This window comes from Paraburkholderia atlantica, assembly GCF_000092885.1.
GTDB classification, from domain to species: domain Bacteria; phylum Pseudomonadota; class Gammaproteobacteria; order Burkholderiales; family Burkholderiaceae; genus Paraburkholderia; species Paraburkholderia atlantica.
This window is the reverse complement of record NC_014120.1, coordinates 230,686-346,028: the sequence shown is the minus strand read 5'-3', so window position 1 is coordinate 346,028 and position 115,343 is coordinate 230,686. Positions and strand designations below refer to the sequence as shown.

Genomic DNA, 115,343 nt, shown 5'->3' with positions numbered 1-115,343 from the left:
CACCAAATCTGCCGCCGCCGACGCCGATACCAATATTAGTGTTCGGCGCGTAATAGCCGGGGCGATATCCGTACCCGGGATCAGCGTAACCATACGGCGGCGCGACGACGCAGCCGGCGAGACCAGCCCCTACAGCCAATACACCGAATAGTCTGATCATAATCTCTCGCCTCCATTAACTCGCACGCAATATCCAGTCCAAGGGGCCGCCTCGCGTTCGCCCCCCATCGGTCGCATCACGCGCAGCCTTTTTCTTCTGGTCCCGCCCGTCCTGATACACCATCCCGGTAAAAGACACGGCGTAGCCACGGGACAGACTAAACAGGGCGACCACGTTGATCGACGGGCCGCACGGGGCGGTAGTAACAAATTTACTTGAAAACTGGTAACAAAATCACTTGTGCGAGCGAAGCGCCCGCTCGCACAAGCAAATCTGTTACTACCGTTGTGCAAAGCACCATTTCTCTCGTTGACGCGCCCATGAAGGCGCCGGCGCGTATTCAACGTCAAACTAGTTTCGTAACCACTGCACAGTCGCGTTGCAACTAGTTTTGTAATGCGCGCCAACGGCCGCGACGCGGCTGCGAAATGGCCGAACGGTATGGTAGCTCGCTGCTACCGGTCCGTGGGGTCGGGCGCAAACCAGCCTGGCGCCTGCCGATGAAGTCGCGCGATCGGGGGAACCAACCGTCAGCAGCCAGCGCAACGTCGGACTGGATGCCGCAAGCCGGCGGTAGGAGTTGCCACCCAATTCGTATGTCCAAGGTTACGTCCGCCCACGCTCGATGGCCGGTCTTCGCGAGGAGATCGCAGGCGGCATTACCTCTACCCGGCCAGTTTCCGCCGTTCGCCTCAGCCATGCAGCGGTCCCTTGAACGGCTGATCACTCCGAAACCCCGCCCGATGCGCGACGCGCGCTTGTCGGCCTTCCCCGTCATTTAGGCGTCTTCGTTCTATAGGTATCGTCAAGATCTCCTGCCGTTCGGATCCTTGCGACCGCGAATGTCAACGCCAGTTGCGAGCGGACACGTACTTGCGCACTCACGGTCGCGGTGGCGCTACGTGAAGACCTATCGTTTCAGAAAGACCACTGAGCGTCCACGCCTTAAAGCCGGTCGATGCTTGGCGGAGCGGCACTCTTGTCCGTTTAAGGATGGCTTGCTGAATCGGTTGCTCTTTGGTGGCTCGATACAGCTGTAAGGAATGGAAATATGTGGAATATCTAGGTAAGCTTGCTGTGGTGCAAGACCAGCACACCGGACGATACCTGGCCCGGTCCCCGCCGCAGGTAGGGGCGCCATGGTGCAACCCGGTTTCGCAGAAGCGCAATGAAAATGGAAATAAGACCAAGCTGGACACACGGGGATAACTATGATGACAACTATTAAGTCAATTGCCGTCCTGGCAGCGATTTCAGTGCTGGCCGGATGTGCGCACGAGGTCCAAGTATCATCGCAATCAGGCGCGGCTGAAGTGATGAGCACCAAGGTTAGCCAGCAAAAGGCCTATCTGGTATTCAGCAACAACCTAGTGACAGCCAGCAAGCAAGTCAAACCGGGATTCGCGTGTGGCGCACACAGCTATCCGATGGCCATTGGAGATGCACTGAAGTCTTCAATAACTCAGACAGTAAATGCAGCGTACCCGCACGCAATTAGCACCGGCGGTGCGATTCCCTCAACTTCTGATGGGCTAATCTTCAAATTCGATCTCTCAGACTTCGATCCTACAATCCGGTTCGCACCAGGCTTCTTTGTGCCCACGGCTGATGCAAACGTGGAGATTGCCATTCAGGCGCGTGTGGCAGACAGGACCGGCAAGGAACTGATTACCACCACGTTTCACGGTCATGGACATGCCAGCGAAGACGGAGCCTGCGGTATCGGGGCGGATGCGTTGGGCGACGCCGCCAAGAAAGCCATCCAGGATGCAATGGAGAATTTCGTAGACAAGGTCATCAACACTGGGGCATTGGATGCCCTGGTGACAACCGTGAGCAAGTGATTGAATGACGGAACGAAACTGACGCGCGTTTATTGACCGGTTGGGCGTACCCCTTTAACCTGATCTTCGGTCCATCAAATCTTTTGCTCGAGTCATCGATCGAGCGTCGTACGCGCCGACGCTCGAAATGACCACGTCGACCGACTACCAGCTGGGCGACGTCCGCCCAGAAGCTCAAGCGGGCGTCTGACCTACCGACCGTCCAACGACCGAAGTGGGTCGCTTTATGCTTTTCGCATCGCGCGCCCGACGAGGCGGTCGCCGCGCTCGGTCGTGGGACGCTGGTCGGCCGAGGGTGTGTGAAAACGCACTCATCGCCTAAACTGAATCAACGCATTGAGATCGGGTGACTCATGAAGCGATTCGTTGAAGGCGATGACCGCAAGCAGGTCGCACTGCTTCCCGAATGCATCGATGACTACATCGGGCAGGACAATCCGGTGAGGATCATAGACGTGTTCGTCGACGAACTCGATCTTGCGGAACTCGGCTTCGATGGGGCTTCGCCCGCTCTCACCGGTCGGCCGTCTTATCATCCTGCAGTGATGCTCAAGGTCTACATCTACGGGTATCTGAATCGCTTGCCTTCCAGCAGGCGTCTTGAACGGGAATGCCAGCGAAATCTCGAGATGATGTGGCTGACGGGACGCCTGGCACCGGACTTCAAAACGATCGCCGACTTTCGCCGCGACAATGGTGCCGCCATTCGCAACGTGTGCCGGCGCTTCGTCGAACTGTGCCGCGGCCTGAAGCTTCTTTCCAGCGACATGGTGGCCATCGACGGCAGCAAGTTCAAAGCCGTAAACAGCCGCGACCGGAACTACACCGCTGGCAAGATCGACAAGCGTCAGCAGCAGATCGAGGAGAGTATCCAGCGGTACCTCGACGCGATTGAGACCGCGGATCGCGTCAGTCCGACCGGTTTCGATGTGAAGACCGTACGCCTGTATGAGAGGGTCGCTTTGCTGCGGCAACGGATGCGCGAGCTCGAGCAGATCCGGAAGCAACTGAAGACGCAACCGGACAGACAGCTGTCACTGACAGATCCCGACTCGCGTTCGATGACCAGCAGCGGCAAAAAGACCGGAACAGTCGGCTACAACGTACAGGCTGCCGTAGACACGAAACATCACCTGATCGTTGAACACGAGGTGACCAATGTCGGAGGAGATCACGGGCAGCTCAGCAAGATCGCGCTCGCAGCAAGAGACGCGATGGGCAAATCCGGACTCAGGGTGCTAGCCGATCGGGGCTACTTCAGTGGCCCGGATATTCGTACCTGCGAACTCTCGGGTATCAAGGCATATGTACCGAAGCCGTTGACGTCTGCATCCCGAAAGAAAGGCCTTTTTACCAAGCGCGACTTCATCTACATCGCTAAAGACGATGTCTATCGTTGCCCGGCCGGCGAGCGCGCCATTCATCGGTTCACGACTGTCGAACATGGCATGAATCTGAAGGTGTACTGGCCCAGCGCATGTCCGCATTGCCATCTCAAGGAGCGATGTTCTCCAAGCGACTACCGACGCATTCGACGCTGGGAACACGAACAGATACTGGAAGCCATGCAGCGACGGCTCGACCGGAATCCAGACGCAATGACGATCCGGCGCAGCACCGTTGAGCATGTGTTCGGCACGCTCAAACATTGGATGGGTGCCACGCACTTCCAGACCAGAACCCTCGCACGAGTGAGCACCGAGATGAGCCTTCAGGTGTTGGCTTACAACCTGAAGCGAGTCATGAAGATACTCGGCGTTGCGAAAACGATGAGGGCGATACGAATGGCTGGAAGCTGAGGTCCTGCGGGGCCTTCTTGATACTTACAACCTTAGACTGTCGCAAAGCCACCAACTACGGCCGGCCTGTCCGGCAACTTCCCCTGCATAGCCGTAGAACGGTTTCCACACACCCTCGGCCACAAGCGGTCAGTCGATGGCGTCGCCAAGACCGTTGAAAATCAGACTGTTTGTGCTCTTACAAAGGTCCCCATGCCTCTTCTGTCCATTCCACCGACCGACCGTGATTTCGCTTGGGCCTATGGAGCACTGGGACGAGCACTCTATATCGCCAGCGAGTTCGAGAGCGACTGCCGATCGCTCGCATTCGTCTTCCAGATAAAAGCGCCACAGCCAGACGCCCAGTCTGACGAGCAGTTTTTCGAAGCTGTACGGGAAGTAGTTCGCGGCCAGCTTGTCGACTTAGAACCCTTAGCAAAATGAACAAGGGGGCTGTTTACTCTCGATGAATGCTGTTAACCTTTTCATTGTTTCGACGACGAAAAGGACATGGCTAAACCCATACTCGACGACGAACTTTGGGCACTCATCGAACCGTTGCTGCCCCCTCCCAAACCAAGGCGAATCCGTTATCCAGGGCGCAAACCGCTCGATGATCGTGCGTTGCTCACGGGCATCCTGTTCATCCTGCAGACGGGCCTTCGCTGGGACCTGCTGCCGCGCGAGATGGGCTGTGGCAGCGGCATGAGTTGCTGGCGCCGTCTACGGGACTCGCAGGCTGCCGGCGTCTGGGACCGACTGCATGAAGTCCTGCTTGCAAAGCTGCGCGCGGCTGACCAGATTGACTGGTCACGTGTCGTCGTCGATTCCTCATCGATCCGCGCAGTGGGCGCAGGTCAAAAACGGGACCGAATCCCACGGATCGCGCGCGACCAGGTTCCAGGCACCACCTCATCACCGAAGCGCAAGGCATCCCGCTCGCGATAATCCTCACGGGCGCCAACCGCAACGATGTTACGCAGCTTCACCCACTGGTCGACGCCATCGCGCCCATTGCCGGCAAGCGCGGCCGGCCACTCTCGAAGCCCCGCATTGTCCAGGGCGACCGGGGCTGCGATCACGACAAATACCGTCGTCCGCTCCACGCAGCCGGCATCGCGACCGAAATCGCCCGACGCGGCGAGCCACACGGCAGCGGGCTAGGCAAAACACGCTGGGTTGTCGAGCGCACCATTTCGTGGCTCCATAACTTCCGACGACTGCGTATCCGCTTCGAACGTCTTGCATTCATCCACGAAGCCTTCATGAAGATCGCCTGCTGCATCATCTGCTGGCGAAAACTGAAGAACTCATTTTGTTAATGCCACTTAAGCAAGCTTAATGCAACACGTGCAAAGCTTCCGGAGAACTACGCGGCAATGCTTCGCGCTGCCCGCAAGGCCCGGAACTACGTGGCACATTATGCAGTGGATGAGCTCAAGCTTCTGGGCAAAGTGTCAAATGGTATTGAGCGCTGGCATGAGGTCATGGCGTCGAAACTCCAGGACATACCGCTCGGGAAGATCATTGTGGCAGTGCTACTCTCGCGTAACTCAGCCGAGGAAACGCCTACGCAAGACGCCGTCGACGCCTATCCCGCAAAGATCGCGTTATGGGTCGTGGGGAAAAACGCCTAAACCCTCTAGACCGGGAAGATCAGAGAACGGGGGTGAAGCCTTCATTATTTCGGGTTTTTTACCGGAGAGCAGTTCGTCGAAATCCCTTGCGACCGGCGCAATGACTTCGCTCACCCACTGCCCAAGGCCTTCGCTCGTCAGCAAGCCGTGCGCCCAGCTCCCGACTTTCATCGCCTGAAGAACATCATCGCCCGGACCCTTGAACCGATCGCTCAAATACTGAAGTTTCTTTAGGCGCGGCTTCGTTCCCTCTCCGATTTCGCCCTTGAAATGGATCAATTCATTGCGCAACGCTGTCAAAATGTCCAGCGACTGGAACGGTTCGGTACCTGAATCCCATACTTGCCCGCCGCTCACAGATGCAATGAGATTCCATTTATCGCGGGTGGCGTAAGACTTTTTTCCGTCATTCAGTGTTCGCCAGAATGCGATCGGAACGTTCGGCTCGCTGTCTGTGTGCGAGGAAATTTGCTCGATCAGTTCATTCAATCGCGCCTCGACATAGGAACCGGAAAAAAATTGCCGCAGTGTTCGCGTACAAGACTAGAGTCGGATCTTCTGCCGACGCTGCCATGTGGGCAAACACCCGACAGTGATGAATATACTCGGGGTTGCGAGGACGATGAAGGCGATCAAAATGGCTGGGAACTGAGGCCCTGCGGGGCCTTCTTGCCGTTGACGACGATGGCAGAGTCGCCCGACCTACCAAACCGCGATCGACCTCTCCGGCAGTTCGCCTCAGCGGAAAAAAACAGTTTCCACACAGGCTCGGCCAGGAACAGACGTTAGCTCTGTCTGCCTGCCCGTCAGCTTTGGTAGCGATTCTATTTGCAAGGACTTCCCCCGATTTGGACTTTCGGGGGAAGTCCTTGCATACAGAATCGTAGCGTTAACGGCCTTTCAACCCGAGGCCGCAAACGGCTACTCGGCCGCCTGCCGACAAACGAGCGCGAAAGTTGCGTCCCATATCCTTCGAGCAAAGGGTGCCACTGGGCTTGACCGGTCGGCCGAGGATCTGCCCCAGCACTTGTGGGCGCGGGTTGCTGTACCGATACCATCATCCCCGAAATCGCGCCGGGCCTAGCATGGCAGCTCGGCGATTCAATGCGCCCGGTCGACCACTCACGAGCGCGTGCTCACTTCAGCTTCTGTTTGCAAATTCCGCAATACTGGCATCGTACCGACCACCTTTGCCGCCGAGCGCAACGGTCGCGCGTTTTGCACTGTCAAGTAAGGCCGCAACGGCCGCGTCGATGGTCGAAGGAGTACCAAATCTCTCTCTCGGTCCCGATAGCGTGAGGGCACCCACCAACTCGCCAGTCGAGTCGAACACGGGGACGGACGTCGAAGCGGTTTCGGGATCGCGTTCACCATAAGACGCCGCCCAAAGAGCCTCGCGCACTTCGCTCCAGCGAGGATCCTGTGCCTCAGTGAAAGCGAGCAGCACCTTGCCGGACGCGCCTTTGTCGATCGGGAATTCTTCGCCGACGCGGATTGACACACGCACGCTCCGCGTCGGCTCGACACGATAGAGCACCAGTCGATGATCGCCCTGCCGCACATAGAACGACGCTGTTTCCCCCAGGTCGCGGCTCAACTGTTGAAGCAACGGCTCGATGACGGGACCGACCTGGAAGGATCGCTGATAGAGCGCGGCTAGCCGTAGCGGCTGGTGGCCGACGCCGTACTGCCCGTCGCTCAATTTGCGGATAAAGCCTCCATGCTCCAGCGCGCCCAGCAGGCGCAAGGCCGTGCTTTTGTACAACCCTGTGCGTCGCGAGAGTTCGGTGAGCGTCAACTGGTCGTCGGTCGGCCCGAACGCGTTGAGGATGGCGAACGCACGGTCGAGCACGGCTACGCCGCTGGAACTGTCGTTGGCAGTATCGGATGCCTCAGGCGTTGAAAGGGCATCAGTGGTCACGGCTTGTCTTGTCGTTTTGATCATGATTGGCATCGTATCGTTCTATCTCGCAGAACTCAAGTTCTATTTCTGTGGGTTTACCCCGCTTTTGTAGGTCTACGAACATGCCTATAGTTCTGTTAAATGAAACATTGGTCTGTCCAATAGAACACGGGAGTCAATGATGAGTCATTCAAGCCCGAAGGTGCTGATCAGCGAGGTCGGGCCGCGCGACGGTCTACAAAGCATCAAGAGCGTCATGCCCACTGCTGCGAAGCTGCGATGGCTTTCCGCACTCGCTGCTGCGGGAATCAGCGAAATCGAAGTCGGTTCGTTCGTGCCGGCGAAGTTGCTGCCGCAGATGGCTGACATCCGCGAAGTCGTGGCGCATGCCCTCTCAATCCCGGATCTGCACGTCGCCGTTCTCGCACCAAATTTCCGTGGAAGCCAGAGCGCCTTCGAAGCGGGCGTGCATAAGGTCACGCTTCCCGTGTCGGTGACCAACGAACATTCGCTGGCCAATATCCGGAAGACCAATGAGCAGATGATCGAAGAAGTCCGCAATATCGTCGCGCTTCGCAACGAACAGTTTCCGGGCGTGCAGATCGAAACCGGCGTTTCGGTTGCCTTCGGCTGCGCGATCGCGGGCACCGTGAGCGAGGATCAAACGATGCGCATGTGCCAGGCAATGGCCGAGAGCGGCGTCGACGAAATTGGCCTCTCCGATACGAGCGGCTATGCGAATCCGGCACAGGTTCGCCGGCTGTTCCGTCGGTTGCAATCGGAGTTCGGCGCGAAGGCTGGCGGCGCACATTTCCATAACACGCGCGGACAGGGTTTAGCGAACGTCGTCGCCGCGCTCGAGGTCGGTGTGACGACAATTGATTCGAGTCAGGCCGGCCTGGGCGGCTGTCCTTATGCGCCAGGCGCGACCGGCAACATCGTGACCGAGGATCTAGCGTTTCTGCTCGAAGCGATGGGCTACGACACCTGTGTGGACATCGACAGGCTCATTACCGCGCGCGCCATTCTCGCGGAGGCACTGCCCGGCGAAGCGTTATACGGGCACGTGCAGGACGCGGGGCTCCCAAAGGGATTCGCGTATGCAGACGGCCGCGCACCCAGCGCGCCGCAACCCAAAGGCTGCCTCACTGGAGTAGCGCAATGAGCGACGTGCAAGCAAACCGGAATTTGCCGTATAGCGGTGTACGCGTCGTCGAGATGACGCACATGGTGATGGGGCCGACATGCGGCATGGTGCTGGCGGACCTGGGCGCGGAAGTGATCAAGGTCGAGCCTATTTCCGGCGATAGCACACGAGTTTTGCGCGGGTCCGGTGCGGGCTTCTTCAGCACGTTCAACCGCAACAAGAAGAGTATCGCGGTCGACGTAAAAGATCCGCGCGGCGTGGAGATCGTTCACAAGCTTCTTGGTGGTGCGGACGTCTTCAGCGAAAACTTCAAGAGCGGCACGATGGACAAGCTCGGCCTCGGTTACGCGGCGCTGTCCAGGCTCAACCCGCGTCTCGTCTACGTGTCGCATAAGGGCTTTCTGCCCGGCCCATACGATCATCGCACTGCGCTCGATGAGGTCGTGCAGATGATGGGCGGCCTCGCTTATATGACCGGACCTGACGGCAGACCGTTGCGAGCCGGCACCAGTGTCAACGACATCATGGGTGGAATGTTCGGCGCGATCGGTGCGATGGCGGCGCTGGCTCAACGCGAACGCACGGGACGTGGTCAGGAAGTCCAGAGCGCACTGTTCGAGAACAATGTATTTCTCGTCGCCCAGCACATGATGCAGTACGCGGTGACCGGTAAGGCCGCGGCACCGATGCCGAGCCGTATTTCAGCGTGGGCAGTCTATGACGTGTTCTCGGTCAAAAACGGCGCGCAGATCTTCCTCGCGGTTGTCTCGGATACGCAATGGGGGCTGTTTTGCGACGCTTTCGGGCTTGCAGAACTCAAGGCTGACGAGCGCATCGCTTCCAACAATCAGCGCGTGCAGGCCCGCGAATGGTTGTTGCCGCAGCTTCGAAAGCATATGGAAGCCTTCACGGCTGCCGAGATCAGCGCAATCTTCGAGCGCTGCGGACTGCCGTATGCGCCGCTCACGAAACCGCAGGACCTGTTCGATGATCCGCACCTGCTCGCTACCGGCGGACTCGCCGAGGTGACTTTGCCGCCCGACGCAAGCGGCGCAGGGCAGGCCATTGCGACGCGGACTGTGCTGCTGCCTTTGACGCTTGGCGGTGAGCGCCTGCACCTGCGTGCGGCGCCGCCTTCGTTGGGTCAGGATACCCAGGCGCTGCTGACAGGTCTCGGATATACGCCTGAGGATCTCAGGCAGTTGACCGAGGCCGGGATCGTCAAGTGTCAGTACGCTCAGCCTGGCGATGCGTCGAAACCATCGGCGAACGAACTCGCCAGCGCCTGACGTTGCAACACCCACAAAGAATCACCGAGCCGCAGAGGCCACTGAGCCTTCTGCGCGCCTTGATTCGTCTGGAGACGAGACATGACATCCATTTCATCGAACATCACGACAGGCAGCACGGTGGGTTCCACCGTCGAGCAGTCTGCGGTCAGAAAAGCCGCGTGGCGCTTCATTCCGCTACTCGCGCTCGCATACTTCTTCAACTATCTGGATCGGACGAGCGTCGGCTTCGCGGCGCTGACGATGAATCACGATCTTGGCTTGAGCGCTACCCAGTTCGGCTGGGGCGCGGGCATCATGTTCGCCGGGTACTGTTTGTTCGAGGTTCCGAGCAATCTGGCGCTATACCGCTTCGGCGCGCGGCGCTGGTTTGCCCGCATCATGATCACGTGGGGCTTTTTCGCCGCGGCGACGGCGCTCGCCGTGGGGCCAAAGAGCTTCTACGTAATACGGCTGCTGATCGGCATTGGTGAGGCCGGCTTCTTTCCGGGTGTGATCTTTTTTCTCGCCGTCTGGTTTCCGGCTGGCTATCGCACTCGCGTGCTCGCATGGTTCACCGTCTCCACGCCGCTCTCGTCACTCGTCGGTGGCCCGCTGTCGGCGGGGCTGCTCCATATGCACGGTGTCCTTGGACTGGCGGGCTGGCGGTGGATGTTCATCGTTCAAGGACTGCCCGCGTGCGTCCTCGGTTTTCTGGTACTGAAAATGTTGGCGGATAAACCCGCCGATGCTAAGTGGTTGTCGCACGAGGAACGGCAAGCGCTACAAGGCGCGTTCGATCGGGAAGCCGCGTCCGGTCAGAAAAAAAAATTTTTGTCACGGCATTGAAGGACGTGCGCACCTACATTCTTGCGATGATCTCCTTCGGCTTCACGATGGGCTCTTACGGCATCGGTATCTGGCTGCCTCAGATGCTGAGGGCTCACGGGATGAGCGTCACGCAAACCGGCTGGATGTCGGCCGTGCCTTACTTCTTCGCCACGATCGCATTGCTCTGCTGGGCACAGCGAGTCGATCGTCGCGGCGGCCCGATCGCAAATCTCGCCGCAGGCCTTTTGATTGGTGCGATCGCGCTGGGTGTCTCGACGTACTTCCATCAACTGGTTCCGGCCATGACCGGCATCACGCTCGCGTTGATCGGCACTATTGCGGGTCGCACGATCTTCTATACGCTCCCGGCGCGGTTTCTTTCCGGACAGGCGGCTGCCGGTGGTATCGCTTTCATTAACTCAATTGGTGCGCTCGGCGGATTTGCGGGACCGTACCTGGTGGGTTATTTGAAGGACAGTTTCGGCACGTTTTCGGCCGGCATGATTGGACTTTCGATCGTGCTCGGTATCACGACTTTGCTGACCTTGTCACTTTATGCCTTTGGCCGTGGAGAACAGGAATGAACAAATTCCCTTCGCTCCGGCGTCGGCAGCTGATTGGCGCTGCCGCAGCATCATTGATTTTGCCGGCTGTCACTCTGCGCCGGGCATTTGCAAAAGAGGGAACGCATTCCGTGAGTACAACCAGCAACTATCTTTCCGTTCGGACTGACTGGCTCGCTTCCTGCACCGAGGCGGCGCTTGAGCCCGACCTGCCGATCGTCGACGCGCATCATCACTTTTACGATCGTCCGGGCTGGACCTATCTTCTCGACGAGTATCTGCAGGACGCGCAAACGGGCCATAACGTCACCGCGTCGGTGTTCATGCAGGGGCTGACACGATATCGCCCGTCTGGTCCTGAGTCGCTGCGCCCGGTCGGAGAAATCGAGTATGTTGCTGGCGTCACCGCGCCTTTGAAAAAAAGCAAGCCGGAGGTTGCGAAGGGTATGGTCGGCTATGCAGATCTTCGCAGGGGAGCAGCGGTTCGCGATGTTCTCGAAGCGGAACTGCATGCCGGCGATGGTCGGTTCCGTGGCGTTCGACATCTCGTTACCTGGGATGCTGACCAGACGCTCGTCAATCCATTGTCGGCGGCGCCTCGAGGGCTGCTGCTCGACCCCGAGTACCGGGCAGGCGTCGATCAACTGGCTTCGCTGGGCCTGTCGTACGACGCATGGCTATTCTTTCCGCAGTTGCCGGAGCTATTCGACCTGGCGAAGGCCTATCCTGATACGCCTTTCATCATCAACCATTGTGGGGGCGTGGTCCGGATTGCCAGCTATGCAAATCAGCGCGCAGAAGTGTTTGATGTCTGGTCCCGCTCGATGCGTACTCTCGCCCAGTTGCCGAATGTCTATGTGAAGGTGGGCGGCCTCGGGATGCGCATTAATGGCTTCGAGTTTGAAAAGGGTGAACGGCCGCCTATCTCGGACGATTTGGCCGAAGCATGGAAGCCATGGATGCACACATGTATCGAGGCATTCGGTGCAGAGCGCTGCATGTTCGAGAGCAACTTCCCGGTAGACAAGGGTTCCTATCCATTCAGCAACGGTTGGAACGCCTTCAAGAAGTTGACTGCACACGCTAGCGCTGGCGAACGCGAGGCTTTGTTCCGGGGAACCGCGCGCAAGGTTTATCGCCTTACGTGAACGGGACGGATGGAGCGGAGGCAAGCAGTAAGCCTGGAATGGCCGCTGTCCGTCCGACAGCTGCCTCTGTGCATTCCGTTGCCTGTGACCGGAATGGGTCGAGCTTGTGTGAAAACGCTGATTACCTAAACTGGATTAACTCATTCAGCATGGGTGACCGGCTGAAGCGATATATAGAAGGTGAAGATCGCAAGCAAGTGACGCTGCTTCCGGAATGCCTCGATGACTTCATTACTGAGGACAATCCGGTAAGGATCATTGAGGCGTTCGTAGAAGAGCTTGACCTTGCATCGTTGGGCTTCGAAGGGGCAATGCCGTCTGCGACAGGTCGCCCGTCCTATCATCCAGCGGTGCTGCTAAAGATCTATATCTACGGCTACGTCATGGAACCGCGGGGCAGTTCTGGACGGCAATGGGCGGACTTGCATGGCTTCGACCACGGCTGAGCCGTGCGAGGGCGTGCGCGTCGCGTTTTATCGGGCAACACCTACGGAGGCAGCATGACCTGCATTGTGGCGCTGACAGATGGCAAGAAGGTTTACATGGGTGCGGATTCGGCAGGATCGGGGGGAGGGGCCATCACCGTGCGCGCTGACCCCAAGATCTATCGTGTGGGACCGTTCCTGATCGGCTTCACCACATCCTTCAGGATGGGGCAGCTTCTGGGCCATAGTCTGACCGTCGCGCCGCAACCGGAAGGCACCGACGTGTTCGCCTTCATGTGCACGACGTTCATTGATGCGGTACGCGCTTGCTTTGCCCGCGGCGGATTCGCGCGCAAGCACGGCGAACGCGAATCGGGTGGCACTTTTCTGGTTGGGTACATGGGACGTATCTTCCGGATTGGCGACGAATATCAGGTTGGTGAACGCGCCGTGAACTTCGATGCCTGTGGTAGCGGCGAACAGGTGGCGCTGGGCTCGCTGTATACCACCGTCGGTGTTCCGATGCGGCCGGACGTCAGACTCGAACGCGCCTTGGCCGCGGCGGCCGAATTTTCAACGGGAGTCCGTGGCCCGTTCCGGATAGAAGTGTTGGACGGCCAGACCGCTCAACGATCGGTCGAAGAAGAGGTAAGCGACGTTTGATCTACCAGCCGCCCACTTACGACGAATGGGTGATGGTTGAGCCGCTCTTCGGTTCGCAGACACTTGGTCTTGGTCGTCCGCGCGTCGCCAGTCTGCGGGCTGAAGCCATCGTGCATGTGCTCACCACGAAATGCCGCTTGGTGCATCTGCCGCACAACCTCGGCTTCCCGTCACATATTACCGCCCGGCACAGCTCCAAGCGCTGGCAGCAGAAGGACACGATGGACGTCGTCCTTGCGGCTCCGGGGCCGCTCGGTCGCGTACTGAGGCCGAGCCATACCCAGAAGGCGGTCGGCGTAGACGTCGCGCGCGGCGGGAATGAGGATCTTAGTCACGGTGCGGTACGAAAACCCCTTCGCCGAACAGCAGGCAGATTCTCCGGAGGATCAAGATGGTGCAACTGAAAGTGGCTAAAGGCGAGAAAGTCTTCGATTATTTGGGAGCGCGTAGCATTCGGTAACTGATGTTCTATGTGAACGAAAAGGAATGCGACAGATTGGTCGTGACGTCTATTTAAGGTTGAAGGAAACGGTCAAGAAATGGCTGCCTCAATACGATGTCGTTCGGCCTGAAATCATCGAGGTTCAGTCAGGAGCGAAGAAGTGGTGCGCCTTCAACGACGATGCAGCGCTCAAGGCGTCGTCAGTGGCGAAGTTACAGAACGAAATGACGCACAACCAGAGGGAGCAGGCCAACACGAATCCTTGTTGGTGATCAGAAATTCGAGGCAGTCTACAGCATCAACGGCCGATTCTTCCGACGCTTCATCGGACTGGCGCGTCCGTATTGGACGCGCCCGCGCGCGTGGCGTTCGTGGCTCGTGTCGGTGTGCATGTTGCGTTTTCGATCGTGGACACTGCACTCGGTGCCAAGCTGTCGTTTCTCACACAGAGATGAGGGTTGCACTGATATTGCGCCACGCGGACTGCCAACTGTTCGCCTATTTTGCGTTGGTGAGTCTTGTGATCAATGGTGGCGTGGTTATCTGCGTGGCCGTGCGCATTTTCGCGCCGATCAGGACCTCTCTGTGTGCTCGGATGTGGCGGGCACTTCGCCATATGAAAGTCTGATATCCTCACAAAACGGATGCCAGTGTTTATCGAAGCAATCCCGCGGATCCGCGGCGAACGGAGGCGGCCGCTGTCCAAGCCGCGCATTGCCCGCAATCGCGATATTTCCTTTCTTAACCACTGCTCGTCTCCGTTTTCGCAACACCAATTGACCTTGTCGCGTGACCGCGGTGACACATCGTGGAAACAGGTCAATTGCTGCACTGCAGGAGCTGTTCGTTTAGCACGCCTGCTTGCGAGTAGGTACACCTCACCCATGCAGGCGGCAGTCGCTCAACTGCACGCCGCAACGATCTATCCAATTGGACATGCACAGATGAGCCAAGTTACTCGTTATATGCTGCTGACCGGCGCCAGCCGCGGTATCGGTCATGCCACAGTTAAGCTTTTTCAGGCGAACAACTGGGAGGTGTTCACTGTCTCCCGGCGGCCGTTTTCGGACAGTTGCAAGTGGCCTGCTGCGCGCGAAGCGCACATACAGGCAGACCTCGCGGACCTAGATAGTATCGACCGAATCGCTTTTGAAGTCAGGCGACGGCTACCTAATGGACAGTTACACGCGCTCGTCAACAATGCTGGCGTCTCTCCTAAAGGCGAGGATAGATCGCGCCTCGGAGTTCTCAAGAGCGATCTTCGGACTTGGATGACTGTTCTTAACGTGAATTTGGTATCAAACGCATTACTGGCGCGATCGTTGTTCCCAGAGTTGGTCCGAGGAAACGGGGCCATTGCCAACGTAACATCAATCGCCGGGGTGAAGGTTCATCCTTTCGCAGGTACTGCCTACGCAGCCTCAAAGGCTGCGCTCGCAGCTCTAACACGAGAAATGGCGCACGAGTTTGGCCCGAAGGGTGTACGCGTCAACGCTATTGCTCCGGGCGAAATTGATACCTCAATCCTGTCGCCCGGCACAGAGGAGATCGTGGATCACGGAATTCCTATGCGTCGTCTCGGGGATCCGGACGAGGTCGCACGAGTAATCTACTTTCTCTGCACTGAGGCCTCCTCGTACATCAACGGAGCTGAGTTGCACGTCAATGGAGGACAGCATGTCTGAAGTCATGCGACAGCACGTGAAGACCGACGCCCAGGAACCGTCGTCGGGCTCCATAGCAAGGAAAGAGAAGAGAGGGCCTCGTCGCGTGCCGACCAGTCGGTCTGATGGAGACGGTCCATGTTTGCAGCAAGCCCTGAAGATGGTCCCTTGCGCTCCGACGCTGCTAAGTGATCCTCTTCTACTGCGCGGCGGTTTCGATTGGCATTCAAATGATGTGAGAGCGGTGACATATGACATACCAAATGTTCCATCGTGAGAGACTATTAAGAAGTTACGGTATCTGATACGCGTCCGACTTTCCATACTAAATTACATTTCCATGCCGACAAGATTGCGCGGCGTGGCATCTCGACTTGTCCACATTAGCATGAACTTTCCGCCGTGTAACGGAGGATCGTCCATCACCTCAGAACCTCTGCAAACTTCCGTTTAGTGGGTTGTCGGGCGCACATCCAACGAATAAGCGCTCTCCTTGTTCTACTGTCCGAATTCCCGTCTCTGCCGCCTCTTTAGCACTCGGTTTTCTGTCGCGCGGAGGTCAATTGTGCGGCACTGAGCGAATGCTTACAACAAAACGGCGACTTTCAGTAAGCGCCCGGTCATCCCATCTTGAGTCACCGTGAAAGTCTTGGGAGCATCGTGTTCACTTAAGGCTAAGCTGAACAAGCCACTAGATTGACGACGTGTCAGCGGTTTGAACGTCCCCAAGTCATGATGCCGAGTTTAGCCCTTGCTTTTCCGCCCTTTCGGGCATTTTGGACGGGCACTTTGCCCGCCCTTTGCCCACTATGGGCGTACCTGCGCTATCAGTTTTCTGCGCGACAGGTAAACGTTCGCCAGTGCGAGCGCGACGAACGCCCAGTTGGCGTTCTTTTCCAACCCGCGATAGCGAACCTTGGTAAATCCCCACAGTCGCTTCACGACGGCAAAGACATGTTCCACCCGGGCGCGAATTTTCGACTTGTTGCGGTTCTTGCAACGCTGCACCTCGTCGACTTCGCGCGCACGGCGGGTGCGCTGATTGGTGAAGTCGCGCGCCTTGGGCGCCTTGCTGTGGATCAGCGCTTTCTGGCTCGCATAGGCGCTGTCGCCGTAGACGCGCTGCTCCCGTCCGTGCAGCAGTTGCGGCAGCGGGTGCTTGTCATGGACGTTGGCCGGCGTGAGTACCGCGCTGTGCACCAGGCCACTCTGGCTGTCCACCCCGATATGCAGCTTGGCAGCGAAATACCATTGTCGACCTTTGCGAGTCTGATGCATCTCAGGGGCGCGCGCCTTCTGCTCATTCTTCGTCGAGCTCGGCGCGCCGATGATCGTAGCGTCCACGATGGTGCCGCTTTTGAGCTTCATGCCGCCGCCCTGAAGGACCCGGCCCACTTCGGCGAACAACTGCTCGCCCAGTTTGTGAGTCTCCAGCAGGCGCCGGAATTTGAGCAGCGTCGTCGCGTCGGGCACGGGTTCGCAGCCCAGGTCAATACCCACAAAGCGGCGCAGGCTTGCGCTGTCATACAGCGCTTCTTCGCACGCGAAGTCAGCCAGATTGAACCAGTGCTGCACGAAGTGCATCCGCAGCATGCGCTCCAGGCCAATCGGCGGGCGGCCATTGCCGCGCTTCGGATAGTGCGGCTCGATCACCGCGCACAACTGCGTCCACGGTACGATCGCATTCATCGTGTCGAGAAACTCATCGCGCTGAGTGCGTTTGCGGTGGGTCTCGAAACCCGCTCCTTGATCGGCTGCCATCGCCAACGTCTGCTGCTTCATCCTGTTCTGCATTCCTCGTTGAACCCGATCTCTACAACGCTTGACTGTATGCGATCCAAGAAGGACGCCTCCCAGAGCGAGGTGGAGCGCGTGATGTGTAGTAACGGTGCGGGTCAGCGTGAGTGGGCACGCATTTGCTAGGGAAGCAGCGCGTCGTAGTCGACGACGGTCTTCGCCAGAGGTATCTGCCGGAACAGCCAGGTGAGGTATCGGTATGGGTCGATGCGATTCGCCTTGCACGATTCGACGAGGGAGTACAGGTTGGCGCTCGCGTTTGCTCCGTCGACGCTGTCCGAGAACAGCCAGCCGCGGCGCCCGACGCAGAACGGGCGAATCGAGTTTTCGCAAGGATTGTTCGAGATAGCCCAGTTGCCATTCTCGATGTAGCGGACCAGCTTCGGCCACTGTTCGCGCAGGTACGTCAACGCTTTGCCCAGCAAGCTTTGTGGCACGACGCCAGGCGACTGCTCAAGCATCAGATTGTGGATGGCGTCGAGCACACGTGCACTGTACCGTCGTCGCAATCGCTGCCGCCTGTCGGCTTTCCATTTCCCGCTATGCGCCTCGGCAACGAACAACTTTCCGATCAGCTTGATGAAGCGCGTCGCGAGCAGATCGGGCGAGCGCGCTGCCTTGGGCACATTGTCCTCTGCCTTGACGAAGTAGCGCCGGGAATCAACCCAGCATCCGAGGTGAACCAGTTGGTAACGCTGGGCAATGCCATTGTAGGGCTCATATCCGTCGGTCATCAGGGCCGCACCTTCACCCACGCCGACGAACAGCTTGTCAGCCAGCTTCGCACCTCGTCCGGGCGTGTAGGTGAAGCAGCAGATCGGCGGTCCCGACCCGGTCATCTGCGACCAGAGATAGCTCTTTGTTTGTGGCTTGCGCCCCTTCTCCTTCAGGACCTGGAATGTCGTCTCGTCGCAGTAGATCAGGTCGGCATCAAGCAACGCATCGCGCATCAGATTGATCACGGGTTGCGTCGCGAGACCGACACGGACCATGCTCGCGGCGATCGTGTTCGACGAGATGTCGCCACCGAAGCGCCGCAGCAGGCCTGCCTGGCGATACAGGGACATTCCGAACTGGTACTTTCCGGTGGCAATCCACGCGAGTGCTGATTCGGTGAGGAGTCCGCGAGGGATGATGCGCGGCGGCGCTGGCGTGACCTTGATGCCGAGATCGCAGCACGGCCAGGCATACTTGACACGCTGGTGCTGGATGACGCACAGCTGCTCCGGAATCACGTCGAGCTGCTCGCTGGTTTCAACGCCGATCTCTACAAGCGCGTGACCGTCGTTGGCGCAGAAGCGATCGGCTTCGGGCAGTTCATGCCGCAAGACATCGCGCGGCAGGTTGGGATCGAGCGGCCTGCGGTGGCCACGCTGCTTGCGCGTGTGCGCGGCAACCTTCGTTTGTGGTGTGTCTTCCTGCGCGGGCGCGGAGTTCGCACCGAGCACTTCGGCTTCGTTGAACAAGCCGGGTTGATCAGTATCGCGCGCTTCGCTCTTCGCACCGAACAGCTCACGGCGGTAAGCTCGCAATCGCTCCTCGGCGAGATCGCGCTCTGCGGTCACGAGTCGCATCGTGCTTCGCAGTTCGTCACGTTCTTGCTGAAGCGCGGCGTGCTCCTCGCGCATCGCCAGGAGTGCCTTGAGTTCGTCGGCAGAGAGGGTGACGTTGATCGGCATGTTGCTTAGACCGGCACGTCAATATCGTGTTCAACTCACACGAGCATAATGTCGTTTCGGATGGCGCCGAAGCGCGGCAATGTCAGCACCCTTGAGTAGCCACTGCAACCGCTCGACGTCCAGCGTGACGACTCCGGTACTACTGTCGGGCCAGACGAAGCGGTCCTTTTCTTCTAGTCTCTTGAGCAATAGCCAGAACCCGTTGTGATCCCAGCCCAGGATCTTGATACGATCACATCGCCGGTTCGTGAACACGTAGAGCGACGAATCTATCGGGTTCAGTCCCATCGCCTGCTCCACAAGAATCGACAGGCTGGTCATTCCGAATCGGAAATCGACCGGATCGCGGTGCAGATAGACGTTCAGCCCTTCGTCAAACCGGAACACGGGAGCCTCCCGAGCACCTGGATGATCGTCGTGATTTCTTCGACGCCAGCTTCGCCAAAGTCGAGTTCGACACCGTTGGGTAACCGGACGTGTAGCGCGAGCGTCATCGATGGAAACTGGGCGGACGGCGTCGACGCAGACACTGGAGCAGAGATGACGGGAACAAACGCCGGCAAGGTAGTCGCGTTGCTGGGGCCTGTGACCGTCGGAGCCGGAATGTCGATCGAGACGCCATCGATTACCAATGGATCTGGCTCCCGGAATTCGTGCAGGATCTGCGGCTGATAGCGTGCGATCCACCGGCGTAACTGGTTCCGGTTGACGTCGTGATCCATCGCGGCACGCGCGATCGACACGTGCGGCCTCAGGCACAGTGCGACCAGTTCCCGTACAGCATCCTCATTGAATTCGCGCCGGCCGTCCCGTTTATGGCCAACGACCAGCCTGCTACGAAGATCTCGATTCTCGTTCATTGCGGTCTGAGTGCATGTGTCCACGCGGACACTTAGGTTCAGACCATCAGCCAATCATTGGAAGGACGTTGTTCCTCGACCGCATACATCGAACCACCTGTACACGGAACTGATGCTGCGTGCGCTGGACATGGCGTTGCAGCAGCGGCACCACGAGGGCGTCATCCTACATTCCGATCAGGGCTGTCAAGGCGGATTCAACCGGTCGTTGCAACATCTCCTAAAGGAGGTGTCAAATGGGACGACCACAGGGCTGGGGTTCGGAAAAGACGGGAAGACCAATAATGCGATCGCCTGGCAGGCCTGGTGTCAATCAACTCGAGACAAAGCGAGCGTTCTGGAACTGTATCCGGCAGGGCATGAGACCGAGGCTGCAGCGCTGGAATGTGGCGTGTCGCAACCTCTGGGACCAAGGTGGTTTCGTGAGGCGGGAGGAATGCCGCCAATCGAACTGACGCCGGGCGGTGGGCCCTATCTGTCTTTTTCTGAACGCGAAGAAATTCGCGTTGCTGCGGGCACAGGGTTGCGGGGTTCGTGAGATCGCGCGGAGACTGCAGCGCTCACCTTCGACCATCTCACGCGAGTTGCGCCGTAACGCTGCAACCCGTGGTGGTACTTTGATACACAGGGCGACGGTTGCTCAGTGGAAAGCAGAGCGTGCAGCGGAACGTCCCAAAGCGTCCAGGCTGGCAGAGAACGAGAGATTAAAGAAGTATGTGCAAAGTCGATTGGCCGGAGCAGTCACCGACTCTGGAGGCAGGCCGATTGCCGGACCTGACGTACCGTGGAAAGGACGACGACAAGGCCGCCGCGCGGACCGGCGTTGGGGGCACCTGCTGGAGTCCCGAACAGATCAGTCGACGATTGCAGGTTGACTATCCCGACGACAAATCCATGAGAATCTCTCACGAAGCCATCTATCAGGCGCTTTACATCCAGGGCCGTGGCGCTCTGCGACGAGAGCTTACTGCGTGTCTGCGTACGGGCCGTGCACTTCGTGTGCCTCGAGCCAGGACGCAAAAGCGTGGAAAGCATTTCATCACTCCGGAGGTCATGATCAGTGAACGACCGGTTGAGACTGTTGACCGCGCTGTTCCGGGCCACTGGGAAGGTGACCTGATCATTGACCTTAACCGATCTGCGGTAGGCACGCTGGTCGAGCGTACCACCCGCTTTAGAATGTTGCTCCATCTCCCACCTATGGAGGGCCATGGCGACGGCGTGCGAGTCAAGAATGCGCCACCGCTGGCGGGGCATGGAGCGGAGACGGTCCGTAATGCCATAGCTGCCAAGATCGTGCTATTGCCAGAGCGGTTGAGACGATCACTCACGTGGGACCAAGGCGCAGAGATGGCCCAGCATGTGCAGCTTCGAATCGATACGGGTCTGGAGATCTATTTCTGCGATCCTCAAAGCCCATGGCAACGTGGGACCAATGAGAATACAAACGGTCTGTTACGTCAATACTTTCCGAAAGGCACTGACATCAGTCGGTACACGGAGCGTGAACTCGATGCCGTCGCAGACGCAGTGAATTGCAGACCGCGTAAAAGCCTTGGATGGAAAGCACCGGCAGAAGCACTGAGAGATCTACTACTCGCGTCATAAACATCAGGTGTTGCAACGATCCCTTGAACCTAAGCAATACACATCCATCGCCTTTGGGCGGCGCTGTCGCGAGGCGGGCGTGCAGCCGTCGATGGGCACAGCGGGAGATGCGTATGACAACGCGATGTGCGAGTCGTTCTTCGGCACACTCGCAGCCGAACTGCTCTGTCGCGAACACTTCACCACTCACGAACAGGCCAGGCGACGTATCTTCTGCTTCCTCGAAGGTTGGTACAACGTACGACGCCTGCATGGCAGCATCGGCTACTGCTCACCTCTCGAATCCGAAAACATGCATGCGCAAAAACAAAGACCGTCGCCGCGCGGGTTGTCCGCCGGCGGGCAGCGTCGTGGTCGTGAGAAGCGACCCGCCGCCCGCCCGTGGACAACCCGCGATTCAACGTCATCAAAAGGATCCATCGCATACTGAATCCAACTGCAAATCTATCCGTGAAAACGGGTCAACTTCATCCTACACGTTCGTAGGAAACGTGGTCGCTCGTTACTCCCATGCAGTGCGACCGGGTGGTCATACTGCATCAAAGGGTGCATCACTTTGACCATCCCCTTTGCAATGCGGCATCAACCGAATAGGCCGCCGCGTCGCGAGCATCCGATCCGATAGTGCGCGCGGTCGACGACGGCGCTGTTCGAAATAATCTTTCATCAGCCCTGCAAGGGAGGCGCGTTTCACGACCACCGGTGAAAATGCCCCGAATCGTTGAGACCACCGATTCGGTGGTTCGGGAGAAATCAGTTGGCGAGCCTCGCGGGTTAAGTCGGCTTTCAAATCTGATTTCTCGGAGGGAATTGAAATAACTTGTGTTTTAGTAAATCCCGATCCGTTTGATCTGCGCCAATACATATCGCATAAATCGCGGGTAAACGTGCAATTCCTTAATATGATGGATCGTGCAATATCAAACTCAATCATAAAGAGGAGGAAGGTTATGGCGCAGCGTATTCAGGTTCTCTGCATCAGGAAGACAAAAAAGCAGAGTAGGCACGAGGCCATTTCGCATATCGGCGGAAAGAATCCCGACGGGAGCCGGTGGAAGATCAGCGAGAAAGACGCTATTAACGGGATTGAGACGGGCAGGTGGAGCTTCTATGTTGTCGGAGGTGGCCAGACTGCTGATGTGCTCGTCTGGCAAACCCCGCAAGGCCAAAAATTCCTCAGGACGGGGCACGACGTGACCACTGCGGACAACCTTCTCAGCCTGCCCCAGTGCCGGTAAATGCTTATCGTTGAGCATGGCGAATTCGACGGGCCGGCGACCGCCTTGAGGCGCCTTGGTCAACTCGCGATTCAAACGCGAGTGGATCAAGCGGGGAAATCTCACTTATTGTCGAGCTCCCCATTCGAGGGCCCTGGTTTCGTTCAACAGGGCGAATTCCGTCGACGAAGACGGAGCGGGAGGAAAATCGTTGCCCTAGGGGTGTCCGCGGTGGTTTCACGCCTCGCAGCGATCGATCATGTCCGGCTGCCGAAAGGGCGAGCCAGTCGTTTGGCTTGGTCAGATTTAAAATCCGGGCAAGGCGCGCTGCAGACCGGGCTGGAAAGTTGCGAATTGAAAATTACTCGCCTTCCAGCGGATCGCGTTCACCGAGTGCCTCGTCAATTAGCCGCCTGACTCGTCGCATGGCTTCGCCGACGGCCGCAGTTGCGGGGTGCACCGAGTGGTAATGCTCCGGTTTTGCGAGCGGCGCGCCGGTGCGCACGTCGTCCCGGTGAGAAAAGATGCGCTCGACAAGCAGCGTGACATTGGAGCCGCCGCGTACGTCGTCGCGCGCTGTCACTGTGATGCTGAAGCCTCGGTGCGTCTGTCTATCGAACATGTCATGTCCCGGCGGTACAAGCGATAGTCAAGTCTAGCTCAGTGGGTATCTGGTTCTTCGCGCGACCCGGGCTCCCAAAGTGTGTGCCCAGGTCTCGGCCGCACTGAGTCGGGCAGCATCCGTCAGTACGACTTCGTGCAGGCGGGAGTGCGCGAACGCGCCATCACGATCAGGTTGCAGCCGAGCTCCGACGCCTGCGACAGCAAAGCATCGCCGACCGGCGTGTCGTTTTCGATGGTCGGCGCGATGTCCGCGCCGGGAATCCGGTCGCGCGGCGGTTGATCGCTGGGCGAAGGGACCGTCAGCGGCGACACCTTCGCGGCATGCGCGAGGAACGGCAGCGCGTCGTGGATCGCGCCGGTGGCTTCACGGCTGCCGTCCCACGCGATCAGCACGTGCCGGCCCGGCGGCGCGACGCGCCCGCTCGACGGCACCACCAATACCGGCCGTCCCGCCTACAGCACGACGTGCTCGACGAACTGTTCGGCGACGAACGCCTCGGGGTCGACCGGATCAGTCTGTCCGAGCACGATCAGATCGGCGAGACGGGCGTACGGCGGCACAACGTCGTTCGCATAGCCGTCTGCGGTGATCCACTGACCTTCGACCCTTGCACGCGCGAGTTCGGCATGACAGAGCCGCTCGAGGGAGCCGGCCTTTTCGTGGCGCTGGCGCTCGTGCTCCGCGTAGTACTCGGCAGTGCCGGCCATGACGACGAACACGTGGCGCGGTGGCACATAGGTCGGAAACAGACCGGTCAGCCGCGCGTGAAACCGGGCAAGCTGCAATGCGATCTCGAGGCGCGGATGCGCGCGAACGCTCGTTTCGAGGTGAACGAGAATGCTTTTGTAGCTCATCGTCAAGGCTCCCTGACAGACCGTGTGGAAACGGGCGCAACCCGTAGTGACATTTAGTCTATGGTCCAGCCTGGCACGACTGTTGACGCAGACGAAGCATCGCGGATGCTGCACGCCAGTTGACGTGGATCAATCGCTGCCGGCCGAGCTCAATTAGTCGGCCCTGAATAATTCGTTTAGCGCGGCGCGGCCATCATGCCGTGAAGACGACAGTGGGCGAGCGGTTGCGCAAAGCGATCAGAATGAGGGCGTAAAAAAGCCGCAGCTTTCTGAGGATCATGCGCAGGTTGTGGCCGGCGCCGCACAGCACCGCGTGCATCGCATCGCCGAGTGCGCCTTTGAGCCAGTTCCGATCGAGTTTGCCATCGGGCCTTCATGTGACCGATGGCCGGCTCGATCGCGCTTCGCCATCGGATCATCGCGCGCAGGCCCCGCGTGATGCCGCGTCGCAATCCCGGGTGATAGATCTTCACGCCTTCGACGGCGACACCCTTGTAGCCTCGATCAACAACGGCCACTTCCGGCTGCACGTCGCTTAGGATTGCCGCCTGCTCCAGTGCCTCGGCCAGCGTATGGCCGTCATACGGATTGCCCGGCATTGAGCGCGCTCCGATCACGAGCCCTTCCTTGTGGGTCGTCGTGATCGACACCTTGACACCGAATTCGTACGGCGTGCGCGCTTTGCCCTTGGCCAGGCACTCAACTTCCGGCGCATGCAAGGCGTACAGCTTGTTCTTGTCCTTCTGCTTTTGCGACAGGATCCGCCTGGTGCGACCGACCAACTCTGTTAGCGCGCCGCGTCCGGCGTCGCTAACTGAATCGAGTTGACGCTCCACATCACGCATCACCCGCCCAACGCGCGAGCGCAACGTGCGCAGCGCCTTCTTTATGCGCTTGTACTGCTTCGCATGCGCGTAGCGGCCAATCTGACGCGCCAGGTGGGGCGCCTCGCGATTGTAGTTCTGCCGCAGCTTCAATCCATGCGGTGCCGCAGCCTTCACCAGATGTTCGCGACACCGCTCGAGCAGGCGAGAATCGGTTGGATGCGCGATCGCCTTTTGCATGACCGTCGTGTCGACAATTACACGCTTCGCGCTTGCGGCCTTGATCACGCCCGCGCGCTTTGCCGCTTCGATCGTCTCGGCCAGCAACTCCTCAACTCCGGCTTCACCCAGGCGCTTGCGCCAGCGCGTCAGGCTCGACGGATCGATCGGCGGCTCGGTCTGTAAAAATGTTTCGCCGGTGAAGACCTGCCAATACGGGTTCTCCACCCATCGCCAGATCACTTCCTCATCCGACAGATTGAAATTGACCCGGCAAAACGGACACCTATTCTTTGGAGAAGGAGGTGCCGAAAATGGGCAGACATCGTACGCCATACCCGGCAGAGTTCCGGGCGCACATGGTCGAGCTGGTGAGGGCCGGGCGCAGACCGGAAGACCTGGAAAAAGAGTTCGAGCCGACTGCGCAGACCATCTACAACTGGGTCGCGCAGGCCGATCGCGACGCTGGTGTGCGTCATGACGGGCTTACCACGGCCGAACGGCAGGAGCTGACGAAGCTGCGTCGTGAGAACCGGCAGCTCAAGATGGAGCGCGATATTCTCTCGCAGGCGGCGGCCTGGTTCGCGCGCGAGACGGGCGCCGTTCGCGAAGCGTCGCACCACACATGCAGTGATGCGCAATTGCTCGCACGTATCCGTACCCTGCATGCAAGCTCACGCGGCACATATGGTGCGCCCCGTATTCACGCGCAACTCGCGCGTGAAGGCGTACACGTTGGACGCAAGCGGGTGGCGCGCCTGATGCGTATGGCAGGGCTATGTGGCGCAAGCCGGCGACGCTGGCCCCATACCACGCGCCCACGTGCGGGGGCACGGCGGGCGCCTGATCTGGTACGCCGGCACTTTAGCGCCGACGCAGCGAACGTGCTGCGGGTGGCTGACGCGACCTACGTACCCACGGGTGAGGGCTTTCTGTACCTGGCAGTGGTGCTCGATGTGTTCAGCAGGCGCGTGGTCGGCTGGGCGATATCGAACCACCTGTACACGGAACTGATGCTGCGTGCGCTGGACATGGCGTTGCAGCAGCGGCACCACGAGGGCGTCATCCTACATTCCGATCAGGGCTGTCAATACACATCCATCGCCTTTGGGCGGCGCTGTCGCGAGGCGGGCGTGCAGCCGTCGATGGGCACAGCGGGAGATGCGTATGACAACGCGATGTGCGAGTCGTTCTTCGGCACACTCGCAGCCGAACTGCTCTGTCGCGAACACTTCACCACTCACGAACAGGCCAGGCGACGTATCTTCTGCTTCCTCGAAGGTTGGTACAACGTACGACGCCTGCATGGCAGCATCGGCTACTGCTCACCTCTCGAATTCGAAAACATGCATGCGCAAAAACAAAGACCGTCGCCGCGCGGGTTGTCCGCCGGCGGGCAGCGTCGTGGTCGTGAGAAGCGACCCGCCGCCCGCCCGTGGACAACCCGCGATTCAACGTCATCAGGAGGATCCATCGCATACTGAATCCAACTGCAAATCTATCCGTGAAAACGGGTCAACTTCAGTCAACCAAAAAAAGGCCCTGCCTCACCAGGCGGGCTTAATCCAGTTCTTGGGGAAGCTGGAGGAGACGAGCTAAGTATAAAAGCCTAATCTCTATTCATGCAGCGTCCGTGAGGCCACCCCTTGGACTGGATATTGCATGCTAGTTTTCTGGAGGGAAAGATCATGATTAGACTATTCGGCGTATTGGCTCTAGGGGCTGGTCTCGCCGGCTGCGTCGTCGCTCCGCCGTACGGTTACGGTGATCCCGCGTACGGATATGGCCCCGGCTATTACCCGCCGAGCACTAGTATTGGAATCGGCGTCGGCGGCGGCAGCTTTGGTGGTGGTGTGGGCGTCGGTGTCGGCCTCGGCTTCTGAACTCGCCGACAGCCTTGGCCGTGATCGCCTGTGACCGGTTCCGGTCGCAGCCCCGACAGTTGCGGCGCAGTCCAGCGGCGCCCCGACAGCAGCATCACGACAAGCGTCTTACGGGATCACGCCCGCCGAGGCTTCCTACACCCCACGGCGCAATGACCCGGTGACGCGATCAGCGGGCATCGATCGCCAAGCCGCGCCCACCCCGGAACCGACTCGATCCGCCAATGTGGATTACCCCGTAGCCATCGTTTCGCCGCGACGCCCGCGGTCGCATTAGCGAGGCTGCGGCGCGCGCGACGATCTTCCCGCACGTCGGTGGGTCACGCTCCCCTACCCGGCCACGGTGCCGGTGATCAAGCCCACGCCGGTGTCTGAGACTGTCGCAGCTGGTTATCAACTGTTCATCGACCGCGTCAACGCCCGTCGCGGCTTCTGGAGCGAAGCCGGGAAACCGGCCAGTGCGGCCGGCCGATACCGTCACGCGCTGTCAGTTGCGGACCGGACGTGGCGCCACCACGGGTTGGACTAGACGGCGCTCGCAATCGGACGGAATCTGTTCATCCACGGGCAGCGCCGGGCGGTAGTAACAAAATTGGTTGAAAAGTAGTAACAGAATTAGTTGTGTGAGCGACCGCGGGACGTCGGCAAATCGTGTCCAGAAACGAAGGGTCGGATAGCCCCAACTATCCGAGCCTCAATTTGCGGAGTATTGTTGACGTCCCGTTAGCCGGCCCCACTGTCTGAGGGTTCGTGGACAGCGCTGCGATGGCATTGAGGTGTGGCGCGGTCTATGCGAAATAGGTGCGCTACTGGGTTTGAACGGCACCCTCCAGACGGCACACCCATCCGTCCCGAACCCATTCATTTGCGATGCGAATCAGTGTTATCCAAACAATCGATTTTGTAGCTTGAGTCGAAATGCCGCATAGTCGCTTCCTGCGACGCGCGGCACAGCTTCCGTCTATCCGCGCCAGAAAGAGAGCTTTCCTGACGTGCCCCGATGCAAGCGACTCCATCGGAGCGGGTATCCATCTGAACGTCAAAATTAATTTTCTGCGTGAGCGGATACGAACAACCATCGGAGCCGTGGCAATGACTGTATCGATCGTGATAGTGGGTGCCGGCTTTTGCGGGACGATGACGGCCACATGGCTACTATCGGATCAAACCGTAAAGCCCCTGTCGATCGCACTGGTCGATGACAGCTATAGCGTTTCGCGCGGTATTGCTTATCGGTCAGACGAAGAGGGCTGGCTCCTGAACGCCCCAGCACGGGCCCTCAGTGTTGAGCGGGACAACGGCAACGGCTTTGTCGATTATTGCCGACTGCGGGGACGTCCGGCCGAACCCGATGATTTCCTGCCACGTGCGTGGTACGGTGATTATCTTGCACATCTGCTAAAACAAGCCGTCGAAAACCCCGGGAAGCATCAGTTTTGTCAACATGACGGATACGCCGTCGCGCTGAAGCCCGTCGAGGGTGGCCAAACGGAGGTTCATTTGCACACGGGTGTGGTAATTTCTGCCGATCACGTCGTTCTTGCGACCGGGCACAGCGATGGCCGCCGCTCCATCACTGTAGCAGCGACCGGTGGCGCTTCACTCGATCAACGTTTCCTCGCGAATCCCTGGGACGCGGTTAAACTGCGGACCGTGCCGGATGACAGCCATTTCTTCATGTGCGGGTCAGGTCTGACGGCACTCGACGTTGTTTGCGCGCTGCACCGGCGCAGCGAAAAGTTGCGCTTCACGCTTATGTCCCGCCGTGGTTTGTTGCCCCAACACCACTGCCAGTCACCGCCGAGACTTCAGCCAGAAGCGCGGCGGTCGCTTCTCGATCAACTGACTGCCGGCCCCAGGCATTGCACCACCGTCGTACGCAAAGTCATTGCTGAACATTGCGCGAGAGGCGGTGACTGGCGCGAGGTGATCGATAGCCTGCGTCCAGCGGTACCGCAGATCTGGTCAAACTGGTCTGAGGCCGACCGGCGCGCTTTCGTGCGCCATATTGCGCCTTACTGGGACACACATCGTCACCGACAGCCAGCTTCCACGGCAGCGCTTGTCGCGTCACTCAGGATGAGTGGGCGTCTCTCGCTTATCGGGGGGCGAATCGAGACAATCAGCGCACATGGCGACGGGCTGCTGCTGGCTATTCGCCCGCGCGCAGCAACGGGCTCGCGCGTTGTGCACGCATCGTATTTCGTGAATTGCACCGGTGTCGGGATGGCTCCCGCGCATCGAGCTACGGCGTCAGATACAGAACCGCATGGAGATTGCATACACCGGCCTATAGCACATGCGTGTGATTCTCTTTTTGATCAGTTACGGCGCGACGGGATTGCGAAATTTGACTGGGCGGGGTTGTGTGTTGATGAGTCTTACCGCGTGGTTCGAGTCAATAGCTGTACGAATCCATCGCTGTTTTATATTGGCCCGGCGCTTAGAAGACGCTTTTGGGAGGCGACGGCGGTGCCGGAATTGCTATTGCATATCGAGCGGATGACGGAGATCATAACGCGGCAGGTTTCTGCATATTAAACGAGAGCGCATTGCCTGACAGGGGCGTGGATCCAAGCGGGTTCCGTCGCAGTAAGATCGAGAGGTCGGTCAAGACCGATTTGGCATGGATTCCTTGTCCAGCTAGCGAATAGAACTGATGTGCGGGAGGTTGCTAAACGCCGCCATCGTTCAATTTCCCCTTGACGATCATGTGCATGACTTCGATGCCACCTAGAGTCTATGTGGGAGGGCAGTGGCAGTAAGCCCGACTTATGCCGGTGGTTCTGTTCCAGACAGCGCGTATTTGTGTCTGCCGAAAGCGTCGAGCGTGGCCGTTGGCGCGAGCGCTGAGTCTAACCATGGATTTCTCCTCTTATTTGCGTGGCGTGAGACGCGCAGGTGTCGTACCATCCAAAAAGGCTTGCCCAACAACGAGATCACTCTTCAACGCGTTGTTTCATTCCCGACATTGTCGAACATCTGATAAGGTCCCACGCGCGCGCGGTCGTTACCATATAACGGCCCTTCCAATCCGCTGACGTGAGATAGGACCAACGTGAACAACTTTGATGTCCATGCCGCGGTCCATAGTGGAGACGAGGCCCGCGCCCTTTGCGGTGTCAAGGGTCGTCGCCGTCGAATTGAATGTAGTTGGTGACGTTCATGCTTTTCACTCTTTAGTGGTAGCGATGTTCGTCCCAAAGGCATGGCGGAAAGCGGCGCGCACCGTAGGCTGAGCGTGGACGGAAAAGGTGACTACGAATTCCGACGTGAAGGCGAGCGCCATTCCCATCAAACGCCGAGCAGCCCGACAACGAAAAGGCCCACCGTGTCGGCGCCAAGTCGTCCCGTGAGGATGACGTCGAGGTCGGCGTCTGAAAGAAAGAGAACCAAGGCCGCGATCGCTACTACACCTTCTCGATCAGTAAACCGGCCACTGTCACTTTTCTGAATTGGTCGAGTAAGATCGCCTGATGAAGGATGGAAAATCGCTTTATCACGGTTACCGTCTTCCACTGCGGTCATCAGCTGCGCGGTGTGCTGATACTACCTGTTTCAGGTGAGGCTGCACGACATCGAGGAACTGCTGTTCGAAGCTGAGGTTATCGTCAGCCACGAAACGGTCTGTACGCCGGTGCGATAAATTCGGTGCGTGTTTCGTGCACCGTGCAAGCGGCGCGTCGTGAGCCCCAGCCTCTCGAACTCGCATGCCCAGTGATGCGCCCCGGATCAGCTGTCCATCCGATATGACAAGGAGGTAAAGATGCGACACCTTCAAGCAACCGAGTGCGGCGAATTTCCGGGCGTACGAATTCGGGCATGCCGGGCGCCCGGCGCCGGCAGTGCACAGACATTCGTGACCGGATCAAAATCCTAGGTTTACGATTGCCATGGACTGCCCCTTCCAGGGAGTTAATAGAGTGCGAGAACCACATCGTGGCGCCTTGATGCCATCTCCCGCAGCAGGCACTTGATTCCGAACGAAGCCCCTTTCATTCGGACTTGGCCTCTATGGGCATGCCGCGAAATGCCTTGAGTCCCCGCACGTGAGAAGCCAGCAGCGTTTCGATACCAATGTCGACGACGACTCCGCGCAGCTGAAGCGGCTGTAACCCGACGTCGCAACGAACGCGGCAAGCATATCTGATTGAAGTCGGGCCTGAACCCGGACCGCCGACGCCTAAGGCCCTTAAACCCATCAACCGTCGCGGAAGATGAAGCTGTACGCGCTCAACGCCGGCACGCCGCCCAGGTGCGCATACAGCACGCGCGAGCCGGCCGGAAATTCGCCGTTACGGACCTTGTCGATCATGCCGTGCATCGACTTTCCCTCGTACACCGGATCGGTCAGCATGCCTTCGAGCCGCGCGCACAATCGGATCGCATCGAGCGTGCCGTCGTTGGGCAGACCGTATTCCGGGCCGCCGTAGCGCTCGTCGAGCACGATGTCCTTCGCGGTGATGTCGCGGCCCAGTTCGACGCTTTCGGCGGTCCGCTTCGCGATGCGGGTGATCTGCTCGCGTGTCTGCGCCGGTTTCGCCGAGGCGTCGATGCCGATCACCCGATCGGCGCGGCCGTCGGCGGCGAAACCGACCACCATGCCCGCTTGGGTGCTGCCCGTCACCGAGCACACGACGATGTAGTCAAATCTGAAGCCCAGTTCGGCTTCCTGCTGGCGCACCTCTTCGGCGAAGCCGACGAAGCCGAGCCCGCCCAGCGGATGATCCGAGCAGCCCGCCGGAATCGCGTACGGCTTGCCGCCGGCGGCGCGCACGCTGTCGAGTGCGTCTTCCCAGCTCTTGCGAAAACCGATGTCGAAGCCGTCCGGTACGAGCCGCACGTCGGCGCCCATTATGCGCGACATGAGGATGTTGCCGACACGGTCGTACACCGCGTCCGGGTAGTTGACCCAGTTCTCCTGCACGAGCACGCACTTCAGGCCAAGATGCGCGGCAACCGCCGCGACCTGGCGCGTCTGATTCGACTGGATTCCGCCGATCGACACGAGTGTGTCGCAGCCCTGCGCGAGCGCGTCGGGGATCAGATATTCGAGCTTGCGGGTCTTGTTGCCGCCGAACGCGAGGCCGCTATTGCAGTCCTCGCGCTTGGCATAAAGCATGACCTTGCCGCCGAGATGCACGCTCAGACGGTTGAGCGGCTGGATCGGCGTGGGCCCGAAGGTGAGCGAGTAGCGGGGGAATCGTTGCAGGTTCATCGCGGCTCCGTGGTGAGTGATTTCCGAGAGTTCATGGTAAGAGGCCAGTTCAAAGATGTGACTCCTCTCCTTTGAATATGTTCCAGTAGATGAGCGAGCAAGCAAAAACTGACGAATGCTTGCTTCATAATATAGCCGCGACGGTCGATGCCGATACGACGACGTCGGACGTTGCAGAGCCACGCGTGAGTCCGTGCTGCCAACCAGCGGAATTTGCTGAGACCGTTACCATCGCCGGTTCTTCGCTGTGCAATCACTGGCTTTATGCCACGATCATGCAAGTGTTGGCGATTTGTCGGCGCGGTAGTCGCGATCGCCGCAAATGACCGCGGGCCTGCGAAATGTTCTGCCGCGCGCGATGCGTCGGATTTGGCTCGGATTTTCGCCTGCCGTCGTCCGCAGTCCCTGCATTTTCGCCATCATATGTGTTGTACGTTTCGAGTCCAAGGAAGCGGGCACCAGAAATAGTTCTAGTCGCCGCGCAGCGGCTTACCTTGTTCTGTAAGGGACTGCTGGGTTTTTCAGGGGCGACTCAACCACATAGCAAAGCTACTCCCACTACCCACACGGAATGCTGACGACACAGGCCTGCGTCATGAACGCCGACTAGCTCGCCTTCATCCGGTGGCGGGTCGCGACGGGCACCTCACTCGTCGTCGGTCGGCGCCAGTTCCCAAGCGGCGTTTTCACCGTTGCGGGATAGCGGATTATCTTCGCCGACATCGGTGGGTAGGTCGGCCGGGGCGAGGCTGTAGCTATAAAGCTCGTACAGCACCTGTTGCATTGGCGTGTAGTAGACGATGGAGCGGCCGACAGGCTCGCCGGAGGAGATGATCCCGATCAGTTGCCGTTCGTAGGTGACGACCGGTCCTCCGGAGTCGCCGTTCTCAATGCTGTCGAGCTCGGACGATTGCGCGCCATTGATGTGCTCGTAACTTCCTCTATAAACTCCCGCCTCGACAGACATGCCTCGCCACACGCAGCGGACGCCGGTGCGCCAACCGCTTGTGCAGAACTGTTCATGCGGAGCGTCCGACCACCCGGTAACAGCCAGGCGCGCTTCCTGCCCGGCGCGCGGCATGAAGACCTGGTTATTCGCAAGGGGCGTATAAGTCTGGATCGGACTGCAGAAGGCTGCGCTGTGGTGAGAGGCGCAGTGCAAGGACATCGGATTCGGCTTGGGCGATACCCGCACAAGCTCGATGTCCGAGGCAGCCGACTGCCACACGACGTTGCCGATGGCAACGGTACCCACCTGGATGGTCGCGTACATCGGCGCGCAGTGCTTAGCAAGCACGAGCCATCGTGTGGCACGTTGGTAAGGCGTCAGTCTGTGGAGGAAGCTCTTGGGCACCAATACCGCCCCTACGCTGCATGATCCAGAGGGAACGCTGACCTTCGAGCCAGAGATGACCGGCAGGGCGGCGCGGTCGGGATTGCGAGGCTGGGCGACGCCCGGGTTTTGCGCCGTGGCGACCGAGGATGCGAGGGTGGTGGCGATGGCCATTGCGAGGGATGGCACACCCTTTTGCAGTGGTAAGGTTTTCATCAGGGATCGAGTCCTCTCGGGGATGTCGGGATCGGGGAAAGTGGTGGTTCAGGCCTCCGGCTCGCCTTCGTCGGCACCATGTCGGCCGGGGCGGCGTCCGGGCCCATCTCGCGGGCTTGGGTCCAGCAGGTTCGTCTGCATGTCTCGCTCCTCAGGGACATGGATTTTTGCCACTTTTATCGGCGTTGTTGCATTTAGTCGCCGCGCAGCGGCTTACCTTGACGACGAAGGTAGGCACAGCGCTCCAGCACCCCCGTTCGGGGAAACGTACCTTTGGTGCAAAAAATGGCGGTTGGGTCCGAAACGACTCAAAAAATCAAAGGTCCTGAGGTCCGGCGCTGTTATGCGTCTACGCGCTGCACGACGAACTGAAACGGCTGTGCTTCTGCCGCAAACCCGCCTCGGCACAAAAGGTCTACGAGCAGTGGTTCAACCAAGCCCGGCAAAGCGGGATTGCCGCTCTGACATTGTTCGCCCAGCGTCTGCAAGGCTATTGGCATGGCTTGGCGGCCGTTGCCGGCGTCCGCTCAACACCAGCGTCGTCGAGGACATCAACAACACCATCAAGGTCATTAAACGTCGCGCTAACGGGTACGGCGACGAGAAATATTTATTCCTCAAAATACGCGCTGCGTTCCCCGGCAATCCTCGAGGAGCCAGAAACTTGCCAGTAAGTCCCTGCAATTCCTACACCCCGATTTCCACCGGAAGCCTGAATGCTCAACATTCCACGGATTGTTATGAGCCAACTCGATAGAAGCACTGCGTAAATGCGCGGGTCGTGCAGAACATGTCCGCCGAGGACTGCTGGCTCCAGCGTCAGTAATCTCGCTAAGATAAACATCGACTTGGTGAGTCAATTTGACCAGCGCGCCTTCGCTTCGGACATCGGCCAATGTCACATTTCACCTCGCGCCGCTGATGAATGTGGGATTTCATTTTGTCATTGCCTAGTTTCTCGTAGGCATTATGCGAAGCTCAATGACCAGTCGCTTTGCTCCGCCACGTGACTCCCATGCCCATCTTCCCCGCCGGGCCCGCAGTAGTAGGTAGAAGTATCGAAAGGGTCCGCAGGACTTGGAATTGAGTACATTTGGATCGGAACCTCAGTAGCCTGCGCCGCCGCCCCCATTAGAGCAACGGACAGCAGGCCACCACATAGCACTCGCTTCATATTTTTCATAGACACTCCATATCGGAACACTTTAATACACCGCAATTTATTTGCCCTCGCCGCAATGGCCGCCGCAGGTTACGTATCTTACGAAATTGTCTGCGCAATCACTAGAAGGAAGAGGTATCAAATATATTGATGCTGATGCCGCTCATCATGGGGGGGCTGTGCTGAGAGATCATGGCGCGAGGTTGTCGTTCGAGACATGAGAAAAACCAAAGGTATCCGTAAGTCCGGTATCCACGCAGTCTTGGCGGTCCTTTTCCATGATCTTCGGGCTTCCTTTGCCTGCACTAATTGCTGGCTTAGGCTCCTGCCACTCCTATTATCCGGTTGTCTGAATTGCTCAGGTACCTCCTCGCGATGCTTCCGGGGCGGCGGAACACGGCCCCAACTACAGGGCTCTCGCATACCATTCATAACGCTTGTGAAGTCGGGCGACTTGAGATTCCCATCAAAGATTTTCGTATAGGCATAAATTGTCTTTATTTGATATCGCCCCTGCTATTGAGATATAACTTACGGCAACGGTTTATTGGGGATCAGAAAATGCGGCCTCTTCAAAAATAGGTCATCGTTATCGCCTAAGCAGTGGTCACTTCCCGCAGAAAAACGTAACATTGAATGTCTTGCTGCGCGTTTTTGTGATGTATATCGACGTGGCGGTTTGCAATATAGAGGAATGCAGGTAATGACGAAGAGCCGGACAGTTGCTGTCCAATATTAACCGTGAAAAGGGAGGTTCCACGCGATCTCGACCCTCAATTTCCGATCGAGTAGCCTGCGTTGCAAAGGCAGGGATATCCGAGTGGAATAGTCGTTCTCAACTGCTGCCGCAGCACATCACGGTGGCTCATCGGCCATTCCGTTGGAGCGCAGGGAATCCTCGCTAGTCAGTGCCTGATTGTCAATCGAACGGCAGGCACCACGCTCACCGAAACTTGGAATCCAGCGATTCTTCTGTTGTTCCGTCGATAGTTTGCGTCGCCGTCAGTGACCAATGGTAACTAAATTTTTCCATCGAACGAAAAGGGGGAATCCGGCGCGGTCGCGCGACTGTGTCTGTCCTGGCATCTCCTGTCTGTGGCAGAAGTCAGATCTTTTTTCGTTCCTGTATCGGACAAACCGGGGTGCGAAACCCCACGGAGCTGCACATGAACATCACAGTCACCTCCTTGCGCCAGCCTTTGCGGCTGGCAACATCATCCGGATCCCGCCGTCAATCGACCTGCCGATCTGACTAGCTTCGATCCGTCGGCACGTTACCGGCAATCTTGCGTGGCACCCGTGTGCCTTGAGCGCATTGCTGCGTTCGGCATTTTCCGGCCCAATACCCCTTCTGTTTGATCATGAACCAACTTCACTACTGCTCGTTGGCCGGCGCATTGCTAGCGCCCCTCAGTTCTACGTGCTCAGCCCAAAGCGTTACGTTATACGGTGCACTCGATGCGGGCCTGGCCTACGTCAGCAATGTGGATGGACATGCGCAATATCGTTCGACGTCGGGATTGATAGATGGCAGTTTCTGGGGGTTGCAAGGTACCGAAGATTTGGGCGGCGGAGCCAAAGCACTATTTCGCATGGAGCGTGGCTACTCGGTCACCTCGGGCGAAGGATTCAACGATCATCCGACGTACGTGGGACTTCAATCCGAGACCCTCGGTACGCTGACCCTCGGCCACCAATACGACTTGATTCACGACTATTTCGCGCCATTCACGCTGACAGGGGGAACCGGCGGTACCGCGTTCGCGCATCCGTTCGACAACGACAATGCCAACAACTCCGCAACCAGCTGTTCCTTGTGAGCTGAACCGGCCGCTTGTCGGATAGAACGGACGCTGCATAGGCGGTCAACGACTTGGCGCGCCGCGCTGAATTCGCCCGTCAAGGCATCGACTTCCGTGTTGAACGGCCGGCCGCTGCCGATATCGAAGCGTGGCGCAAACGCCGCTGCGGTGTTCCCACTTTGCTGGCCGCTGTCGTCAAATGAATTGAATAGATTGCGACTGACACGCAGTTGTCTCTAAATCTTTGGGCGTTGTCGCCGGTTTTGCATAGCCGGGGTGGCCGGTTACTGCTCGATGAACATGCGCCACTCCGGGAACTGCTCGAAAAAGCTCTCGCTCACATAGACATGATAGACAACGGGCGAATTGGTGCTCGACAAGGTATGGGGCGTATTGAAGGTGGAAAGCCCTGGGTCAATGCCGCTGGTGCTCGCCCATACAGTCAAATCGTCCAGCAGGTTGCCCGCTTCGTCGCGCGATACTCGCAATTTGATCGGCTTCATCGCCAGTTCCGCAGATGGTCAAGATCGTCGGATGGATATCATAATCGAAGCATCGGGTAAGTCACACGCGTGGCAACCGGGAGATGCCCGTGGTGCTCGATCGCGCGCTTTCCGGCGGTCGCCTAGCTCAGGCAGGTCCGCTGGGTCCTCATTCGATCACGGCTCGTGTGTCAGCCGAATAATTCGCGGATTGGTGCGGTGCAGCAAGTGGCGTTACATTGCTAGCCTTTCCTCCTCGTGCGCCACGTTTTGCGCTTCCCTATCGCCCGCTCGTTCTGCGGGCCGTGTTCATTGCCCGTTGCGATCCTTCATCTCGTGCCTGCCCCACAGCCGTCGAATGTGTACAACTCGCCCGCCACGGTGCCGGCAACCGCTGGTTTCGCGATCGCCGGGCAAACCCCTTCAGGAGAATGTATGGCAAAGGTTGATCCGTGCAATTCAGGTCCAGACACAGCTGCATCAGCGCCGAAAGCGTCGGCCCGGCGCGCATCGAAGAGCAAGGCAACCGCAGGCCTGCTGCCGGTGGATATAGTGTCGCCGGACGAAGAGCAGCAGCGTCAGATGCGCGCACTCATTCAGCTCGGCAAGGAGCGCGGCTACCTGACTCATGCCGAAATCAACGATCATCTGCCGGACAACTTCGCGCAGACCGCTGCCATTGAAACCATTGTCAGCACCTTCAATGACATGGGCGTCGCGGTCTACGAACAGGCGCCTTCAGCGGAGGTGCTGCTTATGAACGACGCGACGCCGGCAACCATGTTGGATGACCAGGCCGACGAGGAGGCGGAAGTCGCGCTTTCCAGCGTCGATTCGGAATTCGGGCGTACGACCGATCCCTTCCGCATGTATATGCGTGAAATGGGCGCGACCGGATTGTTGACTCGCGCGGGCGAGATCGAGATTGCGAAGCGAATCGAAGGCGGCCTCCACGAAATGGTCCAGGCGATTGCGGTCAGCCCGGCGACTGTCTCCGCGATCCTTCTGAGCGCGAAGCAGATTGAAGCCGGTGAACTGCGCATTGACGAACTGGTTGACGGTATCAATGCGGAAACCGAATCGGTCGAACAGTCGTCGACGGACTTCGCTGAAGAGCCGGACACCGAGCAGGCCACCGCTGACGACGACGGCGGCGGCGATGAGCACAGCGAGATTGAAGACCGAGACACGGCGAGGTCGAACGAAGCGCGGCTGAAACAACTCACGAGCGACAGCCTCGTTATTTTTGCCCGGGTGCGCGAGCTGTTCGAGCAGATTTCTGGTTCCCAGGCTGCGCAGGGTAAGGGGCGGGTGGCTCGCGCCGACCTGCGTGAAGCGATCCAGCGCGAGTTGGCGCCCATTCGATTCACGGCGCGAACCATCGATCGGCTATGTAACGCTGTGCAACAGCAGGTCGCACAGGTGCGCGCAGTCGAGCGCCATATTCTGCAAATTGCTGTTGACCGATGCGGCATGCCGCGCGAGAAGTTCGTCGAGTCGTTTCAGGGACGCGAAACTGATCTCGCGTGGTCTGAAAGCACGGCGGCGGCGTCGCGCGAGTACGGCGCCGCGCTCGAACGTAGTCTGCCGGCGATTCAGGCTGAACAGCGGAAGCTTCTCGATATCGAAACGAAGGTCGGACTGCCGTTGCAGCAGTTGAAGAAGATTAACCGGCAGATGATGGCGGCCGAGTCGAAGATGCTGCAGGCAAAGCGCGAGATGATCGAGGCCAACCTGCGCCTCGTGATCTCCATTGCGAAAAAATATGTGAACCGGGGCATGCACTTCCTGGATCTCATCCAGGAAGGAAATATCGGTCTGATGAAAGCCGTCGACAAATTCGAATATCGACGCGGCTGGAAGTTTTCAACCTACGCAACGTGGTGGGTGCGGCAGGCAGTCACGCGTTCGCTTGCGGATCAGGCTCGCACGATCCGGATTCCCGTTCACATGATGGAGTCGATCAACAAGCTGAACCGGATTTCCCGCGAGATCCTGCAACAAACGGGACGCGAGGCTCATCCTGCGGTGTTGGCGCAGCGCATGGAAGTACCGGAAGAGAAAGTTCGCGCCATGTTGAAGATTGGGAGGCAGCCATTATCGCTTGAGACGCCAGTGGGTGACGAGGCTGATACGACACTTAGCGATGTGATCGAAGATCCGATGGCGACGTCGCCCGCCGATGCGGCCGTGCAGGCGAATCTGCGAGCCGCGATCAATACGGCGCTTGACGCATTGTCGCCGCGTGAAGCGAAGGTGTTGCGGATGCGTTTCGGGATCGATACCGCATCTGACTGTACGCTTGAGGAACTGGGCAAACAGTTTGACTTGACGCGCGAACGGATCCGGCAGATCGAAAGCAAGGCGATGCGAAAGCTGATGCATCCGAACCGCACCGCCAAGCTACGACCATTTCTCGACCATTAAGGCGCTGACGCGTGCGTTGGAGGCTTGTGCCGTTTCGAAGGGGGGCTTGAGCAGTCGCTTGTCGACCGGATAGTTGCGGTCCGATACCTCTGGGTCAGGGCCGGCCCGATGCGCGTCGGGCTCCGCGGGACAGTGGGTCATCGTCCGCTATCGCCGGCTCACAACAGGACTGCCTGCTGCAAAAGTTCCAGAGCCTTCAATTCGTCCAGCCGTCCTGTGCGCGCCTTTCCTGCCAAGGTCTTGATCAATGCTTCCGCGATTGGCGCGATGCCGTGGAGACTTTCCAGGCTGGTGACGGAAGCGGGGAGTGGGACGAGGTTTTGCTGGGAGATTGCGGCGGGCTCAAGTGCCTCGGGGGTTGCCGATATGACTGTAGGCAGCTCGCCGTCATTTCCTTCAGAAGAGCGACCGGTGGCCTCCGCATGCGCATCGCTTATATGATCATGCGGGCCGACGACGATTGCCGTGTTCTCATCTGCGACGTCCGCTGAAGCTGGCGAGACGTTTTCCGGCTCGACCGGGACGTCCGTCCGCGCGCGCCGCGTGTGCGCCTTCGGATATGCGGGTTTGCCTGGGGCACCTTTCTTCGTTGCAGGCTCGACCGACTCCTGTTGTGCAACGGATCCCCGACCGCGCGAAGCAGGGGTCAGCAAACGTAACACCGACTCGGGAATTTCCACTTCCGAGCGCGGTGTGTCCAGCCAGCCAGTCGGCAAACCAAGGCGCTCCGTGAAACGGTTCGCCTCGGCGTCGTCCATGCGCTTCTTGCCATATAGCCGATGGGCGGTATTGGACTTAGTCATCGACATGACGACACCAAGGCGCGCTTTGGAGCCGTTGCGACCCGTGAGGACGTGGAGGTTCTGCCGCCGAATGTTTTCAAGCGTGGCGCTGTCGTCTAACGCCAGCGGTTGCTGCCGGGTCGCTTCAGAAGAGGCTGTGGGTTTCGATGATGAACCTTTTCTTGCCGCATGGGCGCCTGTCGGTCTGGTCAACTGGCCTCGACTTTTTTTGACGGTCACCGGCGATCCGCCCGTTGCTTTCTTTGGCATTTCCGTTTCCTCGGACAGGTTGTCTGCAAGAATGGATTGTTGGCCGCCGTTCGGCGCGGAAGCCGGTATGCGCGTTTGAGACGCAACCTCGGGCTCGCTGTCTGTTTTGATAAAGTCGAGCGGTGACTTCAGACGGGCGATGGTTTCGGGCGCGAGGGCAGGATGGGGCTGGTCAAAGAAACCATGCGGCAGTCCAAGCGTCGTTTCCATATGAAAAGCGGTCTCGGGCGTGAATCTTTCACCCTTCATCAATTCAGCAACTCGCGTCAAGTTCGAGTCGAGTCCGAGCGCGATATTCTCTGCACCCACCGCATCGACGAGAAACTGGAACGACCGTGTTTTGAAGATCGACGCAGTCTGAGTGGAGTCTCGAGGAGGCGCCTTCACGTATGGTTGTCCCGGCCGGTTGGACGGAGACTTTTTCGCGTGGCGAGGTTGGCGTTGTCCGCTGTCCCGAGGTCCCGCAAATCGTCCGCGGGGTTGACCCATAAAATGTGGCTCCGTGCGATCGTTGATATTCTGGCTCGTGAATTATAGACGAGAGACAATGTTCGCATCGGATGCGCCAGCCTGCCCATATAGGGACGGTATACGAGCTTCAACTTCGCCGAGTACGTGTGGTGGAACGCGTAACACGCTGAAGCGCGCGCACGTGCTCAGCAACGGTGGGGTTCGCGAAACGGGCCGCACCGAGCAGATTCTGCACGCGCCGGCCCATCCTTATAGGCAGGGCCTGATTGCCGCGGTAACGCCCGTTGCACCCGCTTCTGCCGCGCCGGACCCGTCGCAACGTAACGCGGCGCCGCTGCTCGAATTGCGCGGGCTGACGGCCGGCCACGGCGGCACCGACGCGCACGGCTGGCCGCACAAGGTCATTCTGCGCGACGTCGAGCTCGCAATCGGCCGTGGCCAGACGGTGGGCGTGATCGGCGAGTCGGGTTCGGGCAAGACGACGCTCGCGAAGGTGATCGCGGGGCTCGTGCCGATGGCGCGCGGCAAGCTGCTGCTCCATGGTGAGCCGCTTGCCGCCAACCCGAACCGTCGCAGCCGCGAACAGTTTCGCTGTATCCAGATCGTGTTCCAGAACGCCGACACCGCGCTCAACCCGACGCATACCGTCGAGCGCACGCTGGCGCGCCCGTTGAAGTTCTATCAAGGTATGAAGGGTGAGGCCGCACGGCGCCGCGTCGCCGAACTGCTTGGCCTGGTTCGCCTGCCAGCCGAACTGGCGCAGCATCGCACCGGGGAGTTGTCGGGCGGTCAAAAACAGCGCGTGAATCTCGCGCGGGCGCTGGCCGCCAAACCCAAGCTGATCCTTTGCGACGAAGTCACCTCCGCGCTCGATACGGTGGTCGGCGCAGCCATTCTCGAACTGCTGCGCGATCTGCAGAAAAAGCTCGGCGTGTCGTATCTGTTCATCACGCACGACATCGCCAAGGTGCGCGCGATCAGCGACGACATCGTCGTGCTGTACGCGGGGCACCGCGTCGAGGCGGGTAGCCGCGCCGCGTTGGCGCCGCCGTACCACCCGTATTCGCATCTGCTGGTGTCGTCCGCGCCGGAGCTTCGCGCCGGCTGGCTCGAAGAAGCGGGCGAGCGCTGTCATCAGACGCTGCCGCCGATCGGCGAGCCGGCCGATGAGGCGCAGCTATGCACGTTTCTCGCACGCTGCCCGCTGCGCATCGATGGGGTCTGCAACCGCACGCCGCCGGCCGCGCGCATGCTCGCGAGCGGCGCTCAGGTGCTGTGCCATCGCAGCGAAGCGGAACTGGAGCAATGCCAGAACGGACCGCCGGACGTCGCTACTGCCGCTGGTGGGCTCGCGCAGTCTGTCACGCTGCGCGTCTGATGGCGAACTCGCGCTACGTGATGACGGCATCGGCCTTGCCGAATCGGTGTCGTCCGAGCGGCGCGCATGATTTTGCGGCCCGAAGGGATACCACATGACTGGAATCTTCGACTACGCTGCCAGCGGCACGACCGTGGTGATGTCGCGTGCGATCAGGCGGGCCGTGGCTTTCATCGAAAGCTCATTCGCGCAGCCCGTCAGTCTTGCGACGCTCGCGGCGACGGCGGGCTTGAGTGTGTCGCGTTTTGCGACGCTGTTTCGCAAAGAAGTTGGAATCTCGCCGCATCGTTATGTGTGTTTGGTGCGGATCCAACACGCCAAGCGGCTATTGCGCGACGGCGTCCCGCCGTGTGAGGTCGCGACCGAGGTCGGGTTTTTCGATCAGAGTCACCTTGGCCGACATTTCCGGTGCGCGGTCGGCGTGACGCCGGGGCATTTCGTCGCTTCGCCGGAGGCGGTCATAGCATGCCGATAAAGCGATCGCGCAACGGCAATGCTGTCAGTCAGTGGAATCGCGGGCCGTCTCGAACTTGTGCAACCTACGACGTCACAAGGCTGAGCCGACCCCGTTAGACCGGTTGAGCATGGTGGACCTCGCGTTCGACTCCATACTGATCTCACTATCTGTAGGAAGCGCTGGGGCGATGCCGCTCCTGCTCGCCCAAGCCGTTGAATGGTCTGGCAGGTTGCCTGGCTGGCCGCACTACACGCGCATTTTCGCATGGCTCGCCTGTGTGTCGACCGAATCGAAACGAAGTGAGCGCAACGGGAATTTGATGAGGAGCATTCAGCGGGAGAGCCTATACCTGTAACAGGAGCTCGTCCTCGGTCGCCGTTGCCACAGACGAAAACCGGTGTCTCATGGGCGCGAGAAATCTGCCAGCGTTTCCTGTCTCCCAGACGGCCGACGTTACATATCTATAAGGCCGCTTTGCCGGTTTCAAGGCATCGCGTCACTTCCCGGCGGTCTCTACTGTGCCTGACTATTCCACATAGCGGTGGTTGTTGTCGCCGGTCCTTCCTCTCATGCCTAACCACCCGTTCCAGCGTCGACAAGCCCAAGATCAGAGTGTTTGAGTTCGACTCGACAAAAATGGAAGGTTTCCCGCGCTTTTAGCCAGCAGAGCTCTTTGTTCTCTTCGCTGTGAAAGTACCGATAGAGGAACTCAGCGAACACAAGCAACGCTACCTTAAGAGGTGGCGTCGCTTGTTCGGAGAGGGTCACGAGATTTTTAAGTGGGACCACCGGGCGTTCATGCTGCCGATTTAATCGCAGGCAGCGTCGCGAAGTATGCCTCATCCGGCGTGCGGTCTTCCAGACTCGAGTGAGGTCGTCTCTGGTTGTACAGATTGATTCATCGCCGATTGAGCGCCGGGCGTGGCTGACCGACTCATATGCCTTCAGGTACACCTCCTCATACTTGACGCTTCGCCAAACCCGTTCGACGAACACGTTGTCGCGCCAGCTCTCTTGCCCTCGATGGTTTGATGCCGCGCTCCAGAACCGCGTCGGTAAAAGCGGTCGCGGTGAACTGGCTGCCCTTGGTCGGTGTTGACGATTTCAGGCTGGCCGTATTTCGCGAATGCCTCTTCAAGCGCCTCGACCGGCATGGATCGCTTCCAGCGTGATCGCCACGCGATGGGCCAATACCTTTCGGCTAGGCCGATCCACCACGGCCGTCATATAAACGAAGCCTCGCGCCACCGGGATATAGCTCGTGTGAGTGCCCATATCTGATTGGCGCAATTGATCGTCATTCCTCGCAGCAGGTATGGCCAGACCTTGTGCTGCTTGTCGCGACGGGTCGTGTTCAGCTTGCAGTACAGCGCCTCAATGCCCATGCGCTTCATCAACGTGCCCACGTGCCGTCGGCCCACCTTGGTGCCTTCGCGGCGCAGCAGACGCGCCAGCATGCGCGCTCCTGCGAACGGGAACTCGAGAGGCAGTTCGTCGATGCGGCGCATCAGTTTCAGTTCCGTCTCGCTGACCGGTTGAGGCTGGTAGTAGACGCTTGATCGGGCGATCCCCACAAGTCGCGCCTGTTGCGCAATCGGCAGCGCGTGTGCACGGTCGATCATCGCTTTCCGCTCAGCCCCCCGCCTTGCTGAGCGCTCCGCTCAAAAAAATCGTTACTGCTGTGCCAGTTCTGCCAGCGTCTTGTCGCCCTTCAGGGCTACCAGCGCTATCTTTGCCTTGAATGCCGGGCTATGCGACCGGCGGCTTCTTTTTGCCATCTTTGGGTTCCTCTTGCTGGTCCCTATGATCAGCTCAGGCCCCGACCGTTCGACTTACCGACCTTGTCTGAAATTCCGGCGCCACCTCTGTAGCGACACAAATTGGCGAAATTGTCCGGTTTGTCTGTTGATGCTATCGGTGAATGGGCTTTAAGGGCTTTCGAGGTTCCATTTGCTATTGGCGTTGGCTGGTAGGCATAGATTTCGCATATAAATATGCGGTTAGGCTAATCTTACGGGAGTGGGGCTGTGCGTAAATAATCCAGCTGCTAGGCTCACCCAATGTCGGCGTGCCCCTGTATTTGCGCAAAATTGATAATTGATGCCGCTATGTGAAAAAGGGCGCTTCAGTTTTGAGCGTATTTATGCGATTTTCGGAGTGAATTGATGACTGTTTCAGCAACCTCGGCTTTCGATGTGCGCGAACTCGCTGTACCACGTGCTTCGGCAGCAGATATTGAGATATTTTTCATCACCTTCGATTTTCGCGCGACGCTCGACTGTCCCGCATTCGCTCCACTCTCGGACGATGAGCGTGCGAAGGTCGCGCGCTTCCGACGCCGCGACGATGCGCTGCGTTGTGCCATCACGCGCGTCGTGCTGCGTCAGTTGCTGGCCGAACGAACAGAATTGAAGGCAAGTGAATTGCGTTTCGAGCTAGACACCGGTGGTCGACCGCGTCTCGATAAGTCGATACAAAGGGGCCCCGGTCGACAACTCGACTTTAACGTTTCGCATTCCGAGCAGTATGGTCTGGTCGCAATTGCACGGCGACGGACGGTTGGTGTCGATATCGAATTTGGTCGCAATGACATCAACTGGAGGAAGCTCGCGTCATCGGTGTTTGCGCCGCGCGAAGAGGCACACGTGAGCGCTTTGCCGATGCACAGACGAATCGACGCATTTTATGACGTATGGACGGCAAAGGAAGCGGTGTTGAAGGCACGCGGCGTCGGCATCGGGGGAGGCATGACATGGTTTTCTGTACTTGGCGACGGCCAGCACGAGCCAAGCATCGTAGTTTCCGAGGAGAGTGTGTGCAATCGCGACCTGATTGCGGATCTCGACGCAGTTTGGCTTCGTGCCCTGAGCGGTTATGCCGCGTGTGTCGCGTGGTCGCGCGACGCCGCTTGGTGCGATGCGTAGGCACAATGTAGCTTGAGCGTTTCGAGAATTTACTCCGACCAAAGATTGCGCTGGCGCGAAGCGAAAGCAGCCTGTCGGCGCATCCGAAATGCATAACCTGCGCAAAAAATCATCGTAATCTGATCAAAAGCGCCGTTGCAGATAGAAAAGGAATTGGGAATTGAAGGACGAGGTCTGGCTCAACCCGGAGCGTGTGCCCCGAGCCGAATTAAAGCAGTGCGCGTGAAGCGACGCGACAACTACGTTGACAAACACCGCCCATGTCCCCCCAATACTCTGGAGCCCACATGTCAACGCCACTCGTCTACTTCGACCGGTCAGCCGACATGTTGTAGACATCGGGCGGTGACGCGAGTTGTAATGTCGAGGACGGCAGAGGCAATTTTAGCGCTCATCGGGCTGTCGACGTATTCTTATACCAGTACTCTCTTGAACTTCCGACTCACCAGTGAACGTTTCACCAACCCATTTCTTCAAATCGTCGGTCAGAGCCATTGATATTCCCCACTTGTTTGCCCCCAAGCTGAAGTCGAATTGTACGTTGGCGGTGGCACGACCCACCTTCGGCTTCGAGATCGATTTCGGGATATTTGGCAAATCGCGTTCCAAGGCTGATGATGTGCTTGCGGAGCGCAGTCGCAGCCGGGCCAAACTTCGCCTCTGATCGTTCTTTTCGCCGTTGACGTCGCGGATTGTCGATTCTAATGGACGACAGGCTACAATTCGGTGCCGGCAGCGCCGTCCGCGGTGTGTCGGTGAACGTGAGAAAGCGGAGTCCGACCGCAGGTCAATCTACCCGGCTATTTCGAGATCGATTTCGTGCCGCATTGTGGTGGCGGCAAGCTCGACAGCGGGTGATGCCGTTTCGCAGAGGCGCATTCGTTCTGGAGCATATCAGGCAGGTCCACGGTGCATTGCCGTTTCCCCTTGTGGTCTAGATTGCGACAACGATAGCGCCTTCATGAACGAGGCGGTGTGCGACTTCTGCAAACCGACGGGTATCGAGCTTACGCGGTCGCGTGCATACAAGAAGAACGACGAGGCGTGGGTCTAGTAGAAGAATGGCGCTATCGTTCGCCGCTAAGTCGGCTACGGAAGGCGGCAAGGTCTGGAGGGCCACGGAAATCCTTGCCCCCTTTAGCAGGTCTCGCCGCTCTACATCAACTTCTTCCAGGTGCCGTTCAAGCTGACCTGTCACTGCGCGAAGGTGCCAACGTTCTTTTGGTGCGACATGGGGCCGCCAAGGCGACGGCAGTCTCGCTAGATCCTTATGGGTATGTGGCGCGATCCGTCGCAGCCACCGAATCGAAGAAACGGAGGCACTCGGCTGCTGCGATCGGGATGAAGTTGAGGCTGGCCTCACGCGGCCATGGTAAGTACTGGTCGCGTGACATCTACCCGCTAATGGGTGCGGGTAGTTGAAAGGGTGAGGCATCGCTTACAAATACGTAGCGCCTCGATCTCGCGCAGGCTCAGATTGAAGCGGTGATACAGCGTACCGCGGAGCCGATCACCGCGGCCGGGAAGCGCAAACCAAGACGATTGACTCCTTCTTCATCCTGCCGATCTAATGGACTCGCCCTTCAATTTGACAAAGTCCCCGCCGGGCGATCCAAGGTGCGGCATTACCGGTCCGATGCCGTGCGCTACTATGGTTTTCCAAAATTCGAAACGAATAAATGGGCTTCGAATAGGTCCCACGCCCTTCAAACGTGGAGTTGCCCCTGTAACTCAGGACAGACGGACACCGTTAGATTGATGACTCCGCTGCACGCCTGAACTCGCGAGGCGAGCGATATTTCAGTGCTTTGTGCGGGTGGCGCTCATTGTAGTGTTCAAACGCAACGGCCAGACGCGAGAGGGCCGTTGGCGCGTCAGGCTTATCCATATAGGCGACGTAATTGTGCGTCATGGTCTTTACTTTACGAACGACTCGGCCATACCGTTGCTCTGCGGCGAGCGCACGGGCGTGGTCAGTGGCTGCAGGCCCAGTTCGCGTGCAAAGCTGCGCGTGCGATGGTCGATGTAGGCCGAGCCGTTGTCCGTCAGCCATTGGATGGGCTGCGCGGCCGGCGTGGTGCCGAAGCGCTGTTCGACGGCAGCCAGCATCACGTCGCGCACCACGTCGCCGCTATGTCCTCCCGTTGTCGCAGCCCAGCTAATCGCCTCCCGGTCGCAGCAGTCCAGCGCGAACGTTACGCGCAGCGGCGTGCCATCGTCGCACCGGAACTCAAAGCCATCGGAGCACCAGCGTGTATCGCTGCGGTCCACGGCGACTCGACCGTCATGCCGCCGCGTGTCTCGCCGCACACCGGGACGACGCAGCAGCAACTGGTGCTCACGCATAACCCGATACACCCGCTTGTGGTTGATGCACGGCGCGCTGGTGTGTTCTAGACTACGGCGCAGCAGTGCCCAGATGCGTCGGTAGCCGTAGGTCGGTAGGTGCGCGACGTGGGCCTGGATTTCCTCGACCAGTTCCGCGTCGTCGGTCAGTCTGGCGCTACGACCATCTTGCCAATCCGACGAGCGAGCCCGTTTTGCTGCTACACCAGAGCGCGCCACGCCGAGAACTTCAAGACGGACCGGCTTGACAGCGACAAGCTGCTTTCGATGCTGATGCGCTCGCGCTGCCGGGTCCACCAGTGAGTCCAGACCCGGCCACCGATGTACCGGCGAGGTCGAACTCGGCATCAGCAAAGCCGGCAACCGGCGATGCCGGTGGCTGATGGTGGAGCTTGCATGGAGCTGGCTGCGGTGGCAGCCCGACAGCCAGCTCAGCCACTGGTTCACCGAGCGTTTCGCCGGGACCGGCAAGCGGCTACGGCGCATCGGTATTGTGGCGCTCGCACGGCATCTCGCGATCGCGCTGTGGCGCTATCTTGAACACGGCGAAATTCCCGACGGGGCGATACTCAAACCACGGACGATCAATATCGCAAACACTTGAATGGCATCAGACGCAGCACCGCATCTAAAGGTCAACGTGCCCGGAAAAAACCCGGGCTACCCCTGCTGGTAGCCGTTTCGTTCAGATGGGGCGCGTCGGTATGTCAATGCCGACCGTAATTTCCCCAGAAGTGTCGAAGTAAAAATCCCCACCCTGTATAGCCGGTGATCAGCCGACGCTGTGATCGGGTGACCCCTTCGAGGGCGGCCTGGCCGTAGACGACGCGCAAGGACATGTAATTTGCATAACAGAATGTTTATCTTGAACAGGGCTTGACTTTCAATTCCCCATAGAAGGTTTTTTGAGCGGCCCCGTTCCACGGCTTCCTTCAGGATTTCGACCTCCATCGTCTTCTTCCCGAGTAGTCGCTGCAGTTCCTTGATTTCCTTGATGGCTGCGGCGAGTTCTGATGCCGGCACCACGGTCTCGCCCCGCTTTTACTGCCGCCAGACTGCCTTCCTGATATTGCTTGCGCCAGCCGAACACCTGGTTGGCGTTGACGCCGTGCCGACGCGACACGGCCGACACCGATGCTCCGGCCTCCAGCGTTTCCTGCACGATGGCGATTTTTTCCTGCGCCGTGCGCCGCCGACGGCGCTCCGGCTCACTCAGTATTTCGATGGGTTCCACGTAATGACTAGGCTTATTGTTAGGCACAAGACTATCCCTTATTTTAAGAGAGTCCTCGTGTCCTCAGATACGTTCGGCTGCTCCAAAATGTCACATTGACGCTCGATTCGATTGCGTGAGCGTGCGTGGCGATACCCAGCATAGATTCACGAATACTTGCGTCGCACGACCATTTCCCCCATTGAAACGGGAGGCAGATTGAGAGCTTGCGAGGCTAATCTCACACTCCCCACCCTGAAGATTTACTTAGACTAGAAATATGCCCCTCTTGATAATACCCCGCCAAATACCAAACCCGATGCCAACATCTACCTGCCATCGAAATACAAAGAACATATTTTTTGGCCCACATTCCGCACAGCCTAGTAAAAATTCAAAATTAACTACCCATTAAAAATCACCACGCAAAAGCCCGACAAGCGCCCCAACTACCGAATTCAAACAAATCGCGACTACGCAATAACACGCGAAAGACTATCAGAATCCTATATTACACCTCCTGATATTACCCCTGAAAACAATCGTCATATGGAAGGAATGGAGTCATTTCTTGCTCGTGCAGGTCGTCATTCCGAAAACGTCTCTGACGTTTGCTAGTAAGATCGGGGCAGCGCCATGCGTAGCAATCTTTATTGCGCCGTAGTGAGCCTTACGTATCTCATCACTTAGCCGATCCCACCGCGTAGTTCTATTTGAATCTTCGAGACTCAATCGATATGGAGTGAAAGCATCATCGCCTAATGCAGTCGAGGCAAAATTCCCTTGGATACTACGAAACCTTACCGCCTCTGATAGCACTGTTGCGTACGATAGCAAGGCCCTTGCCTCCGCTCCGTTTATCGTACGCGTCGAAGAAACATGATTTATTAGGTCCCTGTAACCCTTCATCAGTGAATATCTATCGATTGACAAATCGGTTCTATCTGCGCTTACTCCGGCACTCCTTGCCAACGAGAGATAGCTAGAATCTACTGTCATATCTATCGTGAAATCTACCAAGTGCCGTGGCGCATTCACCTGTACTCTTCCGCTCGCCGTGTCCGAAAAATCAGAAAATCGGTAAAATATACGCCCAACGATAAACCCTGTTAGGTACAAATCGGATGGATTTATCACAAACCTAACGTCTCGATTTGAGGGTGAGTTATTGCGACCAACTCCAATTATTTCAATTGTCACCCCCTCTACAATATTTGATGCATCGGGTCTTAATTGATACAAGATTTTATTGCCAGGGATATTCGTTAGCGACATCGCATCGCCCATTGCAGCTCTAATTGCACCCAACGATTGCACATATTTTTGCGGGGAAGTAAAGTCGACGCTGAATTCGGCAGCATATAAAAACGAACAGGTCGAAAAACACCACGAAATTAAAAAGGTCTTCAGAAATTTTTTCATCAAAGCTCCAACGTTATATTGCGTCATCTCAAAACGAAATTCGCGAATCTCAATGCCTTTTACTTATTAAGCGAAGTTGCCACATATTAAGCGCCATCAATTTTGTCTAAGATAGTGACGGTACTCTTGACGAGCAAAGCCGCGCCGCAGCGCCGATATGTGCTTCGCGATATTTTCAACGCGCTGCGCTGGATGGTGCAGGCCGGTGCATCTTGGCGCATGCTCTCGACCAGCTTCCCGCCGAAGGAAATTGTGCGACTGCGACGGTTGCTATCCGTCGCGCGCGGCGATTGGAGCCCGTGCCAGCTGTTCGCTGCGAGAACCCAATACGTCAAGGACGCTCTCTGGATGATAACGGAACCACGACCATGCCATCTCGATCCGTTGTGTCCGCACTCTCCGATTGCCTTGATTGCTGATGCCTTGGTTACCTGGCTCTCGCCACTGTCACGAGGCTGAAACTGCCGCCAGAACAGTTCCAGTGCCAGTCGCGAGCCGCCAACGGCCCCGATGCTACTCAGGCGTTTGAGGCGATCGATTCGCTCCCGCGAGGCTTCGGGAGACTCCCGAGCGTCTCCTTTTCCGGTGTCGCCAGTTACTGCTCAAGGGCCGGGATTCGTTAAAAATCCGCCACATCTCAGTTTAACTACATGATTTTAATGAAAAATCTATGGTTGGTTCGCTCCTTGTTCGGGAGAGTGGGTTCCCGGCGCTCCTTCCTGTCAGTTACGCATCATTAGGTGCACTGATAATTTGGATGCCATAAGAAGAACCAGAAAATCCTTTATCGGCAAGGATTCACCGTTTTTAAGCCGCGGCGTTTGCAGATTTGTCTGGAGCCATCGTTGCAGCGGGTTCATCGGATCCCGGAGCCGATAGGGCAGTTCAAAGCCATGTCTGGCGCGGTTTGGTGCCAAACCGTCTAACAGTTGGACGGAACCGAAAGTGCTAGCGGACCGCGCAACTGATGACGACCGCCGGAAAGGATTGGTCGCGATAAAGCCAACTCATCCTTTTCATGCCAATATGGTACACGACCGGCTCAGCAACGTGACCGCGCCGTCGCCGCCCAGATCCTCAGGGCAGTGGCGACGTCTTCAATCGTTTCACGCCAATCGCCGAACCTGCTTTGCCTGAACAGGCTGACGGCTCCTGGGTACCACGGCGAATCCGTTCGGTCCTGCAGCCAACGCCAGTCGCAACGAAAGGCAGGGAGCAGTACCCAGCATGGTTTGCCGAGAGCGCCAGCAACGTGCGCGATCGCCGTGTCAACACAGATTGTCAGGTCCAACTGGGCGACGATGGCGGCTGTGTCGGCAAAATCCTTGATTTTCCCTCCCAGTTCGACGAGAGGCTGTCCGGCGGACGCTTGCCGGGATTCATCGCCTTGCCCATGCTGCAGACTGACGAATGTCAGCCCCGGTACCGACCACAGCGGAGCCAGGTCCGATATGTCACGCAGGGAACGGTTGCGATCGTTTCCGTGTGTTCCCCTGCCTTTCCAGACCAACCCGATTCTTAATCCCTCAGCGGGTAGTTCATTCCGCCAGTATTCCAGCCGCGCTGGCGCCGCATGCACATAGGGCAGGGAGCCGGGTATGGTGTCAACGGTCGTCCCGAAATGCATTGGCAGACTGAGCGGAACGTCCAGTAGTCATGCTCCGGTACCGATCCCGAATCCGTTATCACGTCGTCAACCCCATCGACAGTCTCCAGCAGGGCGCCGAGGACCGGGTCGTAAACCACACTAATTCGAGACGGACCGCATCCCTTTAACAAGGGAATATAGCGCGTGAACTGTATGCAATCGCCAAATCCCTGTTCCGGCAGGAGCACGAGGGATTTTCCAGCCAGAGGCTCGCCCTGCCACCGGTGTTTGTCAACGTAGTTGTCGCGTCGGTTCACGCGCACTGCTTTAATTCGGCTCGGGGCACACGCTCCGGGTTGAGCCAGACCTCGTCCTTCAATTCCCAATTGCGGGTCGAGCGGGACCAGCGGCGCGGGTTGCTCGCCTTGGCTAGCGCATAGACGATTTCACGTTGTGCCAGCACTGCGTTGGCGACGCCGTTATGACGCTGCGCCGGCGTGACGAATTTCAAGCCGCTGTGCTTGTGCTCGTAGTTGTACCAACGCACGAACTGCTGCGTCCAGGCGCGCGCGTCGCCAAGGCTCGCGAACGCTTTACGCGGATAGTCGGGCCTGTACTTGCATGTGCGGAACAGGGCCTCGGCGTAAGGGTTGTCGTTGCTCACACGCGGTCGGCTGAACGAAGCCACCACGCCCAGGTTTTCCAGCGTGGCTAGCATCGTCGCACCCTTCATCGCACTGCCATTGTCGGAGTGCAACACCAGCGGACGTCGCGCCAAGCCCTCGGCGCAAACTCGTGCGCCGCATCAGCAACGACGCAAGTTCTGCAGATTCCGCTTCCTGGACTTCGTGACCGACGATCTTGCGGCTAAACACATCGAGCACCATGTACCAGTAGTAGAACTTGCCCTTGATCGCCGCCGGTAACCAGGTGATGTCCCATGACCACAGCTGATTCGGTGCTGTCGCACAATGGCTGGCGGGCATACGTGACGGAGGCTGCCGTGCCCGACCTCGGCGGTGCTGCTGCAAGGCACTTCGCAATACGCGGTAAAAGCTCGACTCCGACGCGAGATACACCCCGCGGTCCGCCAGGCTCGGCACGATCTGACTGGGCGGCAAACTGGCGAACTCGGCGCTATTGGCCACCTCCAGAATCCGCTGCCGTTCGGCTTCGCTCAGCTTGTTGCTGGGCTCGGGCCGCGAGGCCGTGCTGCGGCCGTCGGCTCGCACCGCCTCGCCATCACGAACCCAGCGCTGGAACGTGCGCACGCTCAGGCCCAGCTCTTCGCATGCCTGCTCCAGGCGGCAACCCGACTTCGCCGCCTCGCGGATCAACGATATACATAACAGGCGATCCGAGACGTTGATCAATCGTCCTCTTGTTCTCCCCAGATCGCCTGGACTTTTTTTCTGAGAACCAGCAGCGCTGCCGCTTCGGCCAGCGCCTTCTCCTTGCGCTGCAACTCCTTCTCGAGTCCCTTGATGCGCCGCTTTTCTTCTTTGGAATCTTCGGCATATCTTCCTGTCGCAAGGAGCAGCAGGCTCAGATTGAAACGGGCATCGACATAGTCAGGATTCAGTTCCAGTGCCCGGAATAAGGCCGGTTCCGCTTCGGCAAACCGACCGATGCCAGACAGTAAATGACCCAGATTGTTGTGGGCGGCAGCATACTTTGCGTTGAGTTCGAGCGCCTTTTTAAGAGCAGCTTCCGCATGGGCGTAATGTCCGGTTCTACCCAGCAGGATTCCGAAATTGTTGTGTCCCTCTGCGTGATGGGGTTTTAACAGCAGCGCATGGCGAAAAGCGGCCTCCGCTTCCACCAGTTGCCCGGTCTCGCCAGGAACCTGCCCCAGATTACTCCCATGCCTCGGCAGAATCAGGCCTGAGGTCAACCGACGCGTCGAAAGGCAGCTTCCGCTTCCGCGGCACGCTGTGTCTGGACAAGGAGAATACCGAGATGATGGTGCGCTTCCGCCAGATCGGGATTCAACTCCAATGCCTTCCGGAAAGCGGCTTCTGAGGCGGAAAGTTTGCCCTGGCAACCCAATGTCACACCCAGATCGGTCATGAAACCAGAGTCTTTGCGGTGTGTCAGCGCCGCAAGGATCAGCACCTCGGCTTCGCCCGGTCTGCCTCTTTGCAATTCGATGACTCCCAGCAGATGCATGGCGTCAGCGTGCGCCGTATTGGTCGAGGCAGAAGCTGCCGGTAGGCTGCTTCTGCCTCGACCAGTTGGCCTGCCCGGTGTGCGGCAACAGCGACCTAAAACAGGTTCATGGTGCGTCCTTTGCGCAATCGACAGCATTACCAGTATGTCCTTGCTCGTCGTTGAAGTTGAAGCTCCCTGTTCATCGATCATACCGGGGCATTGATTCGGTCAAGAGGTTCGGGGGAGGCATTGATCATCGTGTCTCTGACGGAATTGTGATGACGTATAGATGGTCGGCCGGGATCCATTAAAAATCCGGCACATCCAAGCCTAAGCTGCTGATCTGAACGCAAAATCGATGGTCGGATCGAGCGGCGGAACGGAGCGTAGGAGATCCAGCAGATAGTCCCCAAACCGGTTGATGTGTTCCCGTCGGTACGGCGACAGCACCTTGAGTACTTCGGCGTCGACCGGATGCCTGTTCGCCTGCAGCTCCTTCAGCTTGCGCGACATCCATTGCACGTTGTACAGGACCACCATGTTCGCGACAAGGTGGTTGTATTTCATCACCTTGCTCAGGAACAGCGTCCGGATCACGCGCCCCGCTCCCGGAATGCGAAGTAGAGCTTGTTTTTTGTGCTCTCCGATCCGAGGCGGCGCAGGATCGTCGACGGCGTCATCCTGCCTGCTTGGATTGACACTGCAACGCGCATCATGTCGGCATAGTGACGTTCGATTAGTGCCCAGTCAATCGCCTGCCAGCACAAGCTGTCGATGTGCTTGTATTTGCGCCGTCGGTCCGCCTTGTACAGCACGAGATCCTTGATGTTGCGCATGCGCGGCATCAGGTTGATGCCCACTACGTACGACAGACCGAAGACCGGACCGCTTTGTGCCTGCGTATCGCAGTGGATCGTATCGGGCTTGACGTCGGTGCCGTTCAGGATCAGCCCATCGAGGATGTAAACGGCTTCGTGGATGCCGCACGGGATGAAGTGACTGAACGGGGCGATGTACATGTCGGATACGTGATAGTAGCCGATCCCGCCGTATCCCCCATAGTTATTGGGAGAAAGCCTTGGCCATTTCTTTAGGGTGTTAGATCCTATGTAGCAGGAAGGCCGGCGGGCTGATCCGTAAAATCGGCTTGTCAACGCTTGCTCAAAGGAGAGCATCGTGCCCGCACAACAGGTCTCCAGGCCATGCGCAGAGGAAGCCGTACTGGCGGTGTCGCTCGAGCTTGCAACGGCGAAGTGGAAAGTCGCGCTGCATGATGGCCGCCGCGATCAGCCATCCGTGCATACGGTCACGCAGCCGCAGGCGGCATGCCGTCTGCAGGCGGTGCTGTCCCTGATCGAGCACCGGCAGAAATGGGCGTTGCCAGCCGAACTACGGATCGTCGTAAGCTACGAGGCCGGCCAGGATGCGTTCTGGATCTATCGTGCCTTGCAGGCTCGCGGGATTGAATGTTATGTCGTCGATCCCGCGAGCATCCCCGTTGAACGGCAGAAGCGGCGCGCCAAGACGGACCGGCTGGATGCAATCAGGCTGGTCATCAACCTGCGTGCGTGGCTGCACGGTGAACGCGACCGCATGCGCGCGATCCGTGTGCCGTCGCTGCAGGATGAGGCGTCGCGCCACCTGATGCGCGATCGTGGACAACTACAGAAGGAAGTCCTGCAACACCGGGATCGCATGCGCAAACTGCTGGTCACGCTCGGTTGCTGGGGCGAAGTCGACAGCCGGAAGTTCGCCGCACATCTGGCACGCGGTGACGTACGGTGCCACGACGGTACGCCACTGCCACTGGAGTTGCAGCAACGGCTACTGCGCGAATGCGAGCGACTGGCGCTCGTCGAGCAGCAACTGGCGGCACTGGAGAAGGCGCGGCTCGCGAGTCTGCCCGAGTCCGCGCGCGTGCGAATCGATCGCCTCACACGCCTGAGTGGCATTGGGGCGGTTGGCGGCTCGCGACTGGTACTGGAACTGTTCTGGAGACAGTTCAGCAACCGCCGGCAGGTCGGCGCGTGCGTCGGACTCGCCCCTCAGCCTTATGACAGTGGTGAGAGCCAGGTCGACCAGGGCATCAGCAAGCAGGGTAACAGGCGAGTGCGCGCACTTCTGATCGAAATGGCATGGTCCTGGATCCGTTACCAGCCAGAGAGCGTCCTGACACATTGGTTCTCGCAGCACACAGCAGGCACTGGTCCCAATCGCCGCGCGCGACGGATTGCAATCGTCGCGGTCGCACGACGTCTCGCAATCGCACTATGGCGGCACTTAAAGGATGGAGTGATTCCAGAAGGAGCATGGTTAAAGCACGCACAATGCACTGCAGCTCAGTAGAACGATGATTGGGGTGATGCGGAAAGAAGCGAAAACAGTCTGAAGTGAACATGCCCGTGAAAGTGCCGGGTTGCTCCACGCAACCGATTCGTTAGATGGGGCATGTTCCCGATGTTGAATACGGCGTAACGCGCATGCAGGATGAGGCTGGTATCACGCCAGCGGATAGAAGGTGGTGAGACGTAAAGTCTCACGAGCGCAAGAACCGGCTTCAGACCATCGCGGCTGACTGGCAACACACACTACTCATTCTGCGATGCAGCGGAAGGACCTACACATCACTCGAGAGGTTAGCTTGGGAACGGCTTGACAAACTACTGCTCATAGAAGGCACTTTCAGTTGGACCTGGTATCCTGGTGTGATGACACCACGCAAGCCATACCCGACTGATGTGACGGATGAAGAATGGAGCTTCGCAGCTCCGTACTTGACCTTGATGAACGAGGACGCACCGCAACGCCGATACGAACTTCGCGAAATGTTCAACGCGCTGCGCTGGATGGCGCGAGCCGGTGCCTCGTGGCGTATGCTGCCGACCAACTTCCCGCCGTGGGAACTGGTCTATCAGCAAACACAACGGTGGCTGAACGCGGGTTGTTTCGAGGCGATGGTCAGTGATTTGCGTTCGGTACTGCGTCTTGCCCAAGAGCGCCGGGGGCAACCCAGCGCGGTGATCCTGGATGGACGCACGTTGCAGTCCACGTGCGAAAGCGGCCCGCGTGCGGGCTACGATGGCTATAAGCGCAAGCGTGGCAGCAAGGTACACATGGCGGTCGATACGCTGGGCAATCTGTTGGCTGTGCACATTACGCCGGCCAACGAGCAGGAGCGAGCGCAGGTTGCCGAGCTCGCCCGCCAGGTTCAGCAGGTAACAGGTCAGACAGTGAAGGTGGCGTTCGCTGACCAAGGCTATACAGGTGAGGATGCGGCGCAGGCCGCGCGTGATGAAGGCATTGAACTGCAGGTCATCAAGCTGCCGGAGGCGAAAAAAGGCTTTGTCCTCCTGCCGCGTCGCTGGGTGGTCGAGCGCAGCTTTGGCTGGTTGAATCGCTTCCGGCGGCTTGCACGAGATTACGAGCGACTTCCGCAGACGCTTGCAGGGCTTCATTTCGTCGTCTTCGCAATGTTGATGCTCGTTCATGCTGCGCCGATTATCCAAAGTTGCTAACACCCTACAAGGGCTCCCCGTTGAGCACAAGCTCAATCGAGGTTCGCTGTTGATACGTACTGCAATGCCGCGCCGGTGCGTGTGAGAAGGTGAAGGACTGCAGTTCTACAACCGGTCATGTTGGGCTCATGGCCCGGACCCTGATGAAAGACGCGCGCAGGGGCCTCATTCTCTAGCCGGGAATAGATATCCCCGCCGTGTTAGCCAGGTACGCCCCGCGCGGGTCCAACCCGCTTCACATCACCGATGGCAGTGCAAAGTGATCGTTTCTATGTGCTCATGATGTCCGTGCTCGCGTCCAGTTGCTGGTTGATAGACAGGCTCGAATCGAACTCAGGCTGCCACTGGTTCGAGCTTGAAGTCATCGCCATATTTCAGCATGGCCCACGCCAATCTCGCGTTCTTTGCTGCGATTGCGACAGCCGCCCGCCAGTAGCCCCGGCGCTCGACCAGGGTTCGGACCCACTGGCTGAAGCGATCCTGTTTCTCGCCGAGACTGGCAATTACGGCGCGTGCGCCGTTGACCAGCAGGCCCCGCAGATAGGCGTCGCCTGCCTTCGTGATGCTGCCCAGCCGGGCCTTGCCGCCACTGCTGTATTGACCGGGCGTGAGTCCGATCCAGGCTGCCACCTGCCGGCCGTTTCTGAAGTCGTGCCCGGCACCGATACTGGCGAGCAACGCACCGGCCGTGGTTGGGCCGATGCCGCGCAACTGCATCAGCCTCTTGCTGCGCGCATCCTCACGCGCGATCTCGGCGATCGCACGGTCGTATTCGAGCAGGCGATCCTCGATATGGCCGGCATGCTCAAGCAGATCGCTGATACTGCGCTTCGCCCAGCCCGGCAATGTGTCCAGATGTTCCGTAATGTACCTGCGCAATTTCTCCGGGCTCTGTGGCAGCACCACGCCGAATTCCGAGAGCAGGCCTCGCAACCGGTTGTAGGTCGCGGTCCGCTCTTCAACGAAACCTTGCCGTGTCCGATGCAGGCAAAGTGTCGCCTGCTGATGTTCGTCCTTCAGCGGCACGAAACGCATGGTCGGACGCGTCACCGCTTCGCAGATTGCAGCAGCATCCGCCGCGTCATTCTTGCCGCGCTTGCCCGACATGCGATATGGCGCCACAAGATTGGGCGCCATGAGCTTGACCGTATGGCCGTGCTGCTGGAACAAGCGCGCCCAGTGATGTGCGCCGGAGCACGCTTCCATCCCGATGAGGCACGCTGGCAACTGCGCGATCAAGGTCGCCAGTTGATCGCGCGGCACACGTGGCTTGATTAACGTCGCTTTACCAGTCTCGTCCACACCGTGAACGGCGAATACATTCTTGGCAAGATCGATTCCGATAGTGACAATAGGCATGGACTTCCCCTCTCGCTGGTGTCGATGAACGTTCGCAACTTCATCCTGGCACATTGATGCCGACTCGCGGCTTCCGCCGCAGCCTCGGGACGGGGAAGTCCCTTTCATTCTCTAGTCGGATGCCGATGCCAATGCACGTTCACCATGCTCCTCGACGGCACCAACTACCAACCACTTCAACTGCTTGATCACTTCATTCTGGTGGCTTATCGATCGGATCGAACTTCATCACTGGACGAGCTTCGTAGCCCTAAAAATGACCTCCGAACCGGCGTCCACTCGGATCGTGGAAGGTGTGATCGGGCAATCCTAACGGCAGTTCATCCCTGATACAAGCGCAACTTGCTTAGGTCAGCATAAGTAGAATTTATATGGCTAGGAAAAAGTGAGCTGCTTGGATATAAGCCGAATTTATTTCAAATTCCTAATCGCGCAAAATAAAATAAGGCCCAGCCTCGGTCCACCGCAGTATTGTGCCGGGGTACCTTGATCCTTCTGAAGGAGGCTGACAGTTCGGCGCGTCGGGTAGATTGACAGGAAAGGCACTGCCGCAAGGGGTGGAAAAGGAGGCAACGTAGCGTCGAAAGGGTGCTTGCCGGTCCGAGCCCCGAAGCTGATCATTAGGCCATCAGGCTGTTGGCGCTATTCGAAAGCGCGGTTTTGTAGACTAGCCGGCGGTTGGCGTGACGAGGCGTAGACGGTCGATGCGCTGCTGCACCCCTCCTGCAATTGCTAATGCACATCGTTATTTCGGGATGGCGATTGATCAGCATTGGCGATCCACAAAAAGGCGGCCATTGACAAAAAGGGTGGCGATCTGATTGCCTCTTGACGCGCGCAACGACGGGTAGGCGACACCGCTCAACAATTGTCCAAGAGAGGTACCTGAACAACATAGCGTCACGTGAGATCGCTGCGCCATCAAACGCATCATCAAGCTGATGTTCGCTTCAGGAATTTTTGGATCTGATGCGTCATTCTGTCGGGCACATAGAGATCATGCACATGAGTCGAAGAGGGTAAGTATGCGGTGCTCGCAATTCAAGAGTCCCAGTTGAATAGTGCTATTCCGGGGCCACGCAAGAGAAATTTCTGGTTCTGTGTGATCGCTTTTGACGCTAGCCTTAGCGGGATGCCATGCGACTGCTGACGTGATCCGTGCGGCTCCGAGAAAATGTATTGCTCCGTCAGTAACGCTTGGTCGAGAAAACGTTGAAGGCTGTTAAATGTCGCGTCGACTCTGGGCGGAAAAGGGGCGCGTGGACTTTTGGAATATGTGGATTCGGCGGAAGCTTACGTGCATAGGGGGCAAAACGGATGGCAGCCCGTTATCAGTTGAGCGATGCAAAGAGAGGGGCATCCATGAATGGCATCAATCAGTCGTCCGCTTCGGTCGCGGCACTGCCGTCCGCTGTCCGCGTGGCTGGACAGCCTAAAGTCGCAACGGAGAGAGGTGCTGAGCCGCTGACAGGCGGGCAGTTGACCTTTGGAAGGAACGACGAAAGCGGTGTTCGAATCGCGGTTGAATATTTGAACAAAGTATCAGAAGCTGCAACTTGTTGCTCGGTTACGTTCCAAGTGCTATCGGAGGATGACGCAGTGGGTCGGGAACCGGGCGCGTCCTCCGTTCAGAAAACTCGTCTATTAGGGAGACACGGCGGCGATCGGTCGCGCGATTTCTGGCGTGATTTCGTGACGGTGCACAAGCAGATGCAATTCTCGACAATGATCGAGAAGTCGCATTTGATCAGACCGGCGACTGGATCGACGCACATGTGACGGTCTGTGCGATTTGCGACGATAGCCGCCATCGTACTGGATTATTTTTCGACCGGTAACGGACAGCGTCGCGCTGTTCGTTACCTCGTATCGACCCGTAGGCGGTCAACTGGAGTAAGAGACATGGACATTCTGGTCCAACAAATCATGAATGGTCTGATTCTTGGCAGTGTCTACGCCATCATCGCACTGGGCTATACGATGGTTTACGGCATTCTGGGCATCATCAACTTCGCTCACGGCGACGTGTTGATGGTGGGCGCGATGGTTGCGCTCTCCGCCATAGGTGTGCTGCAGAACCACTTCCCCGGCCTCGGCAACGTGCTGACGCTGGTCGTCGCGTTGGTCATCGCGGCGGCAGTCTGCGCGGTGGTTGGCTACACGATCGAGCGCGTGGCCTACCGGCCGTTGCGCCGCGCACCGCGTCTCGCGCCGCTGACCACCGCGATCGGTGTGTCGATTCTGCTGCAGACGCTCGCGATGATGATCTGGTCGCGCAATCCGCTGCCGTTCCCGCAGCTGTTGCCCACCGACCCGATCAACGTGATCAAGGCCACCGACACGACGCCCGGCGCCGTGATCTCGATGACCGAAATCGTGATCATCGTGGTGGCGTTCGTCGTGATGGGCGGCCTGCTGCTGCTCGTGCACAAGACCAGGCTCGGCCGCGCGATGCGCGCGATCGCCGAGAATCCGAACGTCGCGAGCCTGATGGGTGTGAGCCCGAACTTCGTGATTTCGGCGACCTTCATGATCGGCTCGGCGCTGGCTGCCCTCGCCGGCGTGATGATCGCGTCCGAATACGGCAACGCGCACTTCTACATGGGCTTCATCCCCGGCCTGAAGGCCTTTACCGCGGCGGTGCTCGGCGGTATCGGCAATCTCGGCGGCGCGATGGTCGGCGGCGTGCTGCTCGGCCTGATCGAGCAGCTTGGCGCCGGCTATATCGGCAACCTCACGGGCGGCGTGTTCGGTAGTAACTACCAGGACGTGTTCGCGTTCATCGTGCTGATCGTCGTGCTCGTGTTCCGTCCGTCGGGTCTGCTCGGCGAACGTGTCGCGGATCGCGCCTGATCCCGGGCCACAAGGAGTCAACAATCATGACCTCAATTCAACCGATCGAGCCGTCCACGACGCTCATTCCCGAAAAGAACCGCACCAAGACGCTGACCATCGGCATCCTGACGACGATCTTCGTGATCGCGGCGCCGATGATCATCGGTGCGGCGGGCGGCAACTACTGGGTCCGCGTGCTCGACTTCGCGATGCTGTACGTGATGCTCGCACTGGGCCTGAACGTGGTGGTGGGTTTTGCCGGCCTGCTGGACCTGGGCTACATCGCGTTCTACGCGATCGGTGCCTACACGGCCGCGCTGCTCAGCTCGCCGCACCTGTCGACGCAATTCGAGTGGATCGCGGCGCTCGCGCCGCACGGTCTGAACGTGCCGATCTGGATCATCGTGCCGATCGCGATGGCGCTGGCCGCGATGTTCGGGATTCTGCTCGGCGCGCCGACGCTGCGACTGCGTGGCGACTATCTGGCCATCGTGACCCTCGGCTTCGGGGAAATCGTGCGGATCTTCATGAACAACCTCGACCGTCCGGTGAATATCACCAACGGTCCGAAGGGGATCACCGGGATCGCTCCGGTGCAGATCGGCGGCTTCAGCTTCGCGCAGTCGCACTCGCTGTTCGGCATGCAGTTCCCGGCGGTGTACCTGTACTACTACCTGTTCGTGCTGTGCGCGCTGTTCGTGATCTGGACGTGTACGCGTCTGCAGCATTCGCGAATCGGCCGCGCATGGGCCGCGATCCGCGAAGATGAAATTGCCGCCAAGGCGATGGGCATCAACACCCGCAACGTGAAGCTGCTCGCGTTCGCGATGGGCGCGTCGTTCGGCGGCTTGTCGGGCGCGATGTTCGGTGCGTTCCAGGGCTTCGTGTCGCCGGAATCGTTCACGTTCTGGGAATCGGTCGTGGTGCTCGCCTGTGTGGTGCTCGGCGGCATGGGCCACATTCCTGGCGTGATCCTCGGCGCGGTGCTGCTCGCGGTGTTCCCCGAGTTCCTGCGCTCGACGATGGGTCCGCTGCAGAACATGATCTTCGGCCATGAAATCGTCGATACCGAAGTGATCCGTCAGCTGCTGTACGGTCTCGCGATGGTCGTGATCATGCTGTATCGCTCGGAAGGCCTGTGGCCCGCGCCGAAGCACGAAGACAAGATTGCGAAGCTGGCAAAGCGTAGCGGCAAGAAGCCGGTGCGCGCATAAGGTCCGGTGGAGAAAAAGACATGAGCGATAACGTAAGCAACAACGCGGCGATCCGTCTGTCGGTGAAGGGCGTCAACAAGCGCTTCGGCGGTTTGCAGGCGCTTTCCGAGGTCGGCCTGCAGATCCGCGCGGGCGAAATCTACGGTCTGATCGGCCCGAACGGCGCCGGTAAGACGACCTTCTTCAACGTGATCACGGGTCTGTACACGCCGGATTCGGGCGAGTTCAAGCTCGACGGCGAGAACTACACGCCGACCGCGGTCTATCAGGTCGCGAAGGCGGGCATCGCGCGCACGTTCCAGAACATTCGCCTGTTCGGCGGCATGACCGCGCTCGAAAACGTGATGGTCGGCCGTCATGTGCGCACCAAGCACGGTCTGCTCGGCGCGGTGTTCCAGACGCCGGCCGAACGCAAGGAAGAGCGCGAAATCAAGGAGCGCGCGCTCGAACTGCTCGACTACGTCGGCATCACGCAATACGCGGACTACACTTCGCGCAACCTGTCGTATGGCCACCAGCGGCGCCTCGAAATCGCCCGTGCGCTGGCGACCGATCCGAAGCTGCTCGCGCTCGACGAACCGGCGGCCGGCATGAACGCCACCGAGAAGGTCGAGCTGACCAGGCTGCTCGACAAGATCCGCGCGGACGGCAAGACGATTCTGCTGATCGAACACGACGTGAAGCTCGTGATGGGCCTGTGCAACCAGATGACGGTGCTCGACTACGGCAAGGTGATTGCGCAGGGTCTGCCGCAGGACGTGCAGAAGGATGCGAAGGTGATCGAAGCTTATCTGGGTGCGGGGGTCCACTGATGTCCACGACGCAAGCAATGTTGAAAATCAAGGGCCTGCAGGTCAACTACGGTGGCATCCAGGCGGTCAAGGGTGTCGACCTCGAGGTCGGGCAGGGCGAACTCGTCACGCTGATCGGCGCGAACGGCGCGGGCAAGACCACGACGATGAAGGCGATCACGGGCCTGAAGGCGTACGCGGCCGGCGACATCGAGTACATGGGCCAGTCGATCAAAGGCCTGCCCGCGCACGAGTTGCTCAAGCGCGGTCTCGCGATGGTGCCAGAAGGGCGCGGCATCTTCGCGCGCATGTCGATCGTCGAGAACATGCAGATGGGTGCCTATCTGCGCAACGATGTCGACGGTATCAAGTCGGACGTCGAGCGCATGTTCGGCTTCTTTCCGCGTCTGAAGGAGCGCGCCTCGCAATACGCGGGCACGCTGTCGGGCGGCGAGCAGCAGATGCTCGCGATGGCGCGCGCAATCATTTCGCGCCCGAAACTGCTGTTGCTCGACGAACCGTCGATGGGCCTGTCGCCGATCATGGTCGAGAAGATCTTCGAAGTGGTGCGCTCGATTTCCGCCGAAGGTATGACGGTGCTGCTCGTCGAGCAGAACGCGCGTCTCGCGCTGCAGGCGGCCAATCGCGGCTACGTGATGGACTCCGGTCTGATCACGATGTCGGGCGATGCGAAACAGATGCTCGACGATCCGAAGGTTCGGGCCGCTTATCTCGGAGAATAATGCTGTTGTGTGATACTGGCTGCGGTAAGTCGGGTCCCGGCTTACCAAACGATCCGCCGATGCTCAGGTCACGCTGATCAAAAAGCGCGCTTGGCACGTTAGATCATTTACAGGCATCTACGACTATGGCTACAACTCGCACCATCGCTTTAAGGCCGACAGTGCCTTCTATGAGCAGTAGTTTGTCAAGCCGTTCCCAAGCTAACCTCTCGAGTGATGTGTAGGTCCTTCCGCTGCATCGCAGAATGAGTAGTGTGTGTTGCCAGTCAGCCGCGATGGTCTGAAGCCGGTTCTTGCGCTCGTGAGACTTTACGTCTCACCACCTTCTATCCGCTGGCGTGATACCAGCCTCATCCTGCATGCGCGTTACGCCGTATTCAACATCGGGAACATGCCCCATCTAACGAATCGGTTGCGTGGAGCAACCCGGCACTTTCACGGGCATGTTCACTTCAGACTGTTTTCGCTTCTTTCCGCATCACCCCAATCATCGTTCTACTGAGCTGCAGTGCATTGTGCGTGCTTTAACCATGCTCCTTCTGGAATCACTCCATCCTTTAAGTGCCGCCATAGTGCGATTGCGAGACGTCGTGCGACCGCGACGATTGCAATCCGTCGCGCGCGGCGATTGGGACCAGTGCCTGCTGTGTGCTGCGAGAACCAATGTGTCAGGACGCTCTCTGGCTGGTAACGGATCCAGGACCATGCCATTTCGATCAGAAGTGCGCGCACTCGCCTGTTACCCTGCTTGCTGATGCCCTGGTCGACCTGGCTCTCACCACTGTCATAAGGCTGAGGGGCGAGTCCGACGCACGCGCCGACCTGCCGGCGGTTGCTGAACTGTCTCCAGAACAGTTCCAGTACCAGTCGCGAGCCGCCAACCGCCCCAATGCCACTCAGGCGTGTGAGGCGATCGATTCGCACGCGCGCGGACTCGGGCAGACTCGCGAGCCGCGCCTTCTCCAGTGCCGCCAGTTGCTGCTCGACGAGCGCCAGTCGCTCGCATTCGCGCAGTAGCCGTTGCTGCAACTCCAGTGGCAGTGGCGTACCGTCGTGGCACCGTACGTCACCGCGTGCCAGATGTGCGGCGAACTTCCGGCTGTCGACTTCGCCCCAGCAACCGAGCGTGACCAGCAGTTTGCGCATGCGATCCCGGTGTTGCAGGACTTCCTTCTGTAGTTGTCCACGATCGCGCATCAGGTGGCGCGACGCCTCATCCTGCAGCGACGGCACACGGATCGCGCGCATGCGGTCGCGTTCACCGTGCAGCCACGCACGCAGGTTGATGACCAGCCTGATTGCATCCAGCCGGTCCGTCTTGGCGCGCCGCTTCTGCCGTTCAACGGGGATGCTCGCGGGATCGACGACATAACATTCAATCCCGCGAGCCTGCAAGGCACGATAGATCCAGAACGCATCCTGGCCGGCCTCGTAGCTTACGACGATCCGTAGTTCGGCTGGCAACGCCCATTTCTGCCGGTGCTCGATCAGGGACAGCACCGCCTGCAGACGGCATGCCGCCTGCGGCTGCGTGACCGTATGCACGGATGGCTGATCGCGGCGGCCATCATGCAGCGCGACTTTCCACTTCGCCGTTGCAAGCTCGAGCGACACCGCCAGTACGGCTTCCTCTGCGCATGGCCTGGAGACCTGTTGTGCGGGCACGATGCTCTCCTTTGAGCAAGCGTTGACAAGCCGATTTTACGGATCAGCCCGCCGGCCTTCCTGCTAGATAGGATCTAAGCAAGATCACTTCCGCAGCGGTGTTGCGGGGTAGGTTCGATCCGGACGCGTTCTGGATATTACAAATCAGCGGACGTCTAGTGCTGAGTGCCAATGCGCCCTTAGAGCGACGTTTACGCAATACAAACGTTTCCGGACTGCCGTTGGAGCAGTTTCGGAATTGTATGGGACAGAGCACTTTGCGCACTTGCCGGAGCTGGTCAGATACCACGACTGTTCGATGAATTTGTTCGGCCGCTTGTTCTGTCATGCGCGGGCCGGCATCGAGCGTTTCGAGCGCAACCGGATGGTGCCGCTCTTGTGCTCTAGGATTCTTCCAAGTTCATCATTCTGTCCGCTCGCCTTCTCGAAGTAACATGGCGCGGCGGTCTTGTCGCGACGGGCACACGCAGCAGGAGATCGACTGTTTTACCCCCTGTCGACCGCGTAGCACAGGTACTTCTTACTGGCTCTTGGTAGGCGGAAGTCTCCTCGGCGGGTTGTGCGTCTTCTACATCATGCATGATGTAGAATTCGATTCGAACGATGCTATTCGCGCGCTTGACTCGACTGAACCGATCCAGCATCGACTTTCTGCGTGGCCACGTATTCACGAGTTCCGTGCTTATTTCTAAGAGAAGGTTGTATAAGGACTGCTGAACGCGCTAAAGAGTGTTCCAGCAGATCGAGCAACACCCGAGTTTGAGGAACGCTTCGTGAATAGAAGCGCGACGTTCGAAGCGCATAGCAGACGACGGAAATGATGCGGCTGGGCATGCGTACGCTCGGCAACCCGACGGACTTTCCTAGGTTCACTGCGATGCGGATGACCACGCCGCGCGATGCAAGTGGGAATAGTGCGCGCGAAGAGCGCGTCGTATTTGTCGTGGTCGTAAGCCCGTTCGGCGTTGGCGCGGCGAGGGACGGCTCAAAGGCCGCCTGCGCCTGCCGCCGATCGGCACGATGTGGCCTCAATCAGCGGGACTAGTCGGGTGACGTGGCTACGATTGGCACCCGTTAGGATCGCCACGATGCACGTGCCGTTGGAGGCGAGGTGGTGCCTGGTCGTGCACGATCGGTGGGTTCGGACCAGTTTTTCGCCCGCCCCGATCGCACGAATCGAGGAGGAATCCACGACCACGCGCGAGAAGTCTATCTTGTCCACCGCTCGCAACCTCGCCAGCAGCATTGCGTGAAGTCGATCCTATACGCCGGATTGTTGCCACTCACTGCCGCCGGAGCCGCATCAGGAAGGTGGTGTTGAAATCGCTGGACTGCCCAAGGGATGTAATCCGAAGAAAGTATAGCCAGCGCATTCAGGGCAGATTATTACCACGATATGCGGTCTGCTGTGCGACCACAACCGCCTTGGCTGCTTCGGCGGGCGTTTTGCGCGCACACAGACCATCAACCGAAACGCCATTCAGCAATGGTATGGCTGAGTCGTTCGTGAAGACCATGAAGCACAATTACGTCGCCTATATGGATAAGCCTGACGCGCCAACGGCCCTCTCGCGTCTGGCCGTTGCGTTTGAACACTACAATGAGCGCCACCCGCACAAAGCACTGAAATATCGCTCTCCTCGCGAGTTCAGGCGTGCAGCGGAGTCATCAATCTAACCGTGTCCGCGTGTCCTCAGTTACAGGGGCAACTCCAGCTTGATAGAAGGCGCCGTCGCGCAGCATGTGAAACTCGCTCCCGGTAGCACATACTAATGCGCATCACCGATGCGTGCTGCGCGGCGGGCGATTACCGATCTGCGGTATTGCAGCGCCTGCGATGCGTCGTTGGATCGTGAAAGGGCCGCCCCGAGGCACTGACGTCAATGCCAGCGAGACGAATCCGACAGCCAGCGGGAAGTCGTCCTGATTGATCGCTGGCACTAGCGAGGACCGTAGGCCGACGCGGCGTTGAGAACGGACGAGGCCGTCCCAACTCGATAGGCGTAACCGACGGGCGCGATTGAAAAAGCCTCTCCCTTTGCCGATCTGCCGGTGGACTGAACGTATTGGTTTGCGTTTTCATGAAAAGAGTAGACATCGTCCGGCAAATCCAGACCGACCTGAATGCTCTGGTTAGTTTTAAGAAAATAGTTGCTTTCAACATAGACGACGCTGCCGCTTCCGATCTGCAGGGCGTTGTACTGGGTCTCGTCTGACCCGACGGCCGTGAGGCCAGTCGGTGCGGCGTCGTTATCGAAATAATTGTCGTAGGCGTGGACCCAGCCCCGCAGCAGCGGACGCCCCTTTAGGTTGGGGCCGAACTGGTTATGGTGCAAGGTGACATGTAGCCTGTGCCCACCATATGCATACGAATCCTGCCGAGATGCGCCCACTACCATCGCCAGGCGTTCATTGGCCAGATCTTGGTTCTTGCCCGTCCAGTCCCACAGGGGATCGGGGCGCATCGCCCGCCATTCATTGGTGAAATAAAACCGGCTATACGAGACCGTCACATTATCCGATGACAGCGTCACACTCATCAGATTGTCGCTCGTGTCGTAGAAGGAACAATGATCGACCCATGCATTGGTGACCCGTCGCAGCGACACGCCTTCATAGTTGATGCCGGCGTTGTTGGATGTGCCGTAGACTTGGGCGGGTAGGGCCTGTAGATCTCCGATGACGCCATGAAAAGTGATGTTTCTGATCACGACATTCTGGATGTTCTGGTCTGCCGGCAGCATTTCGCCGTCGAATTTAAGCTGGACGTTTTTCAGCACCGCATTGCCACCGCTGGCGCCTTCGATCGTCGTGTTGTTCCAGTCCGTGCTGGCGAAGGTGATGGTCGTCAGTCGCGGTCCGCCGTAGATTTCGCCCTTGACTAGGATGTGGTGCTGTCGCGCGCTGAACGCTGCCAGCAGATCAGCGAGGCTGTCGACCGTGACGGCTGGATCGTCCGATCCGGTCGCCGTTGCGAAACCGCCGGTGTCCGTCGGCAGACGCGCGGTAATTGCGGTCTGATTGAAATTGGACCGCAAGCCTGTCACTACTGAGGGGGCTGGCGCAGAAGACGACCCGTGCCCTCCAACACAAGCGCACAGCAGATATGCGATCAATATTGTCAGGATCAGCCGCGGCTTCATTTCATTTACTCCTTTCACGCCCGCATATGGTCAAGAGCCGGCATAGGCAGATTTCGGCACCAAGGTGCTTCCGCACTGTCAGCTTCTCTCATTCAGCTTTGGAGTACGCCGGCGCCGATGTGCATTTTGTGGCGTGGGTGCGAGTTCGTGCCGCGCCCGGTAAGGACCGCCGCCCGGGGGCGGATGTGAAATCCATGCCCACAGGCGCGTTCGAGATTGCGCCAATGCGCCGATGCGCGCGCCCAAGGCGCCATAAACGCCCAGCCATTCACCGAAACCCGGCGGATGCCGGATTTCTGTCAAAAAGAGGGAGAATATCGGCTTTGCTAAGGAGGGTCAATCCAGAGCCCAAGCGGGAGGAGGTACTGAGGGCGGCCGATACACTAGGAAATCTTGCGGTTCCCTCGCGTCCGCCCGTATTTAGGAGCCGCGCATTCATTGCCCGTTGCGATTCCACAGCCCGTGTCCGTCTGTAACCACAAGACGTGCGCGGCTCGTCGGCCGAGTGCGGACAGTCGCTGGTCGCGATTGCCGGGCAACCGTCCAGGAGAATCTATGTCAAAGGTCGATTGGACCTATTCACGTCCAAGCACAGTTTCGTCCGCCCTGAACACGTCGGTCCCGCGCGCGTCGAAGGTCGAACCCGTAACACCCCTGTAGTCGATCGACGGGACATCGCAGGACGAAGAGCAGCGGGAGCGCTGGATGCGCGCTCTCATCCGACTCGGCAACCAGCGCGGCTACCTGACTCATGCGGAAATCAACGATCATCTCCCCGACAATTTTGTGCATACCGCGGCCATTGAAATCATTGCCAGCACGTTCAACGACATGGGCATTGCAGTCTACGCGCAGGCGCCTGACACGGAGAAGCCGTTCCTGGACGAGGCGGCGCCGGCAGCCACGTCGGACGACAAGGCAGACCTGGAGGCCGAAGGCGGCGCGCTTTCAACCGTCGATTCTGAATTCGGGTGCACAACGGATCCCGTTCGGATGTATATGCGTGAAATGGGTGCGACCGAATTATTGACTCGCGCGGGCGAAACTGAGATTGCGAAACGCATCGAAGAGGGGCTCCACGAAATGGGCTTGGCGATCGCACGCTGCCCGCTGACTGTCTTCACGATCCTTCGAATGGTGAAGCAGATTCAATCTGGTGAAGTGCGCATCGATTAACTGGTCGACGGGCTTAATGAAGACTCCGAAGCGGTCCTTCGGTCGTTGCCAGAGCCGGCTAAAACCCCGGACATTGAACAGGACAGCGCTAAGGGCGACGACGCGTGGAGCGACAGCGGTGAGGGCAGGGTCGTCGAAGACCGGGACATGGTGAAGGGGAGCGAACCGCGAATGAAACAGCTCACGAGAGACGGCCTCGCTATCTTTGCGCGAGTTCGTGCCCTGTACGAACAGATTTCAGAAGCCGACGCCGCGCAAGAAAATGGACAGGTCGCCCGCGAGCGCCTTTTTGAAGCGATCCAGCGGGAGCTTGCGGCTGTTCGCTTCACGGCACGGACTATCGATGCGCTATGCGCTGATGTGCAACAGCAAGTCGCACAGGTACGTGTGGTCGAGCGACGTATTCTTCAGATTGCCGTTGACCGGTGCGGCATGCCGCGCGCGATTCGTCGAGTCGTTTTTGGGATACGAAACTGATTTCGCGTGGACTGAAAACTCGGCGACGTCCCGCGAGTACGGTGCGGCACTTTCACGCAGTCTACCGGAGATCCAGACTGAACAGCAGAAGCTTATCGATATTGAGGCCAAGGCCGACCTGCCCTTGCAACACTTGAAGAAGATCAACCGGCAGATGATGGCAGCCGAGTCGAAGATGCGTCAGACGAAGCGCAAGATGATCGAGGCGAATCTGCGTCTCGTGGTCTCTATCGCGAAAAAGTACGCGAACCGAGGCGTGCCCCTTCTGGATCTGATCCAGGAAGGAAACATCGGCCTGATGAAAGCCGTCGACAAATTTCAATATCGACGCGGCTGGAAGTTTTCAACTTACGCAACATGGTGGGTCAGGCAGGCAGTCACGCGTTGTCTTGCGGATCAGGCGCGCGCAATCCGAGTCCCCTTGCATATGATCGAGTCAATCAACAAGTTAAACCGGATTTCGCGGGAAATTTTGCACGAGACTTGGCACAAGGCTAATTTTGCTGCGTTGGCTCAGTGCGTATTCCACGCCAAACCGAACGCTGATTCCACGGCAAACCGAGCACGGATTCCACAGCAAAGCGAGCGCCGATTCCACGGCAAACCGAGCAAGGATTCCACGGCTGCCCGAGCGCGAATTCCACGCGTAACCGAGCAGTAAGCTGGGGAGACGGCGACGCGGATAACCATGGCACGCTCGACGATTTTGTCGGGCCGCCGAATGTCGAATAAAAGGTTATCCATGCGTCAAATCAGGGAAGTGCTGCGCCTGCGCTTCGTGTGTGAACGCAGCCAGCGCGAGATCGCGACGACGATCGGCGCTTCGAGCGCGACGGTCTGGGACTACCTGGACCGTGCGCGGCGTGCGCAACTGGACTTCGGGAAGGCGATGTCGCTGGATGACGCGGCGCTTGAGGCGCTGCTGTTTCCGCCGCCGCCGTCGTTGAGCCGGACACGCCCGCTGCCCAACTGGCCGCTCGTGCATCGCGAGCTTGGCAGGCGAGGCGTAACGCTCGACCTGCTCTGGAACGAGTACAAGGCCCAGGAGCCCGAGGGTTACGGCTACAGCTGGTTCTGCAAGCACTACGAGCGCTGGGCAGCGGCTTTGCCGGTTACGCTGCGCCAGACGCACACGCCCGGCGAGAAGCTGTTCATCGACTACTCGGGTAACAGGCTCGGTATCGTTGATCCGCACACGGGCGAGATCCGCGAGGCGGAGCTGTTCGTCGCGACGCTCGGCGCATCGAACTACACCTATGCCGAGGTCACCTGGACCCAGCAGCTTGAGGACTGGATCGGCTCGCATGTGCGCGCGTTGAACTTCATCGGCGGTTGTGTCGAGATCCTGGTGCCCGACAACCTGAAGTCCGGCGTACACAAGGCCGATTTCTACGATCCGGTTCTGAACCGGACCTACGGCGAGATGGCTGCCCATTACTCGATGGCGATCATCCCGGCACGCAAACGTCGGCCCCGCGACAAGGCGAAGGTCGAGCAGTCGGTACTCCTGGCACAGCGCTGGATTCTGGCCCGGCTGCGCAACCAGCGGCTGTTCAGCCTCGACGAAGCCAATCGGGCAATCGCCGCGCTGCTCGTCGAACTGAACAACAGGCCGTTCAAGAAGCTGCCCGGCTGCCGCCGCAGCGCTTTCGAGCAACTTGATCGCCCGGCACTTCGCCCGCTGCCGGGACGGCCTTACCAGTACGCGCAGTGGAAGGTTGCCCGCGTCGGCATCGATTACCACGTCGAGCTCGACGAACACTATTACTCGGTCTCGTACTGCCACGCCCGGGAGCAGGTCGACGTGCGCCATACGAAGACAACGGTCGAGATCTTCCTGCGCGGTCAGCGAATTGCCGCGCATGCGAAGAGCGAGCGCCGCGGCCATCACACCACGATCGCTGCGCACATGCCGCCGAATCATCGGGCCGCCACCACGGAGTGGAATCCGCAACGGCTGATCAACTGGGCCACCGACATCGGTCCGCATACCGCTGCGGTTATCGAACATCTGCTCGGCGGTCGCCAGCATCCGCAGCAGGCTTACCGCGCCTGCCTGGGGGTGCTGCGCATGGGCAAAGACTACGGCCGTGCGCGGCTGGAAGCCGCCTGCCAGCGCGCCATTGATCTGAAAGCGCCGAGCTACCGGTTCATCGCCTCAACGTTGAAGAATGGCCTGGAGAGCAAGGCCGATGCGCCCGTCGCCCAGACCGAACTGCCGCTCGTGCACGCCAACGTGCGCGGGCCGTCCTACTACCACTGAAAGGAGATCATCGACATGCTGCATCACCCGACCGTTGAGCGGCTGCACGAGCTGCGCCTGTTCGGCATGGCCGCGGCGCTGGCCGACCAGCAATCCCAGAACAGCATCGATCAGCTCGGCTTCGAGGAGCGCCTCGGGCTGCTCGTCGAACGCGAAGCAAGCGAACGCGAGTCACGCCTTCTCACGGCGCGGCTGCGCCGCGCGAAGCTGCGCTTCCCTGACGCGGTACCTGAAGACATCAACTACCGCGAGCCCCGCGGACTCGACCGCGCTCTACTCGCCCGACTGCTCACTGGCGAATGGATCCGGGCGCACCAGAACGTGATTCTGGTCGCGCCGACCGGCCTTGGCAAAAGCTGGCTCGCATGCGCGCTGGTCAACCAGGCATGCCGTCAGGGCTTCTCGGCCCGCTATCTACGCATGCCGAAGTTCAATGAGGAGATGGCCATCGCGCACGGTAGCGGCGGTTACGCGAAGCTGCTCGCGCAATGGGCGAAAACCGACATCCTCGTCATGGACGACCTCGCCATGGCGCCGCTGTCGGATTCGGCGCGGCGTGATCTGCTCGAGGTGCTCGACGACCGGCACGGCCGGCGTTCGACAATCGTAACCAGCCAGATTCCAGTCGACAGCTGGCATGCCGCCATCGGAGATCCAACGCTTGCAGACGCGATCCTCGACCGGCTGGTTCACAACGCGCATCGGCTCACACTATCGGGCGAGTCGATGCGCAAGCGCCGAAATGGTTTGACCATCGAAGACGAGAAGGAGTAAAAGAACTCACCCCGCGTCGCCACGTCCGCAGCGCTCGCTTTGCTGTGGAATCCCCGCTCGGCTTCGCGTGGAATGTCTGCTCGCTTTGCCGCGGTACGGCTGCTCGATTTGCGTGGAATACGCAGGCTCAGCGCATGGAATTATCAGAAGACAAGATTCGTTCGTGACATACATGAAGGTCATGAGGCAACCGCTATCGCTCGAGACGCCAGTGGGCGAAGATGCCGACGCCACGCTTGGCGATATGATCGAAGATCCAATGGCTGGATCCCCTGCGGATGCGGCCGCGCGCTCGAACCTGCGAGCCGCAACCGACGAAGCGCTGGATTCATTGTCGCCGCGTGAAGCGAAAGTACTGCGAATGCGGTTCGGGATTGATGTAGCGTGCGGCTACACGCTCGAGGAACTTGGCAAACAATTCGACCTGACGCGCGAACGGATCAGGTACATCGAAAGCAAGGCGATGCGAAAACTGATGCAGCCAAATCGCGCCGACAAGTTACGGCGACTTGTCGACAATTAAGTCCCACGTCCACGCATCGGCTGGACTTGTGGTCAGAGCAACATCGAGCTGCAGCATCCCATCCCGATCTGTGTGTTCGCCAACAAGGAACGCATCCGTTATCATCGAAATGTGATGGGCCCGCTTGTCTACGATCGTGGCCGCATCCTTGAACGCTCGGAGACGACGGCTCACGGCTTGGACGAACTCATGTGCATTGTCTATGCTAACGACTTGAAGCCCGGTGCGATGGTTTCGCACGAATACGAGACCTGCACATTGAGATAGTTAATGCTGGAACCGGAGAAGCTTCGGTTCGGTGTTGTCGAGAATCGTTGGCGTCTTTCGTGGCAGCGCGATACTGTTCAGACCAGTGCTAATTGCGATTGTCCGACGCCAAGGCGGCTTGCTTCGTCAGGATGCGGTCTGGGCGACCGTTGCCGAGACGTTCCTGCATGAACTGACGATTGCTCCCGCACTACGCTAGCGACCGGCCGTCGGCATGCTGTGTGGGAACACACGGCAATCAATCGATACTGTTCCAGGAATATTTTCAGATCGATGCCGGGATCTGGGTAAGCAGCGCAAGACACTTGTGAAGGGATACGCCGCAAGGCCGGAGTAACACCGGTGATTAATAGTATGCGGTCCACGAACGGCGCCCCTCGGAGCGAGGTGGCAGAACACGTGAGGTGTGGTAGTAGCGCGGGTCAGCGGAGATCAGCCGGCATCTTCCAGGGAAGCAGCGCGTCGTAGTCGTCGACGGTCGTCGCCAACGGCAGACGCCGGAACAGCCAGGTGAGATAGCGGTAGGGATCGATGCCGTTGGCCTTTGCCGTTTCGACCAGCGTATACAGATTGGCGCTTGCATTCGCGCTTTCGACGGTGTCCGAGAACAACCACGCGGCGCTTATAGAAGCTCTTCTATAACCGGAACTATCCAAAGGTCTTAGTTATGGAAGGCTTGGATGAATTAGGCATGCTGAATGGGTGGCAATGATGCCGCGCCCTCGCATTTGCGGGGAGACGGCATCAATGCCGATGTGTTCTCGGCGACGTGACCAATAGCGAACTATCCATAACTACAGCGCTTGCAGAAAGCGAAGAAGGTCATCCTTGGGCCGATAGCGAAGTGGCTTGCTCGACGGTGAGTGGAGTGCCTTCAGTGCCCGGTCCTTCATTTGCAGATCGGCTTCGACATAGCGATGCGTAGTGACAGGGCTCTCGTGACCGAGCCACAATGCGATGACCGTAATATCCACGCCAGATTGCAGCATATGCATCGCGACGGAATGTCGAAACAGGTGTGGAAATACGCGGTGCCGCGCAAGTTCGGGAAACTGTCGCGAGGCGCCCTGAACTGCAAGCTTAAGCCGCTCGGTTAAGCCGATGCGCGTAAGCGAAGCGCCAGCCCGCCCAGGAAATAATGGTTCCTCGGATGTTCGGGGATATTGCCGAAGCCAACGCTTGAGTTCTCTCGCGGTGTCGGGCCATAGCGCGACGGAACGCTCCTTGCGACCCTTGCCGTGAATGAGCACCCATGTAGTGGGCCCGAGCATGAGGTCGGACACACGCATACCGATCAGCTCAGAAACGCGGGCTCCGGTGTTGTAAAGCGTAGCCAGCATGACGTGGTCGCGTTGCCCCGTCCAGGTGCTAACATCGGGAGCGGCAAGGATAGCCTCAATCTGCTCGCGAGACAGAAATCCGACGAGCGGTTGCTCGAATCGCTTCATGGGAATCGCAAGTACGGATTGTGCCAAGGACAGGGCCGACGGCTCAGCGAACGAAACGTACTCCATGAACAATCGAATGGCGGCAAACCTGGCATTCCGGCTACGAATTGAATTATGTCGGTCCTGTTCAAGGTATTTAAGGAACTCGAGGATGAATGGCGCGTTCAGTTCCTCGACGGTGATATCGCTAGCCCGCTTGTGTCAGCGTTGATGCGCGAAAGCCAGCAGCGGTCGGAAACTGTCACGGTAGGCCGCCACAGTGCATGGGCTTGCGCGTCGTTGCTGAAGCAAACGTTCCGTGAAGAATTTCTGCAACAGGACTGGAAAGGACTGCGCTGCTGATATGTTCATGATGAACCATCCGCGATGGCGCACAAAGCGTTGGGCTGCGATTGCCAGGAGCTCGGGCGAGGCTGTTTCGTACCAGCACGTGTCGGTGACTTTGGCATGCCCGAGGTAAGTCGACAGCGCAAGAATGTTGCGGTCGACGTCCACCCCTTGCGCGTACCTGCAATCGATGGCAGACGAACGAATGTCGCAGATCATGTATCCGCGGTGCGGGATGGTCGCCGCGAGCTTAACCATGCTTGGCGAAAGAAAAGCAATCTGTATGCCTCATAGTCGCCCCGCGTGAAACCACGAAAAGCAACCGACTTGACGATAAGGGCGGATTCGATGACTAGGTCGTGTCCGGCTTCCTAGCATGAGCATCTGCGTCCTGGGAAGCCGCTTCACCAACAGTTCCCGCGCATGTGGACGGTCACTTTGACGTCTTTCTGAGTCGACCGCCTTGGACCGCCGCCAATCCACCTTTTGCTGAATCTTCTTCCAACGTCTGGTGCTCCATCTGCTCCCAATCGCTGCCAGCAAGCGAATGCGGCGGCTTAATCGTCCCCACGGCTTTTCGGCTGCTGAGATGGATTCGAGCCGCTCGCTTAGGTACGCTCTGCGAGCGACCCAATCGCGCAGCGTCGAATCCCTGAGTCGCGAAAAAAACGTCATCACACCAATCGTAGATATCGCTCGTCAGCCTCAGCATCCTCGACAGGTTACGTATCCGATTCGGTGTCCGCACCATGCACACGAACGGAGAAAGCGGCGACGAACTGGGCGACTGCCTCTAAATCGTCATCCAACGCGAGCGATGAGTCATAGTCAGATAGTGCGTTTTCCATCGCTTCGACAAGCATGGCCTCAAGCGTTCGTGGATCGATCCTTCTCCTGAGCATGGAAGACTCCTTGTGGTGAGGTGTGCCGCCATTGCCCGCAATTTGTGGGCCACGATAAAGAGACGGTCAGTGCAGGTTCCGACCGACTGGAACCCATCACTATGTCGAGTTCCGGACATGCGACCGTCATAAGTGCAACAACATGGTCGTGTGAGACGTGATCAACGCACCAGCAGAGAATCGGTTGTCATGAATTTAGTAAACCTCAATAGCTCCTTGACTGGCATGCCGGCATCGGCTTCCTTCAGAAAACCGATGAGTTGTCCTTCCGTAAAGCGCTGCTCCATGTTCGTTTTCTTCTCCTGAACGAACTCCACTAGGTTTCGGTTAGCTCTACTCGTTGGGAGCAGGTCACTGGGGGCGAATCATGCGGGGCCTAGTAGGCCAAAGCCACAAATATCGAGGCGGGAAGACAGTAACGGGGATCACAGCCGGGATAGAAGCGCGAGATCAGGGATCTCGACTATTGGTAGCGAGTGTTTCGCCGAAGCTCGATGATCGCGCGAAGCTCGTCTGCACTAAATCTACCTTCCAGCACGATCCTTCCTTGCCGCCAGTCCGGCGCGTTCCGGACGTCATTCCAGTCGATCCAGCCATCAGCCTGTCTGAGTAACACATATCCGCGCGACCGCACGGTCGAGGGCCGCGAGATGTAGGGCATCAAGCGACGTTTGTTGGGCGACGCGCCCCACTGCTGTTGCAACCTGTGTCTGGCAATCTGTATTGCTGCGAAGAGGCGCCACGCCCTTCAAATTCAGCATGATATTGGCCTGCAGCTTATCCAGAATTGGTCGAATAACGCCCGCCAAGCTCTGGCGAGGCGTTGCGGGAGCATTGCCCTGACGCATCCAGTTACTGAGCAGCTCGTACTGAATTTCTTTGTTGGCTTCAATTTGGTCCGAGAAAATGTTTGTCACATCCTCCGTGGTTAGTCCGTACTCAGACGCCATCGCCACCGCATTTGCAATGACTTGCGCTTCTCGCTGAGGGTCATAGACGGGTTGGCCCGTGTCCCACTTGTTCAAAGCGACCTGGTCCGCGGTGTTGAGGCGATCTGCCATGCTGCGCACGAGCGGCAGGAACGCATCCTGCTGTGCCCCGGCAGAGCAGCCTGTCACGAGCCATACGGCTAGTGCGAGTGTCACGGCATTCCGAGTGCAAACACGCCTCATGTTCTTCTTCAGTTTCAAAACTACTACTCCCTATTGGTTCATTCTCGCCTGCGGCGAAGCGCTCCGATACGACGTCCATCGCTACAGTCACTCTGCAGTTCGCACTACATTGGACCTCACATCCGGATAGTTAGGACATGGTCTGAGCCAAGACATTGGTCAACGCTAATTTTCGACGCCCACTCGACAAGAATTTTCCATTTTCCAGAGCGCCTGAGAATTTAACGTAATCATCAAAACTCTCACGGTCCAGACAGTTGTCAACATGACCAGCAAGCAAAACCTCAGATTCCGCGCCCCCCCATTCTCGAACTTAAGCCGGCAAGCTCCGGGAGTTTGTCGTCCGACGTCCTTGAGCTTACATGCTTCGCCGAGCGCCCCCAGTTTGCCTCCGTTTTCATTGGAGCCGACAATCGTCAGAAATCTTCCGATATCCCAACACGTTCAATCAAGGTCAGCTTGACCGCTTGTCGCGGAGCTCCTTCGTATAGACCGCTTTTGAAATTCGATTCATCCATACCTCCGCTTCTCGGTATTACGAAACGTTGGCTCACATTCTTTTCGACCGGGCCTCATTGCGCCCGCAAGTCTGTGTTGCGGACGAAATCGCGGATCTTGCTGAACGCAAAAGCGAGGCGAGAGAAATCGTACGCTTACGATTGCTCAGGTCAGGGCCGCCGAACGACCTCGAACCTACAACGCCAAGCGGCCCGCTCAGTGCATTCATAGTAGTCGAGATCGTAAGGTCCGGATTTCCGGCGCCATAAACCTACATCGACCCTTAGACCAGGTAGCGGCGGCCTAGGGTCGAACCGTAGATCCAAATGGCCGCCTTGGGCAAGTTCGTAGGAGCACCGGACTAACGGCGATCGCACAGAACCGTCATTATCAAGTTGCGGCGGAAAAAACATGGCAGAATTAAATTCCTTGATATTACCGTCGCCCGGCCCTCTCGAAGTACCAATCCATTCACCCTCGTTATCGTTGGTTGTTGCCGTGTACACACCCCGCGCAATGTTGATGTTGGCAGGCATCGGGCAGCTTTCGTACGTTTCAGCAGCAGCGCAATACGATGCGCCGAGCGCAAGGGCAACAACTAGTAAACTTCTCATCATCGGTTTCGTTTCTCCACTTTGTAAAACGGCAAGTTCAAGCATCTGATGGTCTGGCTGAGCACTCAACACATTCTATTATGCAAACTATAGGTGGCAGCCAATTTCGCTTTTTGATGACCTATAGTCCACGATGACCATAGAAACCAAAATCATAGTTATACATTAATGACGCGGATGATGAAAAGTAAAAGTAACTTATGCCTGATAAAATATCGTTGATAGTATGTCGAGCCCATGGTTCTCGCAGTGGCAAGGAGGGCGGCGATAACGCAATGCAGAGGACACGAGGAAATGACGAAGATAATCCGACGCGCACACTCAATGACATTCAGCACGAAACGGCCACCCGCAATAGTCTGCGGACAATATGAACACTTACCAGGGCGGCGGGATCGCGACAGGTGCATGAACCAGGACCGTGCTGGCCCGCGGCACTTGCCCCTCGATGAACGGCAACAGTCTGTTGGCAGGAATTGCGAGGAAATGAAGATGGCATCAAAAAGTAACCGGAAAGTCGTGGACTCTTTGCCCGCATGGTGCCCGAAACCGCCTCTCGACCCAGCAGCGCGGTCCCCCAACGACGATCGTGCGTTGGCATCAATATATTTGATGCTTTTCTTCTGGCAGTTGCTCAGATAATGACCAGGCGTGGGTCGAGCAAAAGAATGGATCAGTCGTGCGCCGTCTCGTCGGGTATGGCAGGTTGCGTGGAATTGCAGCCACGGAAACCGTTGCCTCCCTTTACGCGGTGTCGCGTCTGTACATTAACTTCTTCCAGCCTTCATTCAAGCTGAAATCCAAGACACGTCATGGCGCGAGAGTCACGAAGCGATATGAAGCGCCCTTGACGCCACTTGAGCGCGTCCTGCGCTCGGCGTCGGTGCCGGAAGCGACAAAACGCAAACTACGTGCTCAGTTTCGGGCACTCGACCCGCTCGACCTTCTGAGCCGAATGCGCGAAGCGCAGCAGCATGTCGCGCAATGCAGCGAATTGGGCACTGCGCCGAAGGAGGCAAAAACACCTGGATGCGTTTCCCTCGCGGATTTCCTGGTGTCTTGAGACAGCGTGGCAGGACGGCGAGGTAAGACCGACGCATCATCGAAGGGCGCGCGTGCCACATGACTGGCGCAGCCGGGAAGATCCGTTCGAGCACACCTGGCCGACAATACAGCAATGGCTTGAAGCAGAGCCCGGCATCACGGCGAAGAAACTACATGAGCGTATCGTCGCCATGGCACCGGCAATGTATTCTGGCGCCCAGCTGCGTACTCTGCAGCGCCGCGTAAAGGCATGGCGTGGATAGCGTCAAGCGGCATGGCCGGTTTACCGACAACCATCTTGGCCGGTCGGCCAAGATAATTTATATGAACGCCCCCGATGCGCCAGGTTTTCTTGCGTGTTGATTCGACAGGATGGGTTGCAGCTTTATATGCGGCCTCTTGCAGCTTCATACGCTGCGGGCCCCGATGAAATCCGCTGACTCGCACCTCATTTGTCGCACGAGCTGAACGCTCGAATTATCTTTCAGGTTCTGCGAGTCAAGGTCCGACCTGTCTTGTCATCACGTTCGATTGCCAACGCAACCTTTCGACATCGTTCCTGCAAGCTTACTTTTCTGTCAAACCTGTCAAGCCGCCCTTGCTGTCAGATGGGCGGGATCGTACGGTCTGTCGTATGCCAGGATCGCCCAGATTGTCCGGGCCATCTTGTTCGCCAGTGCTACCGCGGCCACGTTTGGCGGCCGCCGCTTGTGCAGTTGTTCGGCCCACGTTCCGCCATGCTTCCCGTGGAAGAGCACGCTGCGTGCGCCGCGGATCAGCAGCGTTCGCAAGTATGTGTCGCCACGCCGACTGATGCCCAGTAACTGGACCTTGCCTCCGGTGCCAATCTGTTTGGGGACCAGGCCAAGCCAGGCGGCGAATTCCCGCCCAGACCTGAACGCTTTCGCGTCGCCCATCGTGGCAACAGTCGCCGTTGCCGTCAGCAGCCCCACGCCAGGGATCGCGGCGATTGCCTTGCACGCCCTGTCTTCTTTCATCCACGTCTGCAGACGCCGTTCGATGTCGGCGATCTGCCTGTCGAGCCGGTCGAGATCGTTCCATAGCTCGCGCAGTGAGTCGATCAGCATCGCCGGCAGTCTCTCGGACAGCCTCGCCAGCACACCCGGAATCGCCTTGTCCAGCGCAGCGCGGCTCTTCGCCATCACCTCGCCATATTCGGCGAGCAAACCTCGCAGAGTGTTCATCCGCATAGTGCGAAACTTGACCTTCTGTTGCCGCAACCGGTGAAGCGCCAGGACGGCCTGCTGAGTCTCGGTCTTTACGGCGACGGGTTTGGTCGGCATCTGCGTGGCCATCCAGATCGCGCGAGCGTCAGCGGGATCGTAATGGGATGGTCCTCCCCACCTGACAGTGGGTTACGCTGTATCGGCTCGTTCAACCGGAGGCAATGCCATGCAAGACGTAACAGTCATTGGAATCGATCTCGGCAAACGTTCGTTTCACCTACACGGCCAGGACAAGTCTGGTAAGGCTGTGTTCCGCAAGAAGGTATCGCGACAGCAGCTGATCGAATTTCTAAGTAACTTTCACGCTTGCACGGTAGTTATGGAAGCCTGCGCCGGCGCCCACTTCATGGCACGCAAACTTGCAACCTTCGGGCACCAGATCAAGCTCATCTCACCGCAGTTCGTTCGCCCATTCGTAAAATCACACAAGAACGATTTTGTTGACGCCGAGGCAATCTGCGAAGCTGCCTCACGGCCGGCCATGCGATTTGTTACTCCGAGGACGGAATCGCAGCAGACGCTGTCCGCACTACACCGGGTACGCGATTCACTGATTCGCGATCGCGTATGCACAACGAACCAGTTAGATGCCTTCCTGCTTGAGTTCGGCATCAGCCTGCCGATTGGCAACGCGGTCGTCAGGCGACTCCCGGCCCTGCTCGCTGAACACTCATTGCCACCGCGTCTGGTTACCATTCTCGAACGCTTACATACCCACTACAAGTATCTTGCGCAACAGATCGCGGAGCTCGACAGGGAAATTGCACAGCAACTCGCCGACGACGACCTCGGCCGGCGTCTGTTGACGATCCCTGGGGTCGGCCCGATCACCGCTAGCGTCCTTACAGCAGAGATGGGCGATGGCAAACAATACGCCCGCAGCCGTGATTTCGCGGCCTCGATAGGTCTGGTTCCGCGTCAATACAGTACAGGAGGCCGAGCGAACCTTCTGGGCATCAGTAAAAGAGGCGACAAGAATCTCCGCCGGCTGCTGGTTCAATGCGCGAGAGTGTTCATGCAGAGAATTGACAAGAATTCAGGCCCATTGGTCACGTGGACGCGGCAAATGCTCGCGCGACGACACTCCAATGTTGTGGCCTGCGCATTGGCCAACAAATTCGCGCGAATCGCATGGGCGATCGCAGCGCGCAAGACGAGTTTTAACGCTGGGGCTGCAGCCATGCCCGCATAGCGAGTTTCACACAGCACCAAACAAGTTACCCAACTGGTTTTGCGACCGCTGACACCTGATGACGTGAACGGCACAGTGGCCCGACGAGGAACCCGAAACAAGAATAGGCTCATATGAAGCCGCCATCGTTCTGAGGTTCGTCGGGCGCGACTCTCATCGTGGCGCGGGGAGTGATCCCCTTCAAGACGCCGAATAGATTCACGCAAGCCAACCACAAAATCGGAATCAGCGTTGCAAAAACGGGGAGGACCATAGATTCTTGTTGCCGATATTGAAGGCCTTGACGAGCTTCGCCGGCATTAGCTTGACCTGATGACCCATCTCCATCAATCGTCGCGCCCAGTGCTGGGAGCCGCCGCAGGCCTCCATGCCGATCAGACATGGTTCGCGATTCGCAAAATGCTCGAGGAATGCAGCCCGTTTCAGCTGTCTGTTCACGATCTCACCCGTGCCGGCGTCCACCCAGTGAAGCTGGAAGACGTTCTTCGCGATATCCACCCCGACCGTCGTATACTTCATTTGGACCCTCCGGTTTGCCTATGAAGACCTCAATGATCTTCCTTTTGGGCACTTTGATGCCGTCGGCCCGCGAGGGTCCGCCTTTTTAGCGTGTCCCGCCCGGCAGGTGGGGGCGTTCATTCCATTTGTCGTTCTCTACATTCCTATAGACCGCTTTTGAAATTCGATTCATGCATGTCCCCGCTTCTCGGTATGACGAAACGTTGGCTTCCACATTTTCCGACCGACCTCGGAACGGCGAGTTCCGGATCTGCGGCGCACACGGGTTCCGGACCTTGGGTTCAGCACGCCGAGCGAGCTCAGGCGTTACGTGTGTGACTTCAACGGCTATTCTCGATCGCCCACTAGTCAGGAAGTCTCACCTTGATCATGGTGCCGGCTCCCGGCGAGCTGATAACGTCGATCGCACCGCCCAGCATCAGAACACGCTCTTCCATCCCTGCCAGTCCGAATGACCTCTTTCTCGTTGCAAGAGCATCGAATCCGCAACCGTCGTCGTGCACTTCGAGAAGGCAAGCATCGGGGGTTCGCTCTAATGCGATGATTACTCTTCTGGCCGCAGCGTGTCGGGCGACATTGGTCAGTGCCTCTTGAACGATGCGAAACAACACGATGGCGCGATCCTCGCTTACGGCGATATTCTCGTCCTGCAAGTTGAGATGACAGACCGTCCGGCCGTTGCGGTTGAAATCGGCCACGAGCCACTCGAGCGCTGCTGCAATACCGGAATCTAGCGCTGCGGGGCGCAGCGACGCGATAACGCCTCTGACCACTTGCATCGTTACATCCACAAGTGAAACGAGCGCCTGCGCATGCTCGACCAGATCCGGGTGATCCGCGCCAAGCCTCATGCGCAATATCGACGCCCTCAGCCGAAGCGCGGTAAGGTGTTGCCCGAGTTCGTCGTGCATTTCCCGCGCAATGTGCTTGCGTTCCTCCTCGCGAGCCGTCTCGCGATGTGAGGCAAGTTCACGCAGCATCTCGTACGACTCACGCAAGCGGTGCTCAGCTTCCTTGCGCTCCGTGAGATCAACTACAAAAGCAACGCCTTCCTTCCCGCTACAGTCGAAAGCAGCGCGGCCGACCATGACCGGTATACGACTGCCATCCTTCCGCATGTATTCTTTTTCCTCGGGTTGAACGTCACCGTGGTTTCTGATTTGGGCCAAAGCCCGTTCGCTGTTTTCCTGCCAGTCAGTTGGCGTGAGATCCCTCCAGCGGAGGCATCCTGACGCAAGATCCTCTCGCTCATATCCCACCATGTGCAGAAAAGCGTCGTTGGCTTCGAGAATGTCGCCGGCGGCATTCCAGACGATGATGCCAATGATATTGGCGTCGACGAGGCGGCGAATCCTGGCCTCCCGTTCCTGCAGGTCGCGGTACAGGCGGGTGTTCTCGAGCGCAGTCGCCGCCTGCGACGCGAGCAACCGCAGCAGTGCAATCCGGGTCGATGCGAAGGCGCGGGTGATCAGATTGTTTTCGAGGTACAGGGCCCCGATCAGCTTCGCTTGATTCATTAATGGCAGGCATAAGACGGAACGAGTCAGATACTGCCGGATATGAGGATCTGTCGCGAACCTGGGATCGCCCGCAGCATCATCGAGAATGACACTTTCGCCTGTGCGCAATACATCGTAGAGAACTGGCTCGGGAATCATAGTCGCGCTCACGGGTGCATCACGCAATTGGACGCATGTCTTGTCGCTGTCCGTCCAGGCTTCCGCTGCGAGCCGCTGTTCTCCTGTATGCGAAAGGATCAGTAATCCACGCTCCGCTCCCGCCTGTTCGATAGCGGTACGCATGATCGTCTCAATCAATCTGTCGAGGAAAACCTCTCCGGAAACAGCTTGCGACACCCTTATGACAGTAGCAAGGTCAAGGTGTTCGAGAGGCGTCCCGATAGTGCTGCCTGAGTCAAGCGCTCGCTCGTCGGCCCTGAGACCTAGGTACAGTTCGTCGAGTTGACGCACCTTGCCTTCTGCCCCCCAGCGTCGATAAGCCCGTCGTGCGTCCTGCAAATAGACACGGGCAATCTTCTCAAACCCGCGCGCCGCGTAGAACGCGGATGCGAGTTCATTGGCAAGCGCTTCATTGTGTATGAGGTCGTTTGCGCGCGCAAGGTGAATGGCCTCGTCGTAGAGTCGCATCGCCTCGATATCACGGCCTTCCAGGCGCGCCATCTCGGCGCTTACCAGTGAAACCCGATTGCCGAAATTCGCCGGACAGTTGTTCGCCCAGATCTCCAATTGCCGACGATGCGCGGCGATGCTGTGGAGGTGCTCCTGTCGGTCCTCGGCCGGCACCCGGTCGAAATGCGCGGCCCTTGTGAGAGCGGCGTAAAAATGGTACTCGCATTCCTCCAGGTGTGGCGACGAGCTCCAAAGTAGCTTTTGCGCGATCGATGCCGCGTTCATGGCGGCCACATAGTCGCCTGAAAGGAATCGTCCCTGCAGTTTCCGGATCCAGTACCAGCACGCGGCCGTCGCGAGCGCGGGGTTGCCGGACAGGTGCTCCTCTGTACGAAGTTCGTTGAACTCGTCATAGTCAAAGTGGCCGAATTTCAGTGTGACGCCGCGGAGCATCCGGATCAATGCGAGTTGCGTGTTGAGGTTATCGACGACCAGGCCAAAACGTGCCTTACTGGAAAACGCGAGGCCCTGTTCAATTTCGAGTTCGACATCGCTTAAAGGGTCACCGCCGAAAAGTCGGTCCGAAACGATATGGCAGCAGGTATAGGCGCCAGACGGAAGGTCCCCGGTCCGGCCCGCTGCTTCGAACGCGCGGCGCAGCACTTCGCTGCTGAAGCGCACGTGTTTCGTCCAGCGCACAACGTACAGCGCGTAGCAAAGATAGGTGACCGCCTCGAAGCGTTTCAGTCCGCGTCGCTCGACCAGATCGAAGCCGAGCTGACCGAACTGGACTCCAGCCTGGTAATCGCCAAAGCGAGGCCCAGCGATCCGCGGGAACATTACATACGCGAAGCACGAGGCGTCGCAGTTCCCGCACTCCAGACTCAAGCTGATCACTTTGCATATAGCGAGAGAAGCCAGATTCGCGTCAAAAAACCAGGCTGGTCTCAGGAGCTTGCTAAGCACGTCAGTGATTGCGAGCGACGCTGGGTCCGACATCAACGGCATATCGATGAGTGCCTCGATAGTCCGGCCCGCAAGCCGCAACCGTATGTTTCCGTACTCCCCCCGTACGTTGCTTTCATGTGGGTGTGCCGGCCAGTCGATGCCGAGTTGACGGAGGTGATCGAGGCAAACCTCGACCGCCAGATCGCTTCGATCGAGAGTCAGGTAAACATCCATTCGCAGACACGCGACGCTCGCCTGATCGACCGTGTTCGTCGCACGGTTTGACAGCATCGCCAGCCGCTCTTCGGCATCGGTTAGCCGCCCGGTGAGGAACTCGCATTCTGCCAAGTTCAACTGGAGCGTAAAGACCAGTTCGTGCCTGCGTCCCCAGCAATCGTCCTGGAGGAGTTCAGCGCCGGCAGTGAGATAGGTGAGCGCCGACGCATAGGCTGTCGACGCCTTGGCTCTCTTGCCGGCGATCAGGTTAAAGGCAGCCAGTTGTTGGCGTTCCTGCCTGGATCTCACCAGCGCCGCGCCTCGGTTGAGCTGACTGACGATATCGAAGATCGCCTCTTCCCGTTTGCTAGCGGGAGTTTGCGCCGCGAGTAGCCGTCCCATCCGCAGATGCGTGTGAGCACGTAACTCTTTGGGAATCAGCGAATAGGCGGCTTCCTGCACCCGGTCGTGCACGAACCCGTAGGCGTCTTCTAGTTGCTCCACCAACTCCTGCGCGAGTGCCGGCTTCAGCAGCGCCCGGATTTCCTGCTCCGAGACGCCCAGAACTTTAGGCAGCATCATATAGGAGGCGGTGTTGCCGAGACAGGCAAGCTGTTGCACGGCGCGTTGCGTTGACGCCGGTAGGCGCACTAGCTTTAGCACCATTAGGTCGACTACATTGTCGGTGTACTCTTTGCGGTGGATGCGGGGCAAGTCCCAGCTCCAACAGGCCGTGTCATGGGCAAAGCTCAGCAGATCGCTATCAGCAAGCTCGCGCAAAAACTGGATGACGAAAAACGGATTGCCCGCCGTCTTCTCATGCACGAGGTGCGCAAGCGGTGCCGCACGTCCCTGCTCACAGTGAAGCGCTTCGACAATCAGTTGCTCCACGTGTTCACAAGCAAGAGGCGCGAGAACAATTTCGTCGAGCCTTGCGCCGGCAGCCCTCAACGTCTGAAGCTTGTGCAGCAGCGGATGTCCGGGAGTTACCTCATTGCTGCGATAGGCGCCGATTACCATCAGATGCTGCAGATCCGAGCGCGCAAGGAGCCCGTCGAGCAAGTCGAGCGTCGCGGCGTCGAGCCATTGCAGATCGTCAAGAAATAGTGCCAACGGATGTTCACGTCGCGCAAAGACGCCGATAAAGCGCTGGAAGACGACTTCAAAACGGCGGCGCGCCTGATTTGGCTCGAGCTCTGGGACGGGCGGGGGATCGCCGATGATCAGCCTGAGCGCAGGGATCAGATCGGTCACAAGTCGCGCGTTAGCACCGAGTGCCCCGATCAACGTCTCGCGCCAGGTTGCGAGTTCCGCGTCAGGCTCGCCGAGTAGCGGCCTGATCAGGCCCTGAAAAGCTTGAACGAGCGTCGCATAGGGTATGTCGCGCTTGTATTGGTCGAACTTGCCCGACGCGAAGAGCCCGCGCGATGGTACGAGTGCCTTATGCAGTTCATGGACGATTGCGGATTTGCCGATACCCGAATACCCGGAGACGAGCACGAGTTCAGGGATGCCAGTCCTGACTACGCGATCGAACGCAGTGGTCAATGCATCCACCTCCCTCTGTCTCCCGTAGAGTTTCTCAGGGATAAGGAGGCGGTCGGTCATGTCGTATTCGCCCAGCACAAAGGGATCGATGTGGCGTTGACGCTGCCATTCGGTCAAGCAATGCCTCAGATCCCGCTCGACGCCAGCCGCCGTCTGATACCGTTCCTCGGGCGTCTTGGCGAGCAGCTTCATGACAAGCTCTGAGACGGGAAGGGGGATCGTGTCTACCCGTGCTATCGGAGGCACCGGCTTACGCGCAACATGGCAATGTACCCATTCCATCGGATCCGCAGCAGTGAACGGTAGGGACCCCGTGAGCATTTGATAAAGCGTAACTCCGAACGCGTAGAGGTCGCTGCGAGAGTCGATCGAGCGGTTCGTCCGCCCAGTCTGTTCCGGCGCCATGAAGGGTAGGGTGCCGGCGATCGTTTCGGGTGGCTGTGGAAATTGCCGCTCGCGCGGCAGTCGTGAAGCGATCCCAAATCCTGTGAGCCGCGGCCGGCTGTCCGTGCAGTCAACTAGCACATGAGCAGGCTTGAAATCCTTGTGAACGAACCCACTCCGGTGGAGCTTCTCAAGCGCCCCGGCAATGCCGACGGCGAGGCACAAAACACGTTCCACCCCGAGAGGCGCGCCCACCAGTCGCTCAAGTGGTTCGCCGCCCGGATCCTCGAAAACCAGTGCCATCCGTTCATCTTCGCGTACCAGCTTTATCGGGTGCACCGCCCACGTACCATTCAGTTGTTCTTTCAGCGCGAATTCGTGAGCAAGGCGCTCGAGAAGGGCGATCGATGGATGTTCCTCGGTGGTCCGGAGAGTCAGGACGCTATCGCTGCCGCTCGGGGACCGGACGCGACAGAAAGTGCGCTCTGCATCCTCCCAAAGGATGTGGACACTGAAACCTGTGTCAGAGCCATGTGGATCGTTCATCTGCCGTCATTCACTGCTACGCGTTAGAACCATAGGTCAATTGCCGCACAAGAGCGTCGCGACGCCGCAATGGCCACCTGCATCGTACCTTTGTGTAGTTGATGGAAATCATAGCAAAAGTATCTGAACCACTGGCTGTCCGGGCAAGGTTCTAACATATGATGAAACTGCCGAGAAGGCTCAGTGAGGTCTTGACTACACCGGAACGTCGGGGTTTTGCCAATGGAAAACCCGCGTTCATCGCAAGCGTGTAGCCCATCGGAGGTCCAGTTCCAGGGGGCTTTAATGGCTGCAGCAACAGAGCGAACGGTCGCGATGCGCCCGCTGGACAATTCCATACCATTTTGAACGTCGTGGTGGATAGCAAGCTGAAACCGCTAACGTTCCGCGCAACGGCTGGAACTGACGGGCGGCAGAATCGCCGGCTTGTTGTGCGGCTCGGAGTTTGGGCCGTGGACTGGCTTCCGGCCACATCCCGCGCAGTGAGACGCTGTCGAGATGCTTTGTTCCGATCGTGCTCACGATTATCCGCGGTTGATACGCCGATTTTGGGCCGGTCCCTAGCGTTGGAGAAGCCACGGGACCCCCAGAGTCCGCACGGCGACGAAAGGGGTCATATCGAATGACGAGCGAAGGCCTGTGGATCCTGCGTCGACTGCATTGAAATTGACCCGGCAAAACGGACACCTATTCTTTGGAGAAGGAGGTGCCGAAAATGGGCAGACATCGTACGCCATACCCGGCAGGGTTCCGGGCGCACATGGTCGAGCTGGTGAGGGCCGGGCGCAGACCGGAAGACCTGGAAAAAGAGTTCGAGCCGACTGCGCAGACCATCTACAACTGGATCGCGCAGGCCGATCGCGACGCTGGTGTGCGTCATGACGGGCTTACCACGGCCGAACGGCAGGAGCTGACGAAGCTGCGTCGTGAGAACCGGCAGCTCAAGATGGAGCGCGATATTCTCTCGCAGGCGGCGGCCTGGTTCGCGCGCGAGACGGGCGCCGTTCGCGAAGCGTCGCACCACACATGCAGTGATGCGCAATTGCTCGCACGTATCCGTACCCTGCATGCAAGCTCACGCGGCACATATGGTGCGCCCCGTATTCACGCGCAACTCGCGCGTGAAGGCGTACACGTTGGACGCAAGCGGGTGGCGCGCCTGATGCGTATGGCAGGGCTATGTGGCGCAAGCCGGCGACGCTGGCCCCATACCACGCGCCCACGTGCGGGGGCACGGCCGGCGCCGGATCTGGTACGCCGGCACTTTAGCGCCGACGCAGCGAACGTGCTGTGGGTGGCTGACGCGACCTACGTATCCATGCATGCGCAAAAACAAAGACCGTCGCCGCGCGGGTTGTCCACCGGCGGGCAGCGTCGTGGTCGTGAGAAGCGACCCGCCGCCCGCCCGTGGACAACCCGCGATTCAACGTCATCAGGAGGATCCATCGCATACTGAATCCAACTGCAAATCTATCCGTGAAAACGGGTCAACTTCAATCCGGCATGGCACGACAACCTTGTTTGCTGCGCTCAATGCGGTGACGGGCGAAGTCATCGCGCAATGCAAGTCGCGTCATCGACACCAGGAGTTTCTGGCCTTTCTGAAGCACGTTGATCAGGCTGTTCTGGAGGAGCTTGACGTGCATCTAATTGTCGATAACTACGCTACGCATAAGCACCCCAAGGTCAAGGCCTGGCTGGCGAAGCACACGCGTTATCACATGCACTTTACGCCGACGTATTCGAGCTGGCTCAATCAGGTGGAGCGCTGGTTTGGCCTGATCACGCAGCAGGCTATCCGGCGCGGCTCCTTCAGAAATGTACGCCAGCTCATTGCCAGCATTGAGCGCTATGTTGTGCAGTACAACCAGCACAACCGTCCGTTCGTCTGGACGGCAACCGCCGCTTCCATCGTTCAGAAAGTGGCTCGGCTATGCAAAGAATGAAAGGGACTTCCCCGTCCCGAGGCTGCGGCGGAAGCCGCGAATCGGCATCAACGTGCCATGATGAAGTTTCGAGCGTTCATCAACACCAACAGGAGGGGAAGTCATGTCCATTGTTACTCTCGGAATCGATCTCGCCAAGAATATCTTCGCCCTTCACGGTGTCGATGGGGCCGGCAAGGTGGTGCTGATCAAGCCCCGCGTCTCGCGCACTCAGCTGGTGACGTTGATCGCACAATTGCCGCCGTGCCTGATTGGCATGGAAGCGTGCTCCGGGGCGCATCACTGGGGTCGCGTCTTCCAGCGGCACGGACATACCGTCAAGCTGATGGCGCCCAAGCTTGTTGCGCCCTATCGCATGTCCGGGAAGCGCGGCAAGAACGATGCTGCAGACGCGGCGGCCATCTGCGAGGCGGTGACGCGTCCAAGCATGCGTTTCGTGCCGCTTAAGGATGAACATCAGCAGGCAACGCTTTGCCTTCACCGCACCCGCCAAGGATTCGTCGAGGAACGGACGGCGGCCTATAACCGGATCCGTGGCCTGCTTGCCGAATTCGGTATCGTCCTTCCGCACAGTCCGGAGCGTTTGAGAAGAGAAGTTGCGCCAAACATGGACGCCTTGCCGGGATGGGCGCGACGCTGCATCAGCGATCTGCTCGCGCATGCCGACAGCATCGAGAACAGGCTCGTCGAATACGACCGGGCAATCAGCGAAATTGCGCGGCATGATGAGCGCAGCCGGCGGATGATGTTACTGCGTGGAGTTGGGCCGACCTCAGCCAGCGCATTACTTGCGAGCCTTGGCGCCGGACATGACTTCAGGAACGGTCGGCAAGTAGCGGCGTGGCTCGGACTGACGCTCGGCCAGTACAGCAGCGGTGGCAAGCAGCGGCTTGGTAGTATTACGAAGGCAGGTGATGCTTACCTGCGTGGCCTGCTGGTAAATGGTGCGCGCTCCGTCATCGCGAGCCTTGGAGAGAAGCAGGACCGATTCAGCCGCTGGGTTCGAAGTCTGATGGAACGTCGCGGCTACTGGCGTACGGCTGTCGCGATCGCGGCCAAGAATGCGAGGCTTGCGTGGGCAATCCTGAAGTTCAGGCGACGATTTCAAGCATGAACCGCTCACCGCGTAAAATGAACCGCTCACCGCGTAAAGCTACCGCGCCGACAAATTACCACCTCAAATGATCATGGTCACGATCGGATAGAAGATCACTTTGCACTGCCAGCGGTGATGTGAAGCGGGTTGGACCCGCGCGGGACATACCTGAAGAAATAACTGGAATATCCATTTCCGGGCAAAGAATGAGGCTCCCGCGCGCGTCTTTCATCAGGGTCCGGACCAAGGCGTCCGACATGACCGGTTGTAGTACCGCAGTCCTTCACCTTCTCACACGACGCCGGCAAGGCTCATAGCAACAGAAAGCCACGTTGAGTACTTGTGCTCAACGGGGAAGCCCTTGTAGTTATTTCTGGGACGGAACACTAGACAGGTTTGACGCACCGAAGGGGCTCGGCTAGGTGCGGCGCAGCGTGGTGCTGCGGCCCCTTGCGACGGTGCATGTCTTTCGCTGCGCGATCACGCTCATCCTGACGGCGGCTTGGCTCTATCGCGACGCCGAGCGCGGCATCGCCAATTGAAGACCCTCGTCAACATAGAGCCCGCCATCGTGACAATCTCGGCGAAGCGTTATGGCGGTTCGATCCGCCGCAACTGAAGGTGGAACTGCAATGCGTACTTTGCCTCGCGGACGCGGCCGAGGTGCGCGAGTCACTGTCGGCCGGCGCAGCGATAGTCGCATTTCCAGGCGAGCTCAGGCAATTGACTGTCCCGCCGGAGCTGCCCCTATACCGCTTGCAGGAGAGGGTGGAACGCGTCGGCACCCTTCTGTGGCGGCTTATTGTCGCGGACCTCGTGATGTCGGATATCGACGGTCCGGAGGTGACGCCGCATCTCCGTTCGATACCCGAATTCGCGTACGGCCGATCATATCGGTATCGGCGGCGCCGCTCGCTGTGGACGGCGCGAAGAGTCTCCATGCAGATCCCGATGCGTTCATCGGCAAGCCCGTGGATTCCGATTTGCATGCTCGCATGCATGGCGGATTTGCTCGGCATCTCCTGGATTCAACGTGACGCGTGGGGCGACGTTGCGCGCGATACCCCTGACGTTTCCCGACGCGAGGTCCACCCGCGCAATGAAGGCACTGCATCAGCTCGCGTGCGACGGCAACAAGCGAGCTCAAGAGGTGCCTCACGCACGACCCGGAGCTAATGAGAAAGGCCGACGACATGCGCGAGCTAGTCGAAGGCACGATCCGAATGGAGCGCAAAGTCGCGAGCCATTTGCGGCCGGTCGCACTCAATTTCGGCATCGTGTCGGCGCTCGAATGGCTCGTCGATGAATTCAACCGCCGCAGTGCGATTCCTCGCGAGCTGCGCATCGTCGGTGGTGAGCACCTGTTGTCGGAGCGCACGCGACGGTTGTTTTCCGCATCGTGCAGGCGCCCCTGACGAACGTCACACGTCATGCCGACGCGAGCGCGTGGATGTGATGCTGATCTCAACGCCGGAGAAGCTCGAACTGATCGTGCGCGATGACGGCTGCGGCTTCGACCAGCAAATCGTGGGGCGCAATTATTCATATGGGCTGCGCGGCATGAACGAGCGCGCGCGCCTGATCGGTGGCTCGCTTTCGATCAGCAGCTCGCTTTCGATTAGCAGCACGCCGGGCACGGGCACTTCGGTTTCGATTCACATTCCGCTCGACGGCCGGCTTCCAATATGATCAGGCTATTCATGCATGCGATCTTGCGATCGTCCATGACGGATTCAGGCAGATCATTGCGACCACGAGCGGCCGGTTCACGTGCACACACTGGCTAAGTTAGGGCCGCGGGAGATCGGATTTAACCCGGTAGCCGTATCTATCGAGCGCCGAAGGCCGATTTTGATGCCTGTACAAGCCTGCACCATTACGTGTTAGCGACCTTCGCGCGAGCGGAGTCACCTTGAACGGTTTGCAATCGGAAAAAATGGATAGTGAACGCAAATTGGCCGGATAGTCTGCGTGGCCCAATCGGTATTCAATGGTGCCATGGATATTTCGAGCGATGGCACGGAGGGGCAGAAATCATGAGTGAAACGCGAAGCGCATCTGAATGGGCCGAGTTTGTCGGCGGCTGTCTGGATTTCCGACCGGCGGAAGGTGTCTACCGGATTGCACGGGAGATGTTTACCGAGCCGGAACTCTTCTCGCTGGAAATGGAGTTTATTTTCGAGAAGACCTGGATTTATGCATGCCACGAGAGCGAGATACCCAATAAAAACGACTATTTAACTATGCGCGCAGGCCGGCAGCCGCTGATCATTTCGCGTGACAGCAACGGCAATCTGAACGCGATGATCAACGCGTGTCAGCACCGCGGTGCGACGCTCACGCGCATGAGCAAGGGAAATCAGTCCACGTTCACCTGCCCATTTCATGCATGGTGCTACAAGAACGACGGACGGCTCGTTAAGGTCAAGGCGCCGGACGAGTACTGCGAAGACTTCGACAGATCTGCCCGTGGCCTGAAAAAGGCGCGCATCACGAGCTACAAAGGCTTCGTGTTCGTCAGCCTGGACGTGAATGGTACCGACACGCTCGAAGACTATCTTGGCGACGCGCGAATCTTCTTCGACATGATGGTGGCGCAATCGCCCACAGGGGAACTGGAAGTCTTGCCGGGGCGTTCGACGTACACATTCGACGGCAACTGGAAGCTGCAGAACGAAAACGGGTTGGATGGCTATCACGTCAGCACGGTCCACTACAACTACGTGGCAACCGTGAAGCATCGGCAGGAGTCGAATAGCAGGAACGGCGACGGCGCAAGCGGGACGCTCGACTATAGCAAGCTAGGTGCGGGCGATGCAGACACAGACGACGGCTGGTTTGCGTTCAGAAACGGGCATAGCGTCCTCTTCAGTGACATGCCGAACCCGGAGGTCCGTCCCGGCTATGGAAGCGTGATGCCTCGCCTTGTCGAAGCGTACGGCAGACCAAAAGCCGAGTGGATGATGCACCGCCTGCGCAATCTGAACGTCTATCCGAGCCTCTTCTTCATGGATCAGATCAGTTCGCAGTTGCGTATTGTGCGCCCCGTTGCCTGGAACAAGACGGAGATCATCAGTCAATGCATCGGTGTCAAGGGCGAGTCCGACAAGGATCGCGAGAACCGTATCCGTCAGTTCGAAGACTTTTTCAACGTGTCGGGAATGGGCACGCCTGACGATCTCGTCGAGTTCCGGGAGCAGCAACGCGGCTTCCAGGCAAGGCTCGAACGTTGGAGCGACATATCAAGGGGGCATCACAAGTGGAGCTCCGTCCCGACCGCGAATGCTGATTTGCTTGGCATCACACCCGTCATGACGGGCACCGAGATGACGCACGAAGGCCTGTACGTGAACCAGCACGGAACCTGGCGCGACGTCATTCTCAAAGGGCTGGCGAAGTCGGGCGCGATCCAGGGAGAGCAAGCATGAGCGAGCTTCAGCATGCCGTAGAACAGTTTCTTTATCTCAAGTCCGATCTATGCGACCGGCAGCAATGGGACGACTACCTTGACCTGTTTGATCCGCAGAGCGTCTTCCACGTGCCGCAATGGGACTCCGAACATGTACACACCCACGACCCTGCACGGGAGATGTCGTTGATCTACTACGCAAATCGCGCAGGACTCGAAGACCGCGTGTTCCGCCTGCGGACCGGCAAGTCGGCGGCATCGACGCCGTTGCCTCGTACGATGCATCAGATCAGCAACGTACGCGTCACCGAAACGGACAACGCGCAAGTTCAGGCGGCGGTGAACTGGTCGACGCTGTACACGCGGCAGGGCGTGACGGACTACTTCTATGGCCGCGCGGTCTACGATCTGCGGCCGGCAGCGCACAGCTGGAAAATCGCGCGCAAACACGTGCTGTTGCTGAATGACACCATCAACGCGGTGTTGGACTTCTACCATTTGTAACCGGGAGCACGGCCATGACGTACAAGGTCGCGTTGAATTTTTCCGACGGCAAGACCGCTTTTTTCGACGTTCACGCCAACGAGTTGCTGCTCGACGCAGCGCTGCGCAACGGCGTGAACATTCCACTCGATTGCCGGGAAGGCGTCTGCGGGACCTGCCAGGGACGCTGCGAATCGGGCGCCTTCACGCAAGACTATGTCGATGAAGAGACGTTGAGTGAAGAAGATCTCGCACAACGGAAAATGTTGTCCTGCCAGACGCGGGTTCAGTCCGATGCGTCGTTCTACTTCGACTTCGATTCGAACCTGTGTCAAGGCGGCAGCACGCGTACTGTATCTGCGCGCGTCGAAGCCGTTGAACTCGTCTCCGAAACGACCGCGATCCTGCGTATCGATGCGAGCGCGCATGATCGAAGGATCGACTTTCTTCCAGGGCAATATGCGCGCGTGAACGTGCCAGGTACGGACGAATGGCGGTCGTATTCGTTCGCCCATCATCCGAATGACGTCAACAGGCTGCAATTTCTGATTCGCCTGCTGCCCGATGGCGCGATGAGCAACTATCTGCGCGACAGATGCGCTGCTGGCGACGCAATCGAATTTGAAGCGCCGCTTGGCGCGTTCTATCTGCGCCAGGTCGAACGGCCGCTCGTGATGGTTGCGGGCGGCACGGGTCTATCGGCGTTTCTGGGCATGCTGGATGACATCGCCGGCAAACAGAGCATTACCCATCCCGTGCGACTCTACTACGGCGTCACCCATGCACGCGACCTATGCGAAATGGAGCGCCTGGCCGGCTACCAGGCGAAGATCGGCGTGTTCACGCTGGAAACGGTCGTGATGAATCCCGTTGCAGAGTGGAGGGGAAAAACGGGCCTGATACCCGAGCATTTCGACCGGTCGTTTCTCAAGTCAACGGGATTCGACATGTATGTGTGCGGGCCGCCGCCGATGGTCGAAGCTATCAAGACCTGGCTCAGTGAAGAAGGCATCGAGGACTATCGGCTGTACTACGAGAAGTTCGGCGAGAGCCACGCGCGATAGCGCCGACCTCGAACACGCTGAACGACTCTGGGGCGCAGCGCCGGCGAGTCGTTCAGCGTTTGATTCCACTTTTTTTTGCGTTCCGCTTGAGCGTGTCGGACGGCGACTCGCCGAACAGCGCCTTGTACTCGGTGGAAAAGCGCCCGAGATGCGAGATGCCCCAGCCCATCGCAGCGGACGAGATACTGCGCAAAGAACCGTCTCCGATGATTTCCCGTCTCACGGCCTCGAGCCTGTATTGCTTCAGATAGCCCATCGGCGTGCAGCCGAAATACTCCCTGAACCCTTCAAAAAGCTTGAATCGGGACACATCCGCACACCGTTCGATATCTTCGAGCGCAAGTGGATCTCGCGCATTGTTCTCGATGAACTGACGTGCCTTCGTCAGATAATGCGGCGGCGTCTTCGCTGCCCGCCCGGTCAGTTGTTCCGAGTAATTGTGCGGCTGCGACAGAAGCAGGCCCTTCAGCAACGTCAGTTCGAAATCGCCGGATAAATAGAAGGGCGGCAAAATCGGTCCGGACAGTTCCAGCTCACTGATCAGGAGCTTCACCATTCGCCACCACGACGCCTGATCCCCGGTGACGGCATCCATATCCGGATGAAACATGATATACGTGTCGACGGGCCGTTGCAGCATGGTTTGCAGCACGCGTTGCAATGCAGCGCGAGGAATCGCCAGATGAATTTTCCGGCAGTTGCCGGCGATGTCGAGATCCTGTGATTCTTGCGGACTGACGATCAACCCGCGATCCCGATCGGAGAGCCAGAGCTGCCCATGTGCGGACAGTTCCTGCTGGCCGCACACGGGCAGGCTCACGCTGTAGCAGTTAAGCGGACTTTCGCTGCGCACCGCGATGGTGACATCCGTTCCATACTCGACATAACCGATTGTCGTAGCCGTCGAGTGCAGCACCGTGCCCGACTGATGAAAATTCAGCCGTTCCGGTCGTGTGACGCGTAGCCCATGAGGCCCGCATATGGACGCCATCCAGTCGCGCGCGCCATCCATGTCGCTGATTGCGGTCTGCATGTCGGGAAATCTACGCTCCGATGTGGGCTGCATCTGACTGACCCTCTACCGGGAAATTTGCACTGCGGCGGTTGAATGGACGTCAGGCGCCGAGGCCCGGTGAGGGATAGGGTCGCCTTCCGCCAGTCCGATGTTCCCCGGAAAGAAATTGATGGTCAATCTGGAGCAGGGAAGGCCTGGCATGCGCGAGCGTCGAGGTATCGAACGCTTTCGACCGACAATGGTCGTCGGCGATATGTCGTGCACAGAGTCCGCGCCCTCTGTCAGAAAGTGCCGCACAATTCGCGTCGCGCCGCGCGTACCAAGGTGGTGATGTGGCGCAGCCATTAGCCGTTGCGGTCGGGTCCCAGACCATGATGAGCTCATATTCCGTGGCGGTGTTGATACGCATCGCCTAATACGGCCTGAAACATCTCGCGCGGTTCCCAGACCCTGATAAGGTCGGCTTTTCTCTTCACCACGACAAACCTCGACGAAGAATCGATCGACCAGAACCGATCGCCGGGCTTGACTGCTTGCCGTTCAGACGCACGTAGCGTTAGAGCGCATCCGCTGCGTCTCAAGGAATTCGCGGATGTAGATCATGCCCGTCTCCGGCATCGCTCTCGCATTCTGATCGTCCGACGGGAGCAACCATCTGTCGATTGTGTGGGCCGCCACGCACAGCCGTCTGCCCAGTTGCTCGCGCGTCAGCCCCAGTTCGACCATCGTCAGGTTGAGCAGTTGCTGTTGCGTAAGCGCGTTGTGGTTCAATTGGTCTATAGCCATCACTCGATCCTCCGGACGCTGGCCCGGCGGTTGAACCGGCTCAGCAGATGGCTTTTCATACCCCTGCGGATGCCGACACCGAGCATGGCGCGCATTTCACATGAGGGACGAAAGCCAGACGTCATTCAAGTTAAAAATTGCGCTCCAATAAAGGTCAATACGCGCGGATTGCCCTGATTCGCGCGGGCAGGGGCGCGAAGTCAATACAGTAGCGATGCAAGCCCCGATGGTTTTGCTTAAAAAGCAAAGAGCAAATGTCGGTCAGGTCACAGCGCCGCGCGCGGCAAACTCGGGCGCACGCCAGGTCTCTTCGGCAAGCACGTGGCGCAGATGCTCGACGGCATCCCATACGTCCACGTAACGCGTGTACAACGGCGTAAAGCCGAAACGCAGCACATGCGGCTCGCGATAGTCGCCGATCACGCCGCGCGCGATCAGCGCCTGCATCACTTCATAACCATGCGGATGCTCGAAGCTCGCATGCGAGCCGCGTTGCGCGTGCGCGCGCGGGGTCACGAGCTCGAGTGGAAATTCCTTGCAGCGCGTCTCGACCAGATCGATAAACAGATCCGTCAGCGCGAGCGACTTCTCGCGGATCGCCTGCATGTCCGTTTGCAGGAACACGTCGAGCCCGCATTCGACGAGCGCCATCGACACCATCGGCTGCGTGCCGCACAGGAAGCGGCCGATGCCGTCGTCGGCGGTATACGTCGGGTCCATCGCGAACGGCGCGCGATGTCCCCACCAGCCGGACAGCGGCTGTTCAAAGTCGCTCTGATGACGATGTGGCACCCATGCGAATGCTGGCGAGCCGGGCCCGCCGTTCAGATACTTGTACGTGCAGCCGATCGCGCAATCCGCGCTGACGCCGTTCAGATCGACGGGCACGGCGCCCGCCGAGTGCGCGAGATCCCACAGCGCGAGCGCGCCGGTGTCGTGGATCAGCTTCGTCACGGCCGCCATATCGTGCATGTAACCCGTGCGGTAGTTGACGTGCGTGATCATCGCCACGGCGACATCGTCGGTGAGCGCGGCGGGCAGCTCGGACGGATCGTCGATGAGACGCAGTTCATAGCCGCGATCGAGCTGCCTGATCAGCCCTTGCGCGATGTACAGGTCGCTCGGGAAGTTCGAGCGCTCGGACACAATCACGCGGCGCTTCGAATCGCGCCTGTCCTGCATGCGCAGCGCCGCCGACAGCACCTTGAACAGATTGACCGAAATCGTGTCGGTGACGACGACTTCGTTGTGCGCCGCGCCGATCAGCGCGGCCAGCTTGTCGCCGAGGCGTCGCGGCAGCGAGAACCAGCCCGCCGTGTTCCAACTGCGGATCAGGCCTTCGCCCCATTCGGCGGCGATCACCGTCTGCGCGCGCTGCGCGGCCGCGGCGGGCGGCACGCCGAGCGAATTGCCGTCCAGATAGATGACGTTCGGCGCAAGCGTGAACTGGTCGCGCAGTGGCGCGAGAGGATCGGCTGCGTCGAGCGCGAGTGCTTCTTCACGTTGATTCATGGTGGTCGGGTCTCGAGATACGAAATTGAGGGGGGCGCGTGGAACGCGTTGGAAAGTTGTATCGATTCCTGTGTCGGCACACCGGCAGGTTCACCCGGAACGGCGCTGGGGAAATTCGCATCAGCGTCACCTCACGACCTTGAATACGGACACGGCGCTGTGCAGCCTGGTGGCCTGCTCATCGAGGGAGAATGCCGCTGCGGCGGACTCCTCCACGAGCGCGGCATTTTGCTGGGTAGCCGTGTCCATCTGGTGGACCGCCTGATTTACCTGCTCGATACCCTGGCTTTGCTGGTTCGACGCAATAGCAATTTCACCGACAATGTCCAAGACCCGCTTGATGGCCTGCTTGACGTCATCCATCGTCACGCCTACTGCGCTCGCCTGCTTCGCTCCCTGGTTGATCGCGTGGACTGACCAATTGATTAACTCCTTGATCTCCTTTGCGGCAGCAGCAGAGCGTTGAGCAAGGGCGCGCACCTCGCTCGCAACAACGGCAAAGCCTCGGCCTTGCTCACCTGCGCGCGCCGCCTCAACCGCTGCATTCAACGCCAGGATGTTCGTCTGAAAGGCGATCGCTTCTATAACAGCCGTGATTTCCGAAATCTGAATCGAACTGCTGTTCATCTTTTCGATCGTACTGACCATGTCCTGCACGGCGTCGTTGCTCGCGTCTGCTATGACAGCCGCTTGCAACGCGAGTTGATTGGCTTGCGATGCGTTGTCAGCATTCTGCTTGACCGTCTCAGTCAACTGGGCCATGCTGGCAGCCGTTTCTTCCAGCGACGCGGCTTGAGCCTCGGTACGCGCGGATAAGTCAGCATTGCCACTAGCGATCTCTCGTGACGTGACGGTTACTGAATCAGTAGTTGCATGTATACCGGCGATGAATTCCGCTAGCTGCGTGTTCATCTTCGCCAATGAATGCAGCAGACGTCCCAACTCATCGCGGCCGTCAGTTTCGATATGTGACGTCAGGTCTCCGCACGCGACGGTCTCCGCGACGGAGACAGACTTGCGCAGAGGAAGGACAATGGACCTCGTGATCGCTAATGCGGTGATAGATCCCGCGGCCAGCGCTAAACCAATCAACACTGCTGTAGTAACGATGGCAAACCGGTAATCCTCTGCTGCGGTGAGTCGAGCACCCTGGCTTGCATTGCTGGCAAATTGCACCTCCGCTTCAATCAACTTCGCAACCGTTGTGAACGCGTCCGCGGAATCGGCAGTCGCGAGCGAACGCGCGGCAGCCAGATTTCCATCACCCTGTTCGGAAAGAGCCAGCAGCTTGTCATCCATCTCCAGATAGGACTTCCACGCTTTCCGGGTTTGCTGGTTCAGATGGTCTTCTTCCGCAGATGAAATGAGCCGCCCGTAGGCCTCTGTCTTCGCGTCGAGCGTGCGAAGCGCAAAGTCGCGCATGGTGTGCTGGGTTGCTTTTTTTGCGGGATCCGTTTCGAGCACACTTCGCAGCGTGGCTTTGCGAACGTTGTTGGCCCATGTACGGATGTCTGCAAGCAGTACGACTTTCGGCAGCCAGCTATCAGCGAACTGAACGGCGCCTTTGTATACCTGCGCTGTCTGAAACAGCGCGACGGAGCCGGTCAGACAGAGAAGGATCAGTACGAGCGCGAAGCCAGCGCCGAGTCGAACGCCAATGCGGAGGTTTCCCAGTAGGTTTCGCATAACAAGGTACGTCTGATCGATAGAGTCAGGTCGCTGGGGTCCCACCGACGGGGGTGCCATCGGTAGGCGCACTCTCCAGCTTTTGCGGGACACGTCCTAGAATTTGTGGCGAATGCCGGTTGCCGCCACGAACTGACTGCCCGTCGAAGAGCCCGAGAAGCCGGTGATGTCGGCGACCGCTGACTTGCCCGTCGAGTCGATACCCGTCGCGTGCTGGTATATACCTGAGATATAGACGTCGGTTCGCTTCGAGAGGAAATAATCGACCCCCGCGTTAACCTGGTGATAAGTCGCATGATTAACGCCGTATCCCTTCGTGTAATCGTAAGAGACTCCGAGATTCAGGGCGGGGGTCACGAGGTACTTGAAGTTGATCTCTGCATTGTGGAACGCGGCGTTACCATGATAGTGCAGCGTATTCAGGGCGCTGAGTGCGCCAAGTCCGCGAAACTGCGTATTGGTGTACATCGCACCGATCGTCGCCTGCCCGACCTGATATGCAGCGCCCGCCGCAATGATCTGCTGCGTGCGCGCTGACGCATAGCCTGAATAGACGGTACTTGCCGTCATGTTAGACGCCGTCGTGCTTGACGTCGTATTGTTGCCAAAGAACGAGAAGTTGGGGTCCCGCACATTCAGATACGCTGCGCCGAGTGACAGCGGACCGTTGTCGTAACCCGCGCCGAGTGACCAGATCTGATTCGTGCCAAGGTGGCCTGCGACCCCGCCCAGGCTGTACACGCCCCCGAACTTGAAGCCAGCATAGTCCACGCTCTTGAACTTGATCGCGTTGTTGATGCGGTTCGTGTTCTGCAGGTTGTCAAGGTCGCCCGGATGCGCACCATAGCCCGTTGCCCACTGCGCGGCCGATTCGAAGCGTGCTGTATAGTCCACCACCGCGTCATATTGACGACCAAGAGTGACGGAGCCGAAGCGATCCGACGCCAGACCAACATACGCCTGCCTGCCGAATAGATCCCCGCCTTGCAGCAGTTTCCCGTTAACCACGCTATAGCCATTTTCGATCGTGAACAACGCCTTCAGTCCGTTGCCGAGATCCTCCGCGCCGCGCAGTCCCCAGCGGCTGCCTTGCATATTGCCGCTCGTCAATGTGTACTGCTTTTGACCGCCCGAATTACTATTAAAGGCAAATCCCGCATCGACAATGCCGTATAGCGATACGCTGCTTTGTGCATTAGCAAAACTAAATGATGACATCATTGCCGCCGCGGCAAGCAGGCTTTTTCTCACGATGATCTCCAGGTGGACTTGAACAGACTGAATACACGCTGCGCGTGTGATCCGCGATCTCAGCGTTGGCGCACTCTACCGCCTCTGTTCCCCTGGTGTATTCGAAATCAAACAAACGCGCTTTGCGCCTATCGCAAAGCTATGCTATGCCGAGGGTGGATGTCGGTCGTTCGTCCGCTGCAGATCCGCGACCAGATGGTCGAGACACAGAGTGGCGAATTCGGTCAATGGGCGTGTCGATGAGATTTTGACCTGCAGCCGCCGTTGTTGCAGCACCGCATTGGCGAACGGGATCGCGACCAGCCCGTCAGAATCCATGCGATTGGCGACGGATACAAAGCCGGTCAGCATGATGGCGTTTGGGATCACCTGGGTAAATCGGTACAGTGACGCGACGTAGCGGCTCGTAATCGGCGTCACCACCTCGAATCCTTCCACATTGCAGGCGATGTCGAATAACTGGCGCGCCGTCGTGCCGGTGTCCTGCAACAGAACGGGGTAGAGGTGGAGGTCGGGCAGTGCAAGCGATGTCTGGCGCGCAAGCGGGTGCTCTCTGGACATGAGCGCCAGGACGGGCGCGGGAAGCGTAAGGCGCGCAACTACATCCGGTTCCGGCTTCAGGCTGAACGAAAGCGCGATCGACACCTCGCCATCGACCAGCATGCGGCTCGCGTTATCCGACGAAGTGACCTCGATCGAGACCACGGCCTCCGGGTGCAGAGCGTAAAACGCTGCGAGCGAGTTCGGCAGGAAATCTAATGCAAAGCCTTCCGTACATGCAATCTTGATCTTACGCTGGCGTCGCTTCTGGTCGCCCTGGATCGCGCTCATCACGGCCTGTGCATCTGTCAGACTATTTTGCGCATAACGCAACAGCATCCGGCCTGCGTCCGACAGGACCATGCCGCGCGCGTGCCGTTCGAAAAGCGGCGCGCCGACGTCACCTTCCAGTTTCGCAATGTGGCGGCTCAGCGCTGATACGGTAGCGCCTAGCTTTTCGGTCGCGGCCGTCAGCGATCCACTTTGTGCTACGACGGAAAAGTAATACAGAGAGGAATCCAGCAGATTGCGCATTTCGGACGTGGAATAGAGGATTGCGATTTTCGCAAATATACGTTGTTTGATTGCGAATACAAAAGATTGTTTACCCGGGTACGCTGGAAGTCATCGATTCTCTGACTCTCCGACATGACCCGCACAGAAGCCATCGCGCACGTTTCCCGCCACTTCGAAAGCGGTGCGTTTCAATCTGTATTGCGCCGACGCGTCGGCTATCGCACGGAGAGCCAAAACCCTGCTTCGCAGGCTGTGCTGCTTGGCTACCTGTCGGATGAGATTGCGCCCGCACTTCACGCGATGGGATTTACGTCCGATATTGTGGACAACCCTGACGCAGGTATGCCGCCGATGCTGATCGGCGAGCGGTTGGAATCGGTCGGACTGCCGACCGTACTGATCTACGGCCACGGTGACGTGGTGAACGGTGACGCGACGAACTGGACGGATGCGCTTTCTCCGTGGGAACTGCGCGCAGACGGGGACCGCTGGTACGGCCGCGGTACGGCGGACAACAAGGGCCAGCATTCGATCAATCTTGCCGCTCTCGCGTCGGTGCTCGCCACGCGTGGTTCGCTCGGCTTCAACGCAAAAGTGATCTTCGAAATGGGCGAGGAGGTAGGCTCGCCCGGACTTGATTCCACTTGCGCCCGGTATGCCGACCGGCTGTCTGCCGACCTGCTCATCGCCTCCGACGGACCACGGCAACGTGCCGCTGCACCGACGATGTTTCTTGGGTCACGCGGCGCCCTGCATTTCCGGCTGCGTGTGTCGAATGCGTTCGGTGCCCGACATTCGGGAAATTGGGGTGGCGTGCTGGCCAATCCCGCGACCGTGCTGGCGAATGCACTTGCGAGCTTGGTCGACGGCAGTGGCCGGATTCGCGTCAACGGCCTGTTGCCGCCACCGATTCCGCAGCGTGTGCGCGAACTGGTCGCGAACCTCGAAGTCGGTGCGGATGAAGGCGATCCACCGCTGTCACCGGGCTGGGGCGAGCCCGGCCTCAGCGACGCTGAGCGGGTCTATGCCTGGAACACCATCGAAGTTCTTGCGATGCAAGCTGGCGATACTTGCCGGCCTGTGAGTGCCATACCGGGCAGCGCGGAAGCGGTGTGTCAGTTGCGCTTCGTGATCGGAACGGACTGGCTCAATGCCCGCGATTTGCTGCTTGCGCACCTGCACCGCGAAGGCTTTGACAACGTCGACGTAACCATCGAGGCGTCGGGTGGCGCGACGCGGCTCGACCCAGATCACCCGTGGTCCAGATGGGCAGAAGACTCCATTGCGGCGACGTCGGGCAAGCCGGTGACGATTCTGCCCAATCTCGGCGGCACTATCCCGAACGAGTGCTTTGCGACGACGTTGGGCCTCGCGACCATCTGGGTACCGCACTCATATCCCAACTGCCGCCAGCACGCCCCTGATGAGCACCTGCTTGGCAGCGTTGCGCTCGAGTCGCTGAAGATCATGACAGGTCTGTTCTGGGATCTGGGGGAGTCGGGGCACAAGGTTCGCGAGACGGTCCGGGCTTCGAGCAAGCGGTAGTACCACTTTTAAGCAGTTTCTCATCTGGGATCTCAAGACCATGCAATCTATCGCTAGTGAAGGGCAGGCTCTGCGCCTAGGCAACCGGCCATTGAAGCGCCTTATCGTCGCCAGCAGCATTGGTAACGCGCTGGAATGGTTCGACTTCGCAGCGTACGGATTCTTTGCCGTCACGCTGTCGAAGCTGTTTTTCCCCGCGCATGATGAGACAGTGTCGCTGCTGCTGACCTTCGGCACGTTCGGGATTTCGTATATTTTTCGTCCGCTCGGCGCGCTGGTACTCGGACGCTATGCAGACCGCCACGGCCGCAAGGCGGGTCTGCTCGCATCGCTTTGGCTCACCACAATCGGCACGCTGATCTGTGCGCTGATTCCGACCTACGCGAGCATCGGCCTTGCCGCACCCATCGGTTTGATGCTGGCCCGCGTGCTGATTTCGTTCTCGACGGGCGGTGAATTCGGCAGCGGTACCTCGTTGATGATCGAACAAAAGTCAGCGCGAAAGTCGTTTCTTGGCAGTTGGCAGTTTTCCAGCCAGGGTATGGCTACCGTGCTCGCATCGTTTGCAGGCCTGGCACTCAGCAGTCAGCTTTCGACGGATCAGATCGAAGCATGGGGATGGCGGGTTCCATTTATTTTCGGCCTGCTCGTGGCGCCCGTCGGCCTTTACATTCGCCGTCATGTCGACGACACCCATCAGTCGTCCATGGAGAAACAGGGCGCGCCCGTTCGCGATCTGCTTGTGAGCCACAAGGGCCGCGTCCTGCTCGCGGCAGGCATCATGGCAGTGTCAACGGCGGCAAGCTATCTGATGATTCTTTATATGCCGACGTATGCCGTGAAACAGCTGCATCTGCCGGCGTCGACGGGTTTTGCCGCGACGGTACTGACTGGCACGATCCTGATGGTGTTGACGCCGTTAATGGGCCATCTCGCCGACAAATATGGACGCAGCCGGATGATGACGGTCGCGGCAGTTCTCACGCTTTTGACGATCTATCCCTGCTTCCGATGGCTGCTCGCGGCCCCATCAATGTCCGTCTTGATGTCGATCATGGTGCTGGCGGGCGTGTTGAAAGCGATTTACTTCGGACCGCTCGCAGCGGTGTTGTCATCGCTCTTTCCCGCCTCAATGCGCAGTACGGGTCTCGGCTTCAGCTACAACATCGGCGTCATGGTATTTGGCGGTTTCACGCCGTGGCTCGTGACGGCCATGATCGGCTGGACGCACGATCCCGTATCGCCGAGCTTCTATCTGATGGGCTGCGGCATATTGAGCCTTGCTTGCATCGGCATTTATCACCGGTTCATTGTCAAACACATCTAGTTCAAAGAGAAGTGCAGACATGACTTCATTTTCCTCCGCGCAGGCTGCCGACTATAGCGGCTGGCTCATGTATCACTCCGTCGGCGTATTCCCAGGCCAGAAACAAGCGGTGACCGACGCACTCGCACGCTTCACGGCCGATTGGTACGCACCGGACGATCGACGCTGGAACGTCGGGCTTGGCGCACGTAACGCATTGCTGTCGAACTGGGCGACGTTGATCGGCGCCGATGTGGCGCAGGTGTTCGGCGCCCAGAACGTCACCGACGTGGTTGCACGTATCATCGACAGTCTTGAGGATAAGGTGTTGCGGGGTCGCACGGTTCTGATCGCTGCCGATTGCTTTCCGAGCCTGCACTTCCTGCTGAGCGGGATCGCACAGCAGCGAGGCTTCGCATTGAAGACAGTCCCGGTGCGTACGGGCGAAGCGTACGTGCGCGACGATGACTTCATCTCAGCATGGGACGCGCAGGTCGCACTCGCGCTGATCACATGGGTTTCGTCGCTGACGTCCAAACGCGTCGAGCTAGCCGCAATGGCAGCTCATGCGCAGACCACAGGCAGTCTCGTGGCGCTCGATATCACACAGGGGGCCGGCATCTTGCCGTTCGATCTGCGCGAGACGCCGTTCGATTTCGTCTGCGGTTCAACGCTCAAGTGGCTGTGCGGCGCACCGGGAACTGGGTTGGGTTATGTGGCACCGGATCTACTTGATGGCGCAATGAAGCCCGGCGTGCGCGGGTGGTTTAGTCAGGCGGACCCTTTTAACTGGAACCTCGACACCTTTTCCTATGCGCCGGATGCGCGACGCTTTGACACGGGTACACCGTCGCTGTTGCCATTCGTGGCATCGAAACCGGGCTTCGACTGGCTGCTCGCACAACCATCGGGAAAGCTGCGCGAGCATAACCTTGCGCTATGCCGTCAGTTGATCGAGATTGCGGACAGTCTCGGTTATGCGCTGCTCTCGCCGCGCGACGATGCATCGCGCGGAGGCAGCGTCATGCTGCTGACGCCGGCGCATCTTGACCCGCAAGAGGTCGTGGGGCGACTCGGCGCGCAGCACATTCTGCTCGACTCGCGCGGCCGTACATTGCGGCTGTCGCCTGGTGCCAGCACGACGGTAGCGGGGATCGACCGGCTCGCTGCATGGTTGCCGCGATGAAAGAGAAGGCGCCGCACGTCGTGCGGTCAAACGCACCGCGCGCCCAAGGCGTGTCGTGCGTCCTGACGGGTCCGCCATCGATGCAATCTGCGACAACGCTGCATTTGTGAAACCCGCTTTCCAGTTCAGGATACTCATCATGACCAGTACATCACTTCTTCCCGCTCCGCTGGCGGGCATCCGCGGCTTTCTCGTTCCCATGAAGTGCGCGGATCTGGCCGCGACCACCCAGTTCTTCATAGAACGTCTCGGCTTCCGTATAGACGCCATTTTTCCGGCAGACAATCCCCGCACGGCCATTCTGTCTGGCTGCCACATCACGTTACGCCTGGGAGTCGACGTGGCCGACGGGGTGACGAAGCTGGATGTGTTGTGCGACGACGCGTTTCAATTGGGTGGCGAGGCGAAGACATTGACCGCACCGAACGGCGCAGAGATCAGGCTCGTCCCCGCCGACCCTCCCATGAAGCAACCAGTGAACCGGCAGGAACTCGTCCTGTCCCGCACGCGCGATGGCGCAACGTGGACTGTCGGTCGCGCCGGGTTGCGTTACCGCGACCTGTTGCCGAATCGACATGGGGGCGCATTTATCGCATCGCATATTCGCATTCTCGAAGGCGGCCCCGTTCCCGACTATGTGCACTTTCACAAGATCCGCTTCCAGATGATCTTTTGCCGAAAGGGGTGGGTGCGCGTCGTATATGAAGGGCGCGGTGAGCCATTCGTGCTCAATGCGGGCGATTGCGTATTGCAACCTCCGCAGATCAGGCATCGCGTGCTGGAGAGTTCGGCTGGCGCGGAAGTGATCGAGATCGGCACGCCGGCCGAGCACATCACGATGGCTGATCACGAAATGAGCTTGCCGAGCGCGACGCTAGAACCCGATCGCGAGTTCGACGGCCAACGGTTCGTTCGCTATGAGCAAAAGCACGCAAGCTGGAACCCGTGGCGTATCGAAGGTTTCGTCGCTTCGGATACGGGAATCGGCGCAGCGACGAGGGGACTCGCGGGGGTTCGTGTCGTACGTCCGAAAACGTCGCCGGGCGCCAATCAGCAGCAGCATGCATCGGAATTCTGTTTCTTCTTCGTGCTATCGGGACGCATGACGGTACTGCAAGGCGCCGACGCGTATTCGTTGGCGGCGGATGACAGCATCACGATTCCGGGCGAGACACCGTACAGCTTCGTCGATTGCAGCGCGGACCTGGAGTTGCTTGAGGTCACTTTGCCGGCGGAACTGTCAATCTGACGGCAAGAAATACCGGCTTCTGCATGGCTGCGTCACGCGATCGGGCTAGTGACCTGCGGGGGAGCAGTGACAATGTTGCTGCTCGCCGCTATTACCTTGCTGCTCAATGAGCGTCATTATTGAGTCGACTCGCACGAAATTAACGCCCTGACATCGCCGACATGGGAATAGGGACACGCAGAGATGCGTGAGTTCAAATGGGAGAGGGCCGGAGTACGACATGACCATCCATTTGCTCGTGGTCGAGTCCAATCAGGAAAGCCGCAACGTGCTGCGCTCGCATGTGCAGCAGCACAATATCGTCTATCTCCCGAAAAGAACAATGTCCTGTCACGGACGCGGCCCGCAGTCTGACGGCACATTGCGGCACGCGTCGCGGGACATAGTTTGTGACTAAAAGCTCAGAAACGCCCGTAACGTTACCTCTGGCTGCGTTTTGCATCGGGATCGCCCAGCCGACGAGCGCCGGGACGTGCTCACTCGTTGCACGCTCCACCGAGCGTGCTGGCGCCTCGAAGAAAGGGCCACGGTCTTCTCCGTTCAGGAAACAGGACTGGGGAGAGAGAATTTCAATGACTAGCCTCAGGACCCGGATGAACGCCCAGCCCTTGCGGGAGAACAGGTCCATTGGCCCACGAAGCCTGAACCTCGCACCCAGGGACGCGATGATATTGGAGCGGGTCGCGGTGTCCAGCATTTCCTTGCTCGAGTAACCGGCTGCCGAGAGCGCGGCGATCAGCGCACCGGCCGAGGTGCCCGCCACGCCCTTGATGCGGATTCCCAGTTCTTGGACCGCCGCCAGCGCGCCGACGGCCTGCTCGCCGGACTGAATGGCAAGACGGCCTCAGGGGTCGCCGATGTGAATGCCCCCTGCTTGCCATCACTTACTTCAGAGGAGCGACCGGCAGCCTCGGATGGCGCACCGCTTAGGTGATCCTGCTGGCCGAGAAGGATCGCCGCTTTCTCGTCTGCGACATCGGTTAAAGCAGGCGAGGCGCTTTCGTGCTCGACCGCGACGCCCGTCCGCGCGCGCCGCGTGTGCGCCTTCGCAGTGACGGGTTTCGCAGGCGATTGCTTAACCACATTAGGTGAAATCGCACAGTAGACGTCACGATTAGTTGAAATCTCCGTCCGATGAATCCAAAGTCTGCGGAAACGGTAGTCCAGTAAGGGATTGCGGCAATCCATCCGCTGGTAGGAATGCTCACAACTTTACTTGTGCAAGCGGGCGTTCGCGCCGGTAAAAGTTGGGGCTAAACATCAGTTAGAGTTGTGTCTAAAGGGCCAAAGGGTCCAGAACGCCTGATCGACGTAGCGCGCCGCACGTTATCACCAAGCAGGCGGAGCCCGCGCCTGAGTGCGTAAAGGGGTCAGCGGCAGCCGCTGTGGTTCGTTTCGGCCAGCGTCAGTCGTTCCCCTCGCCGTCGCGTCGACCGTTACGACACAAGATAAGTTGATAAAGTGCATCGCGACACAATAGTGCTGAAGCGCGGCTAGGCGATAGACAGCACTTCACTTGCAATGGAAACTGGCGTGTCAGCCTTGCCTGGTGCAGCTGATCGATAATTTACGCGACACACAGCGATAGGCCAAACTTTACTTGCGGGAGCGTCCACGGCTTGTACTTCCGTCTCGCATTCCGTTCTACCGGTCGCGTTAGTTGTTCGCTGCCTGACACGTATTCGATCAGAGATGGAGGGCAATCCAGAAATCGGCCCCCTCCCATGTCTGGCTTGCTGTCCAGAAGTTGCTCGGACAAGGCTAGGGCCCTATCGTTGGATGATGCATACAGTGTAATCGGTGCTCCCAGCTTCCTCAGAGCCGGAACGAGCTGCTCCGTAAATTCGACTGTGCCGATATCCGGTGCCGCCAGGATGACTTCCTTGATTCGCTTGACCTCTTCAGGCTCCGTGACCGCCAGCGCGGCGAGCGTGCGGGCGAGTCCTCGACTCCCCATGCTGTGAGCGATGAGGTAGACATTTTCTGCGTTTGACTGTTTGAGCACATCCCTCAAAAACTGCTCGAGATGTGGCTGTGCGTCGATGATGCTTTGCTCGTCGACCATGTATGCCAGCATCCGATCTTGCGACGGCCAGCTAAAAAATACAGGGGCTCCGTCGAATCCGAGGTCATACGCCATTTGCGCGGTCCGTCGAGCCGCGTCGGCAAAACTCACGTGGTAGCCGTGAACAAACACCATCAGGCTTTTCCTTTTGCACTTTTGCACCTGCGCACGCAGCGCGGCGAAGAAGGCATCGGGAGACTCGGGGGAGATGCTTAGCAACATCACGTCCCTCTGCGGGGTTTCGGTAAAACGCAGACTCCACCATGAGGGATTTTCGAGTGCGCCCATATGATGATCACGCGGGATACTAACGGCAACTTCACCATAACTTATCGTGTCGGAGCGCGTACCGCCAAATCCGTCGGAAGTGCTCTTTTCACCATCGGTCGCAAAGAATACCGGCACTACCTTGTAAGGCGCTGAGGCATACGACGTCGGCGCATTGGGGGGATGGCGGATGTGTCCCGTGAAAGTGCCCACCGCGCTGCGAATCGATGGCCGCATCAAACCCGGTTTCGTCCACTGGCTGGGGCGCGATTAGCTCATAGGCAGGCAACTCGTTAGCGGGCGACATACTTACATGAGGTGATCCTCCCTCATTGTATCCGGCACCTCCGGGAAGCATTGAAATTACCGCGCTGAGAAGGACACAGCGGATTCGCCCCATGATCTCGTCTCCTGTCGATATTGCGCGCGGCTGCGGCACATGCGTGGCCTGTACTGTAATGGTCTAATTTCCTCGGACAGGTCGATAGGAGGACAATCCTGAATCGACGAGGAAAAGAGCAAGATGACAAGAAGGCGCCGACAGTTTGATGCCAGCTTCAAGCTGGAAGTAGTAAGGATGGTGCGAGACCAGGGGCTATCGGTCAGCGAAGTGTGCCGGTCGATGGACCTCGTTGAGACAGCCGTGCGCCGCTGGGTGGCGCAGTACGATGCGGAGCGTGCTGGTGGCCCCGGCGAGGGCAAGCCGCTGACGGCTGAGCAGCAGCGTATCCGGCAGCTCGAGGCGGAAAACCGGCAACTGCGTGAGGACAACGCGCTGCTAAAAAAAGCATCGGCCTTCTTTGCCCGGGAACTGAAGTGATTTACCGCGTGGTAACTCATTTGCAACAGGAGGCCGTATCGGTCAGTCACGCCTGCCGGCTTCTGCAGGTGAGCCGCTCTGGCTACTATGCGCACAGGAGCGCCGGGCCGAGCGCGAAACGGCTGCAGGAACACACACACGTCAAGGCAGCATTCGCCGCGAGCGGCGCGAGCTATGGTAGCCGCCGCGTGATGCATGCGCTTCGGGACCAAGGGCTACGAATCGGTCGTTACCGGGTGCGGACGGTGATGCGAGAAGCGGGCCTGCGCACGAGCTGGAAGCGCAAGTTCGTCTCGACGACCGATAGCAGGCATACGCTACCGGTGGCACCGAACGTGCTCGATAGGCAGTTTGATGTGGCCGAGCCCAATCGCGCGTGGGTTTCGGACATCACTTATATCCGCACGGGGCAAGGCTGGCTCTATCTGGCAGTCGTTCTGGACCTGTACTCGCGCAGGGTGGTCGGCTGGTCAATGGCACCAACCATGCCGGCTGAACTGGTCATGTCGGCATTGACCATGGCGCTGCAGCAGCGTCGGCCAGCACCGGGACTGGTTCTGCATTCGGACAGGGGCAGCCAGTATGCAAGCGAGGACTACCAGGCCTTGCTGAAGCAGCATCACGTGGTTTGCAGCATGAGCCGCAAGGGAAATTGTTGGGACACTCAGTCTAAGATGGCTTCTGAACGTTGGACCGATCTGACCCGTGTTGGGATTGGCCGAGCTGCCCTGGCATTGACCTGTCGATCGGGGTTCCAGCGTTCCCCGAGTGTTGCCGGGCCCAGCGTCTGTGACCTGATAGGAGCTTTGTATTGCACCGTGAGTGTCCTGTCCTGCGAGTGGGGTTGGCAATGCGCCCACTACAACGGATAAACGCATGGAACAAAACGAAGTGATCCTGGGCGTTGATACGCATCTGGATACGCATGTCGGGGCTGTGATCAGTGATACAGGCAGGCTTCTCGGAACGCTATCGGTAGCGACCGATACAGCAGGATATCTCGATCTGCTCACATGGGCGAATTCGTTCGGCCTTTTACGCCGCGCCGGGGTTGAAGGGACCGGCACCTACGGAGCTGGATTAGCCCGCATGCTGCGCGATCATGAGATCGAGGTGCTTGAAGTCAATCGCCCTGATCGCGCGATGCGCCGATCCAGAGGGAAGTCCGATCCCACTGATGCTGAAAACGCCGCACGTGCTGTCCTCTCCGGGAGAGCTACGGCTATTCCAAAGGAACAGTCCGGCGCCGCCGAGGCAATGCGCGCAGCTTCCGTTGCCAGGCGCAGTGCAGTCAAGGCAAAGACGCAGGCGATCAATCAGTTACGAGCCTTGCTCGTGAGCGCCCCCCAGGAAATCCGTGATCGGCATCTGAAAGCGAAGACCGCAGAGTGTGTTGAGAGTTGCGCACGTCTTCGCTCGTTGGGAAAAACGCCAATGTTGC

At 58.8% G+C, this 115,343-nt stretch carries 71 protein-coding genes and 31 pseudogenes (1 of these 102 running past the window's edge); 54 read left to right on the top strand and 48 right to left on the bottom strand.

Going from position 1 to position 115,343, the window contains the following annotated elements; translation table 11 throughout:
- Positions 1-1,371 precede the first annotated feature (1,371 nt).
- The 3 genes from BC1002_RS34780 (at position 1,372) to BC1002_RS37340 (ending at position 5,104) form a co-directional block, all read left to right on the top strand.
- Positions 1,372-2,004, top strand: a complete 633-nt coding sequence (locus BC1002_RS34780; protein ID WP_238538102.1) for a hypothetical protein — start codon at positions 1,372-1,374, stop codon at positions 2,002-2,004.
- Positions 2,005-2,357: 353 nt separating this feature from the next.
- Positions 2,358-3,803, top strand: a complete 1,446-nt coding sequence (locus tag BC1002_RS34775) for an IS1182-like element ISBusp4 family transposase (RefSeq protein ID WP_013094623.1) — start codon at positions 2,358-2,360, stop codon at positions 3,801-3,803.
- Positions 3,804-4,292: 489 nt separating this feature from the next.
- A protein-coding gene (locus BC1002_RS37340; RefSeq protein ID WP_085954319.1) for an IS5 family transposase occupies positions 4,293-5,104 on the top strand; the annotation gives its coding sequence in 2 pieces (ribosomal slippage) (positions 4,293-4,641 and positions 4,641-5,104; 813 coding nt in all).
- A gap of 288 nt (positions 5,105-5,392) precedes the next feature.
- Here BC1002_RS37340 and BC1002_RS34760 read toward each other — a convergent pair.
- Together BC1002_RS34760 and BC1002_RS34755 are read right to left on the bottom strand one after the other, a co-directional pair.
- A complete protein-coding gene (locus BC1002_RS34760) occupies positions 5,393-5,908 on the bottom strand; it encodes a hypothetical protein (protein WP_013094621.1) in 516 nt (171 codons plus the stop codon).
- A gap of 652 nt (positions 5,909-6,560) precedes the next feature.
- Complete coding sequence (locus BC1002_RS34755; protein ID WP_013094620.1) at positions 6,561-7,364, bottom strand: IclR family transcriptional regulator; 804 nt, start codon at positions 7,362-7,364, stop codon at positions 6,561-6,563.
- Positions 7,365-7,503: 139 nt separating this feature from the next.
- Between BC1002_RS34755 and BC1002_RS34750 the strand changes: the two genes are divergently transcribed.
- The 9 genes and pseudogenes from BC1002_RS34750 (at position 7,504) to BC1002_RS34715 (ending at position 15,494) form a co-directional block, all read left to right on the top strand.
- On the top strand, positions 7,504-8,487 hold the full coding sequence (locus BC1002_RS34750; RefSeq protein WP_013094619.1) for a hydroxymethylglutaryl-CoA lyase: 984 nt from the start codon (positions 7,504-7,506) through the stop codon (positions 8,485-8,487).
- Positions 8,484-9,758 carry a CaiB/BaiF CoA transferase family protein gene (locus BC1002_RS34745; protein ID WP_013094618.1) on the top strand — a complete coding sequence of 425 codons (1,275 nt, stop codon included), beginning with the start codon at positions 8,484-8,486 and terminating at the stop codon, positions 9,756-9,758. Before BC1002_RS34750 ends, BC1002_RS34745 begins: the two co-directional genes overlap by 4 nt.
- 81 nt (positions 9,759-9,839) lie before the next feature.
- Positions 9,840-11,152, top strand: a pseudogene (locus tag BC1002_RS34740) (MFS transporter).
- Positions 11,149-12,279: an amidohydrolase family protein gene (locus tag BC1002_RS34735; RefSeq protein WP_013094616.1), complete on the top strand. Its 1,131-nt coding sequence runs from the start codon at positions 11,149-11,151 to the stop codon at positions 12,277-12,279. Before BC1002_RS34740 ends, BC1002_RS34735 begins: the two are co-directional and overlap by 4 nt.
- Before the next feature lie 161 nt (positions 12,280-12,440).
- Positions 12,441-12,662, top strand: a pseudogene (locus tag BC1002_RS34730) (transposase); the annotation flags it as partial.
- A gap of 117 nt (positions 12,663-12,779) precedes the next feature.
- Entirely contained in the window at positions 12,780-13,367 is a 588-nt protein-coding gene (locus BC1002_RS34725; RefSeq protein ID WP_013094614.1) for a hypothetical protein, read from the top strand.
- Between the two features lie 32 nt (positions 13,368-13,399).
- Positions 13,400-13,771: a transposase gene (locus tag BC1002_RS37335; protein WP_157874884.1), complete on the top strand. Its 372-nt coding sequence runs from the start codon at positions 13,400-13,402 to the stop codon at positions 13,769-13,771.
- Positions 13,772-13,853: 82 nt separating this feature from the next.
- Complete coding sequence (locus tag BC1002_RS34720; protein ID WP_013094612.1) at positions 13,854-14,081, top strand: hypothetical protein; 228 nt, start codon at positions 13,854-13,856, stop codon at positions 14,079-14,081.
- Positions 14,082-14,753: 672 nt separating this feature from the next.
- On the top strand, positions 14,754-15,494 hold the full coding sequence (locus BC1002_RS34715) for an SDR family NAD(P)-dependent oxidoreductase (RefSeq protein WP_013094611.1): 741 nt from the start codon (positions 14,754-14,756) through the stop codon (positions 15,492-15,494).
- Between the two features lie 786 nt (positions 15,495-16,280).
- Here the strand turns inward: BC1002_RS34715 and BC1002_RS34710 are convergent.
- From BC1002_RS34710 to BC1002_RS34695, 4 genes are all read right to left on the bottom strand, one after another.
- On the bottom strand, positions 16,281-17,255 hold the full coding sequence (locus BC1002_RS34710; protein ID WP_013094610.1) for an IS5 family transposase: 975 nt from the start codon (positions 17,253-17,255) through the stop codon (positions 16,281-16,283).
- Between the two features lie 137 nt (positions 17,256-17,392).
- Complete coding sequence (gene tnpC / locus BC1002_RS34705) at positions 17,393-18,949, bottom strand: IS66 family transposase (RefSeq protein WP_013094609.1); 1,557 nt, start codon at positions 18,947-18,949, stop codon at positions 17,393-17,395.
- A gap of 30 nt (positions 18,950-18,979) precedes the next feature.
- Positions 18,980-19,336 (bottom strand): IS66 family insertion sequence element accessory protein TnpB, encoded by a 357-nt coding sequence (tnpB, locus tag BC1002_RS34700; RefSeq protein WP_013094608.1) that lies wholly within the window; start codon positions 19,334-19,336, stop codon positions 18,980-18,982.
- Positions 19,312-19,809, bottom strand: coding sequence for a transposase (locus tag BC1002_RS34695; RefSeq protein WP_013094607.1), 498 nt, complete (start codon positions 19,807-19,809; stop codon positions 19,312-19,314). Before BC1002_RS34695 ends, tnpB begins: the two co-directional genes overlap by 25 nt.
- 236 nt (positions 19,810-20,045) lie before the next feature.
- On the opposite strand from BC1002_RS34695, the pseudogene BC1002_RS34690 reads away from it, so the two are divergent.
- The 3 genes and pseudogenes from BC1002_RS34690 to BC1002_RS34685 all read left to right on the top strand — a co-directional run bounded on the left by BC1002_RS34690 (position 20,046) and on the right by BC1002_RS34685 (position 22,655).
- Positions 20,046-21,417: pseudogene (locus tag BC1002_RS34690) on the top strand (IS30 family transposase).
- Positions 21,418-21,496: 79 nt separating this feature from the next.
- Positions 21,497-21,847 carry an integrase core domain-containing protein gene (locus BC1002_RS39950; protein WP_083788795.1) on the top strand — a complete coding sequence of 117 codons (351 nt, stop codon included), beginning with the start codon at positions 21,497-21,499 and terminating at the stop codon, positions 21,845-21,847.
- A gap of 472 nt (positions 21,848-22,319) precedes the next feature.
- Positions 22,320-22,655 carry a DUF3892 domain-containing protein gene (locus BC1002_RS34685; RefSeq protein ID WP_157874883.1) on the top strand — a complete coding sequence of 112 codons (336 nt, stop codon included), beginning with the start codon at positions 22,320-22,322 and terminating at the stop codon, positions 22,653-22,655.
- Between the two features lie 340 nt (positions 22,656-22,995).
- Here BC1002_RS34685 and BC1002_RS34680 read toward each other — a convergent pair whose 3' ends face one another.
- The 3 genes and pseudogenes from BC1002_RS34680 to BC1002_RS34670 all read right to left on the bottom strand — a co-directional run.
- Positions 22,996-23,217, bottom strand: a complete 222-nt coding sequence (locus BC1002_RS34680) for a hypothetical protein (RefSeq protein ID WP_238538101.1) — start codon at positions 23,215-23,217, stop codon at positions 22,996-22,998.
- Positions 23,218-23,289: 72 nt separating this feature from the next.
- Positions 23,290-24,113: pseudogene (locus BC1002_RS34675) on the bottom strand (universal stress protein).
- Positions 24,114-24,306: 193 nt separating this feature from the next.
- Positions 24,307-25,420: pseudogene (locus tag BC1002_RS34670) on the bottom strand (IS5 family transposase); the annotation flags it as partial.
- A gap of 50 nt (positions 25,421-25,470) precedes the next feature.
- Between BC1002_RS34670 and BC1002_RS34665 the strand changes: the two are divergent.
- The 3 genes and pseudogenes from BC1002_RS34665 to BC1002_RS37320 form a co-directional block, all read left to right on the top strand.
- Positions 25,471-26,520: pseudogene (locus BC1002_RS34665) on the top strand (IS3 family transposase); the annotation flags it as partial.
- Between the two features lie 324 nt (positions 26,521-26,844).
- The gene (locus BC1002_RS37325) at positions 26,845-27,039 is read left to right on the top strand and encodes a hypothetical protein (protein ID WP_013094602.1); all 195 of its coding nucleotides are present in this window, start codon (positions 26,845-26,847) and stop codon (positions 27,037-27,039) included.
- 1,092 nt (positions 27,040-28,131) lie between these two features.
- Entirely contained in the window at positions 28,132-29,580 is a 1,449-nt protein-coding gene (locus BC1002_RS37320; protein WP_013094601.1) for an FAD/NAD(P)-binding protein, read from the top strand.
- A 753-nt stretch (positions 29,581-30,333) separates the two neighbouring features.
- On the opposite strand, the gene BC1002_RS38215 is transcribed toward BC1002_RS37320, so the two are convergent.
- The 4 genes and pseudogenes from BC1002_RS38215 to BC1002_RS34655 form a co-directional block, all read right to left on the bottom strand.
- Positions 30,334-30,567, bottom strand: a complete 234-nt coding sequence (locus BC1002_RS38215) for a hypothetical protein (RefSeq protein WP_157874882.1) — start codon at positions 30,565-30,567, stop codon at positions 30,334-30,336.
- Between the two features lie 150 nt (positions 30,568-30,717).
- Positions 30,718-30,872, bottom strand: a pseudogene (locus BC1002_RS39945) (IS110 family transposase); the annotation flags it as partial.
- Between the two features lie 368 nt (positions 30,873-31,240).
- Complete coding sequence (locus BC1002_RS34660; RefSeq protein ID WP_013094600.1) at positions 31,241-32,257, bottom strand: 1-aminocyclopropane-1-carboxylate deaminase; 1,017 nt, start codon at positions 32,255-32,257, stop codon at positions 31,241-31,243.
- A gap of 646 nt (positions 32,258-32,903) precedes the next feature.
- Entirely contained in the window at positions 32,904-33,806 is a 903-nt protein-coding gene (locus tag BC1002_RS34655; protein ID WP_013094599.1) for a trypsin-like serine protease, read from the bottom strand.
- 338 nt (positions 33,807-34,144) lie between these two features.
- Here BC1002_RS34655 and BC1002_RS37315 point away from each other — a divergent pair.
- Both BC1002_RS37315 and BC1002_RS34650 read left to right on the top strand, forming a co-directional pair.
- A pseudogene (locus BC1002_RS37315) lies at positions 34,145-34,458 on the top strand (transposase); the annotation flags it as partial.
- Positions 34,459-36,329: 1,871 nt separating this feature from the next.
- Positions 36,330-36,767, top strand: a pseudogene (locus BC1002_RS34650) (porin); the annotation flags it as partial.
- Between the two features lie 287 nt (positions 36,768-37,054).
- On the opposite strand, the gene BC1002_RS34645 reads toward BC1002_RS34650, so the two are convergent.
- Complete coding sequence (locus tag BC1002_RS34645; protein WP_013094596.1) at positions 37,055-37,273, bottom strand: hypothetical protein; 219 nt, start codon at positions 37,271-37,273, stop codon at positions 37,055-37,057.
- A gap of 414 nt (positions 37,274-37,687) precedes the next feature.
- On the opposite strand from BC1002_RS34645, the gene rpoD reads away from it, so the two are divergent.
- A complete protein-coding gene (gene rpoD / locus BC1002_RS34640; RefSeq protein WP_013094595.1) occupies positions 37,688-39,679 on the top strand; it encodes an RNA polymerase sigma factor RpoD in 1,992 nt (663 codons plus the stop codon).
- Between the two features lie 158 nt (positions 39,680-39,837).
- Here the strand turns inward: rpoD and BC1002_RS34635 are convergent, their stop codons facing one another.
- Positions 39,838-41,118 carry a hypothetical protein gene (locus BC1002_RS34635; protein WP_238538100.1) on the bottom strand — a complete coding sequence of 427 codons (1,281 nt, stop codon included), beginning with the start codon at positions 41,116-41,118 and terminating at the stop codon, positions 39,838-39,840.
- A gap of 256 nt (positions 41,119-41,374) precedes the next feature.
- Here BC1002_RS34635 and BC1002_RS34630 point away from each other — a divergent pair.
- Together BC1002_RS34630 and BC1002_RS34625 are read left to right on the top strand one after the other, a co-directional pair.
- Positions 41,375-42,580 (top strand): annotated as a pseudogene (locus BC1002_RS34630) (ABC transporter ATP-binding protein); the annotation flags it as partial.
- A 139-nt stretch (positions 42,581-42,719) separates the two neighbouring features.
- Positions 42,720-43,055 (top strand): helix-turn-helix domain-containing protein, encoded by a 336-nt coding sequence (locus BC1002_RS34625; protein ID WP_238538099.1) that lies wholly within the window; start codon positions 42,720-42,722, stop codon positions 43,053-43,055.
- A gap of 778 nt (positions 43,056-43,833) precedes the next feature.
- Here the strand turns inward: BC1002_RS34625 and BC1002_RS34615 are convergent.
- Positions 43,834-44,815, bottom strand: a pseudogene (locus BC1002_RS34615) (IS3 family transposase).
- A gap of 387 nt (positions 44,816-45,202) precedes the next feature.
- Between BC1002_RS34615 and BC1002_RS34610 the strand changes: the two are divergent.
- A complete protein-coding gene (locus BC1002_RS34610) occupies positions 45,203-45,961 on the top strand; it encodes a 4'-phosphopantetheinyl transferase family protein (protein WP_013094590.1) in 759 nt (252 codons plus the stop codon).
- Positions 45,962-46,409: 448 nt separating this feature from the next.
- Positions 46,410-46,625, top strand: coding sequence for a hypothetical protein (locus BC1002_RS38210; protein ID WP_157874881.1), 216 nt, complete (start codon positions 46,410-46,412; stop codon positions 46,623-46,625).
- A 1,086-nt stretch (positions 46,626-47,711) separates the two neighbouring features.
- On the opposite strand, the pseudogene BC1002_RS34605 reads toward BC1002_RS38210, so the two are convergent.
- A pseudogene (locus BC1002_RS34605) lies at positions 47,712-48,553 on the bottom strand (IS3 family transposase); the annotation flags it as partial.
- An 85-nt stretch (positions 48,554-48,638) separates the two neighbouring features.
- Here BC1002_RS34605 and BC1002_RS34600 point away from each other — a divergent pair.
- Positions 48,639-48,911, top strand: a pseudogene (locus BC1002_RS34600) (IS110 family RNA-guided transposase); the annotation flags it as partial.
- Between the two features lie 299 nt (positions 48,912-49,210).
- On the opposite strand, the pseudogene BC1002_RS37300 reads toward BC1002_RS34600, so the two are convergent.
- The 8 genes and pseudogenes from BC1002_RS37300 to BC1002_RS37270 all read right to left on the bottom strand — a co-directional run.
- A pseudogene (locus BC1002_RS37300) lies at positions 49,211-49,568 on the bottom strand (transposase); the annotation flags it as partial.
- Between the two features lie 516 nt (positions 49,569-50,084).
- Positions 50,085-50,942 (bottom strand): ribosome-inactivating family protein, encoded by an 858-nt coding sequence (locus tag BC1002_RS37295; RefSeq protein ID WP_013094588.1) that lies wholly within the window; start codon positions 50,940-50,942, stop codon positions 50,085-50,087.
- Positions 50,943-51,117: 175 nt separating this feature from the next.
- Positions 51,118-51,502, bottom strand: a pseudogene (locus BC1002_RS39995) (hypothetical protein); the annotation flags it as partial.
- A gap of 482 nt (positions 51,503-51,984) precedes the next feature.
- Complete coding sequence (locus BC1002_RS39310) at positions 51,985-52,569, bottom strand: glycosyltransferase family 9 protein (protein WP_049870342.1); 585 nt, start codon at positions 52,567-52,569, stop codon at positions 51,985-51,987.
- A gap of 274 nt (positions 52,570-52,843) precedes the next feature.
- A pseudogene (locus tag BC1002_RS38340) lies at positions 52,844-54,037 on the bottom strand (IS3 family transposase); the annotation flags it as partial.
- Positions 54,038-54,052: 15 nt separating this feature from the next.
- A pseudogene (locus BC1002_RS39515) lies at positions 54,053-54,352 on the bottom strand (tetratricopeptide repeat protein); the annotation flags it as partial.
- Between the two features lie 68 nt (positions 54,353-54,420).
- Complete coding sequence (locus BC1002_RS38195; protein WP_049870340.1) at positions 54,421-54,699, bottom strand: tetratricopeptide repeat protein; 279 nt, start codon at positions 54,697-54,699, stop codon at positions 54,421-54,423.
- 312 nt (positions 54,700-55,011) lie between these two features.
- Positions 55,012-55,742 (bottom strand): annotated as a pseudogene (locus BC1002_RS37270) (Tn3 family transposase); the annotation flags it as partial.
- A 115-nt stretch (positions 55,743-55,857) separates the two neighbouring features.
- Here BC1002_RS37270 and BC1002_RS34565 point away from each other — a divergent pair.
- Both BC1002_RS34565 and BC1002_RS34560 read left to right on the top strand, forming a co-directional pair.
- Positions 55,858-57,027 carry an IS110 family RNA-guided transposase gene (locus BC1002_RS34565; RefSeq protein WP_013094582.1) on the top strand — a complete coding sequence of 390 codons (1,170 nt, stop codon included), beginning with the start codon at positions 55,858-55,860 and terminating at the stop codon, positions 57,025-57,027.
- A gap of 362 nt (positions 57,028-57,389) precedes the next feature.
- The gene (locus tag BC1002_RS34560; protein WP_013094587.1) at positions 57,390-58,196 is read left to right on the top strand and encodes an IS5 family transposase; all 807 of its coding nucleotides are present in this window, start codon (positions 57,390-57,392) and stop codon (positions 58,194-58,196) included.
- Positions 58,197-58,529: 333 nt separating this feature from the next.
- Here BC1002_RS34560 and BC1002_RS34555 read toward each other — a convergent pair whose 3' ends face one another.
- Entirely contained in the window at positions 58,530-59,555 is a 1,026-nt protein-coding gene (locus tag BC1002_RS34555; RefSeq protein WP_013094586.1) for an IS110 family RNA-guided transposase, read from the bottom strand.
- Positions 59,556-60,917: 1,362 nt separating this feature from the next.
- Between BC1002_RS34555 and BC1002_RS37265 the strand changes: the two genes are divergently transcribed.
- From BC1002_RS37265 to BC1002_RS34535, 5 genes are all read left to right on the top strand, one after another.
- Positions 60,918-61,334 (top strand): hypothetical protein, encoded by a 417-nt coding sequence (locus BC1002_RS37265; protein ID WP_013094585.1) that lies wholly within the window; start codon positions 60,918-60,920, stop codon positions 61,332-61,334.
- Positions 61,335-61,457: 123 nt separating this feature from the next.
- Entirely contained in the window at positions 61,458-62,408 is a 951-nt protein-coding gene (locus BC1002_RS34550) for a branched-chain amino acid ABC transporter permease (protein WP_013094584.1), read from the top strand.
- Between the two features lie 26 nt (positions 62,409-62,434).
- Positions 62,435-63,604 (top strand): ABC transporter permease subunit, encoded by a 1,170-nt coding sequence (locus BC1002_RS34545; protein ID WP_013094583.1) that lies wholly within the window; start codon positions 62,435-62,437, stop codon positions 63,602-63,604.
- Between the two features lie 20 nt (positions 63,605-63,624).
- Positions 63,625-64,416, top strand: a complete 792-nt coding sequence (locus BC1002_RS34540; protein ID WP_013090285.1) for an ABC transporter ATP-binding protein — start codon at positions 63,625-63,627, stop codon at positions 64,414-64,416.
- A gap of 17 nt (positions 64,417-64,433) precedes the next feature.
- Positions 64,434-65,138, top strand: coding sequence for an ABC transporter ATP-binding protein (locus tag BC1002_RS34535; RefSeq protein WP_026228503.1), 705 nt, complete (start codon positions 64,434-64,436; stop codon positions 65,136-65,138).
- A gap of 495 nt (positions 65,139-65,633) precedes the next feature.
- Here the strand turns inward: BC1002_RS34535 and BC1002_RS34530 are convergent, their stop codons facing one another.
- Positions 65,634-66,803: an IS110 family RNA-guided transposase gene (locus BC1002_RS34530; RefSeq protein WP_013094582.1), complete on the bottom strand. Its 1,170-nt coding sequence runs from the start codon at positions 66,801-66,803 to the stop codon at positions 65,634-65,636.
- A gap of 722 nt (positions 66,804-67,525) precedes the next feature.
- A pseudogene (locus BC1002_RS39940) lies at positions 67,526-68,106 on the bottom strand (transposase family protein); the annotation flags it as partial.
- A gap of 170 nt (positions 68,107-68,276) precedes the next feature.
- Here BC1002_RS39940 and BC1002_RS34520 point away from each other — a divergent pair.
- Positions 68,277-68,480: pseudogene (locus BC1002_RS34520) on the top strand (integrase core domain-containing protein); the annotation flags it as partial.
- A gap of 263 nt (positions 68,481-68,743) precedes the next feature.
- Here BC1002_RS34520 and BC1002_RS34515 read toward each other — a convergent pair.
- Positions 68,744-69,946 carry a pectate lyase family protein gene (locus tag BC1002_RS34515; RefSeq protein WP_013094581.1) on the bottom strand — a complete coding sequence of 401 codons (1,203 nt, stop codon included), beginning with the start codon at positions 69,944-69,946 and terminating at the stop codon, positions 68,744-68,746.
- Between the two features lie 705 nt (positions 69,947-70,651).
- Here BC1002_RS34515 and BC1002_RS34510 point away from each other — a divergent pair.
- The 4 genes and pseudogenes from BC1002_RS34510 to BC1002_RS34495 form a co-directional block, all read left to right on the top strand.
- A pseudogene (locus BC1002_RS34510) lies at positions 70,652-72,116 on the top strand (sigma-70 family RNA polymerase sigma factor); the annotation flags it as partial.
- 204 nt (positions 72,117-72,320) lie between these two features.
- The gene (gene istA / locus BC1002_RS34505) at positions 72,321-73,862 is read left to right on the top strand and encodes an IS21 family transposase (protein WP_083788781.1); all 1,542 of its coding nucleotides are present in this window, start codon (positions 72,321-72,323) and stop codon (positions 73,860-73,862) included.
- 15 nt (positions 73,863-73,877) lie between these two features.
- The gene (gene istB, locus BC1002_RS34500) at positions 73,878-74,636 is read left to right on the top strand and encodes an IS21-like element helper ATPase IstB (RefSeq protein ID WP_013094450.1); all 759 of its coding nucleotides are present in this window, start codon (positions 73,878-73,880) and stop codon (positions 74,634-74,636) included.
- Positions 74,637-74,761: 125 nt separating this feature from the next.
- A pseudogene (locus BC1002_RS34495) lies at positions 74,762-75,159 on the top strand (sigma-70 family RNA polymerase sigma factor); the annotation flags it as partial.
- A 689-nt stretch (positions 75,160-75,848) separates the two neighbouring features.
- On the opposite strand, the pseudogene BC1002_RS34490 reads toward BC1002_RS34495, so the two are convergent.
- Positions 75,849-76,040 (bottom strand): annotated as a pseudogene (locus tag BC1002_RS34490) (transposase domain-containing protein); the annotation flags it as partial.
- Positions 76,041-76,220: 180 nt separating this feature from the next.
- Entirely contained in the window at positions 76,221-76,940 is a 720-nt protein-coding gene (locus tag BC1002_RS34485; protein ID WP_337999528.1) for a tyrosine-type recombinase/integrase, read from the bottom strand.
- A 48-nt stretch (positions 76,941-76,988) separates the two neighbouring features.
- Between BC1002_RS34485 and BC1002_RS39670 the strand changes: the two genes are divergently transcribed.
- A complete protein-coding gene (locus BC1002_RS39670; RefSeq protein WP_337999527.1) occupies positions 76,989-77,216 on the top strand; it encodes a hypothetical protein in 228 nt (75 codons plus the stop codon).
- Between the two features lie 33 nt (positions 77,217-77,249).
- Here BC1002_RS39670 and BC1002_RS39305 read toward each other — a convergent pair.
- The 6 genes and pseudogenes from BC1002_RS39305 to BC1002_RS39935 all read right to left on the bottom strand — a co-directional run.
- Positions 77,250-77,448: pseudogene (locus BC1002_RS39305) on the bottom strand (tyrosine-type recombinase/integrase); the annotation flags it as partial.
- A 475-nt stretch (positions 77,449-77,923) separates the two neighbouring features.
- The gene (locus BC1002_RS34480; protein WP_013094580.1) at positions 77,924-78,103 is read right to left on the bottom strand and encodes a hypothetical protein; all 180 of its coding nucleotides are present in this window, start codon (positions 78,101-78,103) and stop codon (positions 77,924-77,926) included.
- A 161-nt stretch (positions 78,104-78,264) separates the two neighbouring features.
- Positions 78,265-78,390, bottom strand: a complete 126-nt coding sequence (locus tag BC1002_RS39510) for a hypothetical protein (protein WP_013094579.1) — start codon at positions 78,388-78,390, stop codon at positions 78,265-78,267.
- A 309-nt stretch (positions 78,391-78,699) separates the two neighbouring features.
- On the bottom strand, positions 78,700-79,275 hold the full coding sequence (locus tag BC1002_RS34475; RefSeq protein ID WP_041736272.1) for a chorismate mutase: 576 nt from the start codon (positions 79,273-79,275) through the stop codon (positions 78,700-78,702).
- 339 nt (positions 79,276-79,614) lie between these two features.
- Positions 79,615-79,789, bottom strand: a pseudogene (locus BC1002_RS38685) (IS3-like element ISBvi4 family transposase); the annotation flags it as partial.
- 154 nt (positions 79,790-79,943) lie between these two features.
- Positions 79,944-80,387, bottom strand: coding sequence for a DUF3757 domain-containing protein (locus BC1002_RS39935; RefSeq protein ID WP_375791836.1), 444 nt, complete (start codon positions 80,385-80,387; stop codon positions 79,944-79,946).
- Positions 80,388-81,066: 679 nt separating this feature from the next.
- Between BC1002_RS39935 and BC1002_RS39300 the strand changes: the two genes are divergently transcribed.
- Complete coding sequence (locus BC1002_RS39300) at positions 81,067-81,450, top strand: hypothetical protein (RefSeq protein ID WP_238538097.1); 384 nt, start codon at positions 81,067-81,069, stop codon at positions 81,448-81,450.
- A 568-nt stretch (positions 81,451-82,018) separates the two neighbouring features.
- Here the strand turns inward: BC1002_RS39300 and BC1002_RS34470 are convergent.
- Positions 82,019-82,774, bottom strand: a pseudogene (locus BC1002_RS34470) (IS110 family RNA-guided transposase); the annotation flags it as partial.
- A 70-nt stretch (positions 82,775-82,844) separates the two neighbouring features.
- Here BC1002_RS34470 and BC1002_RS34465 point away from each other — a divergent pair.
- Entirely contained in the window at positions 82,845-83,870 is a 1,026-nt protein-coding gene (locus tag BC1002_RS34465; protein ID WP_013094577.1) for an IS110 family RNA-guided transposase, read from the top strand.
- 255 nt (positions 83,871-84,125) lie between these two features.
- Here BC1002_RS34465 and BC1002_RS34460 read toward each other — a convergent pair.
- Together BC1002_RS34460 and BC1002_RS34455 are read right to left on the bottom strand one after the other, a co-directional pair.
- Positions 84,126-84,389: pseudogene (locus BC1002_RS34460) on the bottom strand (IS110 family transposase); the annotation flags it as partial.
- Positions 84,390-84,733: 344 nt separating this feature from the next.
- Positions 84,734-90,160 (bottom strand): AAA family ATPase, encoded by a 5,427-nt coding sequence (locus BC1002_RS34455; protein ID WP_013094575.1) that lies wholly within the window; start codon positions 90,158-90,160, stop codon positions 84,734-84,736.
- A gap of 715 nt (positions 90,161-90,875) precedes the next feature.
- On the opposite strand from BC1002_RS34455, the gene BC1002_RS37240 reads away from it, so the two are divergent.
- From BC1002_RS37240 to antC, 7 genes and pseudogenes are all read left to right on the top strand, one after another.
- Entirely contained in the window at positions 90,876-91,616 is a 741-nt protein-coding gene (locus BC1002_RS37240; protein ID WP_013094574.1) for an IS3 family transposase, read from the top strand.
- Positions 91,612-92,106: pseudogene (locus tag BC1002_RS34440) on the top strand (IS630 family transposase); the annotation flags it as partial. The gene BC1002_RS37240 and the pseudogene BC1002_RS34440, both read left to right, overlap by 5 nt.
- Positions 92,107-92,209: 103 nt before the next feature.
- Positions 92,210-93,236, top strand: a pseudogene (locus tag BC1002_RS34435) (IS110 family RNA-guided transposase).
- A gap of 1,102 nt (positions 93,237-94,338) precedes the next feature.
- Positions 94,339-94,891: pseudogene (locus tag BC1002_RS37235) on the top strand (sensor histidine kinase); the annotation flags it as partial.
- A gap of 347 nt (positions 94,892-95,238) precedes the next feature.
- The gene (gene antA / locus BC1002_RS34415) at positions 95,239-96,630 is read left to right on the top strand and encodes an anthranilate 1,2-dioxygenase large subunit (protein ID WP_013094572.1); all 1,392 of its coding nucleotides are present in this window, start codon (positions 95,239-95,241) and stop codon (positions 96,628-96,630) included.
- Positions 96,627-97,115 carry an anthranilate 1,2-dioxygenase small subunit gene (antB, locus tag BC1002_RS34410; RefSeq protein ID WP_013094571.1) on the top strand — a complete coding sequence of 163 codons (489 nt, stop codon included), beginning with the start codon at positions 96,627-96,629 and terminating at the stop codon, positions 97,113-97,115. Before antA ends, antB begins: the two co-directional genes overlap by 4 nt.
- A 14-nt stretch (positions 97,116-97,129) precedes the next feature.
- Complete coding sequence (antC, locus tag BC1002_RS34405) at positions 97,130-98,158, top strand: anthranilate 1,2-dioxygenase electron transfer component AntC (RefSeq protein ID WP_013094570.1); 1,029 nt, start codon at positions 97,130-97,132, stop codon at positions 98,156-98,158.
- Between the two features lie 52 nt (positions 98,159-98,210).
- Here antC and BC1002_RS34400 read toward each other — a convergent pair whose 3' ends face one another.
- The 6 genes from BC1002_RS34400 to BC1002_RS34375 form a co-directional block, all read right to left on the bottom strand.
- The gene (locus BC1002_RS34400; RefSeq protein ID WP_013094569.1) at positions 98,211-99,224 is read right to left on the bottom strand and encodes an AraC family transcriptional regulator; all 1,014 of its coding nucleotides are present in this window, start codon (positions 99,222-99,224) and stop codon (positions 98,211-98,213) included.
- 489 nt (positions 99,225-99,713) lie between these two features.
- Positions 99,714-99,959, bottom strand: coding sequence for a hypothetical protein (locus BC1002_RS34395; RefSeq protein WP_013094568.1), 246 nt, complete (start codon positions 99,957-99,959; stop codon positions 99,714-99,716).
- Between the two features lie 261 nt (positions 99,960-100,220).
- The gene (kynU, locus tag BC1002_RS34390) at positions 100,221-101,471 is read right to left on the bottom strand and encodes a kynureninase (protein WP_013094567.1); all 1,251 of its coding nucleotides are present in this window, start codon (positions 101,469-101,471) and stop codon (positions 100,221-100,223) included.
- Positions 101,472-101,597: 126 nt separating this feature from the next.
- Positions 101,598-103,157, bottom strand: a complete 1,560-nt coding sequence (locus tag BC1002_RS34385; RefSeq protein ID WP_013094566.1) for a methyl-accepting chemotaxis protein — start codon at positions 103,155-103,157, stop codon at positions 101,598-101,600.
- 96 nt (positions 103,158-103,253) lie between these two features.
- Positions 103,254-104,408: a porin gene (locus BC1002_RS34380; RefSeq protein ID WP_013094565.1), complete on the bottom strand. Its 1,155-nt coding sequence runs from the start codon at positions 104,406-104,408 to the stop codon at positions 103,254-103,256.
- Between the two features lie 144 nt (positions 104,409-104,552).
- Positions 104,553-105,482 (bottom strand): LysR family transcriptional regulator, encoded by a 930-nt coding sequence (locus BC1002_RS34375; RefSeq protein ID WP_013094564.1) that lies wholly within the window; start codon positions 105,480-105,482, stop codon positions 104,553-104,555.
- Between the two features lie 114 nt (positions 105,483-105,596).
- Between BC1002_RS34375 and BC1002_RS34370 the strand changes: the two genes are divergently transcribed.
- The 4 genes from BC1002_RS34370 (at position 105,597) to BC1002_RS34355 (ending at position 110,750) form a co-directional block, all read left to right on the top strand.
- Entirely contained in the window at positions 105,597-107,009 is a 1,413-nt protein-coding gene (locus tag BC1002_RS34370; RefSeq protein ID WP_013094563.1) for a M20 family metallopeptidase, read from the top strand.
- A gap of 40 nt (positions 107,010-107,049) precedes the next feature.
- Positions 107,050-108,336, top strand: a complete 1,287-nt coding sequence (locus tag BC1002_RS34365) for an MFS transporter (protein ID WP_013094562.1) — start codon at positions 107,050-107,052, stop codon at positions 108,334-108,336.
- Between the two features lie 19 nt (positions 108,337-108,355).
- Positions 108,356-109,501 (top strand): aminotransferase class V-fold PLP-dependent enzyme, encoded by a 1,146-nt coding sequence (locus BC1002_RS34360; protein WP_013094561.1) that lies wholly within the window; start codon positions 108,356-108,358, stop codon positions 109,499-109,501.
- Between the two features lie 139 nt (positions 109,502-109,640).
- Positions 109,641-110,750, top strand: a complete 1,110-nt coding sequence (locus tag BC1002_RS34355; RefSeq protein ID WP_013094560.1) for a cupin domain-containing protein — start codon at positions 109,641-109,643, stop codon at positions 110,748-110,750.
- Positions 110,751-110,943: 193 nt separating this feature from the next.
- On the opposite strand, the gene BC1002_RS38190 is transcribed toward BC1002_RS34355, so the two are convergent.
- Together BC1002_RS38190 and BC1002_RS34345 are read right to left on the bottom strand one after the other, a co-directional pair.
- A complete protein-coding gene (locus BC1002_RS38190) occupies positions 110,944-111,552 on the bottom strand; it encodes a patatin-like phospholipase family protein (RefSeq protein ID WP_221307275.1) in 609 nt (202 codons plus the stop codon).
- Positions 111,553-112,317: 765 nt separating this feature from the next.
- Positions 112,318-113,319 (bottom strand): alpha/beta hydrolase, encoded by a 1,002-nt coding sequence (locus tag BC1002_RS34345; RefSeq protein ID WP_013094557.1) that lies wholly within the window; start codon positions 113,317-113,319, stop codon positions 112,318-112,320.
- Positions 113,320-113,584: 265 nt separating this feature from the next.
- On the opposite strand from BC1002_RS34345, the pseudogene BC1002_RS34335 reads away from it, so the two are divergent.
- Positions 113,585-114,564, top strand: a pseudogene (locus tag BC1002_RS34335) (IS3 family transposase); the annotation flags it as partial.
- Between the two features lie 214 nt (positions 114,565-114,778).
- A protein-coding gene (locus tag BC1002_RS34330; protein ID WP_013094555.1) for an IS110 family RNA-guided transposase crosses the window boundary here: on the top strand, positions 114,779-115,343 show its 5' portion. It continues 485 nt past the right edge of the window; only the first 565 of its 1,050 coding nucleotides appear in the window; the start codon lies at positions 114,779-114,781; the stop codon falls past the right edge of the window.

Coding starts and splice junctions, on each gene's coding strand:
- BC1002_RS39510 (WP_013094579.1), bottom strand. CDS start 78,390: ATGGAGCAGCGCTTTACGGAAGGACAACTCATCGGTTTTCTGAAGGAA.
- BC1002_RS38215 (WP_157874882.1), bottom strand. CDS start 30,567: ATGACCGCAGTGGAAGACGGTAACCGTGATAAAGCGATTTTCCATCCT.
- BC1002_RS34660 (WP_013094600.1), bottom strand. CDS start 32,257: ATGAACCTGCAACGATTCCCCCGCTACTCGCTCACCTTCGGGCCCACG.
- BC1002_RS37265 (WP_013094585.1), top strand. CDS start 60,918: ATGAATGGCATCAATCAGTCGTCCGCTTCGGTCGCGGCACTGCCGTCC.
- BC1002_RS34645 (WP_013094596.1), bottom strand. CDS start 37,273: ATGAAGCCGATCAAATTGCGAGTATCGCGCGACGAAGCGGGCAACCTG.
- BC1002_RS34355 (WP_013094560.1), top strand. CDS start 109,641: ATGACCAGTACATCACTTCTTCCCGCTCCGCTGGCGGGCATCCGCGGC.
- rpoD (WP_013094595.1), top strand. CDS start 37,688: ATGGCAAAGGTTGATCCGTGCAATTCAGGTCCAGACACAGCTGCATCA.
- BC1002_RS37295 (WP_013094588.1), bottom strand. CDS start 50,942: ATGAAAAAATTTCTGAAGACCTTTTTAATTTCGTGGTGTTTTTCGACC.
- BC1002_RS34400 (WP_013094569.1), bottom strand. CDS start 99,224: ATGCAGCCCACATCGGAGCGTAGATTTCCCGACATGCAGACCGCAATC.
- BC1002_RS34735 (WP_013094616.1), top strand. CDS start 11,149: ATGAACAAATTCCCTTCGCTCCGGCGTCGGCAGCTGATTGGCGCTGCC.
- BC1002_RS34725 (WP_013094614.1), top strand. CDS start 12,780: ATGACCTGCATTGTGGCGCTGACAGATGGCAAGAAGGTTTACATGGGT.
- BC1002_RS34710 (WP_013094610.1), bottom strand. CDS start 17,255: ATGAAGCAGCAGACGTTGGCGATGGCAGCCGATCAAGGAGCGGGTTTC.
- BC1002_RS34545 (WP_013094583.1), top strand. CDS start 62,435: ATGACCTCAATTCAACCGATCGAGCCGTCCACGACGCTCATTCCCGAA.
- BC1002_RS34455 (WP_013094575.1), bottom strand. CDS start 90,160: ATGAACGATCCACATGGCTCTGACACAGGTTTCAGTGTCCACATCCTT.
- antC (WP_013094570.1), top strand. CDS start 97,130: ATGACGTACAAGGTCGCGTTGAATTTTTCCGACGGCAAGACCGCTTTT.
- BC1002_RS38195 (WP_049870340.1), bottom strand. CDS start 54,699: ATGCATCTGCTGGGAGTCATCGAATTGCAAAGAGGCAGACCGGGCGAA.
- BC1002_RS39310 (WP_049870342.1), bottom strand. CDS start 52,569: ATGCATTTCGGGACGACCGTTGACACCATACCCGGCTCCCTGCCCTAT.
- BC1002_RS34550 (WP_013094584.1), top strand. CDS start 61,458: ATGGACATTCTGGTCCAACAAATCATGAATGGTCTGATTCTTGGCAGT.
- BC1002_RS34515 (WP_013094581.1), bottom strand. CDS start 69,946: ATGAAGCCGCGGCTGATCCTGACAATATTGATCGCATATCTGCTGTGC.
- BC1002_RS34560 (WP_013094587.1), top strand. CDS start 57,390: ATGACACCACGCAAGCCATACCCGACTGATGTGACGGATGAAGAATGG.
- kynU (WP_013094567.1), bottom strand. CDS start 101,471: ATGAATCAACGTGAAGAAGCACTCGCGCTCGACGCAGCCGATCCTCTC.
- BC1002_RS34750 (WP_013094619.1), top strand. CDS start 7,504: ATGAGTCATTCAAGCCCGAAGGTGCTGATCAGCGAGGTCGGGCCGCGC.
- BC1002_RS34370 (WP_013094563.1), top strand. CDS start 105,597: ATGACCCGCACAGAAGCCATCGCGCACGTTTCCCGCCACTTCGAAAGC.
- BC1002_RS34720 (WP_013094612.1), top strand. CDS start 13,854: ATGCGACAGATTGGTCGTGACGTCTATTTAAGGTTGAAGGAAACGGTC.
- BC1002_RS34375 (WP_013094564.1), bottom strand. CDS start 105,482: ATGCGCAATCTGCTGGATTCCTCTCTGTATTACTTTTCCGTCGTAGCA.
- BC1002_RS37325 (WP_013094602.1), top strand. CDS start 26,845: ATGATTAGACTATTCGGCGTATTGGCTCTAGGGGCTGGTCTCGCCGGC.
- BC1002_RS34485 (WP_337999528.1), bottom strand. CDS start 76,940: ATGGAGTACGTTTCGTTCGCTGAGCCGTCGGCCCTGTCCTTGGCACAA.
- BC1002_RS34480 (WP_013094580.1), bottom strand. CDS start 78,103: ATGCTCAGGAGAAGGATCGATCCACGAACGCTTGAGGCCATGCTTGTC.
- BC1002_RS34610 (WP_013094590.1), top strand. CDS start 45,203: ATGACTGTTTCAGCAACCTCGGCTTTCGATGTGCGCGAACTCGCTGTA.
- BC1002_RS34755 (WP_013094620.1), bottom strand. CDS start 7,364: ATGATCAAAACGACAAGACAAGCCGTGACCACTGATGCCCTTTCAACG.
- BC1002_RS37335 (WP_157874884.1), top strand. CDS start 13,400: ATGGTTGAGCCGCTCTTCGGTTCGCAGACACTTGGTCTTGGTCGTCCG.
- istA (WP_083788781.1), top strand. CDS start 72,321: ATGTCGAATAAAAGGTTATCCATGCGTCAAATCAGGGAAGTGCTGCGC.
- BC1002_RS34625 (WP_238538099.1), top strand. CDS start 42,720: ATGTCGCGTGCGATCAGGCGGGCCGTGGCTTTCATCGAAAGCTCATTC.
- BC1002_RS34395 (WP_013094568.1), bottom strand. CDS start 99,959: ATGGCTATAGACCAATTGAACCACAACGCGCTTACGCAACAGCAACTG.
- antA (WP_013094572.1), top strand. CDS start 95,239: ATGAGTGAAACGCGAAGCGCATCTGAATGGGCCGAGTTTGTCGGCGGC.
- BC1002_RS34465 (WP_013094577.1), top strand. CDS start 82,845: ATGCAAGACGTAACAGTCATTGGAATCGATCTCGGCAAACGTTCGTTT.
- BC1002_RS34655 (WP_013094599.1), bottom strand. CDS start 33,806: ATGAAAACCTTACCACTGCAAAAGGGTGTGCCATCCCTCGCAATGGCC.
- BC1002_RS34360 (WP_013094561.1), top strand. CDS start 108,356: ATGACTTCATTTTCCTCCGCGCAGGCTGCCGACTATAGCGGCTGGCTC.
- istB (WP_013094450.1), top strand. CDS start 73,878: ATGCTGCATCACCCGACCGTTGAGCGGCTGCACGAGCTGCGCCTGTTC.
- BC1002_RS39670 (WP_337999527.1), top strand. CDS start 76,989: ATGTCGGTCCTGTTCAAGGTATTTAAGGAACTCGAGGATGAATGGCGC.
- BC1002_RS39935 (WP_375791836.1), bottom strand. CDS start 80,387: ATGAGAAGTTTACTAGTTGTTGCCCTTGCGCTCGGCGCATCGTATTGC.
- BC1002_RS34385 (WP_013094566.1), bottom strand. CDS start 103,157: ATGCGAAACCTACTGGGAAACCTCCGCATTGGCGTTCGACTCGGCGCT.
- tnpC (WP_013094609.1), bottom strand. CDS start 18,949: ATGCCGATCAACGTCACCCTCTCTGCCGACGAACTCAAGGCACTCCTG.
- BC1002_RS34695 (WP_013094607.1), bottom strand. CDS start 19,809: ATGAACGAGAATCGAGATCTTCGTAGCAGGCTGGTCGTTGGCCATAAA.
- BC1002_RS34685 (WP_157874883.1), top strand. CDS start 22,320: ATGATGGATCGTGCAATATCAAACTCAATCATAAAGAGGAGGAAGGTT.
- BC1002_RS34715 (WP_013094611.1), top strand. CDS start 14,754: ATGAGCCAAGTTACTCGTTATATGCTGCTGACCGGCGCCAGCCGCGGT.
- BC1002_RS34345 (WP_013094557.1), bottom strand. CDS start 113,319: ATGCGGCCATCGATTCGCAGCGCGGTGGGCACTTTCACGGGACACATC.
- BC1002_RS34475 (WP_041736272.1), bottom strand. CDS start 79,275: ATGAGGCGTGTTTGCACTCGGAATGCCGTGACACTCGCACTAGCCGTA.
- BC1002_RS34555 (WP_013094586.1), bottom strand. CDS start 59,555: ATGCCTATTGTCACTATCGGAATCGATCTTGCCAAGAATGTATTCGCC.
- antB (WP_013094571.1), top strand. CDS start 96,627: ATGAGCGAGCTTCAGCATGCCGTAGAACAGTTTCTTTATCTCAAGTCC.
- BC1002_RS34540 (WP_013090285.1), top strand. CDS start 63,625: ATGAGCGATAACGTAAGCAACAACGCGGCGATCCGTCTGTCGGTGAAG.
- BC1002_RS34365 (WP_013094562.1), top strand. CDS start 107,050: ATGCAATCTATCGCTAGTGAAGGGCAGGCTCTGCGCCTAGGCAACCGG.
- BC1002_RS34775 (WP_013094623.1), top strand. CDS start 2,358: ATGAAGCGATTCGTTGAAGGCGATGACCGCAAGCAGGTCGCACTGCTT.
- BC1002_RS34535 (WP_026228503.1), top strand. CDS start 64,434: ATGTTGAAAATCAAGGGCCTGCAGGTCAACTACGGTGGCATCCAGGCG.
- BC1002_RS37320 (WP_013094601.1), top strand. CDS start 28,132: ATGACTGTATCGATCGTGATAGTGGGTGCCGGCTTTTGCGGGACGATG.
- BC1002_RS34780 (WP_238538102.1), top strand. CDS start 1,372: ATGATGACAACTATTAAGTCAATTGCCGTCCTGGCAGCGATTTCAGTG.
- BC1002_RS34745 (WP_013094618.1), top strand. CDS start 8,484: ATGAGCGACGTGCAAGCAAACCGGAATTTGCCGTATAGCGGTGTACGC.
- BC1002_RS37240 (WP_013094574.1), top strand. CDS start 90,876: ATGGGCAGACATCGTACGCCATACCCGGCAGGGTTCCGGGCGCACATG.